95 protein-coding genes and 3 tRNA genes (1 of these 98 running past the window's edge) are annotated in these 115343 nt (G+C 38.8%); 66 read left to right on the forward strand and 32 right to left on the reverse strand.

The window, feature by feature from the left end:
- From JST56_00055 to JST56_00120, 14 genes are all read left to right on the forward strand, one after another.
- The coding region (locus JST56_00055; GenBank protein MBS1987367.1) for a hypothetical protein at positions 1–1028 on the forward strand (1028 nt) is incomplete at its 5' end.
- 82 nt (positions 1029–1110) lie between these two features.
- Positions 1111–2679, forward strand: a complete 1569-nt coding sequence (locus JST56_00060; protein MBS1987368.1) for a hypothetical protein — start codon at positions 1111–1113, stop codon at positions 2677–2679.
- Positions 2680–2852: 173 nt separating this feature from the next.
- The gene (locus tag JST56_00065; GenBank protein ID MBS1987369.1) at positions 2853–4946 is read left to right on the forward strand and encodes a hypothetical protein; all 2094 of its coding nucleotides are present in this window, start codon (positions 2853–2855) and stop codon (positions 4944–4946) included.
- Positions 4947–5191: 245 nt separating this feature from the next.
- Positions 5192–12088 (forward strand): hypothetical protein, encoded by a 6897-nt coding sequence (locus tag JST56_00070; GenBank protein MBS1987370.1) that lies wholly within the window; start codon positions 5192–5194, stop codon positions 12086–12088.
- A gap of 41 nt (positions 12089–12129) precedes the next feature.
- Entirely contained in the window at positions 12130–12675 is a 546-nt protein-coding gene (locus JST56_00075; protein ID MBS1987371.1) for a hypothetical protein, read from the forward strand.
- A 1-nt stretch (position 12676) separates the two neighbouring features.
- Positions 12677–14227: a hypothetical protein gene (locus JST56_00080; protein MBS1987372.1), complete on the forward strand. Its 1551-nt coding sequence runs from the start codon at positions 12677–12679 to the stop codon at positions 14225–14227.
- 177 nt (positions 14228–14404) lie between these two features.
- Positions 14405–16012 (forward strand): AAA family ATPase, encoded by a 1608-nt coding sequence (locus JST56_00085; GenBank protein ID MBS1987373.1) that lies wholly within the window; start codon positions 14405–14407, stop codon positions 16010–16012.
- 124 nt (positions 16013–16136) lie between these two features.
- Positions 16137–16715, forward strand: coding sequence for a CDP-diacylglycerol--glycerol-3-phosphate 3-phosphatidyltransferase (gene pgsA, locus JST56_00090; protein MBS1987374.1), 579 nt, complete (start codon positions 16137–16139; stop codon positions 16713–16715).
- Positions 16702–17175 carry a phosphatidylglycerophosphatase A gene (locus JST56_00095; GenBank protein ID MBS1987375.1) on the forward strand — a complete coding sequence of 158 codons (474 nt, stop codon included), beginning with the start codon at positions 16702–16704 and terminating at the stop codon, positions 17173–17175. The genes pgsA and JST56_00095 overlap by 14 nt, the downstream gene beginning before the upstream one ends.
- Positions 17176–17367: 192 nt before the next feature.
- A complete protein-coding gene (gene gyrA, locus JST56_00100; GenBank protein MBS1987376.1) occupies positions 17368–20025 on the forward strand; it encodes a DNA gyrase subunit A in 2658 nt (885 codons plus the stop codon).
- A gap of 20 nt (positions 20026–20045) precedes the next feature.
- Positions 20046–21272 carry a DNA-protecting protein DprA gene (gene dprA / locus JST56_00105; GenBank protein MBS1987377.1) on the forward strand — a complete coding sequence of 409 codons (1227 nt, stop codon included), beginning with the start codon at positions 20046–20048 and terminating at the stop codon, positions 21270–21272.
- Positions 21269–21895, forward strand: coding sequence for a Maf family protein (locus JST56_00110; GenBank protein MBS1987378.1), 627 nt, complete (start codon positions 21269–21271; stop codon positions 21893–21895). The genes dprA and JST56_00110 overlap by 4 nt, the downstream gene beginning before the upstream one ends.
- An 82-nt stretch (positions 21896–21977) precedes the next feature.
- Positions 21978–23270 (forward strand): hypothetical protein, encoded by a 1293-nt coding sequence (locus tag JST56_00115; GenBank protein MBS1987379.1) that lies wholly within the window; start codon positions 21978–21980, stop codon positions 23268–23270.
- A 149-nt stretch (positions 23271–23419) separates the two neighbouring features.
- Positions 23420–24730, forward strand: coding sequence for a hypothetical protein (locus JST56_00120; GenBank protein ID MBS1987380.1), 1311 nt, complete (start codon positions 23420–23422; stop codon positions 24728–24730).
- Positions 24731–24816: 86 nt separating this feature from the next.
- On the opposite strand, the gene JST56_00125 is transcribed toward JST56_00120, so the two are convergent.
- Both JST56_00125 and JST56_00130 read right to left on the reverse strand, forming a co-directional pair.
- Positions 24817–25329 carry a hypothetical protein gene (locus JST56_00125; protein MBS1987381.1) on the reverse strand — a complete coding sequence of 171 codons (513 nt, stop codon included), beginning with the start codon at positions 25327–25329 and terminating at the stop codon, positions 24817–24819.
- A 417-nt stretch (positions 25330–25746) separates the two neighbouring features.
- Complete coding sequence (locus JST56_00130; protein MBS1987382.1) at positions 25747–27027, reverse strand: N-acetylmuramoyl-L-alanine amidase; 1281 nt, start codon at positions 27025–27027, stop codon at positions 25747–25749.
- Between the two features lie 235 nt (positions 27028–27262).
- Between JST56_00130 and murB the strand changes: the two genes are divergently transcribed.
- The gene (gene murB, locus JST56_00135; GenBank protein ID MBS1987383.1) at positions 27263–28252 is read left to right on the forward strand and encodes a UDP-N-acetylmuramate dehydrogenase; all 990 of its coding nucleotides are present in this window, start codon (positions 27263–27265) and stop codon (positions 28250–28252) included.
- Here murB and JST56_00140 read toward each other — a convergent pair.
- Positions 28209–29339 carry a tRNA-guanosine(34) transglycosylase gene (locus JST56_00140; protein MBS1987384.1) on the reverse strand — a complete coding sequence of 377 codons (1131 nt, stop codon included), beginning with the start codon at positions 29337–29339 and terminating at the stop codon, positions 28209–28211. The two genes, murB and JST56_00140, sit on opposite strands and share 44 nt — an antisense overlap.
- Positions 29315–30016 (reverse strand): queuosine precursor transporter, encoded by a 702-nt coding sequence (locus JST56_00145; protein MBS1987385.1) that lies wholly within the window; start codon positions 30014–30016, stop codon positions 29315–29317. The genes JST56_00140 and JST56_00145 overlap by 25 nt, the downstream gene beginning before the upstream one ends.
- A 94-nt stretch (positions 30017–30110) precedes the next feature.
- On the opposite strand from JST56_00145, the gene JST56_00150 reads away from it, so the two are divergent.
- The 12 genes from JST56_00150 to JST56_00205 all read left to right on the forward strand — a co-directional run bounded on the left by JST56_00150 (position 30111) and on the right by JST56_00205 (position 42202).
- Positions 30111–31262 (forward strand): HD domain-containing protein, encoded by a 1152-nt coding sequence (locus JST56_00150; GenBank protein ID MBS1987386.1) that lies wholly within the window; start codon positions 30111–30113, stop codon positions 31260–31262.
- 32 nt (positions 31263–31294) lie between these two features.
- Complete coding sequence (locus JST56_00155; GenBank protein MBS1987387.1) at positions 31295–31945, forward strand: CDP-alcohol phosphatidyltransferase family protein; 651 nt, start codon at positions 31295–31297, stop codon at positions 31943–31945.
- A gap of 280 nt (positions 31946–32225) precedes the next feature.
- Positions 32226–32603, forward strand: a complete 378-nt coding sequence (locus JST56_00160; protein MBS1987388.1) for a hypothetical protein — start codon at positions 32226–32228, stop codon at positions 32601–32603.
- 204 nt (positions 32604–32807) lie between these two features.
- Complete coding sequence (locus JST56_00165; GenBank protein MBS1987389.1) at positions 32808–33245, forward strand: hypothetical protein; 438 nt, start codon at positions 32808–32810, stop codon at positions 33243–33245.
- 243 nt (positions 33246–33488) lie between these two features.
- Positions 33489–34088, forward strand: coding sequence for a hypothetical protein (locus tag JST56_00170; GenBank protein MBS1987390.1), 600 nt, complete (start codon positions 33489–33491; stop codon positions 34086–34088).
- 27 nt (positions 34089–34115) lie between these two features.
- Positions 34116–34775, forward strand: coding sequence for a hypothetical protein (locus JST56_00175; GenBank protein ID MBS1987391.1), 660 nt, complete (start codon positions 34116–34118; stop codon positions 34773–34775).
- Entirely contained in the window at positions 34772–35863 is a 1092-nt protein-coding gene (gene lpxB, locus JST56_00180; GenBank protein MBS1987392.1) for a lipid-A-disaccharide synthase, read from the forward strand. Before JST56_00175 ends, lpxB begins: the two co-directional genes overlap by 4 nt.
- An 84-nt stretch (positions 35864–35947) precedes the next feature.
- Positions 35948–36484: a single-stranded DNA-binding protein gene (ssb, locus tag JST56_00185; protein ID MBS1987393.1), complete on the forward strand. Its 537-nt coding sequence runs from the start codon at positions 35948–35950 to the stop codon at positions 36482–36484.
- A 144-nt stretch (positions 36485–36628) separates the two neighbouring features.
- The gene (locus JST56_00190; GenBank protein ID MBS1987394.1) at positions 36629–38005 is read left to right on the forward strand and encodes a hypothetical protein; all 1377 of its coding nucleotides are present in this window, start codon (positions 36629–36631) and stop codon (positions 38003–38005) included.
- 126 nt (positions 38006–38131) lie between these two features.
- Complete coding sequence (locus tag JST56_00195) at positions 38132–39838, forward strand: arginine--tRNA ligase (GenBank protein ID MBS1987395.1); 1707 nt, start codon at positions 38132–38134, stop codon at positions 39836–39838.
- Positions 39839–39844: 6 nt separating this feature from the next.
- The gene (gene lepA, locus JST56_00200; protein MBS1987396.1) at positions 39845–41674 is read left to right on the forward strand and encodes an elongation factor 4; all 1830 of its coding nucleotides are present in this window, start codon (positions 39845–39847) and stop codon (positions 41672–41674) included.
- Between the two features lie 12 nt (positions 41675–41686).
- Positions 41687–42202, forward strand: coding sequence for a helix-turn-helix transcriptional regulator (locus JST56_00205; protein ID MBS1987397.1), 516 nt, complete (start codon positions 41687–41689; stop codon positions 42200–42202).
- A 4-nt stretch (positions 42203–42206) separates the two neighbouring features.
- Here the strand turns inward: JST56_00205 and JST56_00210 are convergent, their stop codons facing one another.
- The gene (locus JST56_00210) at positions 42207–45179 is read right to left on the reverse strand and encodes a hypothetical protein (protein ID MBS1987398.1); all 2973 of its coding nucleotides are present in this window, start codon (positions 45177–45179) and stop codon (positions 42207–42209) included.
- Positions 45180–45366: 187 nt separating this feature from the next.
- On the opposite strand from JST56_00210, the gene JST56_00215 reads away from it, so the two are divergent.
- Positions 45367–46230 (forward strand): zinc metalloprotease HtpX, encoded by an 864-nt coding sequence (locus JST56_00215; protein ID MBS1987399.1) that lies wholly within the window; start codon positions 45367–45369, stop codon positions 46228–46230.
- Positions 46231–46309: 79 nt separating this feature from the next.
- On the opposite strand, the gene JST56_00220 is transcribed toward JST56_00215, so the two are convergent.
- Positions 46310–46786 (reverse strand): hypothetical protein, encoded by a 477-nt coding sequence (locus JST56_00220; GenBank protein ID MBS1987400.1) that lies wholly within the window; start codon positions 46784–46786, stop codon positions 46310–46312.
- Between the two features lie 305 nt (positions 46787–47091).
- Between JST56_00220 and JST56_00225 the strand changes: the two genes are divergently transcribed.
- The 6 genes from JST56_00225 to JST56_00250 all read left to right on the forward strand — a co-directional run bounded on the left by JST56_00225 (position 47092) and on the right by JST56_00250 (position 52908).
- Complete coding sequence (locus JST56_00225) at positions 47092–48078, forward strand: hypothetical protein (GenBank protein ID MBS1987401.1); 987 nt, start codon at positions 47092–47094, stop codon at positions 48076–48078.
- A 425-nt stretch (positions 48079–48503) separates the two neighbouring features.
- A tRNA-Leu gene (locus tag JST56_00230) sits at positions 48504–48590 on the forward strand.
- 50 nt (positions 48591–48640) lie between these two features.
- The gene (gene secD / locus JST56_00235) at positions 48641–50296 is read left to right on the forward strand and encodes a protein translocase subunit SecD (GenBank protein ID MBS1987402.1); all 1656 of its coding nucleotides are present in this window, start codon (positions 48641–48643) and stop codon (positions 50294–50296) included.
- A 53-nt stretch (positions 50297–50349) separates the two neighbouring features.
- A tRNA-Met gene (locus JST56_00240) sits at positions 50350–50426 on the forward strand.
- 67 nt (positions 50427–50493) lie between these two features.
- A complete protein-coding gene (locus tag JST56_00245; GenBank protein ID MBS1987403.1) occupies positions 50494–51063 on the forward strand; it encodes a glycerol-3-phosphate acyltransferase in 570 nt (189 codons plus the stop codon).
- 15 nt (positions 51064–51078) lie between these two features.
- Positions 51079–52908, forward strand: a complete 1830-nt coding sequence (locus JST56_00250; protein MBS1987404.1) for an ATP-dependent DNA ligase — start codon at positions 51079–51081, stop codon at positions 52906–52908.
- A gap of 54 nt (positions 52909–52962) precedes the next feature.
- On the opposite strand, the gene JST56_00255 is transcribed toward JST56_00250, so the two are convergent.
- Both JST56_00255 and JST56_00260 read right to left on the reverse strand, forming a co-directional pair.
- Positions 52963–53646: a hypothetical protein gene (locus tag JST56_00255; GenBank protein ID MBS1987405.1), complete on the reverse strand. Its 684-nt coding sequence runs from the start codon at positions 53644–53646 to the stop codon at positions 52963–52965.
- Between the two features lie 59 nt (positions 53647–53705).
- Positions 53706–54338, reverse strand: coding sequence for a hypothetical protein (locus JST56_00260; protein ID MBS1987406.1), 633 nt, complete (start codon positions 54336–54338; stop codon positions 53706–53708).
- 155 nt (positions 54339–54493) lie between these two features.
- Between JST56_00260 and rfaE2 the strand changes: the two genes are divergently transcribed.
- From rfaE2 to JST56_00285, 5 genes are all read left to right on the forward strand, one after another.
- Entirely contained in the window at positions 54494–55948 is a 1455-nt protein-coding gene (gene rfaE2 / locus JST56_00265) for a D-glycero-beta-D-manno-heptose 1-phosphate adenylyltransferase (GenBank protein MBS1987407.1), read from the forward strand.
- Between the two features lie 17 nt (positions 55949–55965).
- Positions 55966–56970 (forward strand): hypothetical protein, encoded by a 1005-nt coding sequence (locus JST56_00270; protein MBS1987408.1) that lies wholly within the window; start codon positions 55966–55968, stop codon positions 56968–56970.
- 55 nt (positions 56971–57025) lie between these two features.
- The gene (locus JST56_00275) at positions 57026–58519 is read left to right on the forward strand and encodes a hypothetical protein (GenBank protein ID MBS1987409.1); all 1494 of its coding nucleotides are present in this window, start codon (positions 57026–57028) and stop codon (positions 58517–58519) included.
- Between the two features lie 37 nt (positions 58520–58556).
- Positions 58557–59663 carry a putative lipid II flippase FtsW gene (ftsW, locus tag JST56_00280; GenBank protein MBS1987410.1) on the forward strand — a complete coding sequence of 369 codons (1107 nt, stop codon included), beginning with the start codon at positions 58557–58559 and terminating at the stop codon, positions 59661–59663.
- Positions 59664–59880: 217 nt separating this feature from the next.
- Positions 59881–62427 (forward strand): hypothetical protein, encoded by a 2547-nt coding sequence (locus JST56_00285; GenBank protein MBS1987411.1) that lies wholly within the window; start codon positions 59881–59883, stop codon positions 62425–62427.
- 100 nt (positions 62428–62527) lie between these two features.
- Here JST56_00285 and lpxI read toward each other — a convergent pair whose 3' ends face one another.
- From lpxI to dnaA, 8 genes are all read right to left on the reverse strand, one after another.
- The gene (lpxI, locus tag JST56_00290) at positions 62528–63334 is read right to left on the reverse strand and encodes a UDP-2,3-diacylglucosamine diphosphatase LpxI (GenBank protein ID MBS1987412.1); all 807 of its coding nucleotides are present in this window, start codon (positions 63332–63334) and stop codon (positions 62528–62530) included.
- On the reverse strand, positions 63331–64275 hold the full coding sequence (locus JST56_00295) for a Gfo/Idh/MocA family oxidoreductase (GenBank protein ID MBS1987413.1): 945 nt from the start codon (positions 64273–64275) through the stop codon (positions 63331–63333). Before JST56_00295 ends, lpxI begins: the two co-directional genes overlap by 4 nt.
- Before the next feature lie 34 nt (positions 64276–64309).
- Positions 64310–65134, reverse strand: coding sequence for a hypothetical protein (locus JST56_00300; protein MBS1987414.1), 825 nt, complete (start codon positions 65132–65134; stop codon positions 64310–64312).
- A 38-nt stretch (positions 65135–65172) separates the two neighbouring features.
- Positions 65173–65247, reverse strand: a tRNA-Gln gene (locus JST56_00305).
- Positions 65248–65329: 82 nt separating this feature from the next.
- On the reverse strand, positions 65330–65608 hold the full coding sequence (spoVG, locus tag JST56_00310; protein MBS1987415.1) for a septation regulator SpoVG: 279 nt from the start codon (positions 65606–65608) through the stop codon (positions 65330–65332).
- Positions 65609–65750: 142 nt separating this feature from the next.
- Entirely contained in the window at positions 65751–66680 is a 930-nt protein-coding gene (rsmH, locus tag JST56_00315; protein ID MBS1987416.1) for a 16S rRNA (cytosine(1402)-N(4))-methyltransferase RsmH, read from the reverse strand.
- Between the two features lie 6 nt (positions 66681–66686).
- The gene (locus tag JST56_00320) at positions 66687–67778 is read right to left on the reverse strand and encodes a hypothetical protein (GenBank protein MBS1987417.1); all 1092 of its coding nucleotides are present in this window, start codon (positions 67776–67778) and stop codon (positions 66687–66689) included.
- A gap of 78 nt (positions 67779–67856) precedes the next feature.
- Positions 67857–69317, reverse strand: a complete 1461-nt coding sequence (dnaA, locus tag JST56_00325; GenBank protein MBS1987418.1) for a chromosomal replication initiator protein DnaA — start codon at positions 69315–69317, stop codon at positions 67857–67859.
- 113 nt (positions 69318–69430) lie between these two features.
- On the opposite strand from dnaA, the gene JST56_00330 reads away from it, so the two are divergent.
- The 4 genes from JST56_00330 (at position 69431) to JST56_00345 (ending at position 74985) form a co-directional block, all read left to right on the forward strand.
- Entirely contained in the window at positions 69431–70114 is a 684-nt protein-coding gene (locus JST56_00330) for a tetratricopeptide repeat protein (GenBank protein MBS1987419.1), read from the forward strand.
- A 130-nt stretch (positions 70115–70244) separates the two neighbouring features.
- Positions 70245–71000, forward strand: coding sequence for a hypothetical protein (locus tag JST56_00335; GenBank protein MBS1987420.1), 756 nt, complete (start codon positions 70245–70247; stop codon positions 70998–71000).
- Positions 71001–71535: 535 nt separating this feature from the next.
- Positions 71536–72645, forward strand: a complete 1110-nt coding sequence (locus tag JST56_00340) for a hypothetical protein (GenBank protein MBS1987421.1) — start codon at positions 71536–71538, stop codon at positions 72643–72645.
- Between the two features lie 207 nt (positions 72646–72852).
- A complete protein-coding gene (locus JST56_00345) occupies positions 72853–74985 on the forward strand; it encodes a Zn-dependent oligopeptidase (protein ID MBS1987422.1) in 2133 nt (710 codons plus the stop codon).
- A gap of 107 nt (positions 74986–75092) precedes the next feature.
- On the opposite strand, the gene JST56_00350 is transcribed toward JST56_00345, so the two are convergent.
- Both JST56_00350 and JST56_00355 read right to left on the reverse strand, forming a co-directional pair.
- Complete coding sequence (locus tag JST56_00350) at positions 75093–75263, reverse strand: hypothetical protein (protein MBS1987423.1); 171 nt, start codon at positions 75261–75263, stop codon at positions 75093–75095.
- 90 nt (positions 75264–75353) lie between these two features.
- Positions 75354–76109, reverse strand: coding sequence for a hypothetical protein (locus JST56_00355; GenBank protein MBS1987424.1), 756 nt, complete (start codon positions 76107–76109; stop codon positions 75354–75356).
- 133 nt (positions 76110–76242) lie between these two features.
- Between JST56_00355 and rsmG the strand changes: the two genes are divergently transcribed.
- From rsmG to JST56_00380, 5 genes are all read left to right on the forward strand, one after another.
- Positions 76243–76893, forward strand: coding sequence for a 16S rRNA (guanine(527)-N(7))-methyltransferase RsmG (gene rsmG / locus JST56_00360; GenBank protein MBS1987425.1), 651 nt, complete (start codon positions 76243–76245; stop codon positions 76891–76893).
- Positions 76894–77055: 162 nt separating this feature from the next.
- Positions 77056–78153 carry an ankyrin repeat domain-containing protein gene (locus JST56_00365; protein ID MBS1987426.1) on the forward strand — a complete coding sequence of 366 codons (1098 nt, stop codon included), beginning with the start codon at positions 77056–77058 and terminating at the stop codon, positions 78151–78153.
- Positions 78154–78314: 161 nt separating this feature from the next.
- Positions 78315–78887, forward strand: coding sequence for an ankyrin repeat domain-containing protein (locus JST56_00370; protein ID MBS1987427.1), 573 nt, complete (start codon positions 78315–78317; stop codon positions 78885–78887).
- 54 nt (positions 78888–78941) lie between these two features.
- Complete coding sequence (locus JST56_00375) at positions 78942–79823, forward strand: ankyrin repeat domain-containing protein (protein MBS1987428.1); 882 nt, start codon at positions 78942–78944, stop codon at positions 79821–79823.
- Between the two features lie 209 nt (positions 79824–80032).
- Positions 80033–80551: an ankyrin repeat domain-containing protein gene (locus tag JST56_00380; GenBank protein MBS1987429.1), complete on the forward strand. Its 519-nt coding sequence runs from the start codon at positions 80033–80035 to the stop codon at positions 80549–80551.
- 4 nt (positions 80552–80555) lie between these two features.
- Here JST56_00380 and JST56_00385 read toward each other — a convergent pair whose 3' ends face one another.
- Positions 80556–81230 (reverse strand): hypothetical protein, encoded by a 675-nt coding sequence (locus JST56_00385; GenBank protein MBS1987430.1) that lies wholly within the window; start codon positions 81228–81230, stop codon positions 80556–80558.
- 226 nt (positions 81231–81456) lie between these two features.
- Between JST56_00385 and JST56_00390 the strand changes: the two genes are divergently transcribed.
- Entirely contained in the window at positions 81457–82581 is a 1125-nt protein-coding gene (locus JST56_00390; GenBank protein MBS1987431.1) for an ATP-binding protein, read from the forward strand.
- Positions 82582–82642: 61 nt separating this feature from the next.
- On the opposite strand, the gene JST56_00395 is transcribed toward JST56_00390, so the two are convergent.
- The 5 genes from JST56_00395 to JST56_00415 form a co-directional block, all read right to left on the reverse strand.
- Positions 82643–83857 carry an ABC transporter permease gene (locus JST56_00395; protein MBS1987432.1) on the reverse strand — a complete coding sequence of 405 codons (1215 nt, stop codon included), beginning with the start codon at positions 83855–83857 and terminating at the stop codon, positions 82643–82645.
- A complete protein-coding gene (locus JST56_00400) occupies positions 83850–84575 on the reverse strand; it encodes an ABC transporter ATP-binding protein (GenBank protein ID MBS1987433.1) in 726 nt (241 codons plus the stop codon). Before JST56_00400 ends, JST56_00395 begins: the two co-directional genes overlap by 8 nt.
- Positions 84576–84580: 5 nt before the next feature.
- A complete protein-coding gene (locus JST56_00405) occupies positions 84581–85798 on the reverse strand; it encodes an efflux RND transporter periplasmic adaptor subunit (GenBank protein ID MBS1987434.1) in 1218 nt (405 codons plus the stop codon).
- A gap of 88 nt (positions 85799–85886) precedes the next feature.
- Positions 85887–87119 carry an ABC transporter permease gene (locus tag JST56_00410; GenBank protein MBS1987435.1) on the reverse strand — a complete coding sequence of 411 codons (1233 nt, stop codon included), beginning with the start codon at positions 87117–87119 and terminating at the stop codon, positions 85887–85889.
- 2 nt (positions 87120–87121) lie between these two features.
- Entirely contained in the window at positions 87122–88342 is a 1221-nt protein-coding gene (locus JST56_00415; GenBank protein MBS1987436.1) for an efflux RND transporter periplasmic adaptor subunit, read from the reverse strand.
- Positions 88343–88543: 201 nt separating this feature from the next.
- Between JST56_00415 and JST56_00420 the strand changes: the two genes are divergently transcribed.
- Complete coding sequence (locus JST56_00420) at positions 88544–88870, forward strand: hypothetical protein (GenBank protein ID MBS1987437.1); 327 nt, start codon at positions 88544–88546, stop codon at positions 88868–88870.
- A 128-nt stretch (positions 88871–88998) separates the two neighbouring features.
- Here the strand turns inward: JST56_00420 and JST56_00425 are convergent, their stop codons facing one another.
- The 5 genes from JST56_00425 to JST56_00445 form a co-directional block, all read right to left on the reverse strand.
- Positions 88999–89865 carry a hypothetical protein gene (locus JST56_00425; protein ID MBS1987438.1) on the reverse strand — a complete coding sequence of 289 codons (867 nt, stop codon included), beginning with the start codon at positions 89863–89865 and terminating at the stop codon, positions 88999–89001.
- Positions 89866–90056: 191 nt separating this feature from the next.
- On the reverse strand, positions 90057–91952 hold the full coding sequence (gene dnaK / locus JST56_00430; protein MBS1987439.1) for a molecular chaperone DnaK: 1896 nt from the start codon (positions 91950–91952) through the stop codon (positions 90057–90059).
- 1436 nt (positions 91953–93388) lie between these two features.
- Positions 93389–94801 carry a hypothetical protein gene (locus tag JST56_00435; GenBank protein MBS1987440.1) on the reverse strand — a complete coding sequence of 471 codons (1413 nt, stop codon included), beginning with the start codon at positions 94799–94801 and terminating at the stop codon, positions 93389–93391.
- A 111-nt stretch (positions 94802–94912) separates the two neighbouring features.
- Entirely contained in the window at positions 94913–96343 is a 1431-nt protein-coding gene (locus tag JST56_00440) for a hypothetical protein (protein ID MBS1987441.1), read from the reverse strand.
- A gap of 213 nt (positions 96344–96556) precedes the next feature.
- Positions 96557–96973, reverse strand: a complete 417-nt coding sequence (locus tag JST56_00445; protein ID MBS1987442.1) for a hypothetical protein — start codon at positions 96971–96973, stop codon at positions 96557–96559.
- A gap of 437 nt (positions 96974–97410) precedes the next feature.
- On the opposite strand from JST56_00445, the gene JST56_00450 reads away from it, so the two are divergent.
- The 13 genes from JST56_00450 (at position 97411) to JST56_00510 (ending at position 108952) form a co-directional block, all read left to right on the forward strand.
- Positions 97411–97965 (forward strand): hypothetical protein, encoded by a 555-nt coding sequence (locus JST56_00450; protein ID MBS1987443.1) that lies wholly within the window; start codon positions 97411–97413, stop codon positions 97963–97965.
- 30 nt (positions 97966–97995) lie between these two features.
- On the forward strand, positions 97996–98958 hold the full coding sequence (gene miaA, locus JST56_00455; GenBank protein MBS1987444.1) for a tRNA (adenosine(37)-N6)-dimethylallyltransferase MiaA: 963 nt from the start codon (positions 97996–97998) through the stop codon (positions 98956–98958).
- A gap of 338 nt (positions 98959–99296) precedes the next feature.
- Positions 99297–101261, forward strand: a complete 1965-nt coding sequence (locus JST56_00460) for a peptidyl-prolyl cis-trans isomerase (protein MBS1987445.1) — start codon at positions 99297–99299, stop codon at positions 101259–101261.
- A gap of 38 nt (positions 101262–101299) precedes the next feature.
- Positions 101300–102364, forward strand: a complete 1065-nt coding sequence (recA, locus tag JST56_00465) for a recombinase RecA (GenBank protein ID MBS1987446.1) — start codon at positions 101300–101302, stop codon at positions 102362–102364.
- Positions 102365–102371: 7 nt separating this feature from the next.
- Positions 102372–102938, forward strand: coding sequence for a translation initiation factor IF-3 (gene infC / locus JST56_00470; protein ID MBS1987447.1), 567 nt, complete (start codon positions 102372–102374; stop codon positions 102936–102938).
- 33 nt (positions 102939–102971) lie between these two features.
- A complete protein-coding gene (gene rpmI, locus JST56_00475; GenBank protein ID MBS1987448.1) occupies positions 102972–103166 on the forward strand; it encodes a 50S ribosomal protein L35 in 195 nt (64 codons plus the stop codon).
- A 33-nt stretch (positions 103167–103199) separates the two neighbouring features.
- Positions 103200–103547 carry a 50S ribosomal protein L20 gene (gene rplT, locus JST56_00480; protein MBS1987449.1) on the forward strand — a complete coding sequence of 116 codons (348 nt, stop codon included), beginning with the start codon at positions 103200–103202 and terminating at the stop codon, positions 103545–103547.
- An 88-nt stretch (positions 103548–103635) separates the two neighbouring features.
- The gene (locus tag JST56_00485; GenBank protein ID MBS1987450.1) at positions 103636–103881 is read left to right on the forward strand and encodes a hypothetical protein; all 246 of its coding nucleotides are present in this window, start codon (positions 103636–103638) and stop codon (positions 103879–103881) included.
- Positions 103882–103893: 12 nt separating this feature from the next.
- On the forward strand, positions 103894–104169 hold the full coding sequence (locus tag JST56_00490) for a cell division protein ZapA (protein ID MBS1987451.1): 276 nt from the start codon (positions 103894–103896) through the stop codon (positions 104167–104169).
- 221 nt (positions 104170–104390) lie between these two features.
- Positions 104391–105950 (forward strand): ribonuclease Y, encoded by a 1560-nt coding sequence (gene rny, locus JST56_00495; protein ID MBS1987452.1) that lies wholly within the window; start codon positions 104391–104393, stop codon positions 105948–105950.
- A 71-nt stretch (positions 105951–106021) separates the two neighbouring features.
- The gene (locus tag JST56_00500; protein MBS1987453.1) at positions 106022–106837 is read left to right on the forward strand and encodes a TIGR00282 family metallophosphoesterase; all 816 of its coding nucleotides are present in this window, start codon (positions 106022–106024) and stop codon (positions 106835–106837) included.
- A gap of 12 nt (positions 106838–106849) precedes the next feature.
- Positions 106850–107923 carry an LptF/LptG family permease gene (locus JST56_00505; protein ID MBS1987454.1) on the forward strand — a complete coding sequence of 358 codons (1074 nt, stop codon included), beginning with the start codon at positions 106850–106852 and terminating at the stop codon, positions 107921–107923.
- Positions 107924–108061: 138 nt separating this feature from the next.
- A complete protein-coding gene (locus tag JST56_00510; protein ID MBS1987455.1) occupies positions 108062–108952 on the forward strand; it encodes a DMT family transporter in 891 nt (296 codons plus the stop codon).
- 4 nt (positions 108953–108956) lie between these two features.
- Here the strand turns inward: JST56_00510 and gmk are convergent, their stop codons facing one another.
- A complete protein-coding gene (gene gmk, locus JST56_00515) occupies positions 108957–109556 on the reverse strand; it encodes a guanylate kinase (protein MBS1987456.1) in 600 nt (199 codons plus the stop codon).
- A 155-nt stretch (positions 109557–109711) separates the two neighbouring features.
- Between gmk and JST56_00520 the strand changes: the two genes are divergently transcribed.
- The 3 genes from JST56_00520 to JST56_00530 all read left to right on the forward strand — a co-directional run bounded on the left by JST56_00520 (position 109712) and on the right by JST56_00530 (position 113894).
- Positions 109712–111409, forward strand: coding sequence for a hypothetical protein (locus JST56_00520; protein ID MBS1987457.1), 1698 nt, complete (start codon positions 109712–109714; stop codon positions 111407–111409).
- 92 nt (positions 111410–111501) lie between these two features.
- Positions 111502–112935 carry a proline--tRNA ligase gene (locus JST56_00525; protein ID MBS1987458.1) on the forward strand — a complete coding sequence of 478 codons (1434 nt, stop codon included), beginning with the start codon at positions 111502–111504 and terminating at the stop codon, positions 112933–112935.
- A 14-nt stretch (positions 112936–112949) separates the two neighbouring features.
- Positions 112950–113894 carry a tyrosine recombinase gene (locus JST56_00530; protein ID MBS1987459.1) on the forward strand — a complete coding sequence of 315 codons (945 nt, stop codon included), beginning with the start codon at positions 112950–112952 and terminating at the stop codon, positions 113892–113894.
- 59 nt (positions 113895–113953) lie between these two features.
- Here JST56_00530 and JST56_00535 read toward each other — a convergent pair whose 3' ends face one another.
- Positions 113954–114448, reverse strand: a complete 495-nt coding sequence (locus JST56_00535; protein MBS1987460.1) for an ankyrin repeat domain-containing protein — start codon at positions 114446–114448, stop codon at positions 113954–113956.
- 13 nt (positions 114449–114461) lie between these two features.
- Positions 114462–115343 carry the 3' portion of a hypothetical protein gene (locus JST56_00540; protein ID MBS1987461.1) on the reverse strand. The gene runs 6 nt beyond the window's last position, so the window shows 882 of its 888 coding nt (coding positions 7–888); the start codon falls outside the window, past its right edge; the stop codon is at positions 114462–114464.

Genomic DNA, 115343 nt, shown 5'->3' on the forward strand with positions numbered 1-115343 from the left:
TAAAAAATGCTCTTCTCTGTGGAGCTACTGGTGTAAAAAATATTTGCTTAAAGCTGGTTGGTTTTGCGTATGAAACCGGTTCGTTGATCAAGAGAGTATCTGTTAATTCTGGTGTGCAGGTTAAAACAGCGGCATCACGTTTAATGACTGGCTTTTTGGGCTATGCAAACCGTCTCGGGACTGGTTTTGTCGGGTTTGTAAAACAAGCGCATACAAAAGCTATTGGGTGTATAAAACAAATAACCGTTCGCTGTGTTGCAATTTCAAAACAAATAACTGCCCAGGTTATTTCGCTCTCTTCAAAAACATACTCAGCACTAAAAAATCAATATAGTTTTTTCATTGTATTTTCGGGTGCTGTAATAATGCTTGGTTTTGGCGTACTCCTTTATTTAAAAAAATCACATGTAGATCGGCTTGAAGATTTTCCGGCAATCAAAGCGCTTGAGCTTCGTCTGACTCAAACGGAAGCTCAGTTGCGCCATGCACAGGACCAGCTTCAAGTAATGGGTAATCTTAGAAATGAAGTGAGGTGTACAGCCTCAAAGCTTGGAGAGACAGAAGAGCTATTTAAAGCGCGCTTAGCCCAAACAGAAAATCAGCTGCGTGATGCACAAAATCAGCTTCAAGTAATGGGTAATCTTGAGCATGAAGTGAGGCGTACCGCTTCAAAGCTTGAAGAGACAGAGGCGTCGCTTGCCCAGCGCTTGGCCCAAACAGAAGATGGGTTAAAAGATGCTCATCAAGTAATGAGTAACCTTGAGCATGAAGTAAAGCATACAGCTTCAAAGTTTGAAGAGACTGAAGAGTCGCTTAAGAAGCGTTTAGTTGAGGCAGAGAGTAAGGTTGAATCGATAGATTCAATAGGGGAATCCCTTAAGCTTACAGGATTAATTTCTTTGATCAGTAAGAATAAGCAAAAATCTTTGGATAAAATAAAAAATTTAAATAAACAAAACAATGACCTTGATCATGTAAAAGAGAAAATTCGTAAAGAAGTAAAAAAACAGATGGAGGCGCTTGAGTAAGATGGATGATGATTCATTCTGAAAAAGTCTCTTGCATATTAAAACCTAGTAATCCGAGGTTGCAAAAGATAGGTAGCTTGCCATGAATAAAAAACTTAGGATCATTTATAAAGCATATAAGTTGGCATTGATTGTTTTTATGCTTGGAATTTATCAGCAAGTTGTGGTTGCAGAGAACTTAGCTGAGACGGAGATTCAAGAACATATTTCAGCTGAAATCAAGCGACAAGCTGAAAAGCGTTCATCAGATCTTGTTATTCGTGAAATGGTCAAACGTCAGCTTGAAAGCAAAAAGCATTATTCGCATAAAAAATTGAGTACAATATCTGGGCCATATACGCTGCCAAATTTTCCTTATTATGCTTTGTTCTTTAGAAAAAATCATTTTATTCAGATTCTTGCCGATTATGGACTTTCAGATGGTGTTTATGGTTCTTCAGGCGGGACAAAAGATCTTTCAAGTAATGTTTTTGGGTCAGAGACAATTACTATTCAAGATATTTTACTGGTGAGTAAGCTTGCTCAAGCTGCAAAGTTAAAAAATGGCGCAGTAGCTAGTCTTACTACAGGCGCTGATTTTAAAAAAAACAGTTACTTGAGTATTCTTGCAAATCAAAAGCTTGATTTACATGCATGGGAACAGCAATTTAACGTTGGTCTTCATTGTGCGAGTAATTATTATGGTGGAAGTTTAACCGTTGGGTTGCATATTCCTGTTGTGGGAAAGACGCATCGGTTACGGCTTAAAAATGAAATTGATACCGATTTGCAAGCTCAAATTATCGCCGCCGAAATGGCAGTTGTAGATCCACAATTTCAGTTTACAAAAAAATATCCTGGTGGGTTACAAGATTTTTTAGATGATATTTTGGCAGCAAAAGGAATGAAGTTTGCAAAGAATGATGTCACACGTGTTGATCTTGGTGACATTGATGGGTACGTTCATGTGAATATCAAATCGAAGTATATTGATAGATTCATGCTTGGTGGCCGTATTGTTTTACCGCTGTCTCGAGAAAAAGATTTTGGTGAATTGTGGAATCATGAGCTTGGAAATGGTGGCTTTATTCAAATCGGTTCATTTCTTTCAATGATGTGGGAAAGGGGTAACTTCCTTAAGCCGTATGTTCATGCTCAAGTTGATTATCTTGTTGGAACAGGAGTCACACGGAGAGTTCCTCAGTTCAGAAAAAATGGTGCCGATGGTACTGTTTTAACCGATTGCAATTTTCCGTTGGGAACCGGTTTGCAATTTGAAGCGGGTGCTGAGCTCGATCCGGCACTCCAAGATTCAACGGTACGAGGGTTTGCAGATGGTGTGCATAAAATAAAAATTCATCCAGGCGCAGAACTTTTTTTCAGAATCGGAAATCTTTTTTCTCAAGTTATTTTGAAAAAAGGATCTTTTGATATCCATTATGACCTTAAAATTAAAGGTCGCAGTTATTTAGGCTCTGGTTGCTCTCAGGCTCTTTATGACGGTTCAGTTCTTAATATTGCTACGTGGTCTGTTGGGCATATTATTGGTGCTCAATATGGCTATCAAGCCAATGATTCTTTTCGGGCAACATTTGGTTCAACCTATGCGGTTGCTGGACGTAATTATCCAAAAGAGCTCACGTTTAATCTTGATTTAAATTTTGAATTCTAAAAATGTAATTTTTATGATCGATGCATGATCTTCCCTTCATTTGGCAAAAATAGGCTGTGTGTAATGCATTCCTAATATTTTTTTTTAATTGTTGAGCTAGAGTTTTTTTTTTGTAACGCTTGAAGCTTAGAATATTTGTTCGAAAAGCAAAAATATGAAAAAAGAGGTGAAGTGTGATGAAGATCAATCAAATAAAGTTTCTTTATTGGTCTGTAGCATTCTTAGTAATGATGAGTATTGTTGACACAGCGTTATATCCTCTTGTGGTTGGTTCCCGTACTGCCGTTTCGATACAACCACAAACAACATTTCCAGCAAGCGATACGAACAATACGATGCTTGGTTTTGCAGCATTTAATCAAGGTTTTATCTTGCAAGATATTACAACAACATGTACGTATGATAATTATTTTCCGATTGCAGGTGATACCAAGCTCAATAATGGTAGACTCTACCTTAAGCAAGATTTAACGTTTGCTAATACACACCATTTTTATGGTGGTGGAAAAGTTTATGGAAAAAATCATTCCATAGAATTTGTAAAACATGTTCAAGATTTTAATCTCCCCGAGGGAGCAGGTTTCTTTGTAGGAAGTAATCTTGCTTTGATGGGGTTAACTAACGATCCATATTCTGTTGACTGGGAAGTTGGAGATGCTTATGTTGCCGGATGTTCTGCCGAAGTCTCGTCAGTAGCAGAATTAAAAATTGGATATTTTGACGGAAGCATCATCACCACAACATTGAGTGTTGAGCATGGTCGTGATGTGTATGCAGTTCGCTATCATCCTACCAAGCGTTATTTAGCGATCGGGCGGGCTTCGGGTAGTGGTAATGAAGTTATTATTTATGAACACAAGGTTCACAATGGAACATTGCCTGTTTTAAGTGGTGCTGATATTTCAGGAGCTGCAACTGCATTGGCTTGGCATCCTTCAGGAAACTATTTGATTGTCGGAACAGATAATAATGCCGGAGAAATTGTTTCATATGCGGTAAATAGCTCTGGTGTGATTGGTGCTTCAACATCGGTTAATCTTTCTCCTGACCGAGATGTAACCAGAAACTCATTGAGTTTCAGCCCTGGTGGAAACCAAATTGTTGTTGGTGTAACGAACAACTCAACCGCAAACGTGAGCGAGTTACTTGTTTATAATTTTAATGGTTCTTTGACGCTTACTTCCAGCTTAGATGTTGGAGCTACTGTTCAAGCGGTAGATTGGTGCCCAACTGGTAGTTATGTAGCTGTTGGTTTGACCGGTGGCACAACAAACTTGAGGCTTTATGATGTGAGTGGATCGCCAATTCATATTGTGAGCACGGCTACTCAAAGTCTATCTGAAAATGTTTATGGTCTTCACTGGGATAGCACAGGTACTTACTTGCTTGTTGTAACACAAAGTGGGAGCGTTGGAACGCTTTATATTTATCAGTTTGATGCAAGCGCTAAGACATTGACGGTAAAATTTAGCCGTTCACCTCTTAAAGAGCAGTTTGCATGTCGCTGGTCTCGAAATGATGACTATTTTGCGTATACTTTTGAATATCTTGCTCACCCAAACTATCAAGTAGCGATTAATGCGTTTGATCCAGATGCACTGATTCCTCTTTATTTTGATAACACTGCGCTTGTTTTTAACTGCGATGTAAATATTAAAACGCCAATTCATTTTAGTGGCATTTGCAAAATTAACGGTCGAGGAAAACGGGTATTTCTTAATCCTGGTAGCGAATTAGTTATTAGACCAAACTCACAATTAATATTGGAAGACTGTGAACTTCAAGAAGTTGAAGACTCTCGTTTGCGTTGCTTAATGGGTAATGGTTCTGTGTTGATTAGAAACTCCATCATTAATCTTGCAAGTGAATATACTTTTTCACTCGGTTCTATTCAGTTTGAAGAGGATGTTTGGGTAACAGGTTTTGGCAAGTTCAATTATACGAATTGCCAATCAAGCACCATTGCTTCCGGAGCAATACTGACTTTTGATACGGATACAACGTTTAGCTATGCGCCAAAGTGCCCACGTAGCGATCTTCTATTTATGGAAGATAACACTTCTGCATTAGTTTTGAATGGTTGTACGCTTGTTTCAACCAGGACAGGATTAAAGCTTGCAGATGGAATTTTGGTAATTGACGATAAAGTGACCATGAGTAGTCAAGCTCGATATCCAGCTGAAGGAATAATGTTGGATTCAAGCCTTGATACACGCATTAAGGGTGGCTCAACTTTAGATTTATATGGATACATTCGATATAACTAATGGGTAAAATAATGAAGACCTCATGTGGTTGGGTCTCATTATAAAAAAGCAAAAACAAAAAGAGTCTTTTTTCAGGACTCAAGGCATATGGTTTTTGAAAAATCTTGACCTTGGTTTTGAAAGAATTTTACGCTAGGTGGTAAATAAATTTGTGTCATATTGTTCTTTTGTCTATCAAGGGAGAGTTGATAGATGAGAGACGAATAACAAAACTTAGGTAATGAAGTATGAAAAAGGGGAAAGCTATGAGAAGACTTGTTAGTCTATGGCTGCTTGTCTATCTGGGAGTCTCAATAGTAAGCTTGTCAGCAGGGTTTAATTTTTCGCATAAAGACTCTACAGTTCGTATTGGCTCATCTAAGTTTATCATCAATAAACAGATTCAGAACTGGAATGGAACGTTGGATCATTCCGGATCGATTGTTGGATTGCCAATTTCTTTTTCAGATGGAATTCTTACGGCAAATGGAACATCTGCCATCATGACGGGAACGTATGATGGTGATTCGCCTCGTAAAGTAACTTTTAACTCTGGTCATTCATTACGTGTTGATGCAGGAGCTTTTTCTCCTAAAATTACCGTTCTTCGTGGAAGTAATCGTCTTGAAGGTCAGCCGCTCTTTTTAAATGCTGATTCTATAAATCTGACTCATCAATTAAGCGATTTGACTATTGCTATTCAAACAGCGCTTAACTCTAATGTTGCATTGAATAGAGGTTCATTGACGCTGGATAGCAATCTTTCCATGGGGGATGATTATATTTTTAGCGGCTCTGGTACAATCAATCTTAATCGCCATAAACTTTCTCTGGGTGGAAAGCAGCAGTCTCTTGCTCATCAAATTCTTTGGAATAATGCTTCAGACATTCAACTCAATGGACCAACTCTTTTGAGCGGTCGTTGGACATTTACCGGCTCAGAAGCGCATATCAACGGCAATGGTAATGTTCTTGATTTGACCAGTGGAGGAACACTTTGGATTAGGGGTGGTACAAAACTCTACCTTTCAGGTGTAAAGCTTCGTGGTGTTGGTCTTGGACAAATTGTTTTTGAAAATAAAAATTCACGGCTTTGCTTGTCAGATGTTGAAATTGAAATTGCACGTAATTATACGGTAACAACCGGTATCGTTTATGCCGAAGGTGCAACAAAAATTATCACTGGCAATAAGACATTGACGTTCTCACAACAGGGAACATTCTCAATTGATCAAGTAACCGTTGTGTATGATACTTTGACTTCTGCAGACACTAATAATATTCAACCATTGATTGGTGCTTCTGGTAACCCTGGTGGTAAGAATGTTGCATCTGTTAACAGTGGTACCATCTGTCATCTTGATTGCGGATTAGGTCAACAAATTAAGAATAATAGTAACGCGATTATCTCAAATGCAGTGTGCTGTCGCGTTAACAGTAATGCGTTATTGTACTTAAATAAGAACAATTCAAATGCAATCTTGAACTTGAACAAGAAGATAACGAACAACTCAAATGCAATTATTTCAAATGCAGTCTGTTGCCGAGTAAACAGTAACGCACTGTTGTACTTAAATAAGAACAATTCAAATGCGATCTTGAACTTGAACAAGAAGATAACGAATAACTCGAATGCAATTATTTCAAACGCAGTCTGTTGCCGAGTAAACAGTAACGCACTGTTGTACTTAAATAAGAACAATTCAAATGCCATCTTGAACTTAAATAAGAAGATCACCAACAACAGTAATGCGATTATAGCTAACGCAGTTTGTTGTCGAGTAAACAGTAACGCACTGTTGTACTTGAACAAAAACACCAGCAACACCGAGCTGAGATTGTTCAAGAATAACAGTGATGCGATCTTAAAATGCTGCAAGAGTAACTCAGATGCAATCTTGAACTTGAACAAGAAGATAACGAATAATAGTAACGCAATTATTTCAAATGCAGTCTGCTGCCGAGTAAATAGTAACGCATTGCTTTACTTAAATAAGAATAATTCAAATGCCATCTTGAACTTAAATAAGAAGATCACCAACAACAGTAATGCGATTATCGCTAACGCAGTTTGTTGTCGCGTAAACAGTAACGCACTGTTGTATTTGAACAAGAATACGAGCAACACTGAGCTGAGATTATTCAAGAATAACAGTGATGCGATCTTAAAATGCTGCAAGAGTAACTCAGATGCAATTTTGAACTTGAACAAGAAGATAACGAACAACTCAAATGCAATTATTTCAAACGCAGTGTGCTGTCGCGTAAACAGTAACGCACTGTTGTACTTAAATAAGAACAACTCAAATGCAATCTTGAACTTAAACAAGAAGATCACCAACAACAGTAATGCGATTATCGCTAACGCAGTTTGTTGTCGTGTGAATAGTAACGCGTTGCTCTACTTGAACAAGAACACCAGCAATGCTCAGTTGAGATTGTTCAAGAATAACAGTGACGCGATCTTAAAATGCTGCAAGAGTAACTCAGATGCAATTTTGAACTTGAACAAGAAGATCACCAATAACTCAAATGCAATTATCTCAAATGCAGTGTGCTGTCGAGTAAACAGTAACGCACTGTTGTACTTGAATAAGAATAACTCAAATGCGATTTTGAATTTGAATAAGAAGATAACGAACAACAGTAATGCGATTATCGCTAACGCAGTTTGTTGTCGTGTGAACAGTAATGCGTTGTTGTACCTGAATAAGAACACCAGTAATACCGAACTGAGATTGTTTAAGAATAATAGTGATGCAATTCTTGCTCTAAAAAAATGTTGCAGTACAAATGCTCAAAACATTACAAATAACAGCAACGCAATTATTAACTTGGTAAACAATTCTAATTCTACAGATTGTTGTCGTTATAACAGTAATGCAATTCTTTATCTGACTAAGAATAATAGTAACGCAATCTTGGCTCTTAAGAAGTGTTGCACCACAAATGCTCAAAACATTACGAATAACAGTAATGCGATTATCAACTTCTCAAGTTTTGTAACAATGCTTCCAATGCAGAATAGTAATGCAATCTTGGCTCTTAAGAAGTGTTGCACAACAAATGTTCAAAATATTAAGAACAACAGTAATGCAATTATTTCCAATACGATTTGTTGCCGAGTGAACAGCCAAGCGTTGTTGTACTTGAATAAGAACACAAGCAATACTGAATTGAGATTATTCAAGAATAATAGTGATGCGATTTTGAAATGCTGCAAAAATGCTTCTAATTCAATTGTAGACTTGAGCAGACGTATTACGAATAACAGTAATGCAATTATTTCCAATACGATCTGTTGCCGGGTGAACAGCCAAGCGTTGTTGTACTTGAATAAGAACACAAGTAACTTTAGCTTGTACATGACTAATAACAACAGTAATGCGATCTTGGCACTGAAGAAGTGCTGCACGACAAATGGTCAGAACATCACGAACAATAGTAACGCGATTATCAACCTGATCAACAACAATAGTGCAAACTTGATTTGCTGCCGAGTAAACAGCAACGCAATTCTGTATCTAACAAACAATAATAGCAACGCGATCTTGGCACTGAAGAAATGCTGCACAACAAATGGTCAAAACATTACAAATAACAGCAACGCGATTATCAACTTCTCAAGCTTCCTCTCGATGCTTCCAATGCAAAATAGCAACGCGATCTTGGCGTTGAAAAAGTGTTGCAGCACCAATGCTCAGAATATAACGAATAATAGCAACGCAATTATTAACCTAGTTAACAACTCTAATTCGACAGAGTGTTGCCGTTACAACAGTAATGCAATCTTGTATCTCACCAACAATAATAGTAATGCGATCTTGAATTTGAAGAAATGCTGCACAACAAATGTTCAAAATATTACGAACAACAGCAATGCGATTATTAACTTGGTTAATGGTAACAGCGCAAACATGATCTGTTGTCGAGTAAATAGCAATGCAATTCTGTATCTGACGAATAACAACAGCAACGCGATCTTGGCGTTGAAAAAGTGCTGCACAACAAATGTTCAGAATATTACGAACAACAGCAACGCAATAATCAATTGCTGTAAAAACAGCAGTAACACGATTCTGCATCTGACAACCAATAACAGCAACGCGCTTCTTGAATGTTGCAAGAATAACAGTAATGCAATACTGAATTGCTGCAAGAACAGCAGCAATACGATTCTGTATCTAACAACCAACAATAGTAATGCGATTCTGAACTGCTGCAAGAACAACAGTAATACACTCCTTGATTGTTGCAGAGAAAATAGTAACGCATTGATATCTCTGTTTAATAACGTAAGCAATACCGTCTTGTACTTAACCAACAATAACAGCAATGCGCTCCTTGCATGCTGCAAGAACAATAGCAACGCGCTACTTGAATGTTGCAAGAACAACAGTAATGCAATTGTTAAGCTCGAAGCAGAGCTTCATTGCTGCACATTAGTTCAAGCTCCGGTAACAACCGATGTGCTTATGAATTGTAACTGTATCGTTGATCCAATTAAGGTGGTTAACGTTGTTAATACCCTAACGATTGATGGACAAGGTGCATGGATTGAGTTCTGCAACCCAACCACGCCACAGTTTATTGTTGCTGCTGGTGCAACGGTAACCTTGCAAAACGTTACCTTAATGCGTATCAATGCAAACACCTTCTCACTTGGTGCAGGAGCAGCCATTGTTCTAGGTGACAATGTAACCTTTGAGCTTGAAGATGATCTAACGCTTAACGGTGAAGCGTTCACCGTTGGTGGAACCGTTGATAATCCATTTGTTTGGACGATTCGTGGTATCGGCGGCAAACGTCGCTTGATCTTGACTCCAAACGCTGTTGCAGGTCAGTACATTACCCTTGGGTTTAACACACTCTTATTGCAAGAAGTTGAACTTGAAGGTGTTGAAAGTATTGCAATTGCACGAGGACTTGATGCTGGCGGAACCTTAGTAGTCGGTGCGCTTGGTCTTGGCGGTGGCGCTGAAATGAATCTTGGACAAAATACCGATGCAACTTTTGTGGTTGAAGGAAACCGTAATTCACTCAGAATGCTCGATACAGGTCTTGCCCTTACAGGCTTCATCTTGTATAGCGATATCTTCGATAGTGAGTTGCACCTGACCTTCCACTTACAAGATCCAATTGTTGGTAATCCATCGGTAACCTTTGGACCAGACTTGTTGTTCTTGAGCTCCGCTGCGGGACGTGCAAGCATTATATTTGATGACTTCTGGGCAATTGTGGCAAACCAAAATGGTAACTCCTTTGTGACCGATGCCAACGCGTTTATTGGTGGTCGCAACGTTGAACTGAATGGTTTCCCAATCAAGCAAACATCGGCAGACTTGATTCTGGATTCTGGATTGAACCTTCGTTCAGACCAACCAAATGCAATTGACCAGTCGTTTATCAGAGGTCCTCTCTTTAGGAAACAACCTCGTACGCATGTCATTACAGCGCTTGATATCAGACGCATGAGAGAATATGAGAACATGCAAGACAACATTGCAGCAAGTAACAGACCTGCAAAGCCAAAAGCATCAAGCAACCGTGAAAGACAAAAACAGAATAAGCATGGTCGTAAGAGACAAACATGTCCATATGCTCGAGAGCTTGCTGAATTGGTTGCAGAACATGATGTAACACGATCTTTGGCTCATGATGCGCAAGCCCATTTTCAAGCAATTAAGAACTATGTTCAAGAACAAATTAATAGACACAAAATAGCAAAACGTGCATTTGTTCTTCCAACAACCTTCCAACTTGAACAGGGTGGCTCGGTTGTTAAAGTTGAAAATGCCTCAAATAATGTCTTAATCCATACCGGTGGTGTTGGTTCAGACTTTGGGGTTGATCCTGTTAACCAATTGAACTTGTATCTTGGTAACAACATCAGTGGTGATGGAACAGTTCGTCAAGGCTTTAAAGACACAACGCTTAAACCAAACGATAAGATCTTTGTTCGTAACTTGAACAACCGTATTCAAATTCAAGAGCATTTTACTATTCAAGGTGAGATTGTCATGACACCGGCTTCAGAGCTTGTGTTTGAATTCTTGGATAATGGTAAAGATCCAGTTTTATTCTTTGATGCAGCGCATACCTCATTCTTTGATATTCCAAAAGATTCGCTCGTTCGATTTATTGGCCGCGGAAAAGTTGTCTTTGGTGATGGTTTTACCATGAGACTTGAAGGTGGCAAGCTTACTCCTGAAAAGACCAAAATGATTTTTGATGAGAGTGTTTTAGTTACCTTGGGTGAGGGTGAGTCAACCGTTATTATTGATGGTGACGGCAAACTGCTCTTTGACCGTGGCGCACAGTTGAATATTCGTGCAGGTCAACATCTTATTATTGGTCGACTTGATGAACCAACACTCCCACCAGATGGCATTGATATTACCCTTGATCGCGAAGCTGAGTGGAACTTGAACGAAGATCTTGATGGTGATGATATTCGAGAAGGCGATGCTCGCTTGTCGATTATTGGAAGCTCAACCTTTAGCTTGCGTGTTGATGATGAAGCGAAGGTCTATATCGGCAATCAAGGCGTGCTTGAAATGAATGCTTTCTTCAACGAACGACTTGAAGTTCCAGGTGTGGTAACCACGTTGGCCTTTGTGAGCAAAGGAACATTAAGTTTTGAAAACGGTGGTCAATTTGTTCTTGGACTCAATAAAGACTTTGTTAAAACTTTTGTTGATACCAAAAAAGGAATCTTGCAAACCGATGGCTCTGGTATTGCACAATTTGCCGCCAGAAACGACTCGGTAACGGTTCGTTTGAGCAATGGTTCTTTGATCAATCAAGGAAATGCGTTTGCAGGCCTTGTTCAAGAATCGGATTTATTTATTGGGATTAAGGGTTCATTTACCGGCAGAGATATAATTCGTCGATTAATGAATCTTGTTCCAACGCTTTCGTTTAGCACCGTGTTCAGAGGTGGTGACTTAAATCAAGGACTTGAGCTGCTGGGTGGCGAAGGATCGATTCAATCAAAGATGTTTATCGTTCAACTTGATGTAAACGATTTTATTACCAACGACGATGCTGCAGCCGGTTTAGTTGTAGGCTTTAATGGCAACGGCAACTTGTTTACGATCGATCAAGCTGGCAATAGAACGGTATCACGTGTGATTGCTGAAGAAGCTGATCTTGAAAAGTAAATTGAATATTCTCTTGCAGCAATGCAAAAGGGTTATTTAATATGAAAAAAGAAGTCAAAAAGAGTAACAGTTTAAGAGGTGGGACTGGTATGGATATTAGAAGCTTATTTGAAAAGATAGCATGTAAGGCTAGAAACTTACTGGCAACATGCATGCAAAAAAATGTCATGATTGGGCTTTTTGCAACAACGGCTGCGCTGGGGTTTTGTGCACACATGTATCTCAAAGATACCGCATCAGATTTTCAAAATCTGCCAGAAGAGTTTCAAGGTACATTCAAAGCGCTTGAAGCTCGTTTGACCCAAACAGAAAGCAGACTCGGTGACATTAACAGGCTTGAAGAGCATGTCAAAATGACCGAAGCGAAGATTCGAGAAGCTGAAGAAAAACTTAGAATGGCTGAAGATCAACTGTCAACAGCAGGGCATAAGCTTCAGTACACTGAAAATAAAATCAAAGATATCGAAGCAAAAGTAGACAATCCAGATGGGCTTAACGCTGGTCAAAACAGTGAACTTGCTCGAGTCGATGATGAAATTCGTAAAGAAGTAAAACGACAAATTAAGTCGATTGAACAAGGAGAGTAAGATGATGTTTATGCATCGCAAAGAAAAACTTATTGCGTGTGTGCTTGCTCTTGGCTTGTCTGGGCATTGTGGAGCGAGTAAGAGTGTTGATAACGGTTATGTGCAGGAAAAAATCAAGTCAGAAATTAAGCGTCAGCTTTCTGAGCGCTCTTCTGCAGATCATCAACAGCTGAAAAATACCATTCAAAAGAATGTAAATCATGAGCTCAAACGCTCGGGCTATACTCCAAAAAAACATAAGCGTCATGGGCATAAAGCGCATCATGCAAAAAAACATGGCAAAAGATATCTCTTGCCTCAGTGGCCTTACTATTCAGCGTTTTATGAAAAAAGTGACTTTGTTCAGTTGCTTGCAGATTACAGCATAGCGTCACGCGCTTATGGATCAAGCGGCCGAACCAAGGATTATTCGGTATTACTTTTTGGTACCGATAAAATTGCGGTTCGCGATATTTTACTCGTGAGCAAGCTTGCTGAAACTGCTAAAATACAAGATGGTGCTGCTGGACCAGCTATTATTACTCCTGATTCTCCTAGTCACGAAGTTGCCAATTATGCAGCTGTTGCACCGCAACTACTTAACTTTGATGCGTGGGAAAGTCGTTTTGGCGTAGCATTGAATGTTGCTCGCCACTATTGCCATAATGATTTGTCTGTTGGTATACATATTCCCGTTGTAGGAAAGACCCATCGTATTCGTTTAGCATCAACTCCAACTGCAGCTAATATTATTGGCGCTGGTAAAACGCTTCAAGACTTGGTGACTCAAATTCTTCTAGAGAAAAATTCTAGTTTCAACGATCGCACATCAACACAAGTTGGTTTGGGTGATATCAATGGATACATGAATTTTAATATTCATTCTCGTCATATTGATCGCTTTATTCTTGGTGCACACCTTGTTCTTCCATCGGCTCGCGAAGGTGATACAGATAAATTGTGGGCACATGACTTAGGTAATGGTGGATTTGTTCAACTGAGTGGTTTCTTTTCAATGTTGTGGGAAAAAAGCTGCTGGTTTAACCCATACATTCATAGCAAAGCAGGCTATTCATTTGCATCACGCGTAACGCGCCGTATTGCTCAAAAGCTTTCAAAAACAGGCAATGGAACAGCCTTACCAAGAGAGTTTGTATTAGGCAAAAATTTGCGATTCTTAGCAGATCCTAACGGTTTGTTTACCGAGCCTGATTCAACGATTAAACGTTTTGGAAACAGCGTAACCAAAATTAAAATTCATCAAGGTCCTGAGTTATTGATTAGACTTGGTAATGCTTTTACCGGAATTTTTGGTAAAGGTGGAGCATTTGATATCCACTACGATTTGAAAGTAAAAGGGCGCGACTACTTGGGTTCACAACGTAACGGTGAGCAATTTGATGGTTCAAATTTGAACTATGCAACATGGTCAGTTGGACACATTTTGGGCGCGCAGTACAGCTATCAATTTAGTGATTCATTCCGTACCGGATTTGCAGGATCATATGCGGTTGCTGGAAGAAACTATCCAAAAGAGCTTGCATTTAACCTTGATTTAAACTTTGAGTTTTAAAGCTTAAAACTCAGCCGCACCTCTAAATTTACATGAGAACCTGGGAGTATATCCTGGGTTCTCGTTATTTTTAACACGAACTTGATGAGCCTAGATTGGGAGTTTTTTGTTTGAGTCGAAGTTATGGTAAACTGGTGAGCGTTTGTTGAAAGGCTGGTAATCCTGAGGAGTGAGTGCGTGAGAAATCTATCATTAAATATCCAGACATTTAGTCAATTGATTGAAGGTGATTGTATTTATATCGATAAAACAGAAATCATTCATAGGTTGATTAAACAAAGTAAAACTTGCTTTTTCTCGCGTCCTCGTCGCTTTGGAAAATCACTGGTAGTTTCAACACTCGAGTCTATTTTTAGAGGCAAAAAAGAGTTATTTGAAAACCTTGCAATAAGTAAAACTGACTACGACTGGAAAGAGTATCCAATTGTTAAGCTTGATTTTGGTACACTTGCTTACGAAAATCCTGATCAATTAAAATTTTCTTTATGTCTTCAATTAAAGCTGATTGCTCAGGAATATGGAATAGAAGATAATTTCGACTACCTGACAGAACCAAGTAATTTTATTGCTGTACTTTTTCCAAAGCTTGCGCGCAATAATAAAATTGTTTTTTTAGTTGACGAGTATGACAAACCAATATTGGATCACATCGAGAACATGCCAGTAGCGCATGCAATTCGTGATGTGTTGCAAAAATTTTACTCAAGCATCAAGGGTAACGATCAGTATATTCATTTTATGTTTGTAACTGGTGTCAGCAAGTTTTCACAAACAGCGCTTTTCTCTGGGTTTAACAATCTAGATGATTTATCGCAACACCCCAAGGCTGCTGAACTTGTTGGGTATACCAAGCAGGAAATTGAGCGCTACTTTACGGAGTATCTTGATTGGACTGCAAAGAGCATGGGGTATACGCATGAAGAGTTGATGAATCAAATTTCCCAGTGGTATGATGGATACAGGTTTACACTGGAAACTGAATTTGAGATGAGTGCTTATGAAAAGAAAACAATTCAAAAAATTTACAGCCCTGTTTCTGTTATGAAATTTCTAGACCGACGACGTTTTTCAAATTATTGGTTCGAGACTGGAACGCCAACCTATTTGGTTAAAGCAATGAGAAGCGGTATTCATGATACCAGTTGGATTGATTGTTTTACTTCGATAAAAGTTGATCCATCAATGTTTGGTTCATTTAACCTTGAAAGAATACCCTTCGATGCCCTTTTATATCAAGCAGGATATTTGACAATCAAGTCTTACGATGAAGAAAATAAACTGGTTGAACTTGCATACCCAAATCTTGAATTGAAAAATTCAATGGAATCCTACTTGCTTAGTGCTAAGTGCGACATGAGCGAAACGAGGGTTGCTCCAGTAATAGCGCAACTTCGCGTTGGATTAAAAGCAGGGGATATTGAGCCGCTGGCAAATGCATTTAAAATCTTGCTTGCAAATGTTCCTTATCAACTTCATATTGAACAAGAAGGATATTATCATTCTATCTTTCAAACAGCGCTCTGGATTTTGGGTAGCGATGTTCAATCTGAAGTATGTACGGACACGGGACGTGCCGACTTGGTTGTTCGAACCAACGATCGGATCTTTGTATTTGAATTCAAATTTAATAAGCCGGCACAGGAAGCGATGGATCAGATTCTTGAGAAACGTTACTACGAAAAATATCAGCATGAAAGCAAGCCGATTCTTTTGGTTGGTCTTTCCTTTAACTACAAGGCTAAGAAGCTTACTGTTGAGTATCTGACTCAGGCTATGAATTTTTGATTCAAACTTTGAGTTTTAAATAGTGATTGAGCTGTTTTTGTTATCAAAAATAGGATATACTTAAAGCAAATTTTAAAGTGCCGTTCGCAGCACAACAGTTGTTGGTGTGAACGGCACTTTGCTTATGTTTATAAATTTGCTCGGAGCTTTGCTTGTGAATCGGTTATCGGTCTTGCCTAACGTTCTTTCGGTGCTACGCATCATCCTTACACCACTCTTTTTGGTGACCTTGTTTCAAGGTGAGTGGTCTCTTGTTCTTGCCTTAGTTATCTTTACTATTGCAGCATTGACCGATACCTTCGATGGCTACTATGCGCGTCGTTACGATGCCTATACCTTCTGGGGTGCGTTTTTGGATCCTATTGCCGACAAAATATTGATTGGTGCTACTATTACCGCATTTGCAGTGCTTAATCTTGTTTCATGGTGGGTGGTTTTAATTATTCTGATTCGGGATGTTTTTGTAACGCTGTTACGTCTACAAAAAATTGCTCATGGCGGCATGCTTAAAACGAGTATGCTTGCAAAGGTAAAAACAACCGCTCAATTTGTTTCAATCTATTTCTTTTTCATATGTCTTATTGCTCAGTGGCTGCAAGCACCTGCAGCGTGGTACGATGTTTCGCTTACTCTTGCGCAAACTTGTTTGTATTTAGTTGCAGCATTGACACTCTATTCAGGACTTGATTATGTTCGGAAATAAATCGCCAATAAGTTATCTGGTAACAACCGGCTTTGGAGTTGGTTATTTGCCTTGGATGCCAGGGACTTGGGCGAGTTTAGTTGCAGTGGTTTTTTTATTTTTACTACCAGATGTATCATGCTTAGTTCAGCTGGCAATAGTTGCAGCACTTTTAAGCGTAGGATTATTAACGGTTGATCGAGTTCAACAGGATGCGCAAACTCAAGATCCATCGTGGATTGTCATTGATGAATATTTTGGTATGGCCATTGCAGTCTTGGGTGTTCCCAAGGAGCTTGGCTGGTATGCCCTTGCTTTTGTATTATTTCGTTTTTTTGATATAAAAAAAATTTTTCCAATCAATCATTTAGAGCAATTGCCAGGAAGCTGGGGGGTGATGCTGGATGATGGCATGGCTGGAATTTTTACCGTGCTGTTGGTCCAAATTTTGATTTATTTGATGAACAGTAGTTTTTTATAAACAATTACTGTTTTTGTATAAAATTAAACCATGATAAAAGTAGTATTTCGTGAGCCAATCTCGCTGCTAGAACAAGCATTCAGCTTGCTATGTGGTACAAAAATGAGTATCCTAGAAGCGCAGATTGTTCACACAAATAATTATATTCAGATAGTAACACAATTAAGTGCTTGTTCAGGAAAGGAATAGTCAATGCCCGAATTCAAAGATGCCCAAGAGGGGAGCAAGGTTCCAGGAGTTGTGAATCTTTCTATTGAAAAAGAATTAAAAACATCCTTTCTTGATTATGCGATGTCGGTTATTGTCAGTCGAGCACTTCCTGATGTGCGTGATGGTCTTAAGCCGGTACATCGACGTATTTTGTATGCGATGCATAAACTAGGCTACTATCATGAAAAAGCTCCTCGAAAATCTGCAACCGTTGTGGGTGAGGTGATTGGTAATTATCATCCACATGGTGACTCTGCAATTTACCAATCTATGGTTGGTATGGTACAAAATTTTTCTAAGCGCTATCCGTTGCTTGATGGACAAGGTAACTGGGGTTCGATTGACGGCGATAACGCAGCAGCAATGCGATACACCGAAGTTCGTATGCATAAAATTGCACGCGAATTACTTGCCGATATCGAAAAAGATACGGTTTTCTTTGTACCAAACTTTGATGAATCGCGTATGGAACCAACATTGCTTCCAAGCAAAGTTCCAAACCTTCTGATTAACGGTTCAACCGGTATTGCGGTTGGTATGGCGACATCGGTTCCTCCACACAATTTGGGTGAAGTTATTGATGCGTGTATCGAGCTTTTGAATAATCCAAACCTTTCTGACGATCGCTTGTTCGAAATTATTCCAGCTCCTGACTTTCCAACCGGTGGTGTCATTTGTGGCCGCTCCGGAATTGTCAAAGCATATAGAACTGGTCATGGTCAATTGATTATGCGTGGTATTGTTGAAGTTGAACAGGACAAGAAACGTAACGCGTTGATTGTTTCTGAGCTTCCTTACCAAGTTTGTAAAGCTGACTTGATTACCAAAATAGCTGATTTGGTTAAGAATAAAGTTATTGAAGGCATATCAGACATTCGTGATGAATCTGATCGTAACGGCATTCGTGTAGTTATTGAAATTCGACGTGGTGATGATCCTCATGTTGTTTTGAATCAACTTTACAAGCACACTTCTTTGCAATCGAGCATGTCAATTATTATGCTTGCGTTGTATCAAAACCGCCCAATGCTTTTTTCATTGCGTGAAACACTTGAACATTTCTTAGTTCACCGAAAAGAAATTATAACTCGCCGAACAGAATATGATCTTGCTCGAAACAAAGCGCGTGCGCATATTGTTGATGGCTTGATTATCGCTGTTTCTCATATTGATGAAGTGATACCGCTCATTAAAAAATCATCATCGCCTGATCAGGCGATAGAGCTTTTAAATGCTCAATTTAATTTGAGCGAAAAGCAAGCCAAGGCGATCTTGGAAATGCGCTTGCAGCGTCTGACCGGTCTTGAGCGTGACAAATTGTATGCTGAAATTGAAGAACTTAAAAAAATTATTTTCCAGCTTGAGCTGATTTTGAGCGATGAAAACGAGCTCAAAAAAGAGATCATGGAAGAGCTTGTTTACATCAAAACAAACTATGCCGATCCTCGTAAAACACGTATCGAAGGTGCTATCGACAGCTTGAGCGAAGCAGACTTAATTCCTGACGAAGAAGTTGTTGTTACCTTGACGCGAAAGGGATACATCAAACGCGTTGGCCTTGACACTTATGCTGTTCAGCATAGAGGCGGAAAAGGTAAAAAGGGGATTGCAGACCTTGAAGAATCGGATGACGTTATTCAAGATCTCTTTGTTGCAAAGAATCACGATGAATTACTCTTCTTTACCAACTTGGGAAGAATTTATAGTCTCTCCGTATTCCAGGTTCCAGAGGGCTCACGTATTGCAAAAGGTCGAGCAATTGTTAACTTGCTTGAACTTGCGCAAGGCGAGCGTGTGGTTAAACTGCTCTGCACCCGTGATATGGAAAATAAGTTCCTTGTTATGGTTACTAAGCTTGGTGTGATTAAAAAAACTGAAGCTGAAAGCTTTGCTAAAATTCGTAGTACCGGTATTCGTGCGGTAAACTTGCATGAAGGTGATGAACTTTCATTCTGTGCCATGAGTGGTGGTAATGACTCAATTGTTATTGCAACCAAAAAAGGCCGAGGCATTCACTTTAAAGAATCTGAAGTTCGTGCAATGGGGCGTCAGGCCGCCGGCGTGCGTGGTATCATGTTGCGTTCAGGTGACGAAGTTGTTGGTATGGAAGTTATTTCCGATTCAACGAGTGACTTGTTGTTTGCGACAGCACGCGGCTTTGGTAAGCGCGTGAAAATTGTAGACTTCCGTGTTGCTCACCGTGGAGGACTTGGTGTTCGCACTATTCCAACAGATACACGTAATGGCTTTGTAATAGGCTTGGCCTGTGTTAATGACGCATCACATGTTCTCCTGATTGATGTTAACGGTAAAATTATCAGGCTTTCTCCGCAAGAAATTCGCACCATGGGTAGACAAGCAAAAGGTGTACGTCTTGTACGTCTTGATGCAACCCAAACCTTGGCAGCGGTTGTTGCGTTTGAAGAATCTGAGAGCGATCAAAATAGCGATGCTGATACAGCCCTTGAACAAGCACAATCAATTCAATCGTTGCAAGAAAGCAACCAGCAAGAAGCTTTATTTGATGACGAAGGCGATGAAGATCAAGATGATCTTGAAGCGCTTGAGGAAGAAGATGAAGATGATTTGCACGATGAAGAGTTGCTTGAAGATGAGCAAGAGTCTGAAGACGAAGAGTAAATTTGAGCTTGGATTTTTATATGCAACGTAATAAGAAAATCTTATTGCACATATCTTTGATCGATGGAGTCGGCCCTGCCGGAGCGTTAAAGCTCATTAAGTATCTGTTTAGCGAGCGCTATCCCGATATGCTTGATGCCGACTTTATTGAATTAATTAAGCATCAAAATGAACTAGATCTTGAACAAGTTTATTTCTATTCGGTACATGATTTGATAAGACGGGCTGGATTTACAGAACGAATTGCGCGACAAATTGTTGCAGGACTTGCAGATCAAACCAGCCTAGAAGCAGAATGTGCACTGCTTGAAAAACACAACATTCAATTGATCACAATTTTTGATGAGTCTTATCCAGAAATTTTGCAGCAAATTTATCTTCCTCCGCTTGTTTTGTACTGCAAGGGTGCACCGCTTGAACATACCGCAAAACGTATTTCAATTGTTGGTGCGCGAACAGCTACAACCTACGCGCAAGAGGTTATTAATCAATTGGTTCCGGCTCTTGTTGCCCAAGACTGGCAGATTGTCAGTGGTGGTGCGCTTGGTGCAGATGCTATGGCTCATGCTGCAACCTTGAGTTGTTCAGGAAAAACTATTGCGGTTCTTGGCTCTGGTTTACTTAAGCCCTATCCGGATGCAAACATTTCACTTTTCAAGCATATTAGTGAGTGGGGTGGCTCAGTTATTTCAGCATTCCCACTTAATGCTCCTCCTGAAAAAGGAAATTTCCCTGCACGAAACCGTATCATTGCAGGGCTTAGTCATGGATGTGTCGTTGTTCAAGCCGGAGTAAAGAGCGGAGCATTAATTACAGCTCAATTTGCTCTTGAAAATGGCAGACAGGTCTTTGCCGTACCGGGGTTGATTGATCATGAATTAAGTATTGGATGTCATGAGCTGATTAAGCAGGGAGCAAAGCTTGTTGCAAGTGTGAATGATATTCTTGAAGAGTTTAATGAATCAGTCAGTCATACCACATTTACTGCTGCACGCAAAGATCATGTATCACCTAAAGATGATTTGTCACTTGTTCAAGCTACAAAAGCTCAAGGGCTTACAGGTCAACAGCTGGGCATTGAAGAAAGTGATCCAATTTTGCGTGCCTTAACGACAGCAAGTACTCTTGATGATTTAATCATGCGCACCGGGTTTGATATTGTAGAGCTTCAAAATAGATTGTTTGAGTTACAACTTGATGGCAAAGTAAAACAACATTTTACCGGTGCATGGGAAAAGAGTTCATGATGCATGATGTACTTTATCTTGGCTCCCAGTCGGCCTCTCGTCAGCAGCTCCTTACTCAGACCGGCATTCAGTTCAAAGTTCTTGATCATGGAAGTAGCGAGTGTGGTATTGAAAACCCACATGATTTTTCAGCTCATGTACTTGCAATAGCCTCGGATAAATTGCGCCATCTTAAGTTACCAAATCCCGAATCTGTCCAAACCGATTATATTTTTGTGCTTACCGCAGACACGCTCATTAGAACAACAAAGAGCTTGCAAATTTTGGGCAAACCGCGTGACAAAGCGCATGCGGTACAGATGCTTGAGCTTATAGCTCAAGAGCCTATTGAAATTATGACGGGGTGCTGCTTAGAGCGTATGGTTAAAACGGCAGAAGGTTGGAGTGCGGAGCAGTTTCATCATTGGACTTCATCTTCATTAGCTGAATTTTGTGTTGACGCTGATCGTTTTGATTTTTATTTTGAAAAAAGCCCGATCGCGCTCTATGCCTGCGGTGCTTGTGTTGTAGAAGGGCCCGGGCAATCGTTTCTTAAAAATTTCTCAGGCTCATATTCTGGAGCCATGGGTATTCCGTTATTTGAGCTTGTGCAAGGACTTAAAGTTATGGACTTTAAGCTTTAAATTTATTCAGCTTCTCTTGATTTCTTGAATCGAGATTCCATCCTATGGCAGACTAATCATGCTCAGCTAAAGGGGAGGAGTTATGGTTGCTAGATCTTTATTTATATTTTTTTCGGTTATTTCAAGCTTTTTTGTTTTAAACAGCAAAATAACTCGAGATGATACTGATGTATTCTCTTCTTGGATTGATGGAGAAGGTGAATATCGACAGCGTATTTTTTCAGATGTTAATGTGCAGGAAATGAGTAAACGGCAATCGAGCGAAGCTCTAAAAAGTTGCTTTTTGCGATATCCAAAGGGTTTGGCAGCATTAAGCTTTTACTTTGATGCTCTTTTAGATGGTAAGCCAGTTCTTGAGAATGAGGAGTTGCTGCTTGAGCATTTTAAAGCTCTTTATCCAATGCTTCAAAACGATATCGGTGCATTTCTTGATTACCTGTGTGATCACAAATTTTCATCAAAAATTTATAATAGCATTGAAAAAAAAGCTTCACATAATCCGGTTATAAACAAGTATAACGCATTTATGCACCTCTTATTTGCTCATCCTGAAAAGCATGATGAACGAGAGCATCTTTTTAGCGTTGCCAACAATTTTTTTGAATATTGCTTTTCACCTAAGACCTTTTTGTCATTTAAAAAGCGATTAGAGAGTTCTTGCTATCATCCGCTTGCACGTTTACTTTACTCGGTTATTTGGAAGCAGTTGGCTGGTAATGGCTGGAAAGAGTGGCATGCCTCTTGTTTGCAAAGACTCAAAAAAGCCTGTGATGATGGCAAAACAATTGTCTATATTGCCGGTGGGTGCGATATTTATCAGCTTATTAAACAGGGCATTTATAATATTCGTATTGTTGATCCAATACTTCCTACCCAACCAGCTTACTATGCTGAGCACTGGGGGTGGCTTGTAAAACGTTCCTCAAAAAATCCAGGCATAGGTGATTATTTGCGGTTTACGTTTAACGATAAATCGATTGTTATGAAGCGTTCTGGTTATTCTGAGAAAGGATCGTTTACTTGTAGAACCAAGCGGGGGGCTAAGCGCTCAATTCCTCAAAGTATAACTCAGTGGACCGTCTATGAAGATAATCAAAAAGTTGGAACTGTTACATTTGATCGTAGGTTTTGCAAACAAAAAGATTTTTTACCTGATAAATCGAAGCAATTATTGATATCTTTTAATGAACTTTATTATATAACCAGTACCGAAGAACCTGATTCATGGAATATAAATCCATTGAAATTCAAACCTACGATCAAGTTGCAGGTTAAGCAACTTCGTAAGCCATTGAATAAGGAGGTATTGTGTAATATGGTACAAGCAGATCAGTTGCCATTTTCATTTATTCGGCTCGGTTCATGCGCCGATTAACCAGGCGAAGTCGGTTTATTGAGATATTTTCACGCAGCAATTTATTTATTGACTATTTGAATTGATTATTGATAGGCTTATTAATAATACGCGTTCTGTGCGCAGTATTTCAATAATCATTCTATTGATGAGTAAAGAAGGGATAGTTTATGAATAAAATACTTTTAATTGTGAGCTTTGTAGGAGCTTTTTTAAACTCTAGCTTGCAAGCAGCACCAAAATCATCAACGAAATCCTCTTTACAGGCCGATGTTAAAACTGTTTTTCAAAAAGTAGCTTCTAATGATTATAAGGGTATGTCGACTATACTCAATAAATATTCGGATGCTACAAGTATTAAAACTATATTGACAGCAAAAGGAAATGGCCAGACTTTGCTTCATGCCGTAGCAAATCTTGCCGATACCGCGACTGCCTTGAAAATGGGAATACTGATTGCTAACCGTGGGCTGGATGTGAGCCCTCAGTTTCAAAAGCAGATAATTTCGGTAAAAGATAACAAAAATAAAACACCAATTGACTATGCAAAAGGTAGGAATAATCAAAATTTGCTGACTATCTTTAATAACTTAGTGGCAATTGTGCAGTCATCAACTGCATCGACATCTGGAGCTATGGGATCAACATCAACTGGATCAACTGGAGCGATGTCAACTGGAACAACAGCTCCATCAACAACATCAACATCGGCTTCATCAACTCCAGCACCAGCGCCGGCTTCAACGTTACAAAGTGATATTAATGCTGCATTTGTAGCAGTACGTGCTGGTGATTACAATGGGTTAAAAGCTTTACTTAAAAAGTATAGTGATACTTCGAGTATTAAAACTATGCTTACTGCCGTAGAAATCAGTTTGGTAGCAACAGGTCAGACGCTCCTGCATAAGGCTTCAGCTCTTACGGATCTCAATACCGCACTGAAGATGGGAATACTTATTGTTAATAAAGCTTCAGAGGTAAATATTGCATTTCAAGCTGAGAGAATTCTTGCAAAAGATGTGGAAGGTAAAACACCCGTTGATTATGCAACAAGTAATGGGAATACGCAATTGGTGTCTATTTTTTCAAGCATAGCGGCTTTAACCCCAGCACCAACTCCAGCGTCGGCTTCAACGTTACAAGATGATATTAATACCGCCTTTCAAAAAATAGCTGCTGGTGATTACATGGGGATGTCATCATTGGTCAAAAAATATACTGATGCTGCAAGTGTTCAAACTATGTTGACTGCAGTACAAAATGGAAAGACTCTCTTGCAAGCTGCTGTAAATGTTAACGAACCCTCAACTGTTGCTATGATGGTTGGGCGTATTACTGGTCAAGCTATGCAAGTAGGTAAAGACTTTCAAGTTCAAATTATTAAAGCTCAAGACAGTCAAGGCATGTCTGCGATTGATTATGCTAAGAGTAAAGGGAATACGCAGGTTGTTGATCTGTTGACTCAAATGTCATCTCAGTAAGTTGAGCATAATCTTTTCATGAACGAGAAGAGGGCTCATACATTGCGTATGAGCCCTTAGTTTTTTACGATAATAAATTAAAAAAATTAGTGAAGCGGTTCATTTTTGGTCGGCTTCCAGTTTTTAATGAGCTGCTCAAACAATATTTTTTTTGCTTGATCGTTAGAAGCTTGCTTCGTTGGTTTTTCCTCAACATGGTTGTGATGTTTATGTTTGTGTTTGTGATGATGGTTATGGTGTTTATGCATTTTTTCTTTTGTTTGCTGCATGCTTAACCAAATCGTTCGATCATCAAGGCTATCAAGATCCATCTGTTCAAGTGCCGGTAGGATAGCATCTTTTGTTGTGGTATCCAGACTAATCGTTTCAAGATTTTTCATCAAAATTTGTTCAAGTAAGACGAGAAAATCAAGGATAGTAGTATAAAGCTTTTCAGAGACCTTTGAATGGTCAAGGCTTTCCACTTTTTCTAGTTCTTCAGAAAAACCATGTTGCACTGCGTGTTTAATGAGCGTGTTGAGTCCTTGCTTTTCATTTTTTAAAAGCCAACTCATGAGGCAAATAAGCTCAAGTGACAGCGAAATGTTGTTGTTATTCATGAAAATCCTTTCCCTTGGTCTTCCACGGTGTTGATAATGTTTTGATAGAGGGTAATGGGTTGATGTATCAAAAACGTCTGTTTAACCTTACAAACCACAGTATACGCAAAAATTGCCTAAATTCATATAAATGAGCATATTAAGAGTTCTTTGCTGAGCATAAAAGCGTTTAGTAATGTTTGAAGATACTGATGCTTTGCTTGATTAGAAGAGGTTCTAATAGTTTGTATATCAAATATTTTCTTCTCAAACATGGCCTCTATAGGCGTTTTTTAATAAAATAAAATTACTTTTTATTTCAGATTGAACTTGAATTATTTGGTGTTCAGGACAAAAGTTTATAGTGTGTTATTTCTTATAAAAAAAGCTCACCAGGAAGGTTGTCTTCCCGGTGAGCTTGAGAGTGTGTGTGGAGACTTAGTGATTTATCTGTACAAATTTTTCAATACCTTGGTAGATACCTTGTGCAATAACTGATCGATATTGTTCTTGTGCAAGGTGTGCAGCCTCTTTTTTATTTGTTAAAAATCCAACTTCAACAAGTGCAGCTGGAACAGCGCTTCGCAAAAGAACTCGAAATCCATCGGTTTTAATTCCGCGATTGGTGACCGCGTGCTTGTGTTTGTGTAAGGCATTAACTAAATTATTTTGAATTTCTGTTGCAAGAGAGCGTGAAGCGTGAGCATTTTTTTGCAAAGTATTATTTACAATTTCTGGTAAACGTTCTTGATTTTTTAAATTCATCAGAATAAAGCCGCTTTTATTTGCCGGTTGACTAACATATTTATTATTAAGATAAAATGTTTCGACGCCATTTTCGTGTGGGTCTTTTTTTCCTGTTGCATTAACGTGAATTGAGACAAATAGATCCGCTTTTAATTGAACTGCGAGTTCAGAGCGTTCGAGTAAGCTCATGGTTTTATCGACATTTCGGGTTAGTACGGTGTTGAATCCTGCTTGATTGAGCTGTTTTTTTACTCGTTGGGCGATATCAAGAGCAAGATCTTTTTCTTGAAGTCCAAATGCACGAGCGCCCGGTTGACTTCCGCCATGTCCAGGGTCAATAACGATACGCAGATTTTTCTGTTGTTTTGATTTATTGGGTAAATAAATTTCTTGTGTTGTGTCGCTCATAATGACATTATTTCGCGCTTGGAGCATCATGTTGTCGTGTTTTTCAAGTTCATCAAGTGTCTGCTTGGTGAAAATATCAATAATGAGTCGATTAGGACTTTCAAGTGTTGCCCACTTGATTAAAAGCCTGTTTTTTTCAGGAGTAACCCCTTTATTGTGTCTGTTTTTACCGTGGCTTTGAACTGTTTGTGCAAAGTCGATTGCAAGAACAACGCTTGTTATTTGAGCATCTTTTTCATGGAGCCAAACATTTGAAACAAGTCCTTGTTTTTTAAGCTTATTGAGCTGTCCAACAACTTCTGATTGTTTGAATTGTTCAAGGCCCATTCCTGGAAACGTTAATTTGAGTCGAAACTTTTCTTTGTTGAGCTTCTTATTGAAAAATATTGGTTGAGAAAAATCAAACATAATTTGCGTTGCAAATTTTCCCTGAGATACTTCCATCCAGTTAAGTTTATTTCCTGCTGATTGAGCTGATTGAGCTGAAGTATTGCATGTTGCATAACTAAGTATTGTAATAAGTTTAATTGCTAAGAAAATAGATTTCTTGTGCAAAATATTCATAATCCCCCCAAGGTTATGTTGTTTCCATTTCTCTGCTTATTAAAATTATCAGTTTGTAAATTTAATAAGCAATAAATAGAAAATAAAGATTGGTTTTGTTTGGTTTTATGAGGGGTTTAGGGTATGAAGAGCCAAGGGGTTTTTTTCAGAACACTGTTTGCTTTGTTCTCAGTCATGCTTATACTTGCAGCCAGATGAGTTATAGGGGATTTGAATAGATATTTTTGAGAAAAATATGAATATTGAAGAAAACGTTTCACTAGCTGATAAAAATTGGTTTAAAACTGGAGGAGCGGCTCGGTTTTTTTGCCAGCCGCATGATGTACATGAATTTACACAAGCACTCGCTTTTGCACGAGAGCATAAACTTTCAATCTTTGTTCTTGGTCATGGAGCCAACATCTTAATGAGCGATGAGGGCTTTGATGGCTTGGTCATTGCCCCCAAGCTCGAACAGGTGAGCATAGACTATTCAAACGGTTTAGTAACTGCTGGTGCTGGTGTTGGCATGCCCGATTTAATTAAGGCTTGCTTAGATAACAATCTTGTAGGACTTGAAGAATTTAGCGGAATTCCCGGCACTGTTGGTGGCTCAATGTACATCAATATTCATTACTTTGAATTTTTGTTAAGTAATTTTTTAGCTTCTGCACGTGTTATCGAAGTACAAAGCGGTCAAATTCTTGCAGTTGACCCTGCATGGTTTAGTTTTGGTTATAACACTTCAACTCTGCAAGCGGGAAAATTTTATCTAGTTGATGCAACGTTTAAGCTCAAACCGGTGAGCCCACTAGAGGCTGCGTTTGCTCGCGGGCGAAGCGTTGAGATGATACGCCACCGTGTTGCGCGTTATCCAACAGCACGAACCTGTGGCAGCTTTTTTAGAAATTTTCATCTTGATGAAATTCCATTTTTAATCAATGACAAAAAGATTCCGTTTGTTGCGTATTATCTGGATAAGATTGGTGTAAAGGGTGCTCTGCGGTTTGGCAATGCGGTTGTTTCGCATCAACATGCAAATATGATTGTGACGCTTGAAGGTGCAACCAGTAATGATGTTATTGAACTTGTGCGTGAAATGCAGCGTCGAGTTTATGAACAGTTTGGCATTGTTCCACAGCCGGAATGCCAGCTCGTCGGGTTTGCGAAGTATCCGCTTCTTGATGTATCAAAAAATATTCCTAAACCTCATCACGCAAAATTTTTTCACGATAATCAGCCATGAGGTTCACCATAAAGTGAATATTGTGAATGGTTGCAAGTGTAAATGCGGTCAGTTCATTTGCTTTGAATAAGTGGCATAAATAGGCAAGCGTATAGTGCTGGCAGGTATAGCAGGTACAGCCGTCTTCTATAGGACGGAATGCTGTGGCATTCCCACCTTGTATTGCGCGTAACCGTCCATTTTTGGTAAATAGAAGGCCATGGCGTGCGGCTTTGGTTGGGTGTGCGCTGTCAAAGGTATCAATGCCTAGTGGAACAGCTGCATCTAGTGATGGAATATCACCAATGCCAAGTAAGTGATTTGGTTTATCTTCGGGGAGATGGGGCATAATGTGCGTGAGCATGGTAATCATTTCTTCACGATTTTTTCCTACACTTCCTCCAAGCGCAAAGCCATCATAAGGCAGCGCAGTCAAAATTTTGCAGCTCTTTTTACGCAATTCTAGGTCAAGGCCTCCATGAACCACCGCGTACAGAGCCTGGTTATTTTTATTTTTAAGATGCTCATCAAGTGATCGTTTTTCCCAGCGGTGTGTTCGGTCAAATGAACGTTTTAAGCTTTCAGGTGAAACGTGGTAAGGCGGCAATTCATCAAAGCAGACAATGATATCAGCACCAATTTTCTTTTGTTCTTGAATTGATCGCTCTGCGGTGAGTAGAATTTTTGCACCATCACGGTAGGAGCGGAATAGTACTCCCTCCTCGTTAATTTTAAGAACGCTGTTGCTGTGTTGCTTTGTTCCCTTGCTTTTGATTTCATCAGAAACTCCGCCGTAGGCAAGGCTAAAAACTTGGAATCCACCAGAGTCGGTGATAATTGGTTGTGTGCGATTCATGAAGGTATGAATTCCGCCTGCTTGTGCAATGGCATCAGCTCCCGGTTGAAGCATCAGATGATAAGTATTTGCAAACATCAGCTGGAGGCCGGCAAGCTCAGCTGTTTTGCTATCAAGTGCTTTGAGTGCGCCATTGGTTCCAACTGCAACAAAGTTAGGAGTATCAATGACGCCATGTGGTGTGTAAATTTTTCCAACACGAGCACGAGATTTTTTTGATGTGTGAATTACTTTAAATGAGAAGTAGGACATAGTTCTGATCTTTGGTCTGAAGGGGAAATATATTTTTTAGTCAGGGCAATGAAAGGAGCGGTCAAAAGAATGACCATGAGTTTGATAACAAAGCTGACCACGATAATATGACTGATTGATTCAACGACGCCGTACAGAGCAATAACGCTAAAGAGCGTCGTGTCGACCAGTTGTGATAAAATAAGAGCAATAATACTGCGAAGTGTAAAATGCTTGTTCTTAAAAAGTTTTTTAAGAAGCCCAAAAACGACTACATCAAGGTTCTGAACGAAAAAATAAACTCCTATTGAGCTGAGCGTGAGTCGTGGCATGAGTGAAAAAATTTCTACAAAGTGAGGATGCATCGTGTCAAAGGTATTAGGAGTATACCAGAGGTGAATTTGAGTCATACTCAGATAGATCAAAAGCATTGAGAAATTAATCCAAATAACCTTTTGCGTAATCTGCTTGCCGTAATATTCTTGAAGTATATTCAGGCTCATTATGACTCCAACAGCAAAGACATCGCTGCAGGTAACATCAAATCCTAAAAGAGTAATTTGCTTTGTGACCAACAAATTTGATAAAATGCCTTGCATGCAAATGAAACTAATTAAAGCCTCCTTGCCTAGTTTTAAAGTTCCAAGGCAACAGAGTGCAATAATAAAAATGTGTAAAAAGAATAATAGTTCATTCATGGTATTGCTTTACATTGAAATTAAAAACGGTTTTTGGTTTAGTTTACACAATTTTTTAGGTTTTTTCATCTTTCAAGATTGACAAGGAGCGGTTATGTGCGAAAAAAAATGGTATCGTTTAGGATCTCTCCTGATTTGTGTAGGGGTAGGCTTGGGGGCTTATATGGTAGTCACAAAGTCTTATGAAGGGTTTTTTAGCCAGGCAAAGACTGTGCAAACACCCTATGGGCAGGTTGTGGTAACGGAGCCAGTACTTATTGAGTTGCTTGAATGCCCTACTATGGAGCGTATTAAAAAGGTGCATCAGTATGGATCTAGGTCTTTGGTTGATGGTTATGGAAAGAGTTACACGCGTTATAACCATTGTGTAGGTGTTTGGGCTCTTTTACGCCGCTATGGTGCAAGCCTTGAAGAGCAGGTTGCGGGATTGTTGCATGACGCCTCTCATACGGTATTCTCGCATGTTGGAGACTATCTCATTAAACAAGCAGATTGTAAAAAATCATATCAAGATGATATTCATGCTGAATACCTTGAAAAGCAGGGAATCGGAAAAATTTTGGCTAAGCATGGCATGGAACTGGATGATATTGTTCCAAATGGTGATGTTCATGTTGCGCTCGATCAAGATCTGCCTGATTTATGTGCTGATCGTATTGAATACAATATCCAAGAAGGGCTTTTGGCTGGTATTCTCTGCCAACAGGATGTTGATGATATCCTTGCCCACCTTAAGTTTGAACAGGGAAAATGGTTTTTTACAGACTCTGTTGTAGCTGCAAAACTGGCCCGAGTTTCGTTGTATGGATCACGACATGTTTGGGGAGGCCCAAATATATTTGTTCTTGATTCATTGGCTGCCCAGGCTTTGCGACGTGCGCTTGATATTGAGCTGGTTACCATGGATGATATTCATTATTCTACTGATGAAGTGGTGTGGGAGAAATTGTGTCAAAGTAACGACTCTCAGCTTTGTGAAGTAATCAAAAAAATGAGAACTACTGATGATAAAAAGCTTCAGGTGACCGATAAAGGCTCCCAAGACTTTTTTGTACGATCTAAATTTAGGGGAGTCGACCCATTGGTTAAAAATAATGACGGAACTCTTAAGCGCCTGACAGAACTAGATGCTTCATTTGCTTTGGAGTCAGTACAGTTGCAAGCGCAGCTTGCACAGGGGTGGTATATTAAATTTGATACATCCGATAGTACTGATAAGAGTCCTGTGCAATCACTGGTCGGATAGGTCGGTATATAAAAACAATGAGGAAAAAAATAATGTCGCTTTCTCGTGGCAAAAAACGCTTGATGAGCGCATCAATTAATTCAGCGGTATCCAAGTCAATTTCTCGATTGGCAGATGAAGCCCGTTGGTTGACGATGTCAAATGTGCTGACTTGTTTACGCATTGTTTTAGCACCGTTTGTTGCTCTTGCTATCTATTCTGAGCTTTGGAAGCTGGCATTTATTATCTTTCTGCTTGCAGCGGGAACAGACTTGCTTGATGGTTACCTCGCTCGGCTTTTTAACGAGCATACTCGACTTGGTAGGATACTCGATCCAATTGCGGATAAATTTTTTCTGGTAATAAGCCTTGGCTCTCTGGTATTTGTTGATTCACCGTTTATTAAGGTCCCAATTTGGTTTTTTATACTTATCCTTGTCCGTGAATCTATTTTACTGACGGGTGGCTATCTGGTTATGTGTATTACTGGAGGCTCAGAAAGTATTAAGCCATCTATCTGGGGAAAGCTTACAACTTTTATGCTTATTTTCTTTATAGCAGTAGGTTTCTGGAATCATTTGATTATTCAAGAACAGGGATCTATTATTGATTTCCTGTTAGTAATTATATCAATGCTTTCATTGTTTTCGCTTTTCAATTATATCAAAGTTGTTTATGGTGAACTAAAAAGAGTGAAAAAATGATTGATATTCCAGCTTTTTCATGTAATTTTGTGGTAATATCTTTGATGCACACAAGGTAAGAAATAGCTTGACAGAGAAGGCTTTTTTTGTATTCAAATAGCTTAGTGCTTGCTTTTTAAAAAAAACCTTACTATATTGCTTTTGCTGCTAAAGATAGCTCAATAGTAAATATTGATTGGGGATAGTTAAGTAGTTCTTTATAAAAACATGTTTATAAAAATTTGAATGCAATTGTTGGTTGGTGTTGGTTTTTTATTATCACTTTTAGGAGATAATTATTATGTTGAAGAAATTGATTCCTGGCGTACTTGCTCTTGCAATGTTTGCAAGTGTTAACGCTAACACAGACGTAGAGACAAAAGAAACAGAAAAAACAGTTGTAGAATTTGTTGCAGCTGCACAAGCACTTGGCTTCTCAAACGAAGAAGTTAAAGCTGCTTTCGTTACAGCTCTTGAAAACGCTGATGCTAACGGCGTTGTAACATTGTCTTTGACCAATGAACAAAAGAAAACTGCATTGATTGTTGCTGGTGTAACAGTTGCAGCAGTTGTAGTTGGTGTTGGTATTTGGAAGCGTGATGGCAAAGTTCCTTTTGCTAAATTGTGGAGAAAAGCTCCAGCTCCAGCTCCAACTGAAGAAGATGGACACGAACACTAAGAAGAAGCGTAAGCTTAAAAATAGATAAAGCGGGTTCTGACGTATTAAGGTTTAACTTTAGTACATAAGGGCCAGCCAACAAATTGTAATAATAGAGGCGTGTGAGAAATCATGCGCCTCTATTATTTTTGACGAACTTATGGCAATCTGCCGTTTATTGTTTGTCGTAGCTTGATTAATCATATTTTTTAGAGGTTCTTTCAGATGAAAAGTATCATACGATTATTGCTCATTTCTTTGAGCATTGTTTGGGTGCACAGCTTGCCTGCCGATATCTCGGCCCTTTCTTTGCAGCAGGCGCATGAGATTAAAGCTTATGTTCAAACGGCAAAAAAGCTTGGTTATACCGATGCACAAATTTTGAGCGAATTCGAAAATGCAGCTCAATTACTGGATCAAAACAATGGTGTTTTAGCTCTTTCACTTAAGTATGATGAGCGTGTGGTTTGGTCTGCAATAGGTGTGCTGAGCGTGGCGACGGTCATTGCAACTATCTGGCTTGTACATTATTTTTTGCAAGGTGATCAGACTCAGTCTCCGCCAGGGCAATCTAACCAGCAAAAAAATCAGCCACCGGGACCGCAGCCTGGCATTTTGCCAGGAGAGGTTCGTGGGGTTGTTGAAGAAGATGATCGAATTTAAGAGCCCATGAATAAGTTTTAATAAAGATGGCGTGTGAAAAATCATACGCCATCTTTATTAATGAATTTTGTTGAAAAAGTGATTATAAGTAAGAGCTTGAGAATATGCTTTTTGCGACTTAGAAATTTAATGAAAAAAGATGGTTTTATCCTTTGTTCTATTGCTTTTTTTTAATATTTAATCATACTTCCACTTGTTGTACTGAGTTACTTAATTAATATTATTCTTGCGAAGGTTTTTCAGATGAAAAGTATCATACGGTTATTGTTAATTTCTTTGAGTGTTGTTTGTGCACAAGATGTATCAGCTCATGCCACATCTCTTTCTTTGCAGGCAAATCAAGAGATTAAATCTTATGTTGCAGCGGCACAAGCACTTGGTTTTTCAAACGAAGAAGTTAAAGCAGCTTTTGTTAAAGCTCTTGAGACAACTGATGCTCATGGCACAGTAACATTGTCTTTGACTCATGAATACAAAAAAATTGCATTGATTGCTGGTGGCGTAACAGCTGTAGCAGCTTTAGGCGGCATTGTGTATCTTGGTTATGCGAAGCGTGATGGCAAAATTCCATTTGGTAAATTTTGGAATAACTCAGAAGTTAATTCAGGAAATCCAATCGACCCAATCGATCCTGTGATTGAGCCGATTGATCCTGTTAATCAAGAAGATCAAGTAATTGAGCCAGTTAATCCAGTAATAGATCCAATTGATCCAATTAATGAAATCGACCCAGTTGATCCTGTGATTGAGCCAATTGCTCCTGAAGTTATTCCTCTTGTAGGACGATCTGGTGCAACGCGATATGCTCTTAGAAATACGACCAGAGTAAACTATAAAGAATAAGCTAAAGATAAAAGAAGAGGAGTTTGGATGAATATTGTAGTAGCTTTAGGAGCCTTGGTTTTTTTACCCATCATGTGTTGCGCACAAGCATCAGAATTTTTGGTTACAAAAAAACAGGTGCCGACAGCTCCTCGATGTTCAGCATCCAAGCTTAAAGAACAACTCGGTCATGCAACTAAAGATGCTTTTCATGCAAGCAGGTCGCTTATTCGGCATATTGGCAAGATCAATATGCTTGTCGCTGATCTGCAGAGCAAAAAAGTCGAACCTTTAGTTGATCATAACAATTTGATTACAATAAATAAGCAGGGTGGTGAGTTACTCATCACCCTGTCTGCTTTGCAAAAGAAATTTTCAGCGACACTTGGCTGCTTGCTTGATAATCAGGCACCATTTAAGCGTGCTGGAAAAAACGATCTAAGCACAGCTCATGCTATTATGTACGACCTGGTTGCATCGCTTGAAAAAAATCGCCAGCAGCTTAAGTCTTGTCAAAATCTCATTACACAATCTATGGATAAAAAATCTACCCCTGATTCGATACAGCAAGAGATTGGACAACTTCAGAAAAAATCGTTGCATCAGGCAGTAGCACAGTTGAGCGCTACTATGCTTGACGTTTGTCAGCAGTCAAAGCAACTTCACATGCGTGTAAACGCAGACAATTGCCTTAAGCAAGCATCATGAAAAAAGTTTTTATTGTTTCGGGTGAACTTTCGGGTGATTTGTTGGGGGGATGGTATGTGCGTAAGCATTATGCTCATCAACAAGTGTATATCGAAGCTCTTGGAGGAGATCATCTGCAACAAGCAGGTGCTCATTTGTACGAACGCTTTGAAAAGCTCAATGTCACCGGCATTGTTGAAATTATTAAGCATATCCCTCGGTTATTAAAATTTTTAAATCAACTTGCAGCATATATCATTGAGCAACAGTTTAATGAAGTTGTAGTGATTGATTTTCCTGGCTTTAATATGAGGTTAATCAAACGACTTAAACGTTTGTGTTCAACGATAACAGTTACCTATTTTTCTCCACCTCAATTGTGGTGCTGGGGAGCCTGGCGCGTTGCTTCGCTCAAAAAATATTGCGATAAAATTATTGTTTTGTATCCCTTTGAAGTTGAGTGGTATGCACAGCGAGGCGTGCATGTTCAATGGATTGGATGTCCAGTATACGATCGTATGCAGCAATATTTTGAAAAATCTGCAACAAAAAAGCATCTTATCGCATTAGTTCCAGGATCTCGTTTGTCAGAAATCAAGACGCTCCTTCCAATCTTTGCTCGTGTTGCATCTGCCTTAAAATTAATTTATCCCGATATTCAGTTTATTATTCCTCAGGCTGCATCAATTTCGTCTGATCAATTGAGTTGTGCGCTGAAGCGTTCAGGTCTTGATAAAATTGGGAAAGATTTGATTATTGTTCGTGACTCTGATGAAAAGTGGCAGCAGCTTGCTCATTGCTCGATGGCATTAACTAAGCCTGGCACGGTTACGCTCGAGCTTGCTTTGCTTAAAATACCAGCTCTGGTTATTTTCCGTGTTTCATGGATTACCTACTGGCTTGCGCGGATAGTTGTTAAAGTTCGGTTTATGGCATTACCAAATTTGCTTTCAGGACAAGAAGTCTACAAAGAATTTATTCAACATTTTTCTATCGATACAGTTGTTTATGAGGCGCAGCGTTTGAACGAATCTTCTATTGCCCGCGATGCACCGTATGCTCAGATGGTAGAAAAACTTGAGCGACTCAGTAAAAGCCTAGAAAAATAATAAGCGTTTTGCCAAATCTCTCTTTTCTGCTAACATCACTTTTGCTTTTATGATTGTTTATATTTTTTTGAAAGGTGCTTTTGCATGGCAAGTTATAATCGAGTTATCATGATTGGTAATTTAACGCGTGATCCTGAGTATAAACAAATTACTTCAGGCCAAGCTGTCTGCCGTTTTAGCTTGGCGTCAAACCGTCAGTTTAAAAACAAACAAACCGGTTCAATGGTTCAAGAAGTTTGTTTTATTGACGTTGATGTTTGGGGACCTCAAGCAGAAAGCTGTAACCAATATCTTCAAAAGGGTCGTTCTGTTTTGGTTGAAGGACGTTTAAAGCTTGACAGCTGGCAAGATCCTGATGGCAACAAGCGCAGCAAACATTCAATCGTTGCTGACCGTGTAACATTCTTGGCTTCAGGGGCACAAGATGATCTTGAAGATTCTGCAAGCGATCAAGCTGATGAAGGTTTTTCTCGGTCTGAGCAGCCAAAAAAGGCAGTTGCTCCGGCACGTAAAGCTGCACCCAAAGCGACATCACCATTTGATGCTCCAAAAGGGTTTGTTTCAACCGGCGAAGTGACTTTGAAGGATGAAGCGCCTTTTGAAGACGATTTACCATTCTAAGAAAAAAAGGTGTAGCACGGAAAAACGAGAGAGGCTTGTCCTTGCTTGGGTTCCCATGCTACACTCCCTCTACATTGTTTGTTGAAAAAAGCGGGCGATAATAATTTTTCGTCCAGAGTATTTCACGACCTGTAGGGGAAAAACATGATTTCTTGGCGCAGTAATATCTGCACTCACATACTATCGTGCTCGCTGTTTATAAGCAGCTTCTTATTTCAATCGTTACCAGCACTTGATGTGCCGGTTTTTTATCGAACACCATATTTTCAGGGGCAATCGGCTGCCAGTGTGGACGACTGGGCTGTTTTTTTGAAAGCGCATTATGCTCAAGGAAGTACGCGTAAGTCGTGGAATGCGCATAGCAAGCGGGGCTCGCTTTTTAGCTCACATGGTTTTTTTGATATTGGCAAACTTGGTCTCAACCAAGATAACCTTGCACAATTGCCTCTAACCAATGCTCAATGGGGTGCTGGAGCACCACTTGCTACTGGTCCAGCAATTCCGGTAGAATTTACGGGTAAATTTCGTCTTCAAGAATTTGACGTCACCTGGCGCCAAAACTTATTTTCCGGATTCTTTGCTCATGTGAACTTGCCCTTCAAAGAGCTTAAATTAAATGAGATTGGCTTTATCAATCAGGGCCCTGAAAATGTTCAGGATGCGATGGGTATGGATATTATGGTTGGTGGAAATCCAATTAAAGTTGATGATTTCTTAAACAATCAGCTCGATCCAATTTTGAAAGAAAACGGTCTTGCACCGGTCAAAACACCGTTCAAAAAATCAGGTGTCGGTGATTTAGTTATTACCGGCGGCTGGCAGGGTGAAACCGAAACTGACGTTAGTTTTATCGATCGTCTTTCAGGCCAGCTGCAAGCAGGTGTTTTGGTTCCGCTTGCGGGTAAGCGTGATATCAATCGAGTTTTTGCGTTGCCCCTTGGGCACGATCAATATCTGGGAGCGTTAGGGCGAGGAAACCTTGAAGTAGGATTGTGGAAATATCTACGCTTGGGTGCAAGCGTGGGAGCGGTTATCTTTTTTGACGAAGAGCGCGTTGAGCGTGTAACAACCGACTTGAACCAGAATGGTTGGATTTTGCTTGAAAAAACCAAAGTGAAAAAAGTTCAGGGGACAATTTGGGACTTTCAGCTCTATGCGCAAGCCTATCGCTTACTTGGCGGGCTTTCAGCGTTGGCTGGTTTTTCGTATACTACGCAAGAGCGTACCATTCTTTCGGTTCGAGATGATCAATTTCTCAAGGCATATATTGATGCACAGCGACTTTTAACCCCTCCCAAGATCATTTCCCCCAATTATATTGCCAATGCCAATAAGCAACTGGAGATGTGGGAGCAGTTTACGCTGCACTTTTTGGTTGAATATGATGTCAAGGCTCATACAGACTCATCATTTGCCCCTAAATTGTCGGTTGCCTATGACTATTCGATATATGGACGCCGTTCGTGGCTGACGGATATGTTGGGTGGTTCGCTTGAGCTTCATATTCAGTTTAACTTTTAGCGACGATTATTTGATGGCTCTTTTGGTAATCATGGACTTTTCTTTGCCGGTGTAAGGTGCTACAATGGGCCACATGAGCGTTATCATCAGGCTGAGCTGTAGTTTTGAGGGCAAAAGGCATACGTTATGAATATTATTGCGACATTACGATACGAAATTCTTAAAACTATTCAAAAAAATTACCAACTTGATCGTGAACAACAACAAGCGATTGTTATTCATTTGAATCTTGATCCATCAAAACCATTTGGTGATATGAGCTGCAATGCGGCAATGGTCCTTGCCAAGATGTTGGGTAAAAATCCACGGCAATTGGCACAAGAAATTAAAGATCTGTTACTTGGCGACCAAGAACCACTTTTTGTAAAAACAATCCGCGATGTTGAAATAGCAGGTCCTGGATTTCTGAACATTACGGTGCACAAAGATGTATGGGCCAAAGTTGCCGGTGAATTGTGGGATCAGAAAAATTCATATTTTACTCTTCCAGAGTATGAAAAAAAACATCGATATCTCATTGAATTTGTCAGCGCAAACCCTACCGGCCCGTTACATTTGGGAACTGGACGTGGTGGCATTATTGGTGATGTACTCGGTAATGTTTTGGCCTTTGTTGGACATACCGTTTTAAAAGAATATTACATTAATGATGCGGGCAATCAGATGAAATTGCTGGGCAAGTCTGTTCTTGTCCGTTGCAAACAAGCATTAGGGATTCAAGACGAGCTCCCTGAAGAAGGCTATGCGGGCGAGTATATTACTGAGCTTGCTGCGCACTGCCGTTCTGAATTTGGAGATGATGTTATTAATAAAGATGAATCATTTTTTTCAGACTATGCAAAAAATGAGATGCTTAAAAATATAAAAACAGATCTTCAAACCTTTGGCGTTCAATTTGACAGCTGGTTTTCAGAAAAAAGCCTCCATGAAGATGGATCTATTGAACAAGCAATTGAAGTATTACGCAGTAAAGATTTGGTTTACGAATCTGAAGGTGCACTTTGGTTTAAATCAACTGAATTTGGTGATGAAAAAGATCGTGTCATTCGTAAGCAAAACGGCGAACTGACCTACATTGCTGCGGATATTGCGTACCATAAAAATAAATTTGATCGTGGCTATGACATTTTAATCGATATTCTTGGTCAAGATCATCATGGCTATGTTAAGCGGCTCAAGGGTACGATGCTTGCGCTTGATTATGAAAAAGCATTTGATGTCATTCTCTATCAGCTTGTGACTATTAAAGAAAATGATGTTGCAATCAAGATGTCTAAACGTGCTGGAACATTCACCAAGCTTGATGATATTGTTCAAACAGTAGGGCGTGATGTTGCTCGTTTCTTTTACCTCAATCGTAAAGCGGATGCTCATCTAGAATTTGATTTGGCAACGGCACTCAAAAAGACCGATGAAAATCCTGTTTTTTATATTCAGTATGCCTATGTGCGAACAAATAGTCTTCTTGAAAAAGCTGCACTTGATGAGCATTTACAAAAAATTGTTGAACAGCTTGCCAGCGGTTCACTCAATCAAACACATTTAGAGACAATGATGCTTTTGGTGCAAGATCCTGAAATTATGGTTTTGCGCAAAATTGTGTCACTTTCTGATGCGTTATTATCAGTTGCAAAAACCTATCAAACTCATGTAATTGCTTATTATGCATGGGAACTTGCGTTGGTCTTTCATAACTATTATGCAAATAACCGTATCGTTGACCCAACAAATCATGACCTCTCTGCCGCACGAATTTGTTTGGTACAACTTGTACGACAAACTTTGGGCATTGGTCTTGATTTATTGGGCATTAGCAAACCAGAAAAGATGTAAACAACTATGAACATTTCCAGCATACAGAATTTTGATATACAGACATTTAAACCAAGTCATATTCGTAATTTTTCGATTATTGCACATATCGATCACGGTAAATCAACACTTGCAGATCGTCTTCTTGAAATTACCGGGACTATTTCATCACGCCAAAAAAATGAGCAGTTTCTTGATAAACTCCAAGTTGAGCGTGAACGTGGAATTACGGTAAAAGCTCAAACAGCCTCTTTGTTTTATGAATACAAAGGCGAAGTTTATTTATTGAATTTGATTGATACCCCTGGTCACGTTGATTTCAGCTACGAAGTTTCTCGTTCTCTGTACGCGTGTCAGGGTGCACTGCTTTTGGTTGATGCTGCTCAGGGTGTTCAAGCGCAAACCATGGCAAATTTTTTTCTGGCGTTTGAGCAAGAGCTTGATATTATCCCTGTGATTAATAAAATTGATATGGCTAACGCCGATCCTGAACGTATCGCCAAAGAAATGCACAAAGCATTTGATGTTGAACAAGAAGATTTACTTCTTATTTCAGCAAAGACCGGTCTTGGTCTTGATAAGCTGCTTCCAGCAATTATTGAGCGCATTAAACCTCCAAAGGGTGATGCCAATAAGCCGTTTAAAGGCCTTCTCTTTGATTCATGGTTTGATGAATATCGCGGAGTGATTTGCTTGGTTGAAGTCGTTGACGGAGCGTTGCGTAAAGGTGATCAAATTACAGCTGCGTACAGTGATCAATCGTACGAAGTGCTTGATATTGGACTTATGTATCCCGATCCGTATCCAACTAATGCGCTCTATACCGGTCAGGTGGGCTATGTTATTGCAGGCCTTAAGACGGTTAAAGAGGCTCGAGTTGGTGATACTTTTTATCATACAAAAAAACCGGTTACACCACTTCCAGGTTTTAAACCAGCAAAATCGATGGTGTTTGCAGGGATCTATCCAGTTGATACTTCTGAGTTTGAATTGGTTCGTGATGCAATTGAAAAATTAACACTCAACGACCCAAGCGTGCATGTTGAAAAAGAGAGCTCTGTTGCGCTCGGTCTTGGCTTTCGTTGCGGATTTTTGGGCCTTTTGCACATGGATGTTTTTAAACAACGTCTTGAGCAAGAATATGACGCTTCAATTATTGTAACCTCTCCAACCGTGCTTTATCGTCTTAAAATGACGAGTGGTGAAGAGATGGTCATTGAAAATCCATCAAAATTTCCTGATGTTGTCAGCATTGCTGAAATCTATGAACCGATCATTAAGGCTACAATTATCACGCCAAAGCAATACTTAGGCTCTTTGATGACCTTGTGTCAAGAGCGACGCGGCGAACAAACCGATATGATTTATCTTGATGAAAATCGTGTCATCTTGCACTACAAGCTTCCGCTCAGTGAAATTGTGACCGATTTTTATGATAAATTGAAATCGATGTCAGCTGGCTATGCAAGCTTTGATTATGAACAAGCAGGGTATGCCGAGGCCAATTTAGTAAAAATGAATATTTTGCTTAATGGTAAAGCTGTTGACGCGCTATCAGTTATTGTTCATCGCGATAAAGCGATGAGTATTGGACGTCAATTGACACAAAAATTAAAAGAAGTAATTCATCGTCAGATGTTTGAGGTTGCTATTCAAGCTGCGATTGGTGCTAAAGTTATTGCACGTGAATCGGTTTCTGCAAAACGCAAAGACGTAACCGCAAAATGTTATGGCGGTGATATTTCACGTAAGCGTAAGCTGCTTGAAAAGCAAAAAGAAGGCAAAAAGAAGATGAAGCAGGTTGGTAATGTTGAGCTTCCTCAAGAAGCGTTTTTAACTGTCCTCAAAAATGATTAAAAGGGTATCCTTATGAAAAGACGTAAGGGATTTTACTCGATATCAGTTGTTGCAAAGATGTTTTCGGTTCATCAACAGACTGTTCGTATGTACGAAAAAGAAGGACTTATTTCTCCAAAAAGATCTGAGGGGAATACACGCCTTTTCTCAGAAGAAGATGTTGATCGGCTCGAAGAGATCATCAATTTAACCCACAAAATGGGGGTTAATTTGGCGGGTGTTGAGATTATTTTGCGACTACAAAAGAAAATTTCAAAGCTTCAAGAAGATATGAATAAGCTTTTTGAGCGGACGCAAGGTCAGCTTGAAGAAGAAAGTGAATCATTTCGTACTGATGCCAAAAAGCAGGTTGAACGTTTGGGGCAGCTTAAACAAGACAATCTTACCGCTGTTGGAGTCGGAAAGAAAGCTGAACGCTCTTCAGTGCATGATGTTATGGCCTCACCTTCAACTAAAAAAAGTAAAAAACCAGAACCTGAAATTGTTATCTCTGATGACTGGGAAATTGATTACGAAGATGATAAGTAGTTAGTTACTTGAGTGTGTCAGTTAAAATATCCCAATAAGACTTCTTTGCGCTTGGGCTTGGTTTTATTAGCCTAAGCGCTTCCCTTATCCCCTCGTCCTTAATGAGGGATTCAACTTCTTCTTTGACACTCTGAACACTTTTTTTCTTTTTTATAAATTTAGTCATAGAGGAAAATAGGCTCTTCGCTATCATACTTTTATCTTTTTCTTCTCCTGTAAAAAATTTGATAAAGAGATTTATTGCTGTAAGGTATCCATAATTGTTCTCAAATAAAAGGTTGAAAATTTGTAATCCTTGTGTTTGTTTGGTTTGATCATTGCTTTCCAAATGGTGAAGAGCAATTTCAAGAACCTCGATATGATTATTGTGTTTTTTAATGAAATTCGTGAAGAGTTTTAAGCCTGCATCTTGTATATCATTTGATTGACTTGTTAAGCATTGAGTTGCGGCTTTCAGAGCCTCAGGAATGCTATAATTTTTATTAATGAGTGCTTTGAAAATTTTCAGTCCAAAAGCTCTTATAAAAGATTTTTGCATAAGAATTAATTGCGAAGCTTGCTGAGCTATTTGATCTATTTCAAAATTCTGATCAATGAACTTGGCATAAAGATTGAGCACTGCATTGCTTACGGTAGAATTATTACTCAACAATGCATGGCGTGCTATTCGTAGGGCAATCCCGGCCTGATTTTGCGCAAGAAGAGCATTGAAAAAATCTATTGATGGATTTTCATCTGATAGATCGTCATTTGAGGATAAAAGTCTCAAGAAGTCTCCATTTATTTCTGGAACTGTAAGAGCCCATTGAGCAATTTTTTCAAAAAACGTTGTTTGTAGGGTCATAATTTCAGCCCAATTCCATTTTTTTGCAGATGAGCTTTGAGCGAAAAGATTAACTATTTTGGTTTTTGTTAACAAATCTACATCAGCTGAAATTGTTTCAATAATCCTCTTCGTGAAGTGTTCAAGTTTATATTTTTCAGAATTTTCTTTGAGTAGATATGCGAGAATAGGTAGTTTTTGTTCAAGTTCGGTTGCGCTCAGATGCATGAAGCAATGCCTGACAAGAGAGATGTTTTTCTCGATAGGAGTTACTATTTCCTCAATTTGTTCAGGTGATGGATCTTTGCATTCAAGTAAGAGCGTTAATAATGTAAGAAGCGGTACGTTAAGATCTAGATCTATTGAGTTTGTTATATTCTTAATAGCCCGATCAAGATCGGCCTGGTTGGCGTCAATCTTTGATGGTGTAACATAATAATCTGAATGTGCTGGGCTGTACATTAGAGAAAAAGAATCACCTTGATGTGAGAGATGTATCCTTATTTCTTCATGAATACTATCAATATTGATTGCACTGAGTGCTTCTTGATCATAAGAGAATGAAAATTTTTTGCATATTTCAGGAAATAATTTTTTATTAAAATCAGATTGTATAAAGGACTGAGCTTTTTCTTCATGAAAAACTTTAAGTCCGAGTAAGTCATTCAAAAGAATAATAATGTTTTTAAGTGTTGGTGCTACTTCGCATCCATTGTATCGTGTTCTATTAAATACAATATATACTTGTTTTTGGAGGGAGTTTGGATTGATAGTGAGCTTTAATGTTTCAGGTTTGGTCCACTCTTCAATGAGTGCATTTGGAAATAAAGAGGCTAGATCATTTTGCGAAAATATTTGACTTCCTAAGTTGTCTGAAAACCAAATAAATCCAAGTGAATTTTCTGGAGCTTTGGTTCCAACTATTTCGTTCTCGCTAAAAATTTGTAGATAAGAGATCCATGATAGATTTTGTACTACATTATTCCAGGCATTGTGTACTTCTTCTTTATCAGCATTGTTAAAGTCTTGAAAAAATTGAGTGCTCAAGAAATTTTTTAAAGAGGGATGAATATTTTCTTGATCAATATTGGGATGGAAGCGATTCATATTTTCAAGTGAGACAGTTTTGTTTTCTAAATCGTAAAGCAAGATATTAATAATGTTGCGTATAACGGCTTCAACACAGTTTGCAAAAGAAAGAGTTTTAAATGAGGTTGTTAAATATCTAATTTTTTTTGGCAGCCGTGACTTTTGCCGTGCTAATAAGGAATAGATTGTTTTTTCAAAGAGAATTCTATCGTTTTGAACGCTTTCTATATCGTGAGATAGGCTTGCAATTAAATCATTTGTCGGAATGGTTTCTTCACTTTCATAAGAAGTGTCTATGTTGAATAGATCATCTTTTTTTTCAAGAATAGAATGACCAAGAAAGTTTCTAAGCTCGGTAAAATAATCAAAAAAATCTTTTTTAGAGTTTGCTTTTTGATAAAGAAAGGCAAGTAAAATCGCATAAGGGGTGATTGCGGGATATTTTTGTGATTCTTTATCATAAAAAAAATAAGCTTCATCAAGAGCTTCAACAATAAGGTTGGCTGTCCTGGTTATATTTTTTGTTAAATTATTCAGAGCAGGTTTGTCTAAAGATACGTTATCGTGTAAATGGTCATTAATGGCTTTTTTTATATTTTTGATTATGATTGCAGCGTATTTTTTTTTATTGCTTGGGTTTATGATTTTTTTTCTTTTTATTACTAAATCTTCTATTTTAGGTTGCCCCTTAATAATGATTCCTAGAATTGTAGCGATGATTTGAGGTGAAAAAAATGAAGCTACTTGATATTTACCAGTAGTGATTGATAAATCACCAGCCAATTCATGAAATAATTCGTGAATAAGTTGAATTGTTGCATCTCCAAGCGTTGGCTTGCCTTTTTCTTTTATACAGTTTCCGTATTTATAATAGTTGTGAATTACTCCAGATTCCCACCATGCAGCACCGATGGTAGGTGATAAATAGCTAAAATTTTGATTAAGAACTGTATAGGTTTCTTTGATTTCTCCTAAATTAATGCGTGCAAGAAGTGCTGCTTGTACCAAGATAAATGCAACAACTACGAGTAAAAATGTTGAAGCAATTTTTTTTAAAAACGACATACATTCCTCATTTTTATCTTAAAAAATTTAGAGTTATCTACAATGAAAATAACTTATACCAGCTTTAATATTCAATATAATTCATGCAATCGAGGCTGTTTTCTCTTTAACCCCTTGATTATCTTGGGCAACGAGATTAAATTGAGCTCCTGAATGTTTATAAAAAATGAATAATTTGGAGTTTGAAATGTTCTTTAATCAATTCAAAACAGTTTTATTGCTTGGAATACTGAGTAGCTTGTTCTTAGGTATTGGCTATGTAGCGGGCGGATCAAATGGTATGACTATTGCATTGATCATGGCCTTTGCTATGAACTTTGTAACCTACTTCTGGTCAGACAAATTAGTGCTCATGATGTATGGCGCAAAGCCGCTTGATACCCAGAAACATAAATTTGTTCATGATATCATGCACGACTTATGCTCCAGAGGCGGCATGCCGATGCCTAAGTTGTGGTACATTGACAGTGATATGGCCAACGCTTTTGCAACGGGGCGCAACCCTGATCATGCATCGGTAGCGGTAACACGCGGTATTTTGAATCTGCTTGATGAACGCGAGCTGCGTGGTGTGCTTGCACATGAACTGTCTCATGTTAAAAATCGAGATATTTTAATTGGCACCGTTGCAGCGGTGATCGCCTCTGCAATCGGCTATGTTGCTTTTATGATTCGCTGGTCGGTGTTGCTTGGTGGTAGCAGAGACCGTGAAGGGCGCGATAACACGATGGCTGCACTGGTGATGGCTATTTTTGTGCCGCTCATTGCAACGCTCATTCAGTTAGCTATTTCTCGGTCAAGAGAATACTTGGCCGATGAAACGGGTGCGCGCTGCTGCAATGATCCGCTTGCACTTGCATCTGCGCTTGAAAAACTTCATCATGGGGTAAAGTTTGAGCCACAAACAGAGCCTGAAAGTGCTGCACAAGCGAGCATGGCAAGTCTCTTTATCGTTTATCCATTCTCTGGACGAGGTATCTTGAATTTGCTCTCGACCCATCCCCCTATGGAAAAGCGCATTGCGCGCTTGCGTAATATGGTTAACAAATAGATTCGAGTTCGTGCGAACAAATTCACAAAAAAAAGGCCCCCAAAACTGGGGGCCTCAAAAAATGTGCATCAACTTCTTATTAGGCCAGAGCGCTAAGTAATTCGAATGCTCCCCATCCAAAATCACTTGAAACATTTGCAGCGCAGCTGCCTATGCAGGGACCTGCTGTATTTGCAAGTATTATAGCCCCATGGGTAATCTTATAAATTGCAAAACCAAAAGCTATTCTTTTCATAAGAGTCTGAAGAGGATTAGAGCAGTTTGAGCATGTTGTAGGTTTACAAATATGAGATTCGTCGAGTTCAGGACGATCAATACTCAAAGCTAAGGGACAAGTAAAAATTTCTGCTATAAAATCTTCTGCTTGCTGAGCGTGCTCATTACGTGTATCAACTTCATCATGAAAAACAACTTCTTGGTTGTTGTTCATATGATCAGATGCTTCAACAATTCCAGAAACACGAGCTTCAGGAAGAGCTTGATCGTTTGCAAGAACTGGTGCTTGCATTGTAAGTGATGCAACAAATGCTGTTGCGATAAAAAGACGATTCATCATGGAAACCCCCAAATATGATAATAGGTACAAGTATTATAAAATTCCCCCTACTTAAAATACCTATTATTTCATTGTACTGAAAAATGATTGAATGTAAAATGCCTGCGCTGGTTCAATAACGGTGGATGTAATTTTTTCAGTATTTTTTCGCTCATAAACCCAACAATTTTATGCCTTAGTTTATTAAATTCTAATATTGTTTACATTTGAAATATTGTCGCTGTATTATTTAATCGTATTGCAAGTTATTAATTTTTATAAAATTCTTAAAAATACGACGTTCTTGATTTTTTAGGGAGAAAGCCTTGAAAAAAATATTTTTATTGACTCTTTTTTGTTGCGTGACGCTTTTAATGTGCAAACTCATCTGTATGGACAATCAACCGTACAATCTTGAAAATAAAAGTAATTGGTGTTGGATGGTAGCTGCGCTCCAATGTTTGTATCGCCTAGATGAGGTGAGAAGAGTTGTTGGAGAGTATGCTATTAAAAATAAAGAGAAAAAAGACGATGTCTCAATTTTTATACAACATTTAAACGACACTTTTAATTCAATGAAGACGACTAATAAGTTTGAACCTCAAGCTTTTTTCGATAAAATTTTTGATATGGCTGAATGTCTTGCAGAGATAAAAAACAAATACGATCAAAAGCTTAAGGCAATTGAAGAGACTGAAGAATTCCAACAAAATCCTTTTCTTGGAAAATACCTAAACAAGGAATGGAAAAGGGACTTTGTTGGTATGGTCAAAGGGCTCAAGAAGGGTGCCATGGAAGACCCTAAAGGTCTTCTTTACTTTGTATATCAACTGTTTAAGAAAATATCGCCCCAAAAAAATTTGAACTTTCAATATTTCACAACCTGTTGCGATTACAAAAACATTAACAAAGCTATCAAGATGAATTATGCAATTAATGTTTTAGATTATGAACCAGCCGATGAGGTAAGTGACCAAACTATTCCACCACTTTTCATTAACAATTTCGAACTTGTAGCAATGATCATGACTTATACTAATCATCATCATAGAGCACTTGTCAAATATGGTGGAAAATGGATTCTATTTGATTCACTAAAATCTGGTCCGATTGAGTATGCCCAAAATGATTTAAAGAGTATTTTGGAAAAAGAAGCCAGTGAACGTTATTTTATACACACGTCGTTTTATCAGAAAGATTCGCTCTCTGTAAAACTCAGTAATTTAAAATTTCAACTTACTCAATTGAAGCAAAAGCTCAAGGAGCTTGCTGGTCGACTTGAGTTGCTGGGAACGACGCTCAGTAAGGTATAATTATTGTTTTTTCTATTTTGTAGTCTTATTTTTCGAATAACAGGCCCTAAGGCTTTTACTTTCCATATCCTCGCAACAATCATAAACTGGCGCAGTGTTTATCTGTTCACCTTGATGGCGTGATGTTCATGCAATTAAAGGTCGGCAAAAATTTCTTAAGTTTACGCCAAGCAAATCAAGTGCAACCTTAGCCAAAGAGTTTCGATTTCGAAGGTTTTTTAAGTTTTTTTACTTCTTAAATTTTACTTCAAAACCGGAGCTTTTTATTTTGCACTACAAAGTTTTTATTTTGCACTACATTAGGAACTTATCATTTCACGGCAAAATCTATGCAAAAAGATTTGCCAATCGCTGAGTAATGTGATAACTTTATGCCAAGTTTAAGAAATAAAAATCTTAAACTTTTCTTAAAAATTTTCTAAGATGCCGAGGTGGCGAAACTGGTAGACGCACTGATTTAAGGGGTCAGCGGGAGAAATCCCATAGGGGTTCGAGTCCCCTCCTCGGCACCATTTTTGATGTAATTGAATTGAGAGTAGAATTACGAGATTAAGGAGTTTTCATGAATGCTCAAGCACGCATTGTTAAAATGCTGACTACCCCATTAATGGCATGGGTTGTTGTTATTGCTATCGGGTCTTACTTCATGGTTTCATTTGACCAAAAAACCATCAAAGAATCTGCACATCAAACTGGTATTTTATCTACCATAAAAACGTACTACAACGCCTTGCGTCTTACCTATGTAAAAAAAGGTATTGATTTAGCAGGTGGTACCTATCTTGTTTTGAGTGTTGAAATCGATAAGGCAATTGAAAGTCGTCTTGGTCTTGAAAGTCGTTCATTTGACCAGTTCTTAAAATCAAATAACATTCGTGAATTGCCTACTGAAAAAGAGGTTAAAGGAAGAGAGCTTAAACTTTCTTTCGCAACAGAAGAAGGTGCCCGTGCGTGCATGGGAATAGTGCAAGACAAAAAGGCTGGCTTGCTTCATGCAAAGCGCCTTGAAAACGAAATAACTCTTGCGCTTTCAGGTGAAGTCGAACAAAACATCCGTACTGGTGCTGTTGAACAAGCACTCAACGTTTTGACTAACCGCTTGGGTGGTTATGGTGTTGAAGGCATTATTGTTCAGCAACATGGTGATCATCAAATTGTAGTGCAAATGCCTGGAATCGATGATCCTGATCATGTTAAAGCAGTGATTACAAAAACAGCTCACCTTGAATTTAAAATTATTGAAGATACCGCTGTATCACGCGATGCCTTGCTTGATAAGTTTGATGGTGATCTTCCTTCCGATAAAGTTATTTTATCAGGTAAAACTGAAGTTGTTGATGGCCGCGAAGTTGCAGCTCGTTACTACTTGGCTTCAGCATTTGCTGATATGACCGGTGATCATATTGTGAGCGCCGAAGTTGGTCGCGATGAATATAACAAGCCACAAGTAAACTTTAAGCTTGATAGTGTTGGTAACAGAGAATTTGCAGAATTGACCGGTAACAATATCGGTCGTAATCTTGGCATCATTATTGATGATGTTGTATTCTCAGCTCCTGTAATTCAATCGGAAATCTCAGGTGGTTCAGGGCGCATCAGCAATATTGAAGGTCAACGTGAAGCGTTTGATCTTTCAGTTGTCTTGCGTTCAGGCTCATTACTTGCACCGCTCAAGTTTGAACAAGAAAGCCGTGTAGGCGCTTCATTAGGGCAAGATGCTATTCAAGCCGGTATTATGTCATGCTTCGTTGCAATGTTTTTGTTGTTCTTGTTCGGGTTAATTTACTATCGCATTCCAGGACTCTTTGCAGTTATTGCGTTAGCGGTTAACTTTTTCTTGATCATGCTCTTTATGTCTTACTTCAAAGCAACACTTACCATGCCAGGTATTGCAGGTATGGTGCTTTCAATCGGAATGGCTATTGACGCATCTATTTTGATCTTTGAACATATTAAAGAAGAGCTTGCAAATGGCTTGCCATTGCGTAAGTCGATTGCTAATGGATTTAATGGTGTTATGGCTGTTATTATTGACTCGAATTTAACCACATTGATTACCGGTATTGTTTTATACCAGTTTGGTGGCCCAGCTATTCGTGGATTTGCGGTAACGATTATCGCAGGTATCATAGCAACATTGTTGGCAGGTATCTTTTTCTTGAAGGCTCTGTTTTATTTTACAACAGATGTACTTAATGTCTCAAAATTGAAATTTTAACATTGACATTGGTGTTAATAACGATACACTAATTCAACTAAAAAGATTTGTGTGGCGGCGTAGCTCAGTCGGTTAGAGCGGCGGAATCATAATCCGTAGGTCCGGGGTTCGAATCCCTGCGCCGCTACCAGTAACTCTCTCAAGTATCACTTGAAAATTTAAATCTATATTATTCTTACACACGACAGTCAAAGTTTATGATCATACAGATTCTGACTCTTATCGGAGCATATCTTATTGGCTCTCTTCCTACCGGTTATTGGCTTGCAAAGTTTTTCTTTGAGGTCGATATTCGTCAGTATGGCTCAGGTAATATTGGTGCAACGAATATTGGTCGAATATTGGGTAAGAAATATTTTCTTATCGTGATGCTGATTGATGTGCTCAAAGCGTATGCAACACTTGCAGCAGCAAGTTTGTATGTTTCCAATGAGCTATGGTATTTGTTCTGCGTGGCAGGAGCTCTGCTCATCGGAAACGCGCATTCACTCTTTTTACATTTTCGTGGAGGCAAGGGTGTTGCAACAGCGCTGGGCATTATCTCTTTTTTTATGCCATCTTGGTTAGTTTTATCGTTTGCATGTATTTGGGGACTGATATTTGCTATCACAGCATTTGCATTTTTAGCCTCATTGATTGCGATGCTTTTTGTTCTTATAGCACACATTATTTTTTTTGGATTAACTTCGTTGGCATTTTTTTTAGTTATTGTATTCTTTTGGCTTGTCATACGCCATCTTTCAAACTTTGCATCTATGAACCGTTAAATGAGTAGGAAATTTATGAAGTTCAGTGAGCTTGCTGAAATTTTTCAGACAATCGAGCAAGAATCGTCACGTACAAAAATTACTGTTCTTCTTGCTGATGCATTGAGGCAAGCAACTTCACAAGAAGCATCAGCTATTGCCTATTTTTCTCTTGGCGAGTTGCAGCCTGTTTATCTCGGAACACAGTTTAATTTTGCTGAAAAAAGTATGCTCAAGGTTCTTGCACATCTTACGGGCCAATCACAACAAGATTTAAAAGCGCAAGCTCATAGTTTGAGCGACTTGGGTGCAGCTGTTGCGCAGCATAATTGGCGGAATGCTGCTACTCGTGCCGATGATGCAGAGCCTTTGTTCCGACAGCGTGGTATTGAAAGCATTGGTACAGCATCACAGAATGATAATGCTTTAACGGTGCATCAAGTTGATATGCAGCTTAAAAAATTTCTATCGATTACGGGTACAGGATCTCAAGATATTAAAGAAAAATTTTTAGAAGAATTTTTGCGTGAGCTTGACCCTATTTCAGCAAAGTACATTGTAAGAATTATTTTGGGTAAGCTACGTCTTGGATTTTCTGATATGACCCTTTTGGATGCATTTTCGTGGATGGAAATGGGTGATAAATCAATTCGAAGTACGCTTGAGGATGCTTATAATATCTCAGCAGATATTGGATTAATCATCAAGACACTGAAAGAAGATGGCCTTGAAGGCATTAAAAAAATGAACATTACTACAGGCATTCCTATTCGGCCTGCAGCTGCAGAAAGGCTTGCTAGTCCGGATGCCATTGTTAAAAAACTTGGCGATTGCGTTGCGCAACCTAAGCTTGATGGCTTTCGACTTCAAGTGCATATCAATAAAACAGCAGCTCATCCTAAAATTCATTTCTTTTCACGTAATTTACAGGAGATGTCTGAAATGTTTCCTGAGCTTCGTCATGCGGTACTTGATCTAGATGTTCAAGAACTTGTTGCTGAAGGTGAAGCGATTGCATTTGATGCTCAAACTGGCGGATTCCTTCCTTTTCAGGAGACGGTAAAACGTAAACGAAAACATCAAGTTGAGCTTTTTGCTCAAGACTATCCACTTAAACTTTATCTGTTTGATATTTTGTATCTCAACGGTAAATCGTTGCTCGATAAGGGGCATGAAGAGCGTAGAGCGGCACTTATTCATGTGCTTGATACGGAGAAAATAAAAAAGCATGAAGTTATCTATCCTATTCAAGAAGTAAAAATTAAAGATGCTGATACGCTGGAGCATTATTTTGAAGAAAATATTTCTTTGGGACTTGAAGGGCTTGTCGTTAAGCGTACTGATGCGGTGTATCAGCCAGGTAAGCGAAATTTCAATTGGATTAAGCTTAAGCGCACAGAGCAGAGTGGTGGCATTCAAGATACACTTGATTGCGTTATTTTGGGCTATTATTTGGGTCGGGGAAAACGCGCTTCATTTGGCATTGGAGCATTTCTTGTTGGCATTTACAATGAAGCAACAGATACCTTTCAAACCGTTGCAAAAATTGGTACCGGCTTGACCGATCAAGAATGGCGTAATCAAAAGAAGCAGTGTGACCAGATAAAAATTGAAAAACGGCCTGCAAATGTTGGGTGTGCTCAAGAGCTTTATCCGGATGTTTGGGTTTCTCCAGAAATTGTCTGTCTGGTTCGTGCTGACGAAATTACCCGTTCACCGCTTCATACAGCTGGAGCACTTGATAAAGAATCTGGGTTTGCATTACGCTTTCCCCGCATTATGGGCTACCGACCCGATAAATCTGCTTTGCAGGCAACGACGGTTAAAGAGCTTGAGCATTTGTATAAGTTGCAGTTTAAGAAATAAAATAAATAAAGCCCCTCTCAAGAGGGGCTTCTTAATTGCAAATTTTCGAGATAATTATAAAAGATCTAAAAACGTATTAAACTTTTTAGGTTCTTCTCTTTTAATGCTAAAATCAATTTCACATGGATAAGCGAAATTATTATTAACTTTGATTGTGATGCTCTCATCGGTGAGAGAGACCAAGAGAGTAAGCGATTTTTGATAAATGACTCCATCAAAAAAATCTGCTGGTTTATTAACATTGCATTCCATGTATTGTACGTATGCTTCAATAAGGCCGTTTGATATGATTTCAATATCATCGTGTGGGTTGTTTGTTAATGGAATAATTGCTTGGTAAACATCATTTTGATCTACTGGAAAAGAAGATTTATATTTCTGGAGTGTTTTTCCAGATTCATCTTTAGATTCAGATTCGCTTCTTGAGAGATACTTGAGAAATTCACGAACACTTTGATTGTCTAATTCAGTCGAAAGATAATTATTTTTTGCTGTTTTAAAAATAATCTGAGCAAGCTCTCTATTTGATAATTTATTTGATTTTATCACTCCATTAGAAATATTAACGCTAAGAAACGTTCTTGATTGGTTGTTATTATTGTTGTTGTTGTTGTTGTTGTTGTTTGCAGCATGTATAAATTTATATAAGCGATCAGCGGTTATAATATACTCTTTATGATTTGCAAAAACCGATGGCATTGCAATAAGGCAAACAAATAAAATCGATTTGGTGAACATACAGACCTCTTGTGTAAAAATGTAAAAATAATTGGGAGTGAGATCTTAAATGATTTCTCTTAAATGTGCAATGAGTTTACTAATGATTGAAAATGGCTTGCTTCTTGATTTGGTTCATCTGAATTGGTAATGCCTTGACCAATCATAATGACATCAGGTTTGAGAGCAACAATCTGATGGATAGATTCTCGAACAATATTTCCCGTTACAAAAATAGGTAATGATGTATTGCCTCGGACGCTTTGCCACGCAGCATCAAGTCCAATTGTTTCCTTGATCATTGATGTTAAATGAAAAATAACTCCATGAGCACCAATTATTTTTGCATCGTTTGCGCTTTGTTCGAGTGATACTGAATCGAGCAAGTTGATCATAATTTTAGCGCCATATTCTCGTCCAGCTTCGGTTGATTTCTTGAGTGTGGCTATGCTGCCACCAGAGAGAATTGAAATATAGTGAGCACCGGCTTGTGCAAGGACTTTAACGGATAGATCACCTTTTTCAATAATATTTGCTTCTGCAAAAATTTCTTTGGTTGGGAATTTTTCTTTAAAGGAGGTAATTGCTTGTGCACCATTTTGTAAAAGCATTAATGAGCCAACGCCTAAAATATCTGCGTATTCAGCTGTCTGTTGTGCAACATCAAGTGCTTTATTCAAGTCTAATATGTTGTATGAAATTTGTAATTTCATTCTGACATCTCCTTTTTTCTTTTTTCAAAATTCGTTATCATGAGCCGGCGTGCAATTCAATGATACTTTAATGTATTTATGATGAACAACATCTTGTTCAAATTTGAAAGAGAACGTCGATTGTGTCGACGTTAATAAAATATAGGGTTTATGGAATGAAGCGGCTTATAAATGAATTAAAATCATCCGATAGACACGATGTTCTTATTATTGGCGATATTATGCTTGATGAGTATATTTTTGGATCAACGCATCGCATATCGCCTGAGGCTCCTGTGCCAGTTCTCAAAGTTGATCATAGTGAACGGAGTTTAGGTGGTGCTGCAAACGTTGCGGGCAACTGTCAACATATCGGTTTTAATGTTGAACTTATTGGATTGATTGGTAATCATGATCGTGAAGGCAAAGCGGTTCTTGATATGCTTGAAGAGTTTAATATTTCGGTTGCGGGTATCATCAAAAGTCCTCACCGCGTCACTACCTGTAAGCAGCGAATCATGTCTAAGAGCCATCAGATGCTGCGTATTGATTCTGAAAATCATGTTCCACTGAGTGACTTTGAATTTGCAGAAATTGTCCGGAGAATTGATCAGTTCATCAGACCCAAAAGTATCATTCTTATTTCAGACTATGCCAAGGGCTTAGTAACACCTGAAATTATTTCTTATGTTGTTGCTCAGGCCAAAAAATTTAATTGCTTAGTTATGGTCGATCCAAAAGGACCTTGTTTTGATAAATATAAATATGTTGATTATATAAAGCCAAACTTAAAAGAGTTTGAGCAGATGGCAGAGTCTTTTGGATTACCACAAGATGATTCAATGGTCGCAAATGCGCGGCGCTTGTGTGCACTTCTTTCACTTCAGGGAATTATTATTACTTTGGGTGAAAAGGGAATTCTTTTTGTTTCGCCAACTCAGTGTATTGAATCGCCATCAGTTCGTAGAGAGGTATATGATATTACCGGAGCTGGGGATACCGTTTTTGCATTTTTGGCGCTTGGGTTTGCTCATGGTCGAACCATTGTGGAATCTTTAAAGCTTGCAAATGCCGCCGCTGCAGTTGCGGTTTCTCATTTGAAAACCTATTCGGTAAGTCTTGATGAGTTGAATGATTCCCTCAAAGAAGCTTCAGAGAAAGTTTATACTGACTGGGCATCGCTTAAAATCGAACTTGACTGGTTGCATGCTCAAGGAAAGCGTATTGTTTTAACAAACGGGTGCTTTGATATCATTCATCCTGGGCACATTCATACGCTTACTCAAGCAAAAAGTTTTGGGGAAGTGCTTGTGGTTGCGCTCAATACCGATGAATCAGTTAAAAAATTAAAAGGATCATCTCGCCCATTTCATAGTCTTGAAGATCGTATGACGGTTATGGCTGCGCTGGGCGTTGTTGACTTTGTGGTTCCGTTTGAACAAGAGACTCCAAAAGAGCTCCTTGAGTACCTGCGTCCCGATGTTCTGGTTAAGGGTGGAGATTATAAAGCTCAAGAGGTTGTTGGCTATAATTTTATTATGTCGTATGGCGGCTCTGTTGAAATTATTGATTTTATTCAAGGAAAATCGACGACAAAGACTGTTGCAAAAATGAGTGAACAAACGATTTAAAAATGAAAGAATGAATTATGAAAACAGTGAAATATATCTTTGCTTTGTGTGTATTTTCATTAGTGAGTCAAGCAGTTTACGGGATGTACCATCAAGCTCCACCTATGTACTATATTGATAATAACTATCTTATGCTTAATGGCATATGTTACCAATATCAACAATTGCCGAATGTCGGGTTGATTTTGCAGCCAGCTCCTGCATATCCGGTATATTCAACATACCCTCTGTATTCGGGATATCCTATGGCTCAGCAAAGCATTGGATTTTTAATGCCGGAATCTTTTTCTTCTACAGAATCAGTGGTATCTGATGATGAGCAGTTTGATCATACAGATGCGGACGTGGCAACATTTTTTAGAGAGATTATTTGTGAGCAAGAGCTCTTTTCTTTCGCTCGCAATTTACTAGAAAACGCTCATAATAACGACGCAATAGAGCTTGTATCCAAGGGTGCGGAATATAGGTCCGGACCTAAACCAGTTGAGAAAAAAGCAACACCACCAGATTTGAAAAACGCTGCTCGTCTGAAAAAGGTTTTTGTGAAGCATCTTAAAAATTATAACGAAAAGGTTCAAACACGGATACAAGAACTGTTTACGATTCCTCTTGTGGGTAATAATCTTATCAGGCTTTCAGATTTTGCTTCAAATAGATTAGGGTTTTCTGAGGGTGAAGTTGAGATTATTTGTATCTTATCACTTGCTCTTTATACGCCATTTAAAATATTTAATGGAATCGATCGGCTTCGATGGGCTGTTAAAAAAGGGCTTTGGCAACTTACTCAAAAAACGTTGAGTGAAGGTATCCATCCAAATTGGGTTGTTGAGCGTGGTGGCATGACTGCTTTGCGCACAAGTATGATAAATGGATACCAACATATTACAGATCTTTTATTAAGCGTTGATGGCATAGATACTACATCATATTGTTATGATTATCAGGATGATTTGGAGCAAGCAAGGTATTCGGATGATGTTCATTTAATGACAGAGCAGATGAAAGATCTTCTGAGCTTATAAAATAATCGGGGATAATCACAATAAGAATGCTTCTTTTTAATACGATGGTTTTTCTATGATTAAGCTTGGAATTGTTGGGTTTGGTGTTGTTGGGAAATCGGCACTTTCGTTTTTAAATACTCATCGAGGTGATGCTCGATTACGAGAACTTCTTGGCGATATTGATTATCAGATTTCTGTTTGGGATCAGCGCCTATTAAAGCCTCATGAGCAAGTATTGCTTGATGCTGCAAGCGCTCAGTTTGCTCATGAAAGTGTAATGTCATTGGAGCAATTTTTTATCAGCTGTGACAGGGTACTTCCAAGTCCGGGTGTTGATGTGCGCAGTGTTGCACACTATCATGATAAATTAATTTGTGAGCTTGATATTTTTAGCTTATTTTTCAAGAAACCGGTTATTGCAATAACCGGTTCGCTCGGTAAAACAACAACAACAATTGTCTTTGCAAAAATGCTTGAAAAGCTTTCGATGTTCATGCCAGAAAAACATTCAACACCAACGCTTCTTGAGCAAGGGGCACAGCGTGTTGCTGTTGGAGGAAATATTGGCATAGGAATGCTGGACCTTGCAGCACAATCGGATAACTTTGACTGTGCAGTTCTTGAACTTTCGAGCTGGCAACTTGAGGGAAGTAAGCGGTTTGCGCCTGACTGTGGAGTATGGACCAACTTGTACCCAAATCATTTAGATCGACATGAAACAATGGTGCGATATGCTCAAGCAAAATTTAATCTCATAGAACAGCAAGCGGCACAGCAATGCGCGGTCCTTCCATTTGATTTATTAATTGGGGAAGTCGGGAAACATGTCTGTTCTTGGCTTGAGCTGTCACCCGTACAGGTAGTCGTAACCAGTATGACTCCAGTTTCTTTGGATGTTGTCCATGAATATGTAAAAAATTGCGTTGCTATAATTATGATACAAGATCAGGACGTTGTCCTTAATGTTTATGAAGGTAATGATGTAAAGCAGCGCGCAACCCTTGCGCAGGCTCAAGAGCTGCTTACGGTTACGTTTCTTGAAAATTGGCTGAGCATTATGGGTGCATTGTTTGCATTGAGTAAAAATTCAGAATTTCTTGTAAAGTATTTGCCAATGGTATTATCGGAGGTTCTTGATAACCCGTATGCCAAACATCGCGTAGAGCATTTTGCAACAGTAAAAAATGTTGATTTTTATAACGATTCAAAATCGACCGTTATTCAAGCTACTCAAGCGGCTGTGAAAAAACTATCAAGAGAAGAAAGGCCAATTATTCTTATTTTGGGTGGTTTGAGTAAAGGAGTTGATCGTTCAGGGCTTATGATGTTTCTTGCAGATCTTACATCAATAAAAAAAATATACTCTTTTGGCGAAGCGTACGATCTTGTTCCAGCATCATATTTCTCGACACTTGATGATGTTGTTCGGGATGTTATGAATTGTATGGAGCCCGGTGATATTGTTCTTTTGTCCCCAAGTGGTTCAAGTTATGATTTGTTCGAAAACTATCAGCAGCGGGGTGATGTTTTTAAAGAGCTTGTTTTGCGCTACAGCGAGTCGGTATAGTTGATCTGAATTTAAATACTATACCATAGGGGGCTGTATGGAGCTGCCGGATAAAAAACTTAAGTCGTATATCAATATTTTTATTACTATTACGTTTATGCTTACCTGCATAGGCTTTCTCTTTATCTATTCTTCAAGTTCGGTTTTTGCTCTTGAAAAATTTGGATCAGCTACTTATTTTTTAAAAAAACAGCTGATCTACTTCATTCCTAGCCTGCTTGGATTTTTTTTGTTTTCAACAATTCCTATTGCGTGGTGGAAGCGAAGAGCCCCGATTTTATTTTTAGGTTCGCTTATTTTGACTGCTCTTACTCTGATTTCAAGCCTAGGGCTTAAGGTTCATGGCTCGAATCGCTGGCTTTACATTGGTGGAATAGGCGGGCAGCCAAGCGAGCTTTTAAAACTTTTTTTATTTATGTACATAGGGTTCTTTTTAGAACGTAAGCAGCATAGGATACGTTCTTTTTGGCAAAGCTATCTTCCTTTTTGGGCAATCTTAGGAATTTCATTTGCAGTGCTCCTTAAACAGCCCGATTTTGGGTCAGTTATGACCATTTTAACAACGTCTCTGATGCTTTTCTTTGTTGCTCAATTTAGAACTATTTATTTGCTCTACACACTTGCTCTTGCAATTCCTGCCATAGTTTGGCTTGTTTTGAGTAAGGCTTACCGTATTAATCGTATTTTAATTTTTTTGAACCCATGGAGTGACCCTCAAGGAAGAGGCTTTCAAATTATTCAATCACTCATAGCTATTGGGTCAGGCAATTTCTGGGGATTGGGTATTTCAAATTCACGACAAAAGTTCTTTTATTTACCCATGCAGCATACTGATTTTATTTTTTCTATAATCGCTGAAGAGACCGGCTTTATTGGCGCCTTGGTCATTATTTCCCTGTATCTTCTCTTTTGTCTTTACGGTTTTAGGCTTGTTTTACAGGTTAAAGACCTATTTGCCTTTTTTACGGCACTTGGGTTTGTGATATTTATAAGCCTGCAAGCAGCCATAAATTTGATGGTTACTACCGGTCTTTTACCGACTAAAGGGTTGAGCCTTCCCTTTATTAGCTACGGAGGAACAGCAATGATAAGCCTTTTTTGCATGGTAGGCTTCATTGTTAATGCAGGAACCAATAGCAAATAAGATATTTCAGATATAAATAATTATTAATAATTCGAATATTATTGGCGATTATCATTCTCTTTGAACAAATCCATTTATACCCTACCTGGTTGACAGTCGATGTTTAGTTGACATACTAGTTGGTGCTGACTGACGTGATATATGCCAGTTTGGCCTGAATAACGGTCTATTTGGGGGAAGTTTTTAATTACAGAACTAATTTATACAAAGGGTTTTTATGGTGCAGTGGATTACATTAAAAAAATGGTTTGCTATTGTTTTTATAACGCTTCTATTCCATGTTCAAATAATAGTTGCTGCAGACGATCATGAAGTTGTCGATTCAGTTCCAGCTCTTGTTCATGGTGACGAAAATCAAGCAGCATCTCTTTCAAAAAATGATGATAGTAAGCAGCAGGCATCGCACGGTAAAAATTTTGAAAATTTTCTTGATCAAATAACTGGTGGCTGCGATAAGCGTCCTGTTAATGATTTTGATCTTGAAGAGCTGCAGCAAGAACTTCTTAAAATCCTTTCATCGCATTACAAGTCATTATTTGAAAAACGAAATTCAATGTTTGCATTGCTTGCGCAGGATGACCAACAAAAGATGAAAGCTGCAGAAAAAAGCTATCAAGATGTTGTTGAGAAAATTGATATTACAAACATTGTGGCAACATTGTCTACTTCTGTGCGTGATGCCGATAGCCAAGGAAGCTTTGCATTCTTTGATGAACCAAAGCATCAGCTCTTCATTGGATTGCTTGATAAATTGCAAAAAGCATTAAGCAATAGAACATTTATTCATCTTTTTAAAGGGCTTGATCAAGGTGCCGATGGTGATGTTGGGATGATGGTCTCACCAGATCAAATTTTCAATATGGCTGGCCAGTTAGGCCAACAATCAGGTTCTCTAGTAACAGAACTTTCATTGACAATGGATGAGCTCGGATTACTCATTAATTGCCTTGATGAAATTTTAACAAGTTTGGGAATCGGGCAGTCAACTGAAACTATCCAAGGATTACACGCATTTTTGTCTGCTGTTCATAAAAAACAAAGCAATCAAGTGATATCACTTGTTCTTGCTTGGATTAAAGATGATGTTAATCGAACATTAAGTTTACTGAAAGAAGCTGTTGCTCAGTTTGAAGCAGTACTCATCAAAGAACAAGATCAAAATATTAAAGAAGCTTATGATTTTTGGCTCAAAACACTCAAGCGTTTTTATCGCTCACTCTGGGTTTTTGATTCTCTGCGAGCTGACGCTTCTCTTGATGCTACTCGCTTATCGCATCATCTTTTTACCTTTGTAACCTATGGATATGATATTGCTAGAGGGTTTTTTGATCTGTACAAACTTGATCATAATGTTGGAACTTTTTCAGGACCGGTTGCAGCTGACTGGGTATTATGTTCATCACTTGCAACATGGCATTTCTTCAACATGAAATCAGATTTTTCGAATGGTCTCTTACTCCAGACTATTTTAGGAGATATGAAAGTTGATTCATTTGAAGCTCGTCAACTGCTGATGTTTAATGCCATGGTTATTCCTTGGGTTATTCCCGTACTTTTTGATCCTTCATTTTGGAATAAGAAACCGTATGGCTTAGCAAAAGTGGTGCATAAAGTTGCAACTGCATGGGTTTATTATTTAGTTGTTGATGGTCATTTATTTGGTGAAAATGCCTCTTGGTGGTCTGCTCAAGGGCCAAATGATCGACATATTCGAAAAGCATTGTGGCTTGCTTTAGATGAAGGAACTACCTATTTGTCACGTGTTATTCAGCAAAAAATTGCATATAATACCAATCCAATAGTTCTTGAAAAAGCTCGTAATTACTCAATGGGGATTATCAGGCCAGCTATGGTTGGCTATCTTGTCAAAGCAATAGTTCCGCTCGTTCTTTTAAAAGATACAAATTTAGGTTTGCCAGAAATTCCAGGTTTGGACAATATTGTGCAATTTAATCGTGAAGATATTTATGGTAAAAAATTCATGAATAATCTTTTTCAAGATTGTAATGCTCGGGGTCTTTATGGAGCCTATGATGTATATCAAGATGATTATGAGCGTATGAGAATGACTGATAGACGCTCTGTCCACATTGCTTCTCCAGGAGCAGATCAAATAGCGCAGGACTATCAGCAAGTTTATGGAATTAATGTCGATGAATATTATTTAGCAGCTCTTGCGACGTCATATGTGGGAGATAGTATTGGAGGATTTTGGGGAAGAAAGTTCGCTCAGAGCTATAAATCACAGCTTTATACTGCTGCCGAAAAAGCATTAGGCGCTTTGGGCCTTGGGCTTGAGACAATCGGTTTGATGTCGCATGAGCAAGTCGAATCGATTAAAGAAATTAAACAAGATGTCGTGAGTGAATTTGATCATGAAATTATTTTGCTCAAATTTATTTTGAAATCTGTATTTGAAGCGAATTCATCATTTAGAAACGTGATTATTCCGCTGCTGATTAACCGTGGATACCTTGAAGAAGGTGAGACAAATCCTATTGAAATCAACCGAGTGATTGTTTATTTTGCGGTTGATTTTTTAGCACAATCAAAGTTCTTAAATTATGTTGATGCAGCAAAAATTGCTCGTCAATTTGACTTGAATCCTCAAGCAATCGAAAAGGTTATTGACGCAATTATTGATGGTGTGCTTGGTAGCTTAGTTGGGACAGCTGGAGAATTTGCTGGCAGTATGGTCGGTAAGCAAGCTGCTTGGTTGTTATTCAAATATTGTGGACCGTATGCTCAACCAGCTCGAGCTTAGAGTTTAAGATTTAATTCTTATAAGTTATGAAAAAAGCCTGGAAAGAAAATACCAGGCTTTTTTCATAAAAAAATATTTAAATTCGATAAATAAGGATTGATTATTTTACAGACACAAGGGTGATGTCAAGTTCTTTTGCTCGAGCGATAAAAGTTTCAAGGTTTGCGATAAGCGTGTGCGATGAGCTCCAGGCGATAGCCGTAATTTCGCCCTTTTGAATAGAAGCAAGTGATGCAGGTCCTAAGGTTGGAAGATCAAACTTTTTATTTTGGTCAGATCGCGCCGCTTTGCACACTATAACCCCACCGCCTCCAAGCTGGATTCCTCGTCTGATGCAGGCATCAGTTCCTTCAATTGCCTCAACGGCAATAACCATTTTGTCTTTAATGACGACTGTTTGACCAATATCCGCATGAGCAATAGCGGTAGCCGTTTCGATTCCCATTTGAATACTTTGTTCTAACTCAGGGGTGAGCTTTCCGGTAAGAATACCGGGTGGTACAAGCAAACTTTTAAGCACATCATCTTGCTTGATAACCTCAATACCCTGTTGATGCAGAACATCAAGCAGTTTTTCCATAATTGCTTTGTCACTCTTGTAGATCAACGAGGTGAGCAATTTGATTGCAAGCCAGTCGAATTTAAGATGCTTGAGCAGGTTGCTCTTATCAACCTTGCCAATAAATAAAAGATGAGATGTTTTTTTTTGTTGAAGGAGCGCAAGAATTTTTCCAGGTCTGTAGCATTCTTGCGCTATAATTTCAGCTCGATTTTGAATAACTTCTTGAAGCCCTGCAAGGTTCTGTTCAGGAAACAAGCAGACAACAAAAAAGGGACGTTGGTCGCGTAAGAGATTTTTACATGCTTCCAGCGGAAGATCGCCAGTTCCTGCAATAATCGCAATCATCGAACTCCCAACAACCTTTCAATGTCGAATGTAATTTTTAATGCGCAAAGATCTTGTTCAGGATTAATTAAGTTATTTCCCGTGACGATCGATGCAACAAAATGCTCAACTTCTTGTTTGAGTGGATTGTCTCTATAAACAAAAAGATGCTCAATACTGCTTTCTTGTTTGTATTTTAATTGATCTGATCCCACTTGAACACTGCTGCTTGCATGGCGATGAATGGCAATGTCTTGTGTTGTAAAATCAAGTTTGATGTATTCATTTTTTTGATGCATCGACATGGTTCGTTTTTTAACTTGCGATGCACGGCTTGAAACAACGTGAGCAGTTGTCCCATTAGCAAAGTTCAGTTGGACACTTGCAACATCGCATGATGAAGAATATACCTTATTTCCATGAGCACTGATGGAAGTAACAGGAGAATCGATTAAATTTAAAATGATATCAAGGTCATGAATCATCAAATCTAAAACAACGCTGTCACCCTGTACTCGGGGAGAGAAGGGGCCCATTCGATGACTTTCGATAACAAATGGTTTATCGATAATTTTTTTGAGCTCTTGAACAGCACCATTAAAGCGTTCTATGTGGCCAACATGGAGTGCGCGATTATTTTTTTTTGCAATTTCAAAAAGTTCTTCAGCTTCATAAAGGTGCTTAGTAAGGGGTTTTTCAAGCAAAACATGCTTGCCGCGTTCAAGGCAGTCTTTTGCGATTGCGTAGTGATATTCAGTTGGAACCGCAATAATGACGCCATCAACTTGATCAATCCATGTCGTATAATCATGAGATTTGATGGTTGTTTTTGTACGAATTTTTTCAAAGTTTTTTTCATCGCTATCCGCAACACCTACCAAAGTAACGTTGGGGATCTGAGTACAAACTGAAGCATGATAACCGCCCATGCGCCCTAAACCGATAATTCCTAATTTAACCATGTCTATCGCTTTTTCCTTTTAATCAGATGCTACTTTATTCTTGATGAGATGTTTCGGGTGTTTGCTCATGGAGGGCTCGCCGTGAGACCCCTCGTGTGCTGGTTTCAATAAACTGTATAAACTCTTGTACTTGTTCATCCTGCGCATAGGGTCGTAATGCAATAAGCTCTTTAATTTTGTCCAGCATAAGCTTATCTTGATAGAAAAGCTTTGCAACATACTTAAGTGCATTGATTGTATCGCGTGAAAAACCCGCTCGCTTAAGTCCAACGGTGTTGAGTCCTGAAAACTGTGCGGGTTGCCCAGAAAAAAGGCCGAACGGCGGGAGATCTTGTCGGATGCCACTGTACGGTGCAAGAGCTGCAAATTTACCAACACGGCAGAACTGATGCGTGGCAGAATTTGCCATTAAGATAGCATTTCGTTCTACGTAGGTATGACCACCAAGATTAACATTGTTAATAAGCGTGACATTATTTTCCATAATTACATCGTGGCCAACATGGCAGTAGTTCATGATATAGCAGTTATCACCAATCCGTGTTGTTCCTGTTTCGTATCGAGATGCGCCAATAGAAGCAAACTCTCGAATTTCGCAGTTTTTACCAATATGAATGGTCCCTAAGCTTTCTTTAACGCCAAGTGCTTGCGCTGGAAAGCCAAGAGCAACATAGGCATAAAGCCGAGTGCCTTCGTCAATAGTCACATTGCCGATAATGGTACAAAAAGGTCCAACTTTGACCCCCAAACCAAGCCGAGCACGCGGATCAACAAAAGCTGTAGGATGAATATATGTTTCTGTAGAATTAAAAAAGGCCTCTCCAAAAAAAGAAGAAGGCCGCTGTGTAGACAACGACATTTTAAAAGTACTCAGATTAAAAAATTAATGTGGATTTTTGGCTGGGGCGGAAGGATTCGAACCTCCGAATGGCAGGACCAAAACCTGCTGCCTTACCACTTGGCGACGCCCCAAAATACTGATTAAACCTTACTCAATTTAAAGTAATAACTTTTTGTTGAGTAGCGATTTTTGTATTATTCAATGACAAAGTTTTTATTCGTTCTCTTGCTGAGGTAAACCACCAGCAACTTTTTTGTATTCTTCGATGACACTCTCTTCAATCATCTTGCGAGTGTCTGCATTTAATGGATGTACTATATCCTTAAATGAGCCATCTTTTTTTCGACGTGAAGGCATCGAAACGAACAATCCTTTATCGCTCTGGATAATTTTCATGTCGCGGACAATGAAGCACTCGTCAAAAACCATCGTTGCATAAGCCTTGAGTTTACCTTCATTTGCTGGATAAACTTTTACTTCTGTAATTTTCATCTATGTCCTTTGTTTGCACCAGGCTGCGAACGACGAACAGACCTGCTTCGCACATTCATTGAAATCATTTATTTCAACAACGACCTAGTATGGCTACAATTTAAATGGTACTCATTTTTTTGTCAACTTTTCCTACACAAATTTATTTTTCTTTTTGAGCTGCACGAAGTTTTGCAGATCGAGAAGATGGATTTTGCATAAGTTCTTCCGGTGTCGCCGTAACAGGTTTTGGTGTTAAAATAGTGAGTTCATCGCGTCGTTCACGGAAATAATATTTAACAATACGATCTTCGAGTGAATGAAAGCTAATACAGACTACTCTTCCCTGTGGCGTAATGAGCGGAAGTGTAACCTTGAGAAACCTTTCGATGTTATCGAGTTCATGATTAACCTCTATGCGAAGTGCTTGAAACGCACGCGTCGCAGGATGCATCTTTCCTCGACGTTTAAAAAACGGAATAACCGATTCAACAAGATGCACAAGTTGTCCAGTGGTTGTAATTTTTTTCTGTTGACGAGCTGCAACAACTGCTCGGGCAAGAGCTCGTGAGCGCGTCTCTTCGCCATATTTATAAAAAATATCAGCAAGTTCTTTTTCAGAAAGTTTATTTAAAAGATCGGCCGCTGTTACATATTGATGAGCAGGAGACATGCGCATATCAAGTGGTGTGTCTGTTTGAAACGAGAAGCCCTCTTTTTCATGAATTTGAAATTGCGATGTTCCAAAGTCTGCCAGTGCTCCATCAATTGATGTGATGCCTTCTTTTTCTAAAATTCGATCCAGATGAATAAAGTTTCCCCATATTACCGTGAGCCGATCACCAAATTCTTCTTGCAGTGTGATGGCGTTTCGCTTGATAGCTTCTTTGTCCCAATCAAGGGCAATAACACGACATTCGGGCTCTTTTTCAAGAATAGCTCGTGTGTGTCCACCGCCACCAAATGTTGCATCAAGATACAATTTTCCAGGCTGAGGATTTAAATAAGTGAGCACTTCGTTAATGAGAACAGTTTTGTGGTACTGTTCTTGAGTTTGTGACGCAGGCAATTTTGCAGGGAGTGATGGTTTCATAAATAATTACTTAGCATTAATTTTGGTAAAATCTACACGTTGAATTGGTTTAATAACAAAGTCGATAAAATCTTCGGCGATGCCATATCTCTCAACGTCAACAACAACTTTTTTATTTTTTAACATCGAAAGAAGTCCGAGGTTTAACTTTCGATGCGATCCCAAGAGTTCAAAGGTCGATTCTTGAGCCAATTTATTTTCATCTTCATCAAAGATAGCCAAAAATCCACGGACATACGAGCGATCTCTGCTTTCGGTAATGGTGTCAACATCAATAATACTCACTTCATTGGGCGGAATGCTGATAACAGCGGTTTTGTCATAGCGCCAGACTTCCATGTCGTCCTTTTCGTCGATAGCTGCAAACCAAGTTCCCTTTGCTTTTTTTTGATACACAAAGCAGGTTGCTAAAATAGGTTTTCCCGTTTTATTCTCAACAGCAAAATCAAGTTCTGGAGTTCGGGTAATCTTCCGTTCTTGGTCATGAGTATTTTTTTCAGCAAAGTCGAATTCAAAGTATTCACCTTTAAATCCATAGCGTTCAATTTCAAGAGTAACTTTTTTATCATGTAAATACATCAGTTGGTCAAGATCAAGTTTATTGCGGTCGGGGAGGAGTTCATAAATAGCATCATCGGCATCTTTTTCGTTAGTAAAGACGCCAAGATATCCAAATACATGTTTCCGTGAGTAATCATCATCAATGTAATCGATATGAATTTTTTGTGTCTGGAGGTGGTCAAGTTTGTAAACAGGACTTTTATCCCAGCGCCAACGGCCAAAGTCTCGCTTCTTGATATAAGCAAAGCAGCTTGTATATACTGTCTTTCCTGTCTTGTTTTGAACATCAAAATCAAGCGATTTTATGTTTGATGCCAGAAGTGTTGTTTTTCGTTCTGTTTTTAGTTGAGATTTTTCATTCGACTTTTTCTTTTTTGGCAAGGTTGCTAACGGTGTCGCCTGAAGTGGAGTTTGCGTGCAAGGGTGTTGCGCTAGGTCAGGAGTAACTTCTTCATTGCGCTCCCATTTGCGAGCGCAACTTGCTAGTAAGAAGCAGCAGGAAAGGGCGATAAGATGCAAGTACGAAGTATACTTCATGAAGACTCCTCGTGTCATTATAGTTACCACCAGACGATTATTTGAAATTTAGCGCATTGTGATGGAAAAATATAGCAATTAGCTCATTAAAATTTCTTGTTCAATCATTCGGAGTTTTTGGGCAAGCTCTTTTTCATCTTTCATCATCCCTTCAACTTTGGTGATTGCATGAATAACGGTAGAGTGATCACGTCCGCCGATAAAACTGCCAATAGTTTGAAGCGATGAAATGGTCAATTTTTTCATTAAATAAAGGGTTATTTGTCGAACAAAAGTGATGTCCTTTTGTCGTTTTTTCGATTTAATCTCATGAATCGATACTTCATAATGTTTGGAAACAGCCTTCAATACATTTTCCAGTTGTACGCTATCTTTTCTTTTTTCATTCAAATTAAGGAGCACTCGCTTTGCCATTTCAATTGAAATAGGTTGATTCGTCAGTGTAGCAAAAGCACTTACTCGAATGAGCGCACCTTCAAGTTCTCGGATATTTGAAATTACTCGAGAAGCGATAAAGTCGGCAACTTCTGGGGGGAGGGCAATGCCGTGAGCTTCTGCTTTACGTTCTAAAATTGCAATTTTTGTTTCTAAGTCGGGAATCTGAATGTCGGCAACAAGTCCCCACTCCATACGCGATTTGAGTCGATTTTGTAATCCAGTAATCTCTTTAGGAAAGGTATCGCTTGAGAGGACAATCTGCTTTTGCTGTTCATAAAGTGCATTGAAAATGTGGAAGAAGCTCTCTTGTGTTTGCTCTTTATTCGATAAAAATTGAATATCATCAAGCATGAGAAGATCAACTTTTTGATATTTTTCTCGAAACTGAGATGAGCGTTCAAGCCTGATTGAGTGAATAAATTCATTAATGAAATGATCACATGTTTCATAGCGAATGACAAGTTGAGGGTTACGCTTCTTCGCTTCATTTCCAATGGCATGGAGCAGGTGTGTTTTACCAAGGCCAGTTCCTCCGTAAATGAAAAGCGGATTGTAAACGGCACCAGTATTTTGCGCAACTGCATGCGCGGCAGCGTGCGCAAGTGAATTGTTTGGTCCTACAACAAAGTTTTCAAAGTGGTAGTTTTCATTGATGTTTGGGGCATTAAGGTCGCGACCTTTTTTTTTAGAAACGGTAAGTGACGTTCCTGCCGATGGCTTTGAAAGAGGGTAGTTATTTTGAGTCGGTTTTTTTTCAGCATCATGAGTTGCCGTAAAATGGGTATGAGCTGCTTGAGGTAAGATGTTTGTTTGTGCAACTGATGCAGGAATAATGCTCCGAGTGGGAGTACTCGAGCTGTTGCTGATAAAAAAAAGACGGATGTTATTGCTGTGCAGGAGCCGAGCAAGATGTGTTTTGAGCAGGATGGTATAATGCTCCTGAATCCATTTGCTCACAAATTGGTTGGGAACGCGCAAAGTAACCGTTGCTGTTGTTGGATTCCATTCTTCCAGAACAACAGCTTTAAACCAAGTTTCAACAATTTGGCTTCCCGCTTCTTCTTTGATAATTTTTAAAAACTCTTCCCAAATCAGGCGCACAGCTTTACCCTCTGCTTACATATGTGTCGTGCGTTTCATGCTTGTATTGTCTGGAGATTTTGTTGATTCCAACAAGCATCCTGAAAGTATATCAGATGGAAAATGAGTTGAACATGAATTTATCATTATCCGGAAAGTCCGGCGTAGTTATATCATTAATAAGTTATTTATTACTTATTTTTTGTGGTGCGTGTGGGAAAAAAACAAATAAGCAGCTGGCCCAGACCTACTATAAATTATGCATGGTTGAATTGGGGGAAGGTTTGCTGAGTGATATTGCAGCTCGCAAAGCGCTTGATTATGTTGAAAAGGCACTTGATCTTGACCCAAAGCCGGAATATCAAGCGGTACAGGCGACAATATTATTCAAGCTCAAGCATTATAATCAGAGTATTCAATGCTTTAAAAGAGCTCTTGCAGGCATCACCTGTCCACGTATGCGTGGTGAAATTTTAAATAACATGGCCTGCATTTATGGTCAGCAGGGGAATTCCAAAAAAGCCTGTAAAGTTTGGGTAAGACTTCTCAAGTCACCACACTATCTTACTCCTGAAGTGGCGATGGTGAATATGGCCAAAATGTTTGTAGAAAAGGGAAAATACGAGCAGGCAAAAAAATATTGCGCTAAGGCGGTGACCCGTGCACCGATGTATACCGATGCTCATTTCTACCTTGCACTCCTTTCGTATTATACTCAAGACTTTGCTTTGGCTAAAAAAGAGGTCACAACAACGCTTTTTATGGAGCCTAAGCATCCAGGAGCAAAGTATTTAGAGCGAATGCTGGCTGCCAGTTAAACTAATTCACCCTCTTTGATTCTGAATCTCACCCTCAGAATATCCAATATATTGCCAAAAAGGCATTCCCCCCCGTACAATAAATAATGACAGATTGAAATATATCATAAGTTGATGAGGGGGGAGAATTATGAAGATGTACAAAATCATGAGCTTGATGCTCGGGGGTATTATCTTAGGAATGAGTACAAGTAGGGCGCATGTTGAGCCAAAGAAGATGCTTTTTTATGCGAACAAAAAACAGCATCAGGCTTCTGGAGTTGCGCAACAGGGCAAGAAAAATATTGTGAGTTATGAGTCACGAGAGAATGGAAATCCGAGTAAAGTTGTCAGTATTCAAGGTTTACCAGCCTTTAAGCAGATTGTGTTGCTCCATTCTTTTACGAAGCCTGTTATTGTTAAAGTGCATGCAATCGCAAGCGTAGAATCTCAAAAAGTGAAGCCTCACTTTCAGGATGTGGCAGATTCGCTCGGGCAAAAGGTATCCTGCATCGCTATGAACCTTTTGGAAGGTGGGGAGCAGAATAAAGCGATTGTTGCTCATCTTCTTTCAAAATGTGGTGTTCACCGGGTTGATTTACCGCTTTTTTTGTTTTTCAAAAATGGGCAGCTTCAGCTTCCGGTGCGTCAGGGATTTCACAACAAAGAGAATCTGACTTCACTTATCCAAAAAGAATTTTTCAATACCGATAAAAAGAGTGCTGCAGGGTTGCAAAATAATTCCCCTAATGCCGCTTTATGCGGTCAGCAAGGAGTACATTTGGTCAGGAAGCAAGCGAAAAATTATAATATTTCACCAGAAAAACGCTTATCTGAAAATGATTTTGCGTGCGATTTAACCTCGACATCAAACAATAAGCCCTTAGGGCAGCTTATTTCCAAGTAATTATCGCCTAAAAATTCTTTGGGATCGATATTTTTCGTAATATTGTTTGTAAGACGTCGACATGGAGGGCGTTTTACAAACAATAGAATCATTGTATACTGAAAAAATAACAAAGCTTCAAAAGAGCCGAGTTAGGATCTCAAAAAACAGTCAGATTAAAACATAAAGAGATGCATAACCAAGCCGCAGCATTAAATAGGGATGCGGTAAGGTGGGGGGACAAACGATATGCTATCACATGGATTTTATCGACTTGTAATCGCTTGTGCTGCAAAGCACGCCTTGTCCAAATAATATAACTTAGACTGATTAAATTAAAAATTAAATACCATTATGAAATGGTATCATGTCGCGCTGTTTATAGTTGAATGTTTGGTTATTCATGGCGGAGGAAAACGACAGTGAATCCCAGCGATGTTACGAAATAGGAAGTGTATGAAAATTACAGCTATTTCAAGGCAGCGGGAAATGGATGGTTATTAGAATTGAATCGTAAAGTATCGTTAGTTTGTCTTTCATTATGGAGGTTTATATTATGAAGACATTTAAACATTTTGTTAACGGGCTTGTGCTCGTCGCAGTATTGGCTGGTAATGCAATGGCAGTTACTCCTGAACAATTGAGAACGATGGCTAATCGTGGGAAGTTAGTTGCCGGTGAGAAAACACTTCTTATTGAAGGTGGTTTTGCCGCTATTGCTAAGATGTTTGCTAATAATGGTGCACCACTAAAAGGTAAAACAGAAGCAGCTCGGCTTGCTCTTAATCAAGCAGCTCTTGTAGCAGAAGCTCAATTGAGAGAACAAGCGGATCTTGAGCGCATGGCAGCTAATCAAGCTGAGTTAGAGCGTGAAAGAGCTATGGCTTTGGCGGTTACAACACCAATGGTGGAAGAAGAAGTACTTGATGATGAAGAAGAAGTAGCTCTTAATCAGGCAGCTCTTGTTGCAGAATATCAACAGAGAGAACAAGCGGATCTTGAGCGCATGGCAGCTAATCAAGCTGAGTTAGAGCGTCAAAGAGCTATGACTTTGGTAGTGCGTGGACCAATTCCAATGCAAGAAGACGTTCAAGATTTGATGGATGAAGAGAATGATTCTGATTATGTTACTTCAGATGATGAAGATTCAGTTGTTGATAGCAATAAGCCATTAACACGACTAGCATTGAGCATTGCTCAAAAAATGGATCATGCAGATGCTGGTCCACAAAACGTAACTGTAGATGGGAAATCATATTCGGCAACATTAATTGCTGCAACTCCTGTAGCTGCACTAGCTACCTTTTTTGCTAACAACATCTGTACTATGGTTACACATGGTCAAAGTGCTGGCCCAGTTGCAGTGGCTATTGGCGTCGGATTGAGTGTAGTTTTTGTTGCTCATAAGGTTACCAGCTTTGCTTGCAGCAAATTGAGTGTTGATCGTAAGCGTAAAGGTGAGTTTGAAAATACACCAAATAAGCTACCAAAACTTCTTCCAGAATTTGAATATGGTAGTGACTATGAGGAGCCATCACGTTCTATCGACTCAGAGATAGAAGAATCAGATTCAGAATCAAATTCAGAATCAGAATCAGATTCAGATTCAGATTCAGATTCAGATGATGATATGAATCCAGTGCTCGACAACCAAGATAGCGATTAATCAATAAATAAAACATCCGGACTAGCACGATTTTTTTGATGTTACTCAAAAGAGCAGAGGCCTAAAAACCTCTGCTCTTTTTCATTTGAGCATCTTAAAAAAGTTAAAAACTTCAAAAAATAAAAATAACTTTCTTTGCTTCTTTCCTGAGGTATAGTAAAACGATATGCAAGGAGTGTGGAGATGAGTAAAGGAGTAAGGATAGTTATGAACTTTTTTAAGATAACCGGTGTTGCGTCGTTACTACTGGCGATGATAAGCTGTGGGCAAACGGCAAAGTTTAAAGGCATTACAACTCAGAAGGGACTTTTACGTATGCTACAGACCGATATTGTTCACCCAAAAGAGCTTTCAGCTCTTTTTCCTCAAACGGTTGATCAGATTAATAATAATGCTCAGTGGGTTACTGAGCAGACTACGCAAGAGCTTCAGAATATTTTTAAAATTCCCGATGATCAGCGTACTTTTGCAAATACCATTAAAGCATTTGATGCAACAGCGGCACAATTTTCCGTTGTTGCTGATGTGTTGAGCATTCTTGAAATGATCAGCCCTGATCAAACTATTCGTGACGCATGTCGAGCACAGGTTGTTAAACTCAGAGAATTTGCGGTTGATACTTTTGCAAGCAAAACGGTGTACAACGCATTCAAAAATTATGTTGAACAAAAGTCATTACAAGAAACGCTGAGCTCAGAAGCACAGTATTTTTTAGATGAATCGATGAAAAGCTTTGCTCGTCAAGGCCTGAGCTTGCCCGACGACGAATATCTACAAGTTCAGAATTTGAAAAAAGAGCTTTCTAAGCTCTCAATTCAATTTGATACCAATATTGCCATCGATAAAAGTTTTATCATGGCAAAAAAAGAGGAACTTGAAGGAGTCGATGAAAACCTGTTCGCTTCTCTTGAAAAAGATGAACAAGAAAATTACAAGCTCGGATGCGACTATCCAACTTTTTTTGAGGTGATGGATAACTGTCATAACAGCGAAACGCGTAAGAAATTTTCACGCAAATTTAATCAACGTGCGTATCCTCAAAATTACGCGTTATTACAATCAATCATGAAACTGCGTCATCAACTTGCGCTTAAGCTTGGCTTTGAAAGCTATGCAGCACTTGATGTTGAGTCAGAGATGGTGAAAACTCCCGAGCGTGCTTACGACTTTTTGCAAAAACTCATTACAAAATGCCAAGTAAAGGTTGATCAAGAGGTGCAAGATCTCATGAGAGAGTTGCCTGAGGGTATAGAGCTCAATGATGAGGGCAAATTTAATCCTTGGGATTTTTCTTACGTTAAAGAAAGTTTTAAGAAAAAACACCTCGATATTGATGAGCGCAAAATTGCTGAATATTTTACCGTTGAGAAAACGATTGATGGCATTTTTGAAATTTACCAAAACTTCTTGGGCCTCAAATTTACCATGGTCCAGCCAGAGTGGGTTTGGAGCCCTGACGTTAAACTGATTCAAGTAAACGAACGTGATGGCGGTTGCTTACGAGGATTTATTTTTCTAGATCTCTTTCCTCGGGCTAATAAATATTCTCATGCTTGTCATGCAGGTATTATTTCAACCATCAAGCGTATCGACTCGACAACGGGCAAGCAGACCATTAAGCCATCAGTGGCCGTCGTGATTGCAAACTTTCCAAAGCCGGTTAATGGACGTCCAGCATTACTCAAATTTTCTGATGTTGAAACATTTTTTCATGAGTTTGGCCACGGAATGCATGCGCTTCTTGGTTCAACCGAATTGACTGCAAATGCGGGCACGGCAGTTAAAACAGACTTTGTTGAGATGCCATCGCAAATGTTTGAAAATTGGCTGTATGAAAAAGAGGTTTTACAACCACTTTCTAGCCATTATCAATCTGGTGAGCAGCTTCCAGTAGAATTAATTGATAAAATGATTGCACTTAAAAAATTTGATTCAGGTAGCTTTGTAACACGTCAATGTTTATTAAGCCTTATTTCACTGCAGCTGTTTGATAAAAATCCAGAACAGGATATTGATCAAACCGTGCAGGCGATTAATAAGCGCTACATCAAGCATGTGAGCTTTGACCCTGAGGCCCATTTTTGTGCAGCTTTTGGTCATTTAACCAACTATGGTGCAAAATATTACAGTTACATGTGGTCAAAGGTTTTTGCGATTGACGTCTTTTATCATATCAAAAAACTTGGTGGTCTTGATAATCCAGAAGTGGGAGAGCGCTTTGTTCAGCTTGTGCTTGGACGAGGAGGAAGTGTCGATCCGGATATTATGCTCAAAGAATATTTAGGGCGGGCACCATCGCAAGAGGCCTTTATTCAGGACCTTGGTATTCACGAATCATAAACATCATAACTATTCTATAAAATACGAGAAGAGGCGCGATTCAAACCGCGCCTCTTCTCGTAAGGTCTATGTATCAAAAACAAGTGCTTTTTGCCGTTACATGAGCATTATTTGCAAGATTTATTTTTCTTATCCTTCTTAGCTTTTTTTTCTTTTTTAGGTTTACGAACTTTTTCTTTCTTGGTTTTACAAGAAGTGCCTTTTTTCTTGCAGCAGCTAGGAAGTGCAACTGCACTGAATAAAGTGAGTGCAACTAAGAGCGCTTTGAAACTTTTCATAAAATCTCCTTTTTAATAAAAAATAACGAACGTATTTATATTTTCAGCCTAGTCTAGTCAGGTCTCTAAAAGATAGGCAATACATTTGTATCAAATGTTTGTACTGATCTTTTGAATAACCGTATCTGAAACCTTTTTCTCTTCTACTTTGATGCGTTCAAAGAAATTTTTGTAGTCCAGTGACTTTAGAATTGTTTCGACGACTCCGCCATTACCAACCACATACACTTCAGGTAATACCAGCTGAATTCCTGCATTGGTTATATAGTCACCCGGAGCAACAACAATATTTTTTGGCTTGGTGAGTAAAACGAGTGTTAATGGATTAATTTTGTTATTTTCGGGTATTTTTTCTTCTTTAATGCTCCAATAAACCTGTCCTTCGTTCTCTTGCTTTTTTTCAAAAACATAGAGTTGAACTGGGGCTTCTTGTGGAGCATATTCGCGGTGTGAAACGGTGTTATCGCGAACTTTAATAAGCCTGATTTCGCTTGTAACTGCAAGATAAATTTTGGGGGCTGAGTGGCGTAGGGGGAAGGAGATAATACCATTGAGGTCCGAATAAGTTATATAACCAGCATATATTGCCATAAAGCCTCCCAGTGCGGGCTTGAAGTAGGCGGTATATTGCCCCTTGATCATTTTACGCGAGAGCTTACTTGGTGGTTTTTGTTCAAAGTTGGCAAATGAATTCAAAATATTTTGAGCATCAGCCTGTTTAGCTGCTTGGTCAATAATATCTTCCGGTGCATGGCGAAGTGTCAAAACAATCCGAGTATCGGCCTTGAGTGAAGAAATGGCCACAAAGAGAAAAATAAAGCCGTATATTTTTTTATTTATTTTCATACAAGATTCTTTCCCAAAAAGAGTCATCGACGTTTTATTTTCTTTTGTGAACATCTATACTTATACCTTTACCATAACCAAACAGAGAAAAGCTATACCTTGGCAGCATTTGTAATTCATATAAGGAAAAATGATGAGTGTTAAACAAAAACCACCAGAAAGAATTTGGGATAACTTTCGACGAGATGAAAAGCTTACGCAAGAACAAACCAATATGTTTGAACGGTATGCAGAATTTTTGCTTCAAACAAATGAAGACTATAACTTAACGGCAATCAAAGATTTGGCTGGTGTTGTTCGACAACATTTTCAGGATTCATTTGCGTTACGGAATGCCATTGATCTGAATACCGTTACCACTATTGCCGACGTTGGAACTGGTGCCGGGTTTCCAGCAATTCCGCTCAAAATTCTTTATCCACACTTGAAGGTTAAACTGATTGAAGTAACCAAAAAGAAGCAGCAATTTCTCGCTCAAGTTGTTGAAATGTTTGGACTTGAAGATGTTGAAATTGTTGATTGTGAATGGCGTACTTTTTTGAGAAACACCGAATTTGATATTGATTTATTTGTAACGCGTGCAGCCCTTGATGATATGGAACTGATCAGAATGTTTCAGCCTTCATGCCGCTACAAAAATGCAATACTTGTTTACTGGGCGGCAGATACCTGGATTCCGAATAAGAAGTCGGTTCCTTTTGTTCAGAAAAAAGTTTCATATAAACTTGCTCGAAGAGAGCGGTTTCTTGTTTTTATGAAGCTTCCTATTGTAAAAAACGTATAAAGATTTTATTTAGAAAATCTTCTTTAATTAAATAAGAGCAAAACTCTTGCAAGAGCCAGGTGCAATTTTGTACACTGGCTCATATAATTTAATCATTAATAGAAAATATAATTTTTGCAATAGAGGACCGAAATAAATTTAGTGTCTAATAAGGAGGTAGGCATGAGCGTTCTGCGCATGCTCATAAGCATAGTCTTTTATTGTGGTTTAATGACTTCTGTCTACGGGATGCAAAAACCTGAGGATGAACAAGAGCTTTTGTTTCATGAATCTGACTATGATTTTGATTATATTTTGGATCGGTTAGGATTTCAAAAAGAAAAAGCAGTTTATTGTAATATTGGTATGCCAGGAATTGATGGCCAGAATCCGCTGCAACGGGCTGTCATGTGGGGAGATGTTGATGCAACAAAGCAACTTGTTGGACATCCTGCTTTTGCATTAAATCGCGAACGACGTTGTTGGTGCATTCATAGGGCAATGCTCAATCAGGCAGTTTTTGCTCGAGATGTTAAACGTGTTGAAGAGTTGAGAAAGTCTCCCGTCCTTTGCTTAAATGAAAAAGAGCGACATGCGGTTTTGATACGGGTAATATTTTTTTCAGCACTTTTAAGCCTTGGGTTTCCCGAAAAATCACGCGTTTTTTTTGATATTAATGCAAGTGACCATGAAACAGGCGATTGTCCATTATTTCGAGCTATACTTCGTAATGATTTTGAAATTATACAAGCCCTATTAACCTTTGATGATCTCAATCTGAATCGCAGTGATAAGTATGGTACAACCGCTTTAATTCACGCAATTATTTATAAGTTAGATGACGTTCTTAAGCTTCTTATTCATGATGATCGGCCTCGAATACTGAATGGGTACTATTTAGATATTAATTGTGCTGATTGTTTTGGGCTGACGCCACTTATGTGGGCAATTAAGGTAAATAATGAGCTTGCAATAGATTGGTTGTGTGCGGATCGTCGACTTGATCCCCAGCGAATTGATAATAAGGGCAGATCTGCGCTTGATTGGGCACGCAAGGCAGAGAATCATTATGCTTTTGAAAAAATTAACGCATTAATCCCAAAGGTAATGCAGCGCACGGCGCGTTCATCAGGAAGTCAAACATTACGCACTTCAATACCAAGCCCGCCACAATATGAAACTCCTTATTCACCACGATCACTTGCAGAAGTTGTTCTCCAGTCTCCACGGCTTTCAATTATGATGCCATCACTTTCTTTACCTCAGCTACCATCGCCTTAGACCGAATCGAGTGAGCGTTTTCAATCGCCACGTGATGCTGAGTAGTTACGGTACGTTCACGTTTTTTATTGAACAAAGATATTTCTTTTTAACCTATTTTAGTTGTATACATCAAGATGGTTGAATAATTGCTCAGTTATTTGTCAGAGCAAGGGGGAAGCGTGAAGGTCTTCTGGGTTAGTATTATTTATCAATGTATGAGTCTCTTTATCTGTCAATTCGCTTATGGGATGATGGAGGAGGGCGTTGATTATTTTGTGTGCCCCGAACGAGGGGTGAGTCAAACTTTTTTGCATGATTCTGAATTCGAAGAGCTCTACCAGTGTATTATATCTAACGATTTGAATGAATTTACTCGGCTTATTTGTGCAAAAACGATAAAAAATCGAAAAGAAGTTTTTGTTATCGATATCAATAAGCGTATTACTGGTGTTGGTGGTGAAACATTTTTGATTTATATCGTTACCGAAGGGCGTTCTTACTTTGTAGAAGCCTTGCTAAAAAATCGACCAGATCTTGATATTAATGCTCAAAATTCAAGCGGAAATACCGCATTGCACAGGGCTGTTCTTAATCAAGATTGTTATTTGACCGAGCTGCTCATCCTGGATGATCGGATTGATGTAGGTATAAAAAATAATAAAAATCATACTGCGCGTTACTATGCCAAAAAGAATAAAATGCTCAAAGGTATTTTTAAACAGAATGCTGGCTGCTCTTGTATTATCGCATGAGACTTGATTAGACTGTCAGTCTGTGTATTGATTGGTGACAAGAAAGGATAAGTCGTGTTTAAGAGAATAATGATTACATTTTGTTTTGGTATTGCTTATGTGCAGGGGGTTCGTGCAATGGATTCAGGAGATCCTCATGAGCTTCAAGCAGTTCCTGAAGAACAAGTTATTCATTCAAAAGCTAAGGCAAGGAGTCTTCGTTTGTCAGAGCGAGCACTGCGAGCAGTGAGAGAAGTAAATGAATTAGAACGAGCAAATAGTGCACGCAATAAATCTTTGTCGTCTTTAGTCCCGTTAGTAAGCACTGAGTCCGGCCCCTTTGTTCCACAGTCTCCACGTTCTGTTCGGTCACCTCGGAAAGCTCCTCATCAAGCTCCAGATTCACCAACAACGCAGCTTATGTGTGGTGTCCTTGAGCGCAATTTTGCAGCCGTGCATGCGTTACTTAGTCCTCTTGATATAAATCGGCAGTATGCTCAATATAATGGAGACACATGTTTACATATTGCCTGTAAAGAAGGGGAATCAAGAATTGTTGAGCAGCTTCTTAAAACTTCTGATATCAATGTGAACCTGAAAAACTTTAATGGAGATACACCTTTGCATCTTGCAGCACGTGGGGGGCACTGCGAAATTGTGAGCATGCTTCTTTGGTTCCCAAGTATAATACCAAATATAATGAATGAAGTTGGTGATACTCCTTTACATGATGCAGCAAAAGCCTCTAAGGAAGAGTCTCTTCAGGCCCTGTTATTGTCTTTAAACGTTGATCTAAAAAGCAGAAATCATGCTGGTCATTCATATAAATTTTATATAAAGAGAGATGAAAAAATTAAAAGCTTGATGCGTGAAACACTCAAGATACGAGAAAAAATGGTTGCAGAGCAAGGCGGTATTACAAGTTCAAGCAGTTCTTCAAGCTCTTCGTTTCATTAAGCAACATTTTCAATTAAAATTTTGTTATGTGAAAAATTGTACATGTTTTCTTGTTTGGAAAACTTCGCTACTTGTTATCTTTGAACTCTTGGATAAACTGAGCCCGGTTAGCATATTATTCTCTTTTTACATGGTGAATTATGACAAAGCTGGGCTTTCTGTTTTTTATCTGTTGCCTGTTATCGTGCTTTACTGAATATGTTTTTTCTATGGAAGTATTATTGTCCAAGGATGCCTTAGGAGAGAAGCTTGTATATCAAGCCCTTTTAGGAGATCTAGAAATTGTAAGATCATTGATTAACGATAATCGTGATCTTATCAACTATCAAGCACAAATAGATGGGTTTACTCCGCTTATAGCTGCTGCCTGGAATAGACAGGTTGACGTTGTTGTTTATCTGGTTGCAGAGCAAGCTGATGTAAATATTCAAGATTTGAATGGTAGAACGGCATTGCACCATGCAGCACAAAAAAATTTTTGGGAAATTATTGGTCGGCTATTTGTTCGAAACGACATTCTTGTAAACAAAAAAGATATACATGGTAATACACCGGCTCATTTAGCTGCAAAAGCAGATCAAGAAGTTTGCGCACATTTAATTATCACTCACCAAGATTTTAAAAACAAAAGAGATGCTCAAAAGCAAAAATTTTATTCCTGCTTTTCAACACAAGAGTTGCAAGATAAATTTAAAGAACTCTACAATCAAATAGCACGTCATCACTAAGTAATTATCGTGTTTTTACTGGATTAAGCTGTGAGGCTAGATTTGGCTCGAAATTGTATTCATACGTTTGCTGATGCTCAGCAGTGCATTCTTCAGGAACAAAATCAATGCATTTAAAGCCAAGTGATTTTAATCCAGCATCATATGCAATGATTTCTTTATGAGAAACGCAGATCATAGAATTAATGTAAGGGAATGTCGTTTGAATGTGCGTAAGCATCCCCTTGAATAACAGTGCAAGGTTTTGGTGATCATCAAAATTTCTTGCATTAAAATGACGAATACGAATGACCGGTTTACCATTGATCTCAGATAGAAAAAAGAAAATTGATCCGAGAAGATTATTAGTTTGGTTTTGTGCGACAACTAGGTACATTGCTTTATTTTCAAAAGATGTGCGTGTTTTTGAAAATGAGCTTCGTAGCGTTTCTTGAAAAGTTGCTTCTTTATTACCTAATGTTTCTTGTGACAGATTACCTGCATATTTCATATGCATGTCAGTAAAAAGTTGCTCTTCTTGTTCAAGGATATTATTGCTATTGTGTTCATTACTGAATTTTAAACGAAAAGAAATTTCATCGGTGTGAGGTTTGGCTTCTATTTCCATTGTCCAAGCTTCTCCATACAACCCGAGCAGTAACATGCCAATCAACATAGTTAATCGTTGTGAAAAAAACATTTTATGTTCCTTCATTTTTAAAACACTATCCTCTTTAAAACATCATTTTCGTTCTTCAATGTGAATAACGGAATCATTTCGTCCTTTTTCACTGGGAAAGTGTACTGGGAAATTTTATTTAAATTCAAGTATGTGTAAAACAAAAATTTTAAGATTCAATTGCTTGCTTTTTCAGGATTATCCTTGTAATTTGGAATTATAACTTCCAAATTACAAGGATAATCTTATGAATCGGAATTATTTTTTGAAACAAATTGATTTCAATTTTGGCATCCATTCGGTCTGCGGCCTTCTGGGGCCACGTCAAGTGGGAAAAACAACGCTTGCTCGAGAATATGCCGCGCGATATCCCAATGCTTATCTTCTTGATTTGGAAAATCCCTTCGATTTAGCACGGCTTGAAAATCCAATGCTTACGCTCCAAAACATCAAAAGCGATTTGATTGTTATCGATGAGGTACAGCTGCGCCCAGACTTATTCCCCATTTTACGCGTTCTGGTTGATGAAAAACCGCGCAAGTTTTTAATTCTGGGTAGTGCATCACGAGATCTCCTTCAACAGTCTTCAGAAACGCTTGCTGGTCGCATTGGATACATTGAGCTTCCTCCCTTTTCGCTCGAAGAAGCAAGCGATCATGACAGGCTTTGGGTTCGGGGTGGTTTTCCACGCTCTTACCTTGCAAATTCTGAAAAGGAAAGTTTTGCTTGGCGGCAATCGTATATTTCAACATTCATGGAACGCGATATTCCAAACCTTGGGTTCAACGTTCCGCCACCACTCATGAAGCGCCTGTGGATGATGCTTGCGCATTATCATGGAAATATTCTCAACGCATCAGAAATTGGAAACTCGCTCGATATCTCAAATCACACGGTGCGAAGGTATTTGGACATACTTGCCGGAACATTTATGGTTCGAGAACTTCAGCCTTGGTTTGAAAACATTGGCAAGCGTCAAGTTAAGTCCCCTAAAATTTATATTCGCGATAGCGGTCTTTTGCATGCACTTCTCAACATTCCCGATTATGATGCTTTGCAGATTTATCCAAAGCTTGGTGCATCATGGGAGGGATTTGCCCTTGAAGAGATCATCAAACAACACCACGCACAAACTGACGAATGTTACTTTTGGTCAACGCAAAGTGGCGCAGAACTTGATTTACTCATTATCAAGGATGGAAAAAAGATTGGTTTTGAATTTAAATACACTGATTTTCCTAAAATAACCAAATCTATGTATATCTCGCTGCAAGACCTCGATCTTGATCATCTGTACCTTGTTTACCCACACCATGAAACATTTCCGCTTGCTGAAAAAATAACAGCACGTGGGCTTGTCAAAATCGATTGAAAAAGTTTATCGACACTCAGGATAAGTGGGGAAAATAAGTTGCTGGAGATCTATTGAAAAATTACCGATCAATAAGTGCTTCAACCGGATCAAGCTGGGACGCTTTGTAGGCTGGGTAGTAGCCAAAAAAGAGTCCAATAAAAACTGATGAACCGAGTGATAATGCCACCGATATTGAAGAAATTGAGATTGGCCACTTTAAAAGGTTGCCGACAAAGACCGATAGTGCCGTTCCTATAAATACTCCGAGTAATCCTCCAAGCAAGCAAATAGTAACCGCTTCAAGTAAAAACTGAGAAAGAATGCTGTGTGTTGTTGCGCCAAGGGCCATGCGAATGCCAATCTCTTTGGTTCGTTCCGTTACCGTTACCATCATGATATTCATAATACCGATACCGCCAACAATCAGAGAAATTGAAGCGATGATGAGCAGTAAGAGATTTAAAACAGAAGATGCTGCGTCGGTTGCTTGAGAAATATCATCTTGGGTGAATAGGGTGAAATCATCATCTTCATGTTCTTGTAAGCGGTGGCGTTGACGTAAAATTGATTTTACTTGCGCAGCAGCAGCTGAGAGTCGTTCTTTGCTTTTTGCAGACATCAAAAAAGCACCATAATTTGTTTTACCCATAACCTTACGTTGCACCGTTGTGACGGGTGCCATGATTGAGTCATCTTGGTCGCGCCCGTCGGGAGATTTTCCTTTTGGTTCGGCAATACCAACAACTTTGAAGGGGAGCCGCTTAACGCGAATTGTTTTTCCGATGGGGTCTTCATTTTTGAAAAGTTCTTTTGCTACACTGACACCAAGAATTGCAACTTTGCTGCCCGAGCGAACATCTTGTTCAGTGAAAAATTCACCCCTAATGAGTTTCCATTGGCGAATTTCAAGATAATGTTCATTGATACCGGTAAGGAGTGTCTGCCAGTTATTACCTTCGTACACCGCTTTGACGGGGGCCTGAACTCCTGGGGAAATGAGTGCAATGTCGTCGCATTCATCTTGAATAGCGCGTAGATCCTCTGGCTTGAGTGTCATAAAAACACCAGCACCGCGTATTGCAAAATGTTTGGGTTGTGTTGCAAGGACAATAATAAAATTGGTTCCTAGCTTTTCAATCTCTTTGCTTACTTTATATTTTGCTCCCTCGCCGATCGACATTACCGCAATAATTGAAACAACGCCGATAATAATACCGAGCGTTGTCAAAATAGATCGTGTTTTGTGATTACTCAGTGAGCGCATGGCGCTTTTAAAAAGTATCGATTTATTCATGTGATAGATTTTCTATGTTAGGTGCATTCTTTGCATCAACCGGCTTATCTGACTTAATATTTCCATCAATCAGTTCGATAATTCGACGTGTTTTTGCGGCGATATAAGGTTCATGAGTAACAATAATGATGGTTGTTTGTTGCTCTGTATTGAGCTTTCTGAGCATGTCCATGATGACGTCGCCAGTTTGTGAATCAAGATTTCCAGTTGGCTCATCAGCTAAAATAATACTTGGTTTGTTAATGAGTGAGCGAGCAATTGCAACGCGTTGTTGCTGACCGCCAGAAAGTTGATAAGGGTAGTGGGTCAGGCGGTTTTTAAGATCAACCATTGTTAAGAGCTCAGCCGCCCGAGTACGGGCTTCGGCTTCACCACTTCCTGCATAAAGCATAGGAAGGGCAACATTATCAAGTGCGGTTAAATCGGGTAACAGGTGAAATTTTTGAAAGACAAAACCAATTTTTTGATTTCGAATTTGAGCAAGTTCATTGCGCGTTGAGGTACTCACATTAATTCCGTCGATGAAATAATCACCTTCAGTTGGTGTATCAAGGCATCCAAGTAGATGCATCAGGGTTGATTTTCCAGAGCCGGAATATCCAGTTATTGCAACAAACTCACCCTTATCGATGGTCAACGTGATGCCCTTGAGCGCCATTAAGTCGTTTTCACCCATTCGATAAATTTTAACTAAGTTATGAGCTTCGATCGTTTTCATGTGTGCTAACCTCCAACTGGAGAAGCGAAAATGCTCTTTAAGAGCTTGTTTTCCGTTTTAATTTCTTCAACTTCACTGATAACATTGGTGTTTTCATTAATTCCGTTGAGAATTTCTGAATAGCGGCCATCGTTTGTCCCAAGCTTTACTTCAACTTGTTTAATAACTTTATCTTCTAAGATCCAGATGAGATCTCGGTGTTTGCGTACTTTTGATTTGCTTAAAGAATCTTTTTGTTGATCGTGAGGTATTGCAAATTTCTGGAGAGTATATCCGGCGCGAAGTGCTTGTTGTTCGATGGTAGCCGTGTTGATGCGCAGTGTTTTATTTGGGACGGTAAGGGCACGCTTATTTTCTGCTACTTTGATATCAACGTTGGTTGTCATCCCGGGACGTAAGCGAAACTTTGGATTTTCAACTTTGAGTATGGTTGCATAGGTGACGACTCCATCAACGATTTTTGCCAGATATTGGATTCGATCAACTTTTGCCGTAAAGTGCTTTTTGGGAAAAGCATCAACGGTAAATATCGCATCTTGCCCGTCTTTGACCATGCCAATATCTGCTTCATCAACATCAATATAAGCTTCCATCTTAGTTAAATCTGGTGCTATTTCGTAGAGAACTGTTGCTTGTAACACCGAGGTAATCATTTGTCCTAAATCAATTCTTTTAGCGATTACGATTCCGTGATCAGGTGATTTAATAAAGAGGTTATTATAAGTTTGTTGCTCCAGTTTGAGAGCATAGCGTGCTTGTTCAACGCGAGCTTTGGTTGCCAGATAATCTTGGGTGTATTGGTCGTATAAGTTGTCTGAAATTTGCCCTGAGTTATAAAGGGCTGTTTGGCGTTTATAAAATTTTTCTTGGTAATCAAAGATTGCTTGTGCTTCATCAAGTGTTGCTTCCAGTCGCTTAACTGCTGTTTCTCCAATGCCATTATCAAGAATAGCAAGGACTTGATCTTTTTTGACTTGGTCGTTGTCATCAGCCTTAATTTCAACAACTCTGCCAGCAACTAAGCTTCCAATAGAAATTTGATCTTTTGCTTTGAGATTTCCTGAAGCATTAATGTATTGAGTCAGTGGCCGGTAAATTGGTTTTTCAACGGTGAATAATTTGATAGAAGTTGGTTTGTCATGTTTTTTTACTATGACGTATCCTGAGATTGTTGCGACAACTACAACCGATGCAAGGAGTGCAATTACTATTCTTTTTTTCATGGTTCTCTCGCATTGAAAATGACGGCGCTCTTAACAGCACTGCAAAAGAGTATAACACCGACTTTATTGTTTTGGTATGAATTAGTCGTTATGAATCTTGAAGTGCTAAAACAGGTGGTAATTTTGATGCTTTGTAAGCCGGGTAGTATCCAAATATTATTCCTATCACAACAATGGTAGAGCAGGCAATTATAATTGATGATGGTTTAATAATCATGTTCCACCCGGTGAAAGCTTGAGCGCATAGTGGAATAGTTATGCCCAAGATGATGCCGATAATTCCACCGATCAGGCATAGGGTAATTGATTCACACAAGAACTGCTGCATAATTGAATGATCCGATGCTCCAAGTGCCATGCGAATGCCAATTTCGCGTGTTCGTTCTCTGACGCATACCAGCATGATATTCATTACCCCAATTCCACCAACAATTAACGAAATTGAAGCAATAATAAAAAGAAGAAGGTTAAGTACCGACGAAGAGCTGTGTGCAGCATTCATCATCGACATCTGGTCATAGATCATAAAATCATCAGGCTCTTGTGGTTCAAGTTGATGGCGTGCGCGCAAAATTTGGCGCATTTGTCTGACGACTAGAGGAATGTCGTTGCGTGCTTGTGCTGAAACGGTAATACCGGAAACGCGGTTGGAAAAATATTTTTTTGTAAAACATTTTCGAGCTGTGGTGATTGGTATAAAAATATTAAGATTAGGATCTTTAATGCCAAAAAAATTTTCAATTGATTCTAAAACCCCAATGACTGTAAAGTGAATTCCATTTATGAGGATGGTTTCTCCAATGGGGTTAAGCGATTTAAAGAGTGTCTTTGACGCTTTTGCTCCAATAATGGCGCATCGGGTATTTTTTTGAAGATGGTGGTGGGTAAATGATGAGCCTTTTTTAATTTTGCGCCCGGTAACCGATAGCAGTTGTTCATTGCCCGCTTTAACTTCAGTTTTAATGGTATTGCTTTGATATGAGACCGGGAAGTCGAAAAATAGATTGGGAGAGATGTATTTGATGGCGCTGCATTGTTGTTCTAAGGCTTCAATATCTTGCAGTGTCAACGGGGATGCTCGTTTATGACGACTGACTTTTGGTTGCTCATCACTCATCCAATTTCCGGCAGTAATAAAGATATAGTTATCACCCATGGCAAGGAGTTCTTTGTTGATGCGTTCTTCAGCTCCGTGGCCAATAGCAAGCGTTGAAATCATCGCTGCAATCCCAACGATGATTCCAAGCATCGTGAGCGATGAACGAATTTTGTGATGGGAAATCGCGTGGAGTGAGGTTCTGAATAATAACATTTTATTCATGACTACAGTTTTCTAAAAAGATGAGCATACAGTTTTTCCATATTTTCAGGTTCTTGCATATCAATGATGACATGGTCTTGGTCGGTTAACCCGTTTTTAATTTCCCAATAAGTGTCATCCGTGATGCCAACAACAATTACTTTTTCGTTGATGAGCGAATCTTGAGCGGTCCAAACAATCCGTACGCGTTCGTTTTTATGGATCTTGTAAAAATTCTTCTTTGCTTCTTCATCAAGAGTTTTGATTTGATAACCATAAATTTTTGCAAGCTTGGTAATTGTTTTTGAATTAATTTGGAAAGCAAGGCCGGTAATACTTAACGTATTCTTTGATTTTTCAACATGGATCTTAGCGTTTACCCCCATGCCGGGCCTGAGTAGGTTTTCCTTATTTTTTAAGGAGACTTTTGCTTTGTAGTAGAGCGGACCATCGGTTGAAGGCTTGCCGTTGAATTGGTAGCTTGCCTTCGGGGTAAGGCTTACATTGGTGACAATTCCTTTGAATGTTTGGTCTGGATAGGTGCTGACTGCAAGAATAACTTTTTGACCTGCTTTAATGTTTCCAATATCACATTCATCAATATCCAATGTCGCCTCAAGATCTGTTATATCAAGTGCCATTTCAAAAAGTATATTGAGAAAGTCATTAAGGACGGCCATTCCTTTTGATGCACAAACAGTGGTAATAATCCCATCATCTGGAGCGACAATATTGCGATTTTCGTAGTCAAAAGAGCTCTTCTTAAAAATTTCATTAAGTGCATTCATTTCAGCTTCAGCTTTTTTTAATTCTTTGAACGAGAAGTCATAGCTGTCGCGCGCAAGTTGTCCTGATTCATAGAGGGCAGTTTGTCGGGCTAGAAATTTTTTTTGATATTCATATTCTTCCGTTGCCCGAATGAGGTGATAGCGTGCTGCTTGGAGGTCTGTATCACCTTTACCATTGTTAATGCGTGCGAGTAGGTCGCCTTTTTTAACATACTGATTTTCTTGAACATGAAGCGACTCAATGGTGCCAGGAATAAGGCTGCCAATTTTAAATGCTTGTTTGACCTCGAGGGTTCCTGCTGCATTGACCAGGTGGCGAATGTCGCGGCGCTGTACTTGCTTAGTTTTGAAAAATTGTTGAATTGATCGTTGCGTGAAGTATTGATAGCCAAACCATGTGATGTATGATGCGATGACGCTGAGGAGCGCTAGGATAATGAGCTTACGTGAACGCATGAGGAGAAGCTCCTTTTATTTATGCAATGTCGAGTGGAAATCTTTATGAATGTAACTATAGAGAAAAATATAGGAAGAACGAAACCCTTTTAAAAAAACTCTCAATTTATTTCGTTGCATTGGCTTGAAGGAAAAAAGTAGAGTGAAGTTAATTGCACAATCGATCGAGAATAATTATCTTCATAGAGGGAAGGGGAAGGTATGGTTGTAGCATTGCGTATGCGTACTTCAACGCTTGTTGTGTGGTGGAGCTTGATTTTGTATTGTTCTCTTGTCGGGATGAGTGATCATGAGGCTCTTGAAATAGAAGCCGAGTTTGATGTAACTATTGTTCAAGATCAAGATCCGAGTCAAGATATAATAATCACTCAAGCTCATAACCCAAATCTTCGTTCATATTTATTGTCATTACCAACTGATGTACAAATAGAGCAGATTATTAATCAGCTCGAAGTATATGCAATGAGTTTTGTGCAGCGGGATGATTGTCTGGATTTGTTTCAAGCACTTCCAGAAAACATTTTGTAACTTAACAAAGCTTGAAACACTGGTTTGTGATAAAGGAATAAAGAATCTTTTGCCCTACTCAATAAGGCAGCAATTAAAGCGAGCGTATGAATCTTTAGTGGAAGAGGTTGAACACTCGGGCAGAACTGTTACGCAGCTGCTGCCGGAAGATTCTGTTTGGGTAACGTTTGATCTTGGGCCTGCGTATTTAGAATATCGTTAGTGTATGATTTTCGATTGCGCATGAATGCATCAAGCGCAACAACACGATAATCTGATAATCGATTTATATTGCATGAGTCGGCAACGAGCGTCTCCGTTGCACTCAGGGCGACGGTGATCCAATGGTGTTTAAGATTGAAGATAACAATATGGGGTTTTTCTGAGCTTTTAAATTGCTTTGCAAACCGCTTACAGATAAATGAGCATGCAAAAAGTTTTATTTGAAGTCCAAAGCTTTCAAGCTTGCCCTTGATGCCATTGAATTGTTGACGTGTAGAATTTTTTTCTTTGATAAAATAATAGTCAAACGCTTTGATTCTATCTATTTGGTCGTTAGATAGCCCCGCAGTGAGCGTTTGAAGTGGAATGTTATTGAGGTTGCCGACGCGCTTGTGTCTGTTCTTAATCTTTTCAACCATGGACTCATTTTCTTTAACCCACTGATGAAAGGAGTCGACTGATTTCATTTGCGCAAGATAATAGTCGCGATTGTTTGGGTTGTCGAGTGCTTGGAGCATGCAATAACCATTGTATGTTGCAAAGATTCCACACAGGCCGGTCTGATCTTTTAGTGAATCGGGCTTATCGATTGTTGTAGACCGTTCATAGAAATTTTGATTGAGGGCTGGAATTTGTACGCATTGAGTTTCTTGCCAATATTCAGACAAATCTGGTTTGCATGAATATTTTATTGAGCAGGCCAGTGATGTTACGAGTCCCAAGCTGATGCCAAGGCAGAGCGCTAACGCTTGACTGAGTATGACTTTTTTTATGAATTGGACGATAAAAAGCATATAAATTTTCTCTTAAAAACTTGTATCTTTGGATCTATTTTTGACTGTAGTGGTTATATTTTAGCAGAGAGTGAGACAAAGATAAAAAGGGGTGCTGGTTGATACAAGTAGTTAAAAAACAATTAGGGCTGTGATAAACACAGCCCTAATTGAAAAAAAAGGGGAAGAGGGCAGGTGCCCATTGCTATCTATTATTGTTCAAAATCCGCATCAATTGGGCCTGAGCCAGCTTGATCAGATTTCTGCTCTGGAGCAGCGTCTTGCTGCGCATCTGCTTGAGGTTGTTCTTTGTAGAGTATTTCAGCAACTTTATACGAAGCTTGTGTCAGCTCTTCAGTTGCTTTGGTGAGTGCTGCTGCATCTTTTTCATGTTCTTTGAGGGCTACTTTAGCGGTCTCAAGAGCTTTTTCAAGGTTGTTAACTTCTGCGATTGGAAGTTTTTCTTTATTTTCTTTGATTGTTTTTTCCACTTGCATAATCATATTTTCAAGTGTGTTACGTTTTTCAATCAATTCACGAGCTTGTTTATCGTCAGCTTCGTGCATTTGGGCATCTTTAACCATTTGGTCAACTTCTTCTTTGGAAAGTCCAGATGAAGCTGTAATGGTGATACGATGTTCTTTGCCGGTGCCTTTATCTTTTGCAGAAACGTTTACAATGCCGTTTGCATCGATATCAAAGGTAACTTCAACTTGTGGTACACCGCGTTGAGCTGCAGGGATGCCTTCTAGGCGGAAGCGGCCAAGTGTTTTGTTATCTTTAGCAAATTCGCGCTCACCTTGAACAACATGAATATCTACCGCTGTTTGGTTATCTTCTGCCGTTGAGAAAACCTGTGATTTACGTGTAGGAATTGTGGTATTGCGTTCGATGAGCTTGGTTGCAATGCCGCCCAGGGTTTCAATGCCAAGAGACAATGGTGTGACGTCGAGGAGGAGAACGTCGGTTACGTCGCCCGCGAGTACGCCACCTTGAATTGCTGCACCAACTGAAACTACTTCATCGGGGTTAACTGATTTATTTGGCTCTTTTCCAAAGAATTCTTTGACGAGTTGCTGTACTTTTGGAATGCGGGTTGAACCACCAACCAGGATAACTTCTTGGATTTGTGAAGCGGTTATGCCAGCATCGGAGAGTGCTTTTTTGCATGGTTCAAAGAGTGCTTTGAAAATGCCTTCGCACAAGTTTTCAAGTTTCGCACGACTGATTTTAAGAACCAAATGCTTAGGTCCTGATGCATCGGCTGTGATGTAAGGAAGGTTAATTTCAGTTTCTGTGGCTGATGAAAGTTCAATTTTTGCTTTTTCAGCAGCTTCTTTGAGTCTTTGCAATGCCATTTTGTCGTTGCGCAAATCAACGCCTTGCTCTTTTTTGAATTCTTCGACCAAGTAGTTAATAAGCACTGAGTCGATATTGTCACCACCGAGCATGGTATCGCCGTTGGTTGATTTTACTTCAACAACTCCGTCACCAACTTCAAGAACTGAGACGTCGAATGTTCCGCCACCGAAGTCGAATACTGCGATAACTTCATTGTTCTTTTTGTCCATGCCGTAGGCAAGTGCTGCTGCGGTAGGTTCGTTGATGATACGCTTAACGTCAAGGCCGGCGATTCTGCCTGCATCTTTAGTTGCTTGGCGCTGAGCATCGTTGAAGTATGCTGGCACCGTGATAACTGCTTGGGTAACGGTTTCACCCAAATAATCTTCAGCAGCTTGTTTTAATTTTTGAAGAACAGCTGATGCGATTTCTTGAGGTGTGTATTCTTTACCGTTGAGCATAATGACAGCGTCGTCATTTGATCCTGCAGCCAATTTATAGGGCGCAAGATTAATTTCTTCTTTTGCAAGCTCGCGGTGTTTTCTGCCGATGTAACGTTTTGATGAGAAAACTGTATTTTCTGGGTTGGTGATTGCTTGACGTTTAGCAACGGTACCCACGAGGCGTTGTCCGTCTTTGGTCATAGCCACGATAGAAGGGGTTGTGTTTGCACCTTCTTGGTTGGCGATAACTTTTGGACTTCCACCTTCCATGACTGAGACAACTGAGTTTGTTGTACCTAAGTCTATTCCTATAATTTTAGCCATAATATCCTTTATTGGTGGCGCCTATTCGGCGCTGATTTCAATTCATAAATTTGATTTTTATACTAAGGTTAGTTTAGTGCACCAATGAAGATCCGTCAAGTAATTATTGAGAAAATCTGAGTGCATAACGCTCAGGGTTTGCAAGGGTGGCCCGGTTATCTTTCCGCATAATAATAAATTATGTAAACAAATTTGCTTTACTCAGTTTATTTTAGCTTCATGTCCTTTGGGTTGGTCTTGTTTTTGTAGTTGCTCTATTTGCCGTATGGCTTCTTAGGAGCGGCCATTTTTTCGACACATATGGCACGTTTTATCATTTGTCGTTTGGTTTTGTTTAGTTGCTTATTCTATGCATCTATTCGTGTTTTTGGCTGAATTTTGCCAGTCGAGTATCCCTTGATTCGAAAATCGCGACCGGCACTCCGTCTTCCGCCCGGCGGCTTTTCCCGTGGGTGTTTAACGGGGCCGCCGGGCGTCGACTACGTGGATCCTGGTGTAAGGTAAGGGATTAAGGTAAGGGGTTAGGGAGGATTAAGAGGGGGGCGTGTAGGTCTTCTGTGAATGTGGGGCAATGGGGTAATTGGGACATAGGGCATATAGGGATGTAAGGATGTAAGAAGGATAGGGATTGTAGTGTAATGAGTGGGTTGGTATTTGGTATGCGGGTTGATATTAAGTGTCCATAGTATATTTGCATATGTAAGTGAACGAGTGGATTGCAACCTACGGTGGGATACGGGGGAGGGGATAACAAGCCCTTGATTGAATCTCTTATTATTAGATATTCATAGATAAATTAAAGATAAGAATAATAATTAAGAATAATAATAAGGTTAACTTAGTGAGTACTTACGCATATGTATACTCATATAAAAAACAGTTAATAGTTAAACGTAAGTAATCGAGTAGGGAAGGGAGTCGAGTTAGGGTTAGGTTATGGATAAGTTATGGATAAGTTTAAGTATTCAGATATGTCTTACATGTCATATCTGTATACACTTATAAATAATAAAAAGAAAAAGAAATATAAGAGGTATGGGTAGGGTAAGAGGTAGCTAAACAATTCGTTAGTGTATCTGTACGTGTACGAATAGAAAATAAATGAGTGGTGTGGTTAGTCGAAGGTGTCTGGTTGCGTTCATTTGTCTAAAACAAGCGCGTATAACACAATGGACGTGTATAATATAAAGAAACCAATTGTACGAAAACGAGCTAATAAAAAGCTGGTTGACCATTCAGACGTATAAAAAGCAAAATTTATTTTTCTCGCGTTGCATGAATTTTGATCGAAAGTACTTCTAGATCAATTTATACAACCGATTGATTTTTGAATTATGGAATCTATTTTTTAAGAAAATAAAACCAAAAAAGGGAAAGAGCGGCGGGGACTTCTCCGCTCATAATTTTTTTGAGATTTTTGACCTCTTTATTTAAGGTTATTGTGTAGCTAAAAAACCTCTTAGTGACGTAAGGTGTTTTTTTAATTTTTTGAGCTTCTTTTTCAGGCTCACGAGTGACTCTTTGAGGTTGGAGATCTTTACTTGTAGCTCGTCCTCATGTGATTTTGCTTCTGTTGGTGCTATAAAAAGTTTGTTCTTATCTTGAATGACCTTGATGCCGTTTTGTTCGGCTAATATTTGCGTGTCTTCATCTATTTGGATACGTCTCTTTTTGTGGTCGCTGCCTTTTTTAAATAGATGTGGTACAAATTCTGGCTTGCGGTGAATAACGGTATGGACAAGTTGTTTGATGCCGTTGCATTTCGCACACCAGGCTATTACTTCGTTTGGTGCCACCGAATATTCGTGCATGAGGTGCGTCAATGCTTTAAAGAGTTCTTTATCATCAAGGGCTCGATTGAATGTCGGTTTGCCGTATAAGGGGTTGAGTATATCGTCTAAGTTGTTATAGCTTTCATTGAGTGCAAGTCTAACATCAGTAGTTACTTTCTTTTGGTCATTCCGATCAATGCCTGGGAATTGTTGCAAGAAGCCCCAATCGGCTAATTTGTTGACCATTTTTGGTGATGCGCAGTTCAGAGTATTTTGGTTTGAGAAGTGATCTACTCGTTTCCTGAAGCTAAACGTTAAAAAACTTGGGTCTTTTGTTTGCTGGTAATATTTTAAGAGCCCTTCAGGGTCATCACAAAAGTCTATAGGGTACTTTTTTATCTCATGTAGTTGCTCTATTTTTGGTTCGGGTTGTGGTGGTTTAGGCGCTATTTGTGTGGTTAACCCTGGGTTAGATTGTGGTTTTGGTGTACTAATTATATGGGTAGGTTTAGGTTGGTGCTGGGGTTGGAATTCTTCGTCGTAGAGCTCAGGTAGATCTTCCGGTAATGCGGCTATTTGTGCTTGTGCATGTTTATTTGTTGATTTGATTTGACGGTTGTGCTCGTTTATGCGGTTAATAAGATCGTTAATATCTGCAATAGTTTCGGGTATGTTTTTATTTTTGAATGATCCCGAGCACCCCATTAAGGGGCCTTCTACAAAAAAACCAGCACCACCCCCGCGACCCCAAGCTCTTAAAACATTATAATCAGTAATATCGGTAAGATTCTGACTAAACTTTGCGCCTTTATAGCGAAGATAGATGGCAATATTAATAAGCTTATTTTTTTCTGTGGTGCTCTTTTTTTGTCTATATGCTACGTTGACACAGGCGAGATAATTGGTGTATGAGCTGGGGCTATTAAGCGAATGAGAATTTGTATATTTCAGTGCATTTTTGACTTCAGCATAATCAATCGTATCTCGTTTTATCGCTTGTTTAAAATCTTCAAGTCCTGCATATGTATCATGATAGATGCTTAAAAGAGATATCACGACGAATATGAGCTCTTTCATTATGGTTTCTCCCAAAATGCTACAGATAATAAATTTAAATTGAGTATGAATTACGGGGCTTTGGGATACAAGATTTTTTAGCTTTTTTGATGTATCTATCTGTTTGTGGGCTTATAAGAAATAGGCAACGATCAGAGAAACAATAATGCTGAATACGACTAAGCGGTGATTGGTTTTGAAGCTGGGGATAATCTTCCAGTTGTAGTAAGCATTAACCGCTATCACGGCAAAGCTTAAAATTCGGATAAATATTATAGAAATAAGTGTTGTTACTTGAGATTCACTGGGGCTCAGTGTTACTAAGCCATAGAAGATGGCGACTTCGAAAAGCTTGAATACCAGAAGCTTATCGGCCGCTTCTTCGATGATGTAAAACTGCTCATAAAGGATAAAGAAGAATTCAGTGAAACTGATGATAAGGAATAAGAGCGCCAGTGAGAATGTCACATCTGAAACTTCTCCTGATTGACCCAGTCTAATGATTGAGCGGTAATTGATAATCATAAAGATTATGCATGGCGCAACAATGCGAACTAATTTTTGTGCGATAAGATCGAATGCGTGTTTCTTCTCTGCTTGCGGGGCATCCTTAAGCGACGCAAAAAGTGCTCCTCCAGAGTAGTTTACCAGTGAACGAACAATAGCCTGTGTTGTATTTGCAAGCGTGCTTGCAAAGTAAAAGATGCCGGCCGCTTTGAGTCCAAATTTGACCGCGAAAAGCGGCGTTAAAAAGTTGCTGGTGAACATATGGCGCGTTACACGGAGTAGATAGTTAAATGATTTGGTGGCGGTAAGCCGTTTCCAAAGTTGTGGCGGCAAATCGGAATGGCCGTCGGGAAGCGTTCGATAGAAGTTGTGTACCATGATCATGAAAACAATAAGCGCTAAGAGAGAGTCTGCTAGATGCGGAATAAAGATGAGGTTAAGGGTAAGTGGGCATCCATAGATAAGATTGGGTATCCATATAGATGCTAAATAACCGATAAAGATGATGAGCTCTGCAATAACAATAGTTTTACTTTGAAAAATAGTGTGGAGGAATTGTCGAAAGAATGAACGGATGGTTTCAAGGATTATAATAAGCGGTAAAACAATAAGATAAAGGGTCATATTGTTGATGGTTAGTGGCGCTGCCCAGTTGGCAAGTGCATCAAAAATATTTCGTATCGATGGAGGTAAATGAATTTTTAATGCGGTTGCAAAGGGGCCAAAGAAAGGGATAAGCGCTACAATAAGAACTCCACCAAGAATAAGCGGTAAATGAGGAATGAGTGAGTAGCGAATGAGAAAATATCGAAAGTTTTCTTTGTTGCGTGTAAAGAGGTTGTGGAATGGTGGAATAGAGTTCGTGGCACCAAAATCTGCAATACGCGTGATCAGATAAATAACCGAGAATAGACTGCCAACAAAACCACATGTTACTGGATCAAGCTTTGTAAACAGCAAAAAGCAATGCAAGACCTTAAGGCTTTCGTACGCTATGCTTCCAACTAAGTTCCAGTGGAAAGCACAAATAAATTTTTGGTGCATTGAATTTGCCATAAGGTCTCCCTATTTATTTTTGCCTACTTTTTCAGTGATTGAGTATAGCGGTGCCCCAGATTTTTAATAGAAAAATCTACGTGAAAAACTCGTATCACAGAAGGAGGAATGACTCTTTTTTATAAAGTCTTATTATTTGAGGGCACTTTTTTGTAAAATCAAATAACAACAAGAGGAGGGGTGAGGGGGCAAAGAGTATACGAAAGTTGCGACTTATGCCGACAACTTTCGTGTCTCTTTATTTTTTTGAATATCAACGATCGACCTATAGTACAAAACGGTCTCTTTGAGGGTTGATAATTTCACCGTGTCAATAAGTAATGATGCATGGTGAGCTTTTGCGTCAACATCAATCTGATTAAGCCGTTTTTCTATTGTTTCTAAAAAAGCATCTGTTTTGGGTATATCAATTGCCAAGAGGTATACGATAGAATCAATCTGAGCATTGAGCTTTTCAACCAGGGCAAGTAAAGCTTTTGTATTTTCATGGCGCTCAATAGTAGGCTGTATTTTATTAGTTGCTTGATTGAGGCATTGATTTTGTGTATGAATCTCTTGTGTGGATATTATAAATATAATAATTGCTAGAAAACCCAACAGAGCTATGTTTATCACCAATTTTTTAATCATACTGAGAAACCCCGCACCAATACAACAAATATTATCTGAACAGTTATATTCTTAACATTACGATGAAGAATTCGCTTTGTCAAAAGGGAAAACTGACCTATTTAGCAAATAACACAAAAAAGTGCAATTTTTATGTAAACTTGTATGGCGGAAAAAATTTCTGCTACCCTAATGACGTCCTTTTTTAAGGAATAGCGTCAATATCCATTAGAAGGGTTACGATGAGCTTGGGGCTTGTGTGGTTGGTGTGCTTAGTACTCATTTAGAATAAAAAACTCTATTAGAATTATCCCTCATTAAGGGCATCTTCATTAGCCTACTTGTAAACAATGCTGTTTCCTTCAAAGAAATAAAGCCTTCTGGTGGAATTCGTTATAACAATAAAATTGGCAACAAGGTATTCCGACAATGTATGACTTTCTTCGTAAAGGAATAGCATGTTCAAACTCAATGATAATGTAGTGTATCCAGGACATGGCGTTGCTGTCGTTGAGGAGATTGTTGAAAAACAAGTTGCTGGAAAAACAATCAGCTTTATGAAACTTGTTTTCCTCTTTAAAGACATGACCATTTTGGTCCCTACCTATAATGTTGAGGCAATAGGAATTCGCAGGCCAAGCAATCAAGAAGTTATTGATCTGGTTATAGATGAGTTAAGAAGAAAACCGGAGCGACGACTTGAAAGCATTGATTTTACTCCCAGTGGCTGGAACCGGAGAAATAAAGATTATCAAGCTCGAATTCAAAGCGGGAAACTTCTTGATATTGCCAAAATTTATCGTGATCTTATGTACGTTGCTCAACAAAAAGATCTTTCATTTGGGGAGCGGACGCTGTTACAAATAACAGAAGAGCTTATTGCTCAAGAGATGCAAGTAGTCAAAAACTTTGACCGAGAGCTTGTTATACAAGAATTAAGAACGCCCTTTAAGCAATTTATGTTCCATGATCGTACATTTAATCAGGAAAAAACACAGTCATCACAGGTGTAATAACATAATTTATTGTCTGTAACCGAAAATATGATAAAAAAACTTTCACGAACACTGGTTATTGTAGGGCCAACAGCATCAGGAAAAACAAATCTCTCGGAAACTTTAGCCCAAGAACTTTCGGGTGAGATTATTAACGCCGATGTCGGTCAGTTTTATAGACCATTAACAATTGGCACTGCAAAACCAAATTGGGAATCATACCCATACAAAACACATCTTTTCGATTGCGTCGATCAGCCGCGCGATATCAATATCATGGAATATCGCCGGCAGGCGACCGACGCAATGAGCAAGGCGACCGCTCGAAAGCATACTCCTATTATTGTTGGAGGATCACTCTTTTATCTTAAGTCGCTTTTCTTTCCCGCACATGATCTTCCAGAACAAAAAAATAATCACTTTCATTGTGAAGAAGCGGTTTCTCAAGAATATTCTTGGAATCAACTCTACCATATAGATCCAGAACGAGCGCTTGCTATTCATCCAAACGATACCTATCGAATTAATCGTGCTTTAACTATTTGGAAAACCACTGGTGTTAAACCATCGGCGTACAAACCAGTATTTGATCCCGCTCTTCAACCTCTCTTTATTTCGCTTGAACCCCATATCGACGTCATTAATCAGCGAATAGATTTGCGCACTCAAATTATGCTCGACCAAGGCTGGATCAATGAAGCTCGAACTCTTATTGAGACCCCTTGGGAGGGGTTTCTTGAACGCAAGCAGCTGATTGGCTATTGGGAAATTTTTCAATGGATCAGGCGTGGTGAGAAAAAATCCGAATACGCTGAGCTCGTTAAAACCATACAGGCCCAGACCCGTCAGTACGCAAAACGCCAACGAACTTTTTGGCGCGGATTAATTCGCCAACTTCAATCGGAGCAATCTCAAACAAATCAAAATTTTTCTTACCACGTTATTTCACTTACCGAACAACCCTCAGATGCCGATATTATTATGATCAAGAAGCTTTGGTCTTGCTTTTAAGCTCAAAAATCAATATAAGTTGTATTTGATATAAATATTAAAAATTGCAATCAACCTGATTTCAGTTATGAATTAAAATCATTAAAAAACAATGTATATGAAATTATTCTCCTTCTGATGCAAGAATATCATTCGGCATGTCAAAACAAGGGTTTGATAGAAAACATTTTGCTTATTGAAAATTTGTTTGAGTTTTTATTTTAGTCGATCTGATCGGCGTTTTGATGAATATAGAGCATTTTGAGTTCTGACGACCTTGGAAAAATAGATAATCTAGGGTAAACTTCAATCGTGTTAAGCAACCATAAAAAGAAGCTTCAAAAAGGAAGGGATTTTACATGATTTATATGTTTAGAAAAGAAATTCGAAAATGGTATCCAATCTTGTGGATTGTTTTTGTTTCTCTTGCCGTAAGTGGTATTTACGGAGTTTTCTTTAGTAGTCCAGGAAATGAAGTTGCTGTTGGAAAGGTCAATGGCTCGAAGGTTTTTTTCAGTCAATATCGAAGGTCATTATCGGATATTTATTCTCGTATCGAAAATGTTAAGAACTATGCACGTCAATATGGTATTTCAAGCGAAATATTTATTGCCGGCATGCTTGGTGGCCGTTCACCAGAACAACTTGCTCAAGAACAATGTGTTCATGATGCACTCATTGATCAAATAAAAAAAAGTGTATCACCTCAGCTTGATCAACAATGGTTTAAAGATGAGCTCGTTAAGATGTTTCCACCTGGAGTGATCAATGAACAAGGCGCTTTGAATATGGATATTTACCAAGGTTATCTTAAACGCCTTGGAATAACACCGGCCCAATTTGAAGAAGAAAAAGAAGAATCGCTTAAGCGAAATTTGATACTCAATTTTATTAGAACTTTTGAGTACATGCCTGAGCATGAATTGCGTTCAGCTTTTGAAGAAAAAAAAGGACAAAAAAACTTCTCGATTTTAGTTTTTAATGTTAACGATTTTATTAAAAGAGCTCGCTCAGAATCTGTTGATCAAAAAGAACTCGAACTTTTTTATCAACGCCACAAAGAATCATATCGTATTCCTGAACGCCGTAAGGTTCGCTATTGGATGATTGATAGCAAAGCCTATGGCAAGTCAGTTGAAATTGATGAGGAAACAATTTTACGATTCTATGAACGTAATAAATCTGAAATGTTCAGAATTCCACCAACAGTAACAGTTAAGCGAATATTTTTAAAAGCTGCTCAAGAAAATCGAACTAAAGTTTTCGATCAAGCTAAAGAGATTCTAGCTCAACTTAAAAAAGATCCAACTGAATTTGATGCTATCCTTCAAAAACAGAGTGATTTAAAAAATAAAGCTGAGCTTACTATTTCTGGCCGTGGCGAGCATGAATCTGACCTGGAACAGGCTGCATTTCGCTTAAAAGAAATTGGCGATCTTTCTCCTGTTGTACGAACAACTAAAGGATATGAAATTTTAAAGCTTGTTCGTCGTATTCCTGCAGCAGAAAAACCGTTAGATGTCGTCAGAGATGAAATTGTTAAAACACTCAAGGCACGTAGATCATTAAGTAAGCTCAAAAGCGACCTAGAAACCCTTGTTCGAACTGCAAAAACTGATGAGTCTGTTCTTGTTGAATTCGTTCAGTCTCATAAGCTTGATGAACAAGAAACGGACTGGCTCTCAGGACAAGATGTGAGTGAAAAAACAGTTGAGGCTGAGCTTGCAAAGCGAATTTTTGGGAAAAATAGAACAACTTATGGATTTATACCGTATGAAGAAAACTTTGTTCTCTTCCAAGTTGCAGCTACACAAGCAAGTGAGGTCCCTTCATTTAATGATGTGAAAAGTGAAGTTACCGATTCTTTCTATAATCAAAGAGGACAAGATCTTCTTAAGACAGCTTTACGTGAAGCAAAAGCTGGACTCCTTAATAAAACAGCAACAGCTGACGAGCTTGCTGAAAAACTTAATGCCCAGCTTGTTCAAACAGGCTTGGTGAGCCTAGGCACTAATAAAGGCACCGATATTAACAAGCTCAAGCACATTGCAGGTCTCAAGCAACGCCTGTTTGTGCTGACCGATCCTGCACAGGTTCTTAATTACACCCATAAAGATGAGCACTTAATCGTTCAACTTAATGAGGTCATACCTTCTCAGGATGAATCATTTGAGCAAGAACGAGCTAAAATTATTAAAAAAGAGAAAATGAAAAGCTCATCGCATATATCAGACGCGTTTATTGCATCTTTGTATAGAAATGCTAAAATAGAGTTTGATGAGCAACTTCTTGGAATTAACAGATATAAAGCGAAAGATGTTTAATGGCAAAAGCTCCTGATAAAAATGTTGAAAAAACACCAATGCCGATCAAGCTCGAGCTGAGCGATCAGAAGCCTCTTGTTTCAGGCGCATCAGTGATTAAACCTTCGCTTGAAAAACTCAAAGTTCTTGAGGTTGCTTTTGCTCAAATTGATAAACAATTTGGCAAAGGTGCGGTGATGCTTTTAGGACAAAAAGGTAATGCGCCAATCGAAACTATTTCAAGTGGGTCAGTTCAAATTGATTATGCACTTGGAGTTGGCGGATTCCCTCGAGGTCGCGTCATTGAAATTTATGGACCGGAAGCTTCTGGTAAAACAACGCTGACGCTTCACGTTATTGCTGAAGCTCAGAAAGCCGGCGGAATTTGTGCGTTTATTGATGCTGAGCATGCGCTTGATCCTGTTTACGCAAAAAATCTTGGAATCAATACGGATGATTTGATTATTTCTCAACCTGATAATGGTGAACAAGCACTTGATATCACTGAGATGCTCATTCGGTCTGGCGCTGTTGATGTTATTGTTATTGACTCGGTTGCAGCGCTTGTTCCAAAAACAGAACTTGAAGGTGATATGGGCGATGTTCATGTTGGTCTTCAAGCAAGATTAATGTCACAAGCATTAAGAAAATTAACGCCTATTGTTCATAAGTCGAATGTTACATTGATTTTTATTAATCAAATTCGTGACAAAATCAGCACGATGGCTTTTGGTGATAAAGAGATAACATCGGGTGGAAAAGCGTTGAAGTTTTATGCTTCGGTACGTTTAGACATTCGACGTATTGCGACATTAAAAAAGAATGACAAACCTTTTGGAAACCGTGTCCTTATTAAGGTTGTTAAAAATAAGCTCGCTCCCCCATTCAAGCGTGTTGAAGTTGATCTTGTTTATGGTGAAGGAATTAGTCGAACACTTGATCTGCTTGATGCTGCTCTTGGATATAATGTCATTCAGCAAGCAGGTGCTTGGTTTAATTTCGGCGAAGAAAGACTTGGCCAAGGACGAGAAAATACCGTTGCTCGCTTGAAAGAAGATGCGGCCTTATTTGATAAAATTAGAATGTTAGTTCGTGAAAAACAAAGCCAGCTCCTAGGAGATTAGGATAGAAGTGATACCAAAATCTGCTAATAAAGATAAAAATAATCGTGATACAACAAATTCAAAGTACCCAGTCAATGAGCTTATCAAAGCTGAAAAGATTATGGTAATTGATGCTGTAGGCGAAAATTTAGGCGTCCTTTCAAAAGGACAAGCCTTGATGCGTGCTCAGGAAGCTGGGCAAGATCTTGTGCAAGTTGGTGAAAAAGATTCGGTTGTTGTTGCTAAAATCATGGACTTTGGCAAGTTCTTGTATGAGCGAAAAAAACAAGTAGGCGAATCGAAAAAACATCAAAAAGTAATCCAGATTAAGGAGATGAAACTCCGTCCAAATATTGGTGATCAGGATTATAATACAAAGCTTAATCAAGCTGCACAATTTTTCATTGATGGAAAAAAAGTAAAGTTTACACTTCAATTTAAAGGTCGAGAAATTACAATGATGGAAGACCTTGGAGTGAAACTTTTTGAACGTATTAGTCGTGATTTGACAGGGCGAAACGTTGGGGCTCTTGTAGAAGAAAAAGACAGTAGATCTGGGGCCTTTTGGTCAAAGATTTATTATGTCCGCCAATAATGTTTCTGCTTTAATTAATTATTAAGGGTTATTATGCCAAAAATGAAAACACATTCTGCGTCAAAGAAAAGATTCTCAAAAACCAGTACTGGCAAAATTAAACGTGCGCGAGCATTCCGACGTCACCATTCTTGGGCAAAAAGTGCCAACAAGGTGCGTGATTTGCGTCAGGGATCGTTCATTCATGAATCGCACATGAAAAATTTTGCTATTTTAATGCCATATTAATTGTTTAGATTTTAGTTATCGAAGGTAAAAACCATGTCAAGAGTCAAGGGTGGTCCGGCCGCCAAAGCACGTCATAGAAAAGTTTTAAAACAAGCCAAAGGTTTTTGGGGACAACGTAAGAACGTCTTCAAAAGAGCAAAAGAAACATTAATGCGCGCATTGCGCTTTGCATACATTGGACGTAAGCATTGTAAAAGAGACTTTCGCTCCTTGTTTATCAGCCGGATTGGTGCTGCTTGCAAGATGCAAGGAACTTCTTACAGTTCATTTATGCATCAATTAAAAACTGCTCATGTAGATTTGAACAGAAAAATGCTCAGTCAACTTGCTATTTTTGAGCCAGAAGCATTTACAAGCCTTGTAAACCTGACAAAAAAATAAAAGTATTGCTATCCTTTTGCACAGCCCGATATTATAAAGCCACGTGTATGGTATATAATATTGTTTCTTGTGAGAAAAAGGGATAAGAATGGAGTGCTTGGAAGAGCTTGAACGTAAAGTTCTCCATGTCCTTGATAGGAATAGAGAACTTTACATACAAATAGAAGCGCAAAAAAAAGAAATTTCTCTTTTAAAAGACCAAAATCGCCAATTTGAAGCGTCTTTAATGAAAGAGTCAACATTAAGTCAATCGCTTGAAACAGAGAAATCTGTCATCAAAGAGACGATTGAGGCTTTGCTTGAAAGTATTAATTCATTAGAGAAAGCTCATTGAGAGTGATGAGATATGCAAAAGAGTTTAAAAATATCAATTATGGGCAAGCAATACAGCATTGCAACTGACCAGGACAATAATGATGATATCATACAAGCTGCACTGCTTGTAGATCAGCTTATGAAAAATAAGACAGCTCAATCAGCCCTGAGTGAAGAGAAAGTTGCCGTTGTCGTAGCATTACAGCTTGCTGCTGATCTACAAAAAAAAATACGCCTTTTAGAATCCTGGCAACAAAAAGCTTTCGGTTTAAGTAGTTTACTTAGTGATGAGTCTGAACTTTTTTAACCTTGAATTTTGTTTCCTGTGTTTTAGTAGAGCGTAACCGATATCATTAATTCATTGTTCTGAGTAGGGCGTTTTTACAAACCTTGTTCTATTAAAAGGTTGCGCCCAGCTCTTTCATGTTACCTGTTCCCCTTCCTCACACAAATGTGTGTAAATTTTGATTTGTGTCTACGTACTATTATATGCGTGGACCTTTATTTATTTGAAGAAAGTGAAAACGTATGATTGGATTCATTGAATGTACATACGTGGGAATGGGGGCTTTTCTCGGAAGCTTTGTAATTCTTTCGTATGTATTCTTACAAAAACGTCAACTCTTGCAAACAAAATTAACAGCTCAAGAACTTCTTCGACGAGCAGAAGAAGAAATTGATCGAAAGCGTCGAGATGCTCAAGTTGATTTAAAAAATGAATTATATAAAAAACGAAGCGAAGCCGATCTTGAAGTTAAAAAAGGTCGCATTGAATTACAACAACTTCAGTCTAAAATTCAAAAGAAAGAAGATGCTCTTGAGCATCGTGAATTAATACTTGATGATCTTCGTAAAGAATTGCAACAAAAAGAGCGTGATGCTTCTCGAAGATTAGATCAAATTACCGCTGACGAAGCGAAGATTAAGCGACTTTATACCGATCTTGTTGCAAAGCTTGAACGTATAAGTGGTATGAAGCAAGATGATGCAAAGCGCGTTCTCTTTGAATCTCTTGAAAAAGAGGTTAAACTTGCCAATCAAAAATGGGTTGCAAAAATTGAAGAAGAGACTCGAGAAACAGCTAAGGAGAAGTCCGTTTCTATTCTTGCCTCCAGCATGCAACGCTATTTGTCCGAACAAGTAACGCTCCATTCATCAAGTGTTATTACACTTCCTAATGAGGAGATGAAAGGTCGCATTATTGGAAAAGAGGGCAGAAATATTAAGGCTCTTGAAATGGCAACGGGCATGGAGTTTGTTATTGGGGATACCCCTGAAATTATAACTATTTCAGGATTTAACCCAATTAGACGTGAAATTGCAAAACGATCTTTGAATAAGCTTATTCAAGATGGTCGCATCAATCCAACACGCATTGAAGAAACTGTTGCAAAAGTTGAATTTGAACTTGAAGCAAGTATCGAAGAGATTGGGCAACAGACCGTGCTTGAGTTTGGATTTCGAGGAGTTCATCCAGAAATCATTAAGCTTGTTGGTAAGCTTTATTTTAGAACAAGCTATACCCAAAATAACTTGGTACATAGCAAAGAAGTTGCATATTTTTCTCGTATGATTGCGTCTGAACTTGGACTAAATCCCGAGCTTGCAGCTCGTGGTGGATTATTCCATGATATTGGTAAGGCTGTTTCGGCAGAAGTTGAAGGGCCACACGCAATTATCGGTGGAAACTTAGCAAAAGAATACGGCGAAGAACCGTTTGTCGTTAATGCGATTGCATGCCATCACGAAGAAGTACCACCCATTTCAGTATATGGCTTTATTGTTCATATTGCTGACGCAATTTCTGCGTCTCGTCCTGGTGCTCGCAAAGAGACACTTTCTACCTATATCAAGCGCCTTGAACAGCTTGAAGAAATATCAAATGGCTTTGAAGGTGTTAAGAAGGCTTATGCATTGCAAGCTGGTCGAGAGATTCGTGTTATTGTTGACGAAGATCGCTTAGATGATGAAAAAGCATCACAGTTAGCACGAGAACTTGCAAAACGTATCGAAGAAGAAATGGCGTTTCCAGGTGAAATTAAGGTTAATGTCATCAGAGAAAAACGATTTATTCAAGCAGCACGATAAAATTAGGTTATACCAAGCATGGGCTGTCGCGACAGCCCATGCTTTACTTTTTAGATGAAATGGAAATTGCAATGGCAGATACGTTACGATTTATGTTTATTGGCGATGTTGTTGGGCAACCGGGCATGAACGTTTTTCAAAAACTCATCCCACAATTAAAAGAAAAAAATCGTGTTGATGCGGTTATTGTTAATGGTGAAAATGCTGGTAAAGACGGCAAAGGCCTTTCAGCTAAAAACATTGATTTCTTTAAGCTTCATGGTGCCTCAGTGGTTACAACGGGAAACCATGTTTGGGACAACAAAGAACTTTATACAGCACTCAATGAACGCAATGATGTCATTAGGCCAGCAAATTATCCTGCAGGATGCCCTGGAAAAGGTTATACCCTTTTTAACATCGGTTCACACACTATTGCAGTAGTTAATCTCTTTGGCCGATTCGGTATTAGAGATGCACTTGACTGCCCATTCAGAGCAGCAGAATCTCTTATTATGATGCTCAAACATAAAACAAATATTATTTTTGTTGATTTTCATGGTGAAGCAACATCCGAAAAACGTGCTATGGGTATGTTTTTAGATGGAAAAGTTTCTGGCGTTTATGGTACACATACTCATGTTCAGACCGCTGATGAAATGATTATGCCTCAAGGTACATCTTATTTGACCGATCTTGGATCTTGCGGGGCATTGAATTCCGTTATTGGTTTTCAATTTGAAGGAATTATTCAGCGCTTTCTTTACCATCCTCGTGCAAGCAAAATGATGGTTGAAGAGCGAGGGCCTCTTGTTCTATGCGGTATTATGGTTGATGTTGATGTTCAGACCGGTAAGGCAACTCGAGTAGAGCGTATCCGTGTTGTTACTCATGGTGATGGCGAATAGACCGGTTTTTTCATGCTCATCCGTTTTTTTCTTAAACGATTATATCGGCAGTTTTTTATCTGCAGCTCCCTGATTACGATGCTTCTGGCGGCAAGCAATATTTTTGTTCGCTTGCCAGGCATCATGAGCTTGCGCGTTATACCTATACTATGTATGGTTATGCTGCCTTTAGTTGCAATTTTTGCGATGCCAATAGCGAGCTCTCTCGCGGTTCAAAATGTTATTGGCAGCTTGCTGATCAATGATGAGCTTCTTTTTATTAGTCTTAGTCGACGTGCACGAACCGCCCTCTATAAGGCTGTTCTTATTTTTTCTTTATCATTGGTTGCTGCTTACATGCCATTGGTATTTTTTTGGGCACCGCAAAGCTATAGCCGTGGCAAGCAGATGCTTGTTTCATTTGCGTATGAACAACTGATGCACCTTGAGGCACAAACATTTCATTCGCTCGTTGATGGCATGACCGTTTATTTTGAATCAAAGAGTATCGATGATTTTAGTCCAAATGATGCTCCTCAAGAGTCTTCTCATAAAAATGAAACTTATTTTAACCACATCTTTTTATCACTTTCATCTAAAAATCAGGATCGGTATTTTCTTACCGCCAAACAGGGACATCTGACAACTGATCATTTAATAATGAAGCAAGGCTCTTTGCTTCTTATTAAAGGTCAGCGATGCTATTCCGCACAATTTGCAGGAGTTCACATTGATCTTAAGCAGCTCTGGAATTTGGATCAAAAAGATTCTGTAACCAAAGATGTTAAATTTTCTCCTTTGCCTGAATTATTACAGAAAATGGACACTCAGCAATCGTGGTATATCGAATTCCATAAGCGCCTTGCGCAATTACTTTGGCAGTTGCTCCTTCCTTTCTTAGCACTCTTTTTGGTCATGCTGCTCGGACAACGAAAAAGCAATATGCTGCTGAGTATTATTACCAGTGGCGTACTCTTTTTTGTGCAATACGTTGCGCTTACGCTTGCTCAGGTGATGCAAAGTTTTACGCCGGTTGCGTTAGGGTTGCTCTATTTTCCCCCAGTTTTTTTTATGCTTTTTCTTGCTTATAAGGCCCGTAAATCTTAATTTGTGTATTTCTTAATTATCTTATTCCCTTTCCCTATGAGCCGAATTAACCATTAATAATATTTCTGTTACGCTGCCTATTACGAAAACTTTTAGTATCGTTCCAGTTTTAATAAACACATCTAAAAAAGGATTTATATGTTTTTAGTTATTGTACTTTATGCAGTTCTTGCAGCTACATTTACGCTGGCAAAAAATGCTTTATTTTACGCATCACCATGCTTTCTTATCGGTTTTCGCATGATCTTGGCTGGAAGCATACTTCTTGGATATCAACTGTTTAAAAATCCTGGTGTGTTGCAAGGTGTAAAGCCTTCACATTATGGAAAGTTTTTTGTAACAGCACTTTTTCATATCTACTTTGCATTTGTGCTTGAGTTTTGGGCTCTTCAGTATATTTCTGCACTGAAGACTGTTCTTATCTATTCGTTGACCCCCTTTATCTCAGCCATTTTGGCATACGTGCTACTTGGCCATAAACTTACCAAACTCAAGGTTGCGGGAATTGTGATTGGTACCACAGGGCTTATTCCTGTGTTGTTATCGCAAAGTACCGGTGAGCAGGGTTTTGCAACGCTCTTTGCGCTGAGCGTTCCAGAGGTTGTCTTGCTGTGCGCAGTTTTTTGTGCTGCTTATGCCTGGTTTCGAGTTAAAGGCCTTATGGATAAGGGGTATCATTTCGCGCTGATCAATGGTATTACCATGTTAATCGGTGGTATTTTGAGTATGATTACTTCATTTATTGTTGAAGGCATACATCCTGCCGTGAGCGATTGGTCAGGATTTTTATTCTGGGTTTTGTTACTCGTTCTTTTTGCCAACGGCATTTTTTACAATATGTACGGTTGGCTCATGAATCGCTACTCAATAACGTTTATTTCGTTTGCCGGATTTTTATGCCCAACGTTTGCTACGTTATTTGAGTGGCTTTTTTTCAACGGTGATATCACTTGGCATTATTTACTCTGCCTTGTGCTTGTTACCGGTGGCCTCTGGCTCTTTTATAAAGATGAATTGAAGGCAACGTAACAAGTTACCGTTGAAGCTCTTGTTCAATAATATTTTTTACCTGTTCAACCGTTATATCAAAAACGTTGTTCTGAACATGATAATCAAATGATCTTTCGTCTTGCTCTTGGCTCATTTCTTCTTGGGCTAAAGCAAGGCGCCGAGCAATAACTTCAGGTGAATCGGTCCCTCGATTTTGCAAGCGCTGACACAGTGTTTGAAAGTCTGGAACCAAAAGCCAAATAAGTACAGCAGCTGGAACAAGCTTTTTGATGACCAGCGCCCCTGGTCGATCGGTTACCATGAGGTATGATTTCCCCTGTTCTAAATCTTTAAGAATCGATGCCGGTGATCCATAAAAATTTCCGGCATATTCTGTCGTTTCTAAGAAAAAACCCTGATTAATATGGCTTTTAAATTCATCGACTGAAAGAAAGTTATAATCTACCCCGTTCAGTTCGCCTGATCGGGGAGAACGCGAAGTTGAAGTAATAACTTTTTTTAGATTAAAATCGTTACCATACTTTTTTAAAAGAGCTCGAGAAACCGATGTTTTTCCAGCACCTGAACATGCAGAAATGACGAAAAGCTTGCCGATATTCGTTGATTTTTCCATTTTTTCCATAGAAATAATATTCTCTTAGTCTTTTTGGGCTGAATTAAATTTGCCATTTATTGGCTTACGTTGTATGATTGCCTTCCATTTATTGATGCAATTATTATGGTTTATCATAATCTTTGCAAGTTTTTAAGATTCTTCTCTTTAATAAGGCTTTTACTATGAATTTAAACAAGCGAAATATTTTTTTGACGTTAGTTCTAACGCTTATATCAGCATCATCTTTTTATACGGTTCAGGCTGATTTTTTAGACCATAAGTCTATCGAATTGGAACAGCTCCATTTATATAAAATTATTATTGGGGTTAAGGCGGCTTGTTTGAGTGAAAGAATTGAAACCCTTCAACAAAAGGGAAATACCTCAAAAGATTTTGATTTGACAGCACAATCATCACTTAAATTTATTGAACTTGCACTTCAAGAGATGAATGATATTGTTGTAGGACTGAATAAAGGAATTCTTTCGGGGAATATAGAAATTGAATATAAGTTTGTTAATTTATGTAATTTTCTTCAAGACAAAGAGATTACCCCTCGGTCATTACGTGAATTAAGAACAAAAGTTAATGAATTTGATATTGTCTTAAAAGAATTCTGTAGAAAGAAAAAATATTATCTTAAACCTGAAGCATTTGAACTTGTAAATAAAATGATACGCCTTAATCATATCCTTATTCAAGGTGTTCTGCATGATAATTATTTTGATCTTTCAATGACCGATTTGGCGCTTGACCTTATCTTCCATCGACCATTGGAATTTGCACAAAATCACAAGCTTTTGATTGGAGGAACGTTATTGATAGCGTGTGGCATTATTGCGGCTATTTATGGGTATCCTTCTTATGTACGGTATCAGCTTGAAAATAGAAATCCAAACTATCAGTGCCATCAGTTGCATGGTTTTTCTCAGCCTATTGGAAGTGGCGATTGCGCTCTTTATTCGCTTGTTCATACTCTCTTAATGATGAATCCTGCAGCTCAAAATCAAGCTCAGGGACCCGTTAATCTTATTAATGCTGATGTAATGCAAGAGAGATTAAATGCTATTCCTTCATTGAATCCTGTTATAGAAGGTATGCAAGGTATTATTAGAAATCATCGCGATGCTGATCGAAACCCTAATGTTCCTGAAAATGGCTGGCTGACTGCTGATGAGGTTGAGCTATTCCTTGCTCCAGATGCGCTTCATGGTCTTGCTGCTCAGCTTCAAGCAATTGGCATTAACGAACAAGCTATTGATTTTCAAGATATTCATATTATGGAAAATCTTGGATTTCTTGCTCGAGGTCAAGGAATTCCTGATTGGTTACCCGTTGCCGTTGATCGCTTTAGAAGACTTAATCGTCCGCAAGGAATTGTTCTATTCACTCATGGTCACTGGGTTGCTTTGCGTCTGCAACGTGATGCACAAGGTGTTATTCAACCACTGATGATTGACTCTGCGTTGTATAACATCACCAATCATCCAATTGTTAATCAAGTCATTCAATTATTCACTCAACAACCCTTTGCGTCTCCTTATGGTCTTGCAAATATTACTCCGAGTATCGATAATGCGACAGGTATTCTTAATGGAAATGCTGATTATGCAAGCGATGCCGATCGTCATGCAGCGGTACTCAATCACTTAAGAAGAGCAATCGATGGTATTCAAGGATCACCCGCAGATCAACGTGCTCAAGAGTTTGCATATTATCAACAAAGTCTTACAGGTCTATTTAATAATCTGCGTAATACTTGTCTTGCGCTTAATCTGCATCAAGTTGCGCTTGAACAAGCACCTTATATTATTAACTTTGATAATATTGAAAATATAGATCAGTTGATTATTGCTCTTGTTGGACATCCATTTGCATAAGATATAAAAACTACAAGCATTCTTTGTAATGCTTTTGTATACTAGAGCCGACGCGAAAAAAAGTTTTATGCACCATACGTGAAAGAGTTACGATGAGTACGCTACCAGATATAAAGACAAATTTTGCTGAATGGTACCAAGAAGTTATTGTCGCTGCTGATGTAACTGACGCAAGTCCAACCAAAGGTTGCGTTGTCATCAAGCCGTATGGCTTTGCCATTTGGGAAAATATTAAGCAAGATCTTGATTCCCGTATCAAATCTGAAGGTGTGCCCAATGCTTACTTCCCGTTACTTATTCCTCAGTCATTTCTCAGTAAAGAAGCTAAGCACGTAGAGGGGTTCTCTCCAGAGCTTGCAGTTGTAACTCACGGTGGTGGTGAAAAGCTTGAAGAACCGCTTGTTGTTCGTCCAACTTCAGAAACGATGATTTATCATATGTTTGCACGCTGGATCAAATCATGGCGCGATTTGCCTTACAAAGTAAATCAGTGGGCAAACGTTGTTCGCTGGGAAATGAGAACTCGTCCATTTTTGCGCACCCTTGAATTTTTGTGGCAAGAAGGACACACTGCTCACCGTACACGTGAAGAAGCTATTCAGATGGCGGCTACCATGCTGCGCCACTATAAAGAAATTTATGAAAATCTACTTGCTATACCGGTTGTTGCCGGCATAAAATCTGAAAGTGAACGATTTGCTGGTGCTGATCAAACGTACACCATCGAATGTCTCATGCCTGATGGTAAGGCATTGCAAGGCTGTACAACACACGTCCTTGCTCATAGCTTTCCACAAGCATTTGATGTTTTATTTCAGGACCAAGATGGTCAAATGAAATCACCTTTTTGTACAAGCTGGGGCTTTACAACCAGGTCAGTTGGTGCCGTTATCATGATGCACGGTGACCAGAAAGGCCTTGTTATGCCACCAAAGGTTGCGCCTATTAAAGCGGTAATTATCCCTATTTATAAAACTGATGACGAAAAATTGTTGGTTCTCCAAAAAGCATATGATGTAAAACAATTACTTACCACAAATGGTATGGACATTGTTATTGATGCGGATGATCAAAAATCACCTGGTTCTAAATTTTATGAATGGGAACTCAAAGGCGTTCCTGTTCGGATTGAAATTGGACCAAAAGATCTTGAAAAAAATCAGGTTGTTCTGGTCAGCCGCATTGAAGAAGATAAAACCAAGAGAAAAACATTTGTCCCATTTGAGGGTTTAAAAATTCAATTTCACATGCTTTTGGATGCTATTCAAGCTGAGCTTTTTAAGCGAGCTCAGGAGCGTGTGAAGTCTATGTGGCACCAGGCAGAAAGCCTTGAAGAATTCGGTCCTTTGCTTGAAAAAAACAATGGCTTGTATCAAGTTGGCTGGTGTGGTAGTAATGAGTGTGAGGTGCGTGTTAAAGAATTTAAGGGCACCGTCCGATGCTTACTTGAAGATCAAAAACATGCTCATTGTTTTGCTTGCAAACAAGCAAGTAAGCAAGACATTCTTGTTGCTAAAGCATACTAAAAAGCTTTTTGATTATGAAAAAAAACGGAGGAAGAAAGTTCATGATGCAACGCGATGAATATATTGCCCAGTTTCAGAACTATCTTCTGACCGAAAAACGTGTTTCGCACAATACCTTTGCTGCATATCGCCAAGATATTAACCAATTGATAGAGTTTTTGGATAAGGAACGGCTTGGGCTTAGCGCGGTAACGCCGCAGAATCTCAAGAAGTTCCTTAAACATTTACGCGATTCTGGCTTAACGGCAAAGTCTATCTCTCGAAAAATCTCTTCAATTAAGCTGTTTTTTGAATTTGTTCACAACCGTTTCAAACTCAAAAATAGTGCCCAAGGGCTTGTTTTTCCAAAGGTTGAAAAGACGCTACCAAATTTCTTAACCGAGCAAGAGATTCAAAAACTTTTAAGCGCTGCAAATAGAGATGTAACCCCCAAAGGGATTAGAAATAAAGTGATGCTTTATTTACTTTACGCATCAGGTATGCGTGTTTCTGAGTTGGTCAATATGACCACTGACCAAATTCATTTTGATACCGGGTTTATTCATTTAGTTGGAAAAGGTCATAAAGAGCGTGTTATTCCCCTACCTAAAAACATTCTTGAAATGCTTAAGCAGTATCTTGAAGTGATTTACAAACAACTTATTCCAGAAAAAATATCGAATTTGGGGAAAAAGAATTATCTTTTTCCTGCGGTTTATAATAATGCCGTTAAACCGATATCCCGCCAACTCTTTTGGATTACACTCAAGAAGATTCTAAGCTTGGCTGCTATCTTTAAAAACGTTTCTCCGCATAGTCTGCGCCACTCTCTGGCGACACATCTGCTCAAAAATGGGGCTGACATTCGTTCGCTTCAAATGCTTTTGGGCCATGAGAATTTAGCGACGGTGCAGATTTATACGCATCTTGGAACTTCACAAGTTCGTAAGGTATATGATAAAAAGCATCCTCGGGCGTAAGGTTTTTGCTTAATAAATATTTTATAATTTAGATTATTTAATCTAAAAAACTTATAGGATTATTTATTATAAAGCATTACACGAATTAGTTCATTCTGATAAGAGTTCTCACTGCGCATATGAGCGAAATAAATTGGTTTATAGCCATTTTTAGTGGTCATATTTTTGTCTGCTCCTTTGCTCAATAGTAACTCTACAATATCAGGATTACACACTTTAACTGCGGCATGGAGAGGAGTTTCTCCATTGCCATTGATTCTACTATTTGGTCTGTTTACATCAGCGCCATAATTAATAAGAAGCTCTACCATTTTAAGATCACCGCTCGCTACAGCCTTGTAAAGATGAGTTTCGCCTTTATAGAGCGCATTAATTTTTTCTGGATTGTCCTTATACTCTCGTATTTCAAGTATTTGATGTATGACTTCTATTTCTTCATAAAGTACCGCGCAGCGTAATCTTTCTTGATCAGACATTACTTCGAATTCTGATTCTGATATTCCTCCGAGGGAACTTGTTGTGAGTAACCACAATAAGGATAAAAATTTCTTCATATTTTTATATTCCTCATATCTCTTTGACAAGATAATCTTTATATTTTTTTAAAACTTTTCTTAGACCGTCTGGTCCACAAATCTCTGATTCATATGCTAAATTCGAGCAGACTATCCCAGGGATTAAAGCCTTAACCTCTTTTTGATGGTTGCCTTCTTTGTCGTATAGCCAACAGCGTGCCACTGCTGGATTGGGATCAGAATATTGTATTACAACATTTGCCCCTGCATTCAGAAGTTCACGAATAATTGCTGTGTGTTTTTTCTTGGTTTTGAAATAACCTTTTATTGCATACAAAAGTATAGCCGTAAACTTTTTGTGGTCGTATTTGTAATTGTATTTTTTGAGTAAATTTTCTACCTGTTTTTTATTTTTTGCTTTAATCGCTTTCATTAACAGATCATTAAAAATTTTTGCAATCCATAAATATTTAAGCTCAAATAGATTCTTGTAGTTAAAGCTTTTTGCATAATACTCTTGAATGTGACGAGGAAGTATGCAGAATATCGCTTTGTTCCGACGTGTTAGTAGATTTTCTTCATAGTATTGGCGTATTTGTAGCAGCAGTTCGCCGATGTCATTTCTTTCTTCTAATAAATCTAATATTGGACAAACATAGTGCGTTTCATCAGTACTAAGCGCATCAATTTCCTCATAACAATACTCAACAAATTCAAAACGATCTTCATCTGTTTTAATATCTTTAAATGTAGAATCAAACTTTTTATTTAAAGATAAAGCTGTTTCTAAGTGCCTCATGAGTTTGCTTTGTTCAAGATTTAAATCACAAAGCTCAGAATATTCAATTTCTAGATATCTTTCAGGAGACATTGCTCCTAAAGAGCCTGTTGCAAGTAACCCTGATGCAAATAAAATCGATAAATACAATATTTT

Source organism: Candidatus Dependentiae bacterium (assembly GCA_018266175.1).
Lineage (GTDB): Bacteria > Babelota > Babeliae > Babelales > RVW-14 > JAFEAY01.

What these genes read in the sequence shown, in the direction of transcription:
- JST56_00060 (MBS1987368.1), top strand. Translation starts at nt 1,111, where the DNA reads ATGAATAAAAAACTTAGGATCATTTATAAAGCATATAAGTTGGCATTG.
- JST56_00070 (MBS1987370.1), top strand. Translation starts at nt 5,192, where the DNA reads ATGAGAAGACTTGTTAGTCTATGGCTGCTTGTCTATCTGGGAGTCTCA.
- JST56_00075 (MBS1987371.1), top strand. Translation starts at nt 12,130, where the DNA reads ATGAAAAAAGAAGTCAAAAAGAGTAACAGTTTAAGAGGTGGGACTGGT.
- JST56_00080 (MBS1987372.1), top strand. Translation starts at nt 12,677, where the DNA reads ATGATGTTTATGCATCGCAAAGAAAAACTTATTGCGTGTGTGCTTGCT.
- pgsA (MBS1987374.1), top strand. Translation starts at nt 16,137, where the DNA reads ATGTTTATAAATTTGCTCGGAGCTTTGCTTGTGAATCGGTTATCGGTC.
- JST56_00095 (MBS1987375.1), top strand. Translation starts at nt 16,702, where the DNA reads ATGTTCGGAAATAAATCGCCAATAAGTTATCTGGTAACAACCGGCTTT.
- gyrA (MBS1987376.1), top strand. Translation starts at nt 17,368, where the DNA reads ATGCCCGAATTCAAAGATGCCCAAGAGGGGAGCAAGGTTCCAGGAGTT.
- dprA (MBS1987377.1), top strand. Translation starts at nt 20,046, where the DNA reads ATGCAACGTAATAAGAAAATCTTATTGCACATATCTTTGATCGATGGA.
- JST56_00110 (MBS1987378.1), top strand. Translation starts at nt 21,269, where the DNA reads ATGATGCATGATGTACTTTATCTTGGCTCCCAGTCGGCCTCTCGTCAG.
- JST56_00115 (MBS1987379.1), top strand. Translation starts at nt 21,978, where the DNA reads ATGGTTGCTAGATCTTTATTTATATTTTTTTCGGTTATTTCAAGCTTT.
- JST56_00120 (MBS1987380.1), top strand. Translation starts at nt 23,420, where the DNA reads ATGAATAAAATACTTTTAATTGTGAGCTTTGTAGGAGCTTTTTTAAAC.
- JST56_00125 (MBS1987381.1), bottom strand. Translation starts at nt 25,329, where the DNA reads ATGAATAACAACAACATTTCGCTGTCACTTGAGCTTATTTGCCTCATG.
- JST56_00130 (MBS1987382.1), bottom strand. Translation starts at nt 27,027, where the DNA reads ATGAATATTTTGCACAAGAAATCTATTTTCTTAGCAATTAAACTTATT.
- murB (MBS1987383.1), top strand. Translation starts at nt 27,263, where the DNA reads ATGAATATTGAAGAAAACGTTTCACTAGCTGATAAAAATTGGTTTAAA.
- JST56_00140 (MBS1987384.1), bottom strand. Translation starts at nt 29,339, where the DNA reads ATGTCCTACTTCTCATTTAAAGTAATTCACACATCAAAAAAATCTCGT.
- JST56_00145 (MBS1987385.1), bottom strand. Translation starts at nt 30,016, where the DNA reads ATGAATGAACTATTATTCTTTTTACACATTTTTATTATTGCACTCTGT.
- JST56_00150 (MBS1987386.1), top strand. Translation starts at nt 30,111, where the DNA reads ATGTGCGAAAAAAAATGGTATCGTTTAGGATCTCTCCTGATTTGTGTA.
- JST56_00155 (MBS1987387.1), top strand. Translation starts at nt 31,295, where the DNA reads ATGTCGCTTTCTCGTGGCAAAAAACGCTTGATGAGCGCATCAATTAAT.
- JST56_00160 (MBS1987388.1), top strand. Translation starts at nt 32,226, where the DNA reads ATGTTGAAGAAATTGATTCCTGGCGTACTTGCTCTTGCAATGTTTGCA.
- JST56_00165 (MBS1987389.1), top strand. Translation starts at nt 32,808, where the DNA reads ATGAAAAGTATCATACGATTATTGCTCATTTCTTTGAGCATTGTTTGG.
- JST56_00170 (MBS1987390.1), top strand. Translation starts at nt 33,489, where the DNA reads ATGAAAAGTATCATACGGTTATTGTTAATTTCTTTGAGTGTTGTTTGT.
- JST56_00175 (MBS1987391.1), top strand. Translation starts at nt 34,116, where the DNA reads ATGAATATTGTAGTAGCTTTAGGAGCCTTGGTTTTTTTACCCATCATG.
- lpxB (MBS1987392.1), top strand. Translation starts at nt 34,772, where the DNA reads ATGAAAAAAGTTTTTATTGTTTCGGGTGAACTTTCGGGTGATTTGTTG.
- ssb (MBS1987393.1), top strand. Translation starts at nt 35,948, where the DNA reads ATGGCAAGTTATAATCGAGTTATCATGATTGGTAATTTAACGCGTGAT.
- JST56_00190 (MBS1987394.1), top strand. Translation starts at nt 36,629, where the DNA reads ATGATTTCTTGGCGCAGTAATATCTGCACTCACATACTATCGTGCTCG.
- JST56_00195 (MBS1987395.1), top strand. Translation starts at nt 38,132, where the DNA reads ATGAATATTATTGCGACATTACGATACGAAATTCTTAAAACTATTCAA.
- lepA (MBS1987396.1), top strand. Translation starts at nt 39,845, where the DNA reads ATGAACATTTCCAGCATACAGAATTTTGATATACAGACATTTAAACCA.
- JST56_00205 (MBS1987397.1), top strand. Translation starts at nt 41,687, where the DNA reads ATGAAAAGACGTAAGGGATTTTACTCGATATCAGTTGTTGCAAAGATG.
- JST56_00210 (MBS1987398.1), bottom strand. Translation starts at nt 45,179, where the DNA reads ATGTCGTTTTTAAAAAAAATTGCTTCAACATTTTTACTCGTAGTTGTT.
- JST56_00215 (MBS1987399.1), top strand. Translation starts at nt 45,367, where the DNA reads ATGTTCTTTAATCAATTCAAAACAGTTTTATTGCTTGGAATACTGAGT.
- JST56_00220 (MBS1987400.1), bottom strand. Translation starts at nt 46,786, where the DNA reads ATGATGAATCGTCTTTTTATCGCAACAGCATTTGTTGCATCACTTACA.
- secD (MBS1987402.1), top strand. Translation starts at nt 48,641, where the DNA reads ATGAATGCTCAAGCACGCATTGTTAAAATGCTGACTACCCCATTAATG.
- JST56_00245 (MBS1987403.1), top strand. Translation starts at nt 50,494, where the DNA reads ATGATCATACAGATTCTGACTCTTATCGGAGCATATCTTATTGGCTCT.
- JST56_00250 (MBS1987404.1), top strand. Translation starts at nt 51,079, where the DNA reads ATGAAGTTCAGTGAGCTTGCTGAAATTTTTCAGACAATCGAGCAAGAA.
- JST56_00255 (MBS1987405.1), bottom strand. Translation starts at nt 53,646, where the DNA reads ATGTTCACCAAATCGATTTTATTTGTTTGCCTTATTGCAATGCCATCG.
- JST56_00260 (MBS1987406.1), bottom strand. Translation starts at nt 54,338, where the DNA reads ATGAAATTACAAATTTCATACAACATATTAGACTTGAATAAAGCACTT.
- rfaE2 (MBS1987407.1), top strand. Translation starts at nt 54,494, where the DNA reads ATGAAGCGGCTTATAAATGAATTAAAATCATCCGATAGACACGATGTT.
- JST56_00270 (MBS1987408.1), top strand. Translation starts at nt 55,966, where the DNA reads ATGAAAACAGTGAAATATATCTTTGCTTTGTGTGTATTTTCATTAGTG.
- JST56_00275 (MBS1987409.1), top strand. Translation starts at nt 57,026, where the DNA reads ATGATTAAGCTTGGAATTGTTGGGTTTGGTGTTGTTGGGAAATCGGCA.
- ftsW (MBS1987410.1), top strand. Translation starts at nt 58,557, where the DNA reads ATGGAGCTGCCGGATAAAAAACTTAAGTCGTATATCAATATTTTTATT.
- JST56_00285 (MBS1987411.1), top strand. Translation starts at nt 59,881, where the DNA reads ATGGTGCAGTGGATTACATTAAAAAAATGGTTTGCTATTGTTTTTATA.
- lpxI (MBS1987412.1), bottom strand. Translation starts at nt 63,334, where the DNA reads ATGATTGCGATTATTGCAGGAACTGGCGATCTTCCGCTGGAAGCATGT.
- JST56_00295 (MBS1987413.1), bottom strand. Translation starts at nt 64,275, where the DNA reads ATGGTTAAATTAGGAATTATCGGTTTAGGGCGCATGGGCGGTTATCAT.
- JST56_00300 (MBS1987414.1), bottom strand. Translation starts at nt 65,134, where the DNA reads ATGTCGTTGTCTACACAGCGGCCTTCTTCTTTTTTTGGAGAGGCCTTT.
- spoVG (MBS1987415.1), bottom strand. Translation starts at nt 65,608, where the DNA reads ATGAAAATTACAGAAGTAAAAGTTTATCCAGCAAATGAAGGTAAACTC.
- rsmH (MBS1987416.1), bottom strand. Translation starts at nt 66,680, where the DNA reads ATGAAACCATCACTCCCTGCAAAATTGCCTGCGTCACAAACTCAAGAA.
- JST56_00320 (MBS1987417.1), bottom strand. Translation starts at nt 67,778, where the DNA reads ATGAAGTATACTTCGTACTTGCATCTTATCGCCCTTTCCTGCTGCTTC.
- JST56_00330 (MBS1987419.1), top strand. Translation starts at nt 69,431, where the DNA reads ATGAATTTATCATTATCCGGAAAGTCCGGCGTAGTTATATCATTAATA.
- JST56_00335 (MBS1987420.1), top strand. Translation starts at nt 70,245, where the DNA reads ATGAAGATGTACAAAATCATGAGCTTGATGCTCGGGGGTATTATCTTA.
- JST56_00340 (MBS1987421.1), top strand. Translation starts at nt 71,536, where the DNA reads ATGAAGACATTTAAACATTTTGTTAACGGGCTTGTGCTCGTCGCAGTA.
- JST56_00345 (MBS1987422.1), top strand. Translation starts at nt 72,853, where the DNA reads ATGAACTTTTTTAAGATAACCGGTGTTGCGTCGTTACTACTGGCGATG.
- JST56_00350 (MBS1987423.1), bottom strand. Translation starts at nt 75,263, where the DNA reads ATGAAAAGTTTCAAAGCGCTCTTAGTTGCACTCACTTTATTCAGTGCA.
- JST56_00355 (MBS1987424.1), bottom strand. Translation starts at nt 76,109, where the DNA reads ATGAAAATAAATAAAAAAATATACGGCTTTATTTTTCTCTTTGTGGCC.
- rsmG (MBS1987425.1), top strand. Translation starts at nt 76,243, where the DNA reads ATGAGTGTTAAACAAAAACCACCAGAAAGAATTTGGGATAACTTTCGA.
- JST56_00365 (MBS1987426.1), top strand. Translation starts at nt 77,056, where the DNA reads ATGAGCGTTCTGCGCATGCTCATAAGCATAGTCTTTTATTGTGGTTTA.
- JST56_00380 (MBS1987429.1), top strand. Translation starts at nt 80,033, where the DNA reads ATGGAAGTATTATTGTCCAAGGATGCCTTAGGAGAGAAGCTTGTATAT.
- JST56_00385 (MBS1987430.1), bottom strand. Translation starts at nt 81,230, where the DNA reads ATGTTTTTTTCACAACGATTAACTATGTTGATTGGCATGTTACTGCTC.
- JST56_00390 (MBS1987431.1), top strand. Translation starts at nt 81,457, where the DNA reads ATGAATCGGAATTATTTTTTGAAACAAATTGATTTCAATTTTGGCATC.
- JST56_00395 (MBS1987432.1), bottom strand. Translation starts at nt 83,857, where the DNA reads ATGAATAAATCGATACTTTTTAAAAGCGCCATGCGCTCACTGAGTAAT.
- JST56_00400 (MBS1987433.1), bottom strand. Translation starts at nt 84,575, where the DNA reads ATGAAAACGATCGAAGCTCATAACTTAGTTAAAATTTATCGAATGGGT.
- JST56_00405 (MBS1987434.1), bottom strand. Translation starts at nt 85,798, where the DNA reads ATGAAAAAAAGAATAGTAATTGCACTCCTTGCATCGGTTGTAGTTGTC.
- JST56_00410 (MBS1987435.1), bottom strand. Translation starts at nt 87,119, where the DNA reads ATGAATAAAATGTTATTATTCAGAACCTCACTCCACGCGATTTCCCAT.
- JST56_00415 (MBS1987436.1), bottom strand. Translation starts at nt 88,342, where the DNA reads ATGCGTTCACGTAAGCTCATTATCCTAGCGCTCCTCAGCGTCATCGCA.
- JST56_00420 (MBS1987437.1), top strand. Translation starts at nt 88,544, where the DNA reads ATGGTTGTAGCATTGCGTATGCGTACTTCAACGCTTGTTGTGTGGTGG.
- JST56_00425 (MBS1987438.1), bottom strand. Translation starts at nt 89,865, where the DNA reads ATGCTTTTTATCGTCCAATTCATAAAAAAAGTCATACTCAGTCAAGCG.
- dnaK (MBS1987439.1), bottom strand. Translation starts at nt 91,952, where the DNA reads ATGGCTAAAATTATAGGAATAGACTTAGGTACAACAAACTCAGTTGTC.
- JST56_00435 (MBS1987440.1), bottom strand. Translation starts at nt 94,801, where the DNA reads ATGAAAGAGCTCATATTCGTCGTGATATCTCTTTTAAGCATCTATCAT.
- JST56_00440 (MBS1987441.1), bottom strand. Translation starts at nt 96,343, where the DNA reads ATGGCAAATTCAATGCACCAAAAATTTATTTGTGCTTTCCACTGGAAC.
- JST56_00445 (MBS1987442.1), bottom strand. Translation starts at nt 96,973, where the DNA reads ATGATTAAAAAATTGGTGATAAACATAGCTCTGTTGGGTTTTCTAGCA.
- JST56_00450 (MBS1987443.1), top strand. Translation starts at nt 97,411, where the DNA reads ATGTTCAAACTCAATGATAATGTAGTGTATCCAGGACATGGCGTTGCT.
- miaA (MBS1987444.1), top strand. Translation starts at nt 97,996, where the DNA reads ATGATAAAAAAACTTTCACGAACACTGGTTATTGTAGGGCCAACAGCA.
- JST56_00460 (MBS1987445.1), top strand. Translation starts at nt 99,297, where the DNA reads ATGATTTATATGTTTAGAAAAGAAATTCGAAAATGGTATCCAATCTTG.
- recA (MBS1987446.1), top strand. Translation starts at nt 101,300, where the DNA reads ATGCCGATCAAGCTCGAGCTGAGCGATCAGAAGCCTCTTGTTTCAGGC.
- rpmI (MBS1987448.1), top strand. Translation starts at nt 102,972, where the DNA reads ATGCCAAAAATGAAAACACATTCTGCGTCAAAGAAAAGATTCTCAAAA.
- rplT (MBS1987449.1), top strand. Translation starts at nt 103,200, where the DNA reads ATGTCAAGAGTCAAGGGTGGTCCGGCCGCCAAAGCACGTCATAGAAAA.
- JST56_00485 (MBS1987450.1), top strand. Translation starts at nt 103,636, where the DNA reads ATGGAGTGCTTGGAAGAGCTTGAACGTAAAGTTCTCCATGTCCTTGAT.
- JST56_00490 (MBS1987451.1), top strand. Translation starts at nt 103,894, where the DNA reads ATGCAAAAGAGTTTAAAAATATCAATTATGGGCAAGCAATACAGCATT.
- rny (MBS1987452.1), top strand. Translation starts at nt 104,391, where the DNA reads ATGATTGGATTCATTGAATGTACATACGTGGGAATGGGGGCTTTTCTC.
- JST56_00500 (MBS1987453.1), top strand. Translation starts at nt 106,022, where the DNA reads ATGGCAGATACGTTACGATTTATGTTTATTGGCGATGTTGTTGGGCAA.
- JST56_00505 (MBS1987454.1), top strand. Translation starts at nt 106,850, where the DNA reads ATGCTCATCCGTTTTTTTCTTAAACGATTATATCGGCAGTTTTTTATC.
- JST56_00510 (MBS1987455.1), top strand. Translation starts at nt 108,062, where the DNA reads ATGTTTTTAGTTATTGTACTTTATGCAGTTCTTGCAGCTACATTTACG.
- gmk (MBS1987456.1), bottom strand. Translation starts at nt 109,556, where the DNA reads ATGGAAAAAATGGAAAAATCAACGAATATCGGCAAGCTTTTCGTCATT.
- JST56_00520 (MBS1987457.1), top strand. Translation starts at nt 109,712, where the DNA reads ATGAATTTAAACAAGCGAAATATTTTTTTGACGTTAGTTCTAACGCTT.
- JST56_00525 (MBS1987458.1), top strand. Translation starts at nt 111,502, where the DNA reads ATGAGTACGCTACCAGATATAAAGACAAATTTTGCTGAATGGTACCAA.
- JST56_00530 (MBS1987459.1), top strand. Translation starts at nt 112,950, where the DNA reads ATGAAAAAAAACGGAGGAAGAAAGTTCATGATGCAACGCGATGAATAT.
- JST56_00535 (MBS1987460.1), bottom strand. Translation starts at nt 114,448, where the DNA reads ATGAAGAAATTTTTATCCTTATTGTGGTTACTCACAACAAGTTCCCTC.